Source organism: Gardnerella phocaeensis, assembly GCF_048545075.1.
GTDB lineage: Bacteria > Actinomycetota > Actinomycetes > Actinomycetales > Bifidobacteriaceae > Bifidobacterium > Bifidobacterium vaginale_J.
On record NZ_JBKQXS010000002.1, the window covers coordinates 191,137 to 306,479 of the forward strand.

At 43.3% G+C, this 115,343-nt stretch carries 68 protein-coding genes, 2 tRNA genes, 1 other RNA gene and 1 riboswitch (2 of these 72 only partly in view); of the genes, 7 read left to right on the forward strand and 64 right to left on the reverse strand.

The features are described 5' to 3' along the window. The 6 genes from ACJV2T_RS03595 to ACJV2T_RS03620 all read right to left on the reverse strand — a co-directional run. Positions 1-448, reverse strand: the start of a protein-coding gene (locus ACJV2T_RS03595) for an MraY family glycosyltransferase (RefSeq protein WP_415687643.1). It extends 656 nt beyond the left edge of the window; the window shows 448 of its 1,104 coding nt (coding positions 1-448); its start codon is at positions 446-448; its stop codon lies off the left edge, out of view. A gap of 142 nt (positions 449-590) precedes the next feature. After that, positions 591-1,277, reverse strand: a complete 687-nt coding sequence (locus ACJV2T_RS03600) for an L-threonylcarbamoyladenylate synthase (protein ID WP_419399166.1) — start codon at positions 1,275-1,277, stop codon at positions 591-593. Positions 1,278-1,407: 130 nt separating this feature from the next. Further along, entirely contained in the window at positions 1,408-2,313 is a 906-nt protein-coding gene (prmC, locus tag ACJV2T_RS03605; protein ID WP_419399167.1) for a peptide chain release factor N(5)-glutamine methyltransferase, read from the reverse strand. 52 nt (positions 2,314-2,365) lie between these two features. After that, positions 2,366-3,463 (reverse strand): peptide chain release factor 1, encoded by a 1,098-nt coding sequence (prfA, locus tag ACJV2T_RS03610; RefSeq protein ID WP_004118799.1) that lies wholly within the window; start codon positions 3,461-3,463, stop codon positions 2,366-2,368. 93 nt (positions 3,464-3,556) lie between these two features. Beyond that, positions 3,557-3,769: a 50S ribosomal protein L31 gene (gene rpmE / locus ACJV2T_RS03615; protein ID WP_004113085.1), complete on the reverse strand. Its 213-nt coding sequence runs from the start codon at positions 3,767-3,769 to the stop codon at positions 3,557-3,559. Between the two features lie 157 nt (positions 3,770-3,926). Then, the gene (locus tag ACJV2T_RS03620) at positions 3,927-12,854 is read right to left on the reverse strand and encodes an InlB B-repeat-containing protein (RefSeq protein ID WP_419399168.1); all 8,928 of its coding nucleotides are present in this window, start codon (positions 12,852-12,854) and stop codon (positions 3,927-3,929) included. Positions 12,855-13,271: 417 nt separating this feature from the next. Here ACJV2T_RS03620 and ssrA point away from each other — a divergent pair. After that, positions 13,272-13,668: a transfer-messenger RNA gene (ssrA, locus tag ACJV2T_RS03625) on the forward strand. 68 nt (positions 13,669-13,736) lie between these two features. Here ssrA and miaA read toward each other — a convergent pair. Further along, on the reverse strand, positions 13,737-14,750 hold the full coding sequence (miaA, locus tag ACJV2T_RS03630) for a tRNA (adenosine(37)-N6)-dimethylallyltransferase MiaA (RefSeq protein WP_419399169.1): 1,014 nt from the start codon (positions 14,748-14,750) through the stop codon (positions 13,737-13,739). Positions 14,751-14,892: 142 nt separating this feature from the next. Here miaA and ACJV2T_RS03635 point away from each other — a divergent pair, with 142 nt between their 5' ends. Together ACJV2T_RS03635 and ACJV2T_RS03640 are read left to right on the forward strand one after the other, a co-directional pair. Next, complete coding sequence (locus tag ACJV2T_RS03635) at positions 14,893-15,714, forward strand: GTP pyrophosphokinase (protein ID WP_415683764.1); 822 nt, start codon at positions 14,893-14,895, stop codon at positions 15,712-15,714. 206 nt (positions 15,715-15,920) lie between these two features. Beyond that, positions 15,921-16,667: a Bax inhibitor-1/YccA family protein gene (locus ACJV2T_RS03640; RefSeq protein ID WP_419399170.1), complete on the forward strand. Its 747-nt coding sequence runs from the start codon at positions 15,921-15,923 to the stop codon at positions 16,665-16,667. 794 nt (positions 16,668-17,461) lie between these two features. Here ACJV2T_RS03640 and tuf read toward each other — a convergent pair. From tuf to ACJV2T_RS03755, 23 genes are all read right to left on the reverse strand, one after another. Then, positions 17,462-18,661, reverse strand: a complete 1,200-nt coding sequence (gene tuf / locus ACJV2T_RS03645) for an elongation factor Tu (protein WP_004118785.1) — start codon at positions 18,659-18,661, stop codon at positions 17,462-17,464. A gap of 168 nt (positions 18,662-18,829) precedes the next feature. Beyond that, positions 18,830-20,959 carry an elongation factor G gene (gene fusA / locus ACJV2T_RS03650; protein WP_119526223.1) on the reverse strand — a complete coding sequence of 710 codons (2,130 nt, stop codon included), beginning with the start codon at positions 20,957-20,959 and terminating at the stop codon, positions 18,830-18,832. 42 nt (positions 20,960-21,001) lie between these two features. Then, positions 21,002-21,472, reverse strand: coding sequence for a 30S ribosomal protein S7 (gene rpsG, locus ACJV2T_RS03655; RefSeq protein WP_012914396.1), 471 nt, complete (start codon positions 21,470-21,472; stop codon positions 21,002-21,004). Positions 21,473-21,475: 3 nt separating this feature from the next. Next, on the reverse strand, positions 21,476-21,847 hold the full coding sequence (gene rpsL, locus ACJV2T_RS03660) for a 30S ribosomal protein S12 (RefSeq protein ID WP_003813881.1): 372 nt from the start codon (positions 21,845-21,847) through the stop codon (positions 21,476-21,478). Positions 21,848-22,113: 266 nt separating this feature from the next. Beyond that, positions 22,114-23,205: a cell division protein FtsQ/DivIB gene (locus ACJV2T_RS03665; protein ID WP_415683762.1), complete on the reverse strand. Its 1,092-nt coding sequence runs from the start codon at positions 23,203-23,205 to the stop codon at positions 22,114-22,116. A gap of 52 nt (positions 23,206-23,257) precedes the next feature. Continuing rightward, entirely contained in the window at positions 23,258-24,820 is a 1,563-nt protein-coding gene (gene murC, locus ACJV2T_RS03670) for a UDP-N-acetylmuramate--L-alanine ligase (RefSeq protein WP_419399171.1), read from the reverse strand. After that, positions 24,820-26,019 (reverse strand): UDP-N-acetylglucosamine--N-acetylmuramyl-(pentapeptide) pyrophosphoryl-undecaprenol N-acetylglucosamine transferase, encoded by a 1,200-nt coding sequence (locus ACJV2T_RS03675; RefSeq protein ID WP_415683760.1) that lies wholly within the window; start codon positions 26,017-26,019, stop codon positions 24,820-24,822. Before ACJV2T_RS03675 ends, murC begins: the two co-directional genes overlap by 1 nt. Before the next feature lie 51 nt (positions 26,020-26,070). Continuing rightward, on the reverse strand, positions 26,071-27,885 hold the full coding sequence (locus ACJV2T_RS03680) for a peptidoglycan glycosyltransferase FtsW (RefSeq protein ID WP_419399172.1): 1,815 nt from the start codon (positions 27,883-27,885) through the stop codon (positions 26,071-26,073). Continuing rightward, entirely contained in the window at positions 27,869-29,470 is a 1,602-nt protein-coding gene (gene murD, locus ACJV2T_RS03685) for a UDP-N-acetylmuramoyl-L-alanine--D-glutamate ligase (protein ID WP_419399173.1), read from the reverse strand. The genes ACJV2T_RS03680 and murD overlap by 17 nt, the downstream gene beginning before the upstream one ends. A gap of 24 nt (positions 29,471-29,494) precedes the next feature. Then, positions 29,495-30,598, reverse strand: coding sequence for a phospho-N-acetylmuramoyl-pentapeptide-transferase (mraY, locus tag ACJV2T_RS03690; protein ID WP_004108513.1), 1,104 nt, complete (start codon positions 30,596-30,598; stop codon positions 29,495-29,497). Between the two features lie 78 nt (positions 30,599-30,676). Beyond that, on the reverse strand, positions 30,677-32,266 hold the full coding sequence (locus ACJV2T_RS03695; protein WP_419399174.1) for a UDP-N-acetylmuramoyl-tripeptide--D-alanyl-D-alanine ligase: 1,590 nt from the start codon (positions 32,264-32,266) through the stop codon (positions 30,677-30,679). Positions 32,267-32,365: 99 nt separating this feature from the next. Further along, entirely contained in the window at positions 32,366-33,379 is a 1,014-nt protein-coding gene (locus ACJV2T_RS03700) for a UDP-N-acetylmuramyl peptide synthase (protein ID WP_419399175.1), read from the reverse strand. 42 nt (positions 33,380-33,421) lie between these two features. Continuing rightward, a complete protein-coding gene (locus tag ACJV2T_RS03705; RefSeq protein ID WP_419399176.1) occupies positions 33,422-35,263 on the reverse strand; it encodes a peptidoglycan D,D-transpeptidase FtsI family protein in 1,842 nt (613 codons plus the stop codon). Next, complete coding sequence (gene ftsL, locus ACJV2T_RS03710) at positions 35,263-35,877, reverse strand: cell division protein FtsL (RefSeq protein WP_419399177.1); 615 nt, start codon at positions 35,875-35,877, stop codon at positions 35,263-35,265. Before ftsL ends, ACJV2T_RS03705 begins: the two co-directional genes overlap by 1 nt. Before the next feature lies 1 nt (position 35,878). Continuing rightward, positions 35,879-36,904, reverse strand: coding sequence for a 16S rRNA (cytosine(1402)-N(4))-methyltransferase RsmH (gene rsmH, locus ACJV2T_RS03715; RefSeq protein ID WP_419399258.1), 1,026 nt, complete (start codon positions 36,902-36,904; stop codon positions 35,879-35,881). A gap of 11 nt (positions 36,905-36,915) precedes the next feature. Then, positions 36,916-37,728 carry a division/cell wall cluster transcriptional repressor MraZ gene (mraZ, locus tag ACJV2T_RS03720; RefSeq protein WP_419399178.1) on the reverse strand — a complete coding sequence of 271 codons (813 nt, stop codon included), beginning with the start codon at positions 37,726-37,728 and terminating at the stop codon, positions 36,916-36,918. Between the two features lie 1,184 nt (positions 37,729-38,912). Next, positions 38,913-40,250, reverse strand: coding sequence for a type I glutamate--ammonia ligase (gene glnA / locus ACJV2T_RS03725; protein ID WP_415683754.1), 1,338 nt, complete (start codon positions 40,248-40,250; stop codon positions 38,913-38,915). Between the two features lie 198 nt (positions 40,251-40,448). Further along, complete coding sequence (locus ACJV2T_RS03730) at positions 40,449-41,171, reverse strand: hypothetical protein (protein ID WP_419399179.1); 723 nt, start codon at positions 41,169-41,171, stop codon at positions 40,449-40,451. Between the two features lie 82 nt (positions 41,172-41,253). Beyond that, a complete protein-coding gene (gene dnaE / locus ACJV2T_RS03735; protein ID WP_419399180.1) occupies positions 41,254-44,820 on the reverse strand; it encodes a DNA polymerase III subunit alpha in 3,567 nt (1,188 codons plus the stop codon). A gap of 46 nt (positions 44,821-44,866) precedes the next feature. Next, positions 44,867-45,805, reverse strand: coding sequence for an RluA family pseudouridine synthase (locus ACJV2T_RS03740; RefSeq protein WP_419399181.1), 939 nt, complete (start codon positions 45,803-45,805; stop codon positions 44,867-44,869). Then, a complete protein-coding gene (locus tag ACJV2T_RS03745) occupies positions 45,798-46,292 on the reverse strand; it encodes a signal peptidase II (protein ID WP_391495947.1) in 495 nt (164 codons plus the stop codon). Before ACJV2T_RS03745 ends, ACJV2T_RS03740 begins: the two co-directional genes overlap by 8 nt. A gap of 96 nt (positions 46,293-46,388) precedes the next feature. Then, entirely contained in the window at positions 46,389-47,717 is a 1,329-nt protein-coding gene (locus tag ACJV2T_RS03750) for a DivIVA domain-containing protein (protein ID WP_391495948.1), read from the reverse strand. A 508-nt stretch (positions 47,718-48,225) separates the two neighbouring features. After that, complete coding sequence (locus tag ACJV2T_RS03755; RefSeq protein WP_419399182.1) at positions 48,226-48,504, reverse strand: YggT family protein; 279 nt, start codon at positions 48,502-48,504, stop codon at positions 48,226-48,228. 173 nt (positions 48,505-48,677) lie between these two features. Here ACJV2T_RS03755 and galE point away from each other — a divergent pair, with 173 nt between their 5' ends. Beyond that, a complete protein-coding gene (gene galE, locus ACJV2T_RS03760; protein ID WP_419399183.1) occupies positions 48,678-49,688 on the forward strand; it encodes a UDP-glucose 4-epimerase GalE in 1,011 nt (336 codons plus the stop codon). 48 nt (positions 49,689-49,736) lie between these two features. Here galE and ACJV2T_RS03765 read toward each other — a convergent pair. The 6 genes from ACJV2T_RS03765 to nrdD all read right to left on the reverse strand — a co-directional run bounded on the left by ACJV2T_RS03765 (position 49,737) and on the right by nrdD (position 57,371). After that, positions 49,737-49,809: transfer RNA gene (locus ACJV2T_RS03765), tRNA-Phe, on the reverse strand. Between the two features lie 43 nt (positions 49,810-49,852). Beyond that, a tRNA-Asp gene (locus tag ACJV2T_RS03770) sits at positions 49,853-49,926 on the reverse strand. Positions 49,927-50,028: 102 nt separating this feature from the next. Then, the gene (locus ACJV2T_RS03775) at positions 50,029-52,080 is read right to left on the reverse strand and encodes an ABC transporter ATP-binding protein (protein WP_419399184.1); all 2,052 of its coding nucleotides are present in this window, start codon (positions 52,078-52,080) and stop codon (positions 50,029-50,031) included. 2 nt (positions 52,081-52,082) lie between these two features. Next, complete coding sequence (locus ACJV2T_RS03780; RefSeq protein WP_419399185.1) at positions 52,083-53,957, reverse strand: ABC transporter ATP-binding protein; 1,875 nt, start codon at positions 53,955-53,957, stop codon at positions 52,083-52,085. A gap of 69 nt (positions 53,958-54,026) precedes the next feature. Beyond that, positions 54,027-54,734, reverse strand: coding sequence for an anaerobic ribonucleoside-triphosphate reductase activating protein (nrdG, locus tag ACJV2T_RS03785; RefSeq protein WP_419399186.1), 708 nt, complete (start codon positions 54,732-54,734; stop codon positions 54,027-54,029). Positions 54,735-54,953: 219 nt separating this feature from the next. Then, positions 54,954-57,371, reverse strand: a complete 2,418-nt coding sequence (gene nrdD, locus ACJV2T_RS03790) for an anaerobic ribonucleoside-triphosphate reductase (RefSeq protein WP_419399187.1) — start codon at positions 57,369-57,371, stop codon at positions 54,954-54,956. Positions 57,372-58,401: 1,030 nt separating this feature from the next. On the opposite strand from nrdD, the gene ACJV2T_RS03795 reads away from it, so the two are divergent. Continuing rightward, a complete protein-coding gene (locus ACJV2T_RS03795) occupies positions 58,402-58,824 on the forward strand; it encodes a DUF3052 domain-containing protein (RefSeq protein ID WP_004107331.1) in 423 nt (140 codons plus the stop codon). A gap of 453 nt (positions 58,825-59,277) precedes the next feature. Here ACJV2T_RS03795 and ACJV2T_RS03800 read toward each other — a convergent pair whose 3' ends face one another. The 13 genes from ACJV2T_RS03800 to ACJV2T_RS03860 form a co-directional block, all read right to left on the reverse strand. After that, complete coding sequence (locus ACJV2T_RS03800) at positions 59,278-61,227, reverse strand: DEAD/DEAH box helicase (protein ID WP_419399259.1); 1,950 nt, start codon at positions 61,225-61,227, stop codon at positions 59,278-59,280. Between the two features lie 309 nt (positions 61,228-61,536). Next, entirely contained in the window at positions 61,537-67,407 is a 5,871-nt protein-coding gene (locus ACJV2T_RS03805; RefSeq protein WP_419399188.1) for a MiiA motif-containing surface protein, read from the reverse strand. 442 nt (positions 67,408-67,849) lie between these two features. Continuing rightward, positions 67,850-69,526: an energy-dependent translational throttle protein EttA gene (gene ettA / locus ACJV2T_RS03810; RefSeq protein WP_004118724.1), complete on the reverse strand. Its 1,677-nt coding sequence runs from the start codon at positions 69,524-69,526 to the stop codon at positions 67,850-67,852. 151 nt (positions 69,527-69,677) lie between these two features. Then, entirely contained in the window at positions 69,678-70,181 is a 504-nt protein-coding gene (locus ACJV2T_RS03815; RefSeq protein ID WP_415683742.1) for a DUF3180 domain-containing protein, read from the reverse strand. Next, positions 70,181-71,416: a dihydroneopterin aldolase gene (locus tag ACJV2T_RS03820; protein ID WP_419399189.1), complete on the reverse strand. Its 1,236-nt coding sequence runs from the start codon at positions 71,414-71,416 to the stop codon at positions 70,181-70,183. The genes ACJV2T_RS03815 and ACJV2T_RS03820 overlap by 1 nt, the downstream gene beginning before the upstream one ends. A gap of 272 nt (positions 71,417-71,688) precedes the next feature. Beyond that, on the reverse strand, positions 71,689-73,998 hold the full coding sequence (ftsH, locus tag ACJV2T_RS03825; protein WP_419399190.1) for an ATP-dependent zinc metalloprotease FtsH: 2,310 nt from the start codon (positions 73,996-73,998) through the stop codon (positions 71,689-71,691). A gap of 61 nt (positions 73,999-74,059) precedes the next feature. Next, entirely contained in the window at positions 74,060-74,614 is a 555-nt protein-coding gene (gene hpt / locus ACJV2T_RS03830; RefSeq protein ID WP_033888468.1) for a hypoxanthine phosphoribosyltransferase, read from the reverse strand. Beyond that, entirely contained in the window at positions 74,589-75,707 is a 1,119-nt protein-coding gene (tilS, locus tag ACJV2T_RS03835; protein WP_415687825.1) for a tRNA lysidine(34) synthetase TilS, read from the reverse strand. Before tilS ends, hpt begins: the two co-directional genes overlap by 26 nt. A 46-nt stretch (positions 75,708-75,753) precedes the next feature. After that, positions 75,754-77,586, reverse strand: coding sequence for a D-alanyl-D-alanine carboxypeptidase (locus ACJV2T_RS03840; RefSeq protein ID WP_419399191.1), 1,833 nt, complete (start codon positions 77,584-77,586; stop codon positions 75,754-75,756). A gap of 74 nt (positions 77,587-77,660) precedes the next feature. After that, positions 77,661-79,316 (reverse strand): hypothetical protein, encoded by a 1,656-nt coding sequence (locus ACJV2T_RS03845; RefSeq protein WP_419399192.1) that lies wholly within the window; start codon positions 79,314-79,316, stop codon positions 77,661-77,663. A 14-nt stretch (positions 79,317-79,330) separates the two neighbouring features. Further along, a complete protein-coding gene (locus ACJV2T_RS03850) occupies positions 79,331-80,236 on the reverse strand; it encodes an ABC transporter ATP-binding protein (RefSeq protein WP_419399193.1) in 906 nt (301 codons plus the stop codon). 873 nt (positions 80,237-81,109) lie between these two features. Next, entirely contained in the window at positions 81,110-82,336 is a 1,227-nt protein-coding gene (locus ACJV2T_RS03855) for a glycosyltransferase family 2 protein (RefSeq protein WP_391496485.1), read from the reverse strand. Further along, positions 82,333-83,901, reverse strand: coding sequence for an AI-2E family transporter (locus ACJV2T_RS03860; protein ID WP_415687829.1), 1,569 nt, complete (start codon positions 83,899-83,901; stop codon positions 82,333-82,335). Before ACJV2T_RS03860 ends, ACJV2T_RS03855 begins: the two co-directional genes overlap by 4 nt. A gap of 210 nt (positions 83,902-84,111) precedes the next feature. Here ACJV2T_RS03860 and glnA (ACJV2T_RS03865) point away from each other — a divergent pair, with 210 nt between their 5' ends. Continuing rightward, on the forward strand, positions 84,112-85,548 hold the full coding sequence (gene glnA, locus ACJV2T_RS03865; protein ID WP_415683726.1) for a type I glutamate--ammonia ligase: 1,437 nt from the start codon (positions 84,112-84,114) through the stop codon (positions 85,546-85,548). A 333-nt stretch (positions 85,549-85,881) separates the two neighbouring features. On the opposite strand, the gene ACJV2T_RS03870 is transcribed toward glnA (ACJV2T_RS03865), so the two are convergent. The 14 genes from ACJV2T_RS03870 to ACJV2T_RS03935 all read right to left on the reverse strand — a co-directional run bounded on the left by ACJV2T_RS03870 (position 85,882) and on the right by ACJV2T_RS03935 (position 112,262). Continuing rightward, complete coding sequence (locus ACJV2T_RS03870) at positions 85,882-86,523, reverse strand: ABC transporter ATP-binding protein (RefSeq protein WP_119526165.1); 642 nt, start codon at positions 86,521-86,523, stop codon at positions 85,882-85,884. A gap of 120 nt (positions 86,524-86,643) precedes the next feature. Then, the gene (locus ACJV2T_RS03875) at positions 86,644-88,014 is read right to left on the reverse strand and encodes an ABC transporter permease (protein ID WP_419399194.1); all 1,371 of its coding nucleotides are present in this window, start codon (positions 88,012-88,014) and stop codon (positions 86,644-86,646) included. Between the two features lie 74 nt (positions 88,015-88,088). Next, positions 88,089-89,459 carry an ABC transporter permease gene (locus ACJV2T_RS03880; RefSeq protein ID WP_419399195.1) on the reverse strand — a complete coding sequence of 457 codons (1,371 nt, stop codon included), beginning with the start codon at positions 89,457-89,459 and terminating at the stop codon, positions 88,089-88,091. Positions 89,460-89,688: 229 nt separating this feature from the next. Further along, positions 89,689-91,086 carry a hypothetical protein gene (locus ACJV2T_RS03885; protein WP_419399196.1) on the reverse strand — a complete coding sequence of 466 codons (1,398 nt, stop codon included), beginning with the start codon at positions 91,084-91,086 and terminating at the stop codon, positions 89,689-89,691. A 73-nt stretch (positions 91,087-91,159) separates the two neighbouring features. Beyond that, the gene (locus ACJV2T_RS03890) at positions 91,160-92,323 is read right to left on the reverse strand and encodes a hypothetical protein (protein ID WP_419399197.1); all 1,164 of its coding nucleotides are present in this window, start codon (positions 92,321-92,323) and stop codon (positions 91,160-91,162) included. A 270-nt stretch (positions 92,324-92,593) separates the two neighbouring features. Further along, on the reverse strand, positions 92,594-93,247 hold the full coding sequence (locus ACJV2T_RS03895) for a peptide deformylase (RefSeq protein WP_004107289.1): 654 nt from the start codon (positions 93,245-93,247) through the stop codon (positions 92,594-92,596). Between the two features lie 174 nt (positions 93,248-93,421). Beyond that, positions 93,422-94,846, reverse strand: coding sequence for a phosphoglucosamine mutase (gene glmM, locus ACJV2T_RS03900; protein WP_415687487.1), 1,425 nt, complete (start codon positions 94,844-94,846; stop codon positions 93,422-93,424). 488 nt (positions 94,847-95,334) lie between these two features. After that, positions 95,335-97,950: an aminopeptidase N gene (gene pepN / locus ACJV2T_RS03905; protein ID WP_419399198.1), complete on the reverse strand. Its 2,616-nt coding sequence runs from the start codon at positions 97,948-97,950 to the stop codon at positions 95,335-95,337. Positions 97,951-98,065: 115 nt separating this feature from the next. Then, positions 98,066-100,093 carry a ribonuclease J gene (locus ACJV2T_RS03910; protein ID WP_419399199.1) on the reverse strand — a complete coding sequence of 676 codons (2,028 nt, stop codon included), beginning with the start codon at positions 100,091-100,093 and terminating at the stop codon, positions 98,066-98,068. A gap of 258 nt (positions 100,094-100,351) precedes the next feature. Next, entirely contained in the window at positions 100,352-101,746 is a 1,395-nt protein-coding gene (locus tag ACJV2T_RS03915) for an MFS transporter (protein ID WP_415687491.1), read from the reverse strand. A 60-nt stretch (positions 101,747-101,806) separates the two neighbouring features. Continuing rightward, entirely contained in the window at positions 101,807-102,493 is a 687-nt protein-coding gene (locus ACJV2T_RS03920; protein WP_419399200.1) for a GNAT family N-acetyltransferase, read from the reverse strand. 25 nt (positions 102,494-102,518) lie between these two features. Beyond that, the gene (locus ACJV2T_RS03925; RefSeq protein WP_419399201.1) at positions 102,519-106,796 is read right to left on the reverse strand and encodes an ATP-dependent DNA helicase; all 4,278 of its coding nucleotides are present in this window, start codon (positions 106,794-106,796) and stop codon (positions 102,519-102,521) included. 2 nt (positions 106,797-106,798) lie between these two features. Next, the gene (locus tag ACJV2T_RS03930) at positions 106,799-111,403 is read right to left on the reverse strand and encodes a PD-(D/E)XK nuclease family protein (protein WP_419399202.1); all 4,605 of its coding nucleotides are present in this window, start codon (positions 111,401-111,403) and stop codon (positions 106,799-106,801) included. Between the two features lie 43 nt (positions 111,404-111,446). Continuing rightward, entirely contained in the window at positions 111,447-112,262 is an 816-nt protein-coding gene (locus ACJV2T_RS03935) for a hypothetical protein (protein WP_419399203.1), read from the reverse strand. A gap of 1,011 nt (positions 112,263-113,273) precedes the next feature. Next, positions 113,274-113,383, forward strand: a riboswitch (TPP riboswitch). Here ACJV2T_RS03935 and thiM point away from each other — a divergent pair. Then, the gene (thiM, locus tag ACJV2T_RS03940) at positions 113,373-114,950 is read left to right on the forward strand and encodes a hydroxyethylthiazole kinase (RefSeq protein WP_415687500.1); all 1,578 of its coding nucleotides are present in this window, start codon (positions 113,373-113,375) and stop codon (positions 114,948-114,950) included. Its footprint overlaps the riboswitch before it by 11 nt. Positions 114,951-115,210: 260 nt before the next feature. Here the strand turns inward: thiM and thiD are convergent, their stop codons facing one another. Next, positions 115,211-115,343, reverse strand: the final stretch of a protein-coding gene (gene thiD, locus ACJV2T_RS03945) for a bifunctional hydroxymethylpyrimidine kinase/phosphomethylpyrimidine kinase (RefSeq protein WP_419399204.1). The gene runs 788 nt beyond the window's last position; only the last 133 of its 921 coding nucleotides appear in the window; its start codon lies off the right edge, out of view; it ends in the stop codon at positions 115,211-115,213.

A 115,343-nucleotide genomic window follows, 5' to 3' on the forward strand; every position in this document is an offset into this window, starting at 1 on the left:
CGATTAGTATTGCAGTTATTGCGATTGACACGCTTGGAGATGCCGTTACGAGCGAGCCGAGCGGCAAAGTTACAATTTGCAACCCTCCCCACGCAACGAACACGGCTATAAGCAGCTGACCGGCAAGCTTTAGCATCCAATCTAAATCCCAAATGTCGTCGCATACACCAAGCAGACATATCATGACTGCTCCAGCAAGCACCACCCACGGCTGGTGAGTTCCAGCAAAAAGCCCGGAAATAAAGGGCATGGAGCTTGCGAAAGCCATGGCAACTGCGAAACCAAAAAGCATACCTACGCCACCCATACGTGGCGTTGGAATAGTATGCACGTCGCGAGCGCGAACTTTGCCAACAGCACCCATGCGAATTGCAAGGTGACGAACAAGAGGCATAATAAGCCACGTAGCACCGCCTGCAATTGCTGCAATAAACAGGTATACCCTCATGAATGCGTCCTTTGCTATGCGGTTACTTCGTTGGTTTTAACAGCGTTTGCTAAATTTTTCGCTTGCTTATTTTGATTGTAGCGATTTGTTGGTACCAGAAATTTAGTACAAGAAATTTAGTACCAGAAATAAGTTAATAAACTTACTCACTTAACGCATTGCGAATTTCGCGCTCCGAAATCACACCTTCGCGCAAAATCACAATGCCGTCTTTATCGCTTGAATCCGCGCCAACTACCGTGCTTGCCACGTGCGAGCGAGTCGGGCCTGCGTTCAAATACAGCGGAATTTCGTTGCCGAAAGCCTCAAATGCCTCCTCGACACTGTCTGCACTTTCGTTACCGCTGCGATTCGCGCTAGAAGCAGCCAAAGGACCTGTAACGCGCAGAATTTGCATTAATTCCGGGCAATCCGGCACGCGCACGCCTTGAGTTGCTTCAGTTGCTTCAGCTGCTTGAGTTGCTTGAGTTTTCTCATCAGTTTCATTCGTTTTGCACAGCGTTGCAAGATTTGAAGCAACCGAGCCTTTCTTCGCGCGCGCAATCGGAGAATATCCACCCGGAAGGAACTTTTTGCCTAAAATATCCAGCGGAGACGGCAAATACAGCCCAAGTTTTTCTAAATCTTTCACTCCGCTCATTAAAATTTGCAGCGCCTTCGTGCGCGGTCTGCGCTTAAGCTCGTAAATTTTTGCAACTGCAGCTTCGTTAAACGGGTCGCAAGCAACGCCGTACACGGTGTCAGTTGGTACTACGATTACGCCACCCTCGTTAATAATTTGCGCTGCCATTTGCAGTGATTCCTCGTTGATATTGCAAATTTTGCTCATTTTTGCCTCTTTTGTTGCTTTTATTTATCTTGTTGCTTTTGTTTATTTGCTTATTTTATTCTGTTTGAGTCAAGTCTTTCGTTTGAGTAAAGTCTTTCGTTTGAGTCAAATCTTTCGTTTGAGTCAAATCTTACTTTTGCGCAAAAGTGTATCGCGGTCTGCCAGTTAAGTCGTTTCCAACTCTAGCACGCGAAAAACCTACGCTTTCCGCATACTTTTTAAGCGCATCTCCTTGCGAAATATCGTGCTCCATCACCATCGCTCCCCCACAGCGAAGCAGCTCAAAAGCCACGTGCATAATCTGTTCCGGAATACGCAAGCCGTCCGCAGAGCCGCCATACAGCGCAATTGGCGGATCATATTCGCGCACTTCAACCTGTTCCGGCACCTGATTTTCCGGCACGTAAGGCGGATTCGTGATTACTAAATCTACTTTGCCGCAAATTTGTGCAAGTTCCGGAGTTAAATCCGGAACATGCGCTTTGGTTGCGTCTGCAAGAACAGCATGATAGCGACTGGAAATCTGCATATTTTCGTAATTCTTTGCAGTTTCTTCAAAATTTTTTTGCAAATATTGGAAAGCTTCAGTAGATTTTTCTACAGCCCATACTTGCGCGTCTTCAACTTCCGTTGCAATCGACAATCCGATTGCGCCCGAACCAGCGCATAAATCAACTACCGTAGGCTTGCTAATACCAGATTCTCTAAGCCAATCCAAGCCAGCTTCAACAACAACTTCTGTTTCTGGCCGCGGCACAAACACGCCCTTACCAACTTGCAAATCCAAGTAGCGAAAAGGCGCGTGACCAACAATATGCTGCAACGGCTCGCGAGAAGCACGCCTAGATACAAAATCGCTATATTTTCTAGCGTAATCATGCGAAAAATCGGTTAAATCGCCAAGTATTAGCGCCTTGTTCAGCTCAGCTAAGCTTACGCCGCAAGCTTTAGCCAGCAGCAAACGCGCGTCGTATTCCGCAGACTCCACGCCTGCTTCACGAAGACGCGCAATAGCATTTTGCAAAAGTTCGCGCATTTTAAGAACCGTATGGTTATTTCAGTAATTTTACTTAACTTACTTAAGTTACTTACTTGGCTTGCGCTAAGCGGTCAGCTTCATCCGCCTGAATATCACTGTCGATAACAGGCTGCAAGTCGCCGTCAAGAACCTGGTCAAGATTGTAAGCCTTGTAATTCGTGCGATGATCCACAATACGATTTTCTGGGAAATTGTACGTGCGGATTCGCTCAGAACGGTCCAACGAGCGCACCTGCGAGTGACGCATATCTGCCGCCTCAGCCGCTTCCTGCTCGTGCTTCATAGCAAGCAAACGAGACTTTAATACGCGAAGTGCTGCCGCACGGTTTTGAATCTGCGACTTTTCATCTTGCATGCTAACAACAATTCCGGTTGGAATATGCGTCATGCGAACCGCGGAATAAGTAGTGTTCACGGACTGTCCGCCAGGACCGGAGCTCATGAAGATGTCGATTTTTAAGTCTTTTGGATCGATTTCAATCTCGTCGTCATCTTCGTCTGCTTCTGGGAACACGATTACGCCGGCTGCGGAAGTTTGAATGCGCCCCTGTGATTCCGTAACTGGGATTCGTTGCACGCGATGAACGCCGCCCTCATACTTCATGCTTGCCCACACGCCGTCTTCTGGAGCAGGCGTGCCTTTTGCGCGAATCGCAAGCTGAACGTCTTTTACGCCACCAAGTTCCGTTGAATTTTCGCTTTGGATTACGGTAGTCCAGCCGCGCTTTTCTGCGTAACGCATGTACATACGCAATAAATCGCCAGCAAATAATGCAGCTTCTTCGCCGCCTGTGCCAGCTTTAATTTCCATAATCATATCGCGCGCATCATCCGGATCCCTAGGAATTAGCGCTGTGCGAAGCTTTTCTTTTGCTGCTGGGAGTTGCTCTTCTAATCGCTTAGCTTCTTCAGCAAAATCTGGATCGTCGCTTGCCATTTCGTTTGCAGCTTCAAAGTCGTCGCAAAGCTGCTTGTAGTTGAGGTAAGCGTTTACGATTGAGCCGAGTTCTGCATGCCTGCGGCCGAGTTTTCGAATAGCGTCCGGATTTGACGCAACTTCCGGACTACCCATACGACTTTCAATATCGCGATACTCTTCTAACGCGGTAACTGCTGCCGGGAACTGTTCCTCTACTGACTCAGCCATCATATTCCTTAAGTTAAAAATATTTAATTTAACACATAAAACGCCAGCCCCGATTCCGCGAGTTACACGAAAGCAGGGCTGGCGTCACAAAAGCTACTTAGTCTTCTTACCGTAGCGCTTCTCGAAGCGAGCCACGCGGCCGCCGGTGTCGAGAATCTTCTGCTTACCGGTATAGAATGGGTGGCACTTTGAGCACACGTCAACCGTCATGTGATCTCCATCAGCGGTGGAACGAGTTACGAAAGTGTCTCCGCAAGAGCAGGTAACCTGCACTGCGTGATAGTCGGGATGAATACCCTGCTTCATAATGTCTCCTATGGAATTCGGGCGACCCGGGTCGCAAAGCCCCAATAGCTAAGCGTGAACCGGAACCTTCGTTATTTTAGTCACCACCCTCGACGCGCTTATAATTCGCATAAAAATGGAGCGCATGAAAAATTCAAACGCTCCAAATTTAAATAAATTATTTATTATTGCGACGCTTGCGATGGTGCTTGCCAGTCTTTACAACCGTGAGACCAATTGCTGCGATTGCTGACGACAAAATACCAGCGGATGCAACTCTAGACGTATCGCTACCAGTCTTGGCGAGCACAGGCTTTGACTCTGGCTCTGGTTGCGGCTCTTCTGGCTCAGGCTGCTCCGGCTGCTCAACCTCAGGCTCTATAACTTGAGCTTCAGGAATCACAGAAGGCGCAAAATCTGGCACAGGCGCTGGAGCAGGTTTACTCTCAGAAATCACATCAATTTCAACAGTAATTTCCGCTTGGCGACCGTACTCGTCTGTAGTAGTAAACGTTAGCTCAACTTTTGGCTTTCCGTTTACAATCTTCGGAGTGCCGGAAATCGTGCAAGCAGTGCCAGCGCAATTTGCGTTAATGCCGTTTACAGAAATCAAGCCTTGAGGAACTAACTTGTTAATAGTTACTGCCTTGCCGTCTACCGTAACCGTTGTGTTATTAACATCACCTTCAGTCATGTTTTGCAATCTGAAGTTCGTTAGAATACCCTCGCGAGCAGAACCACTAAACTTAAACTTCATAGGAGCCATCTTCTCGAAGTTTGCGGTAATAATGGTTTCTCTTTCTGGGAATACCATTGCAATATCGGCGTCAGTAATACCAGCTTGCACAAGTAAATTCTTCAAAGCTTCAATACTTGAGCGTTTTGAATTACGAATTATTTTTGCTGTATATGACTTTCCTAATGTTTCAGCAACAATAGCCAATCTATCACGACTTGCTTCATAACTCATATTCTCGTTATTTATAGCTTCAGCAAGAATATTCTTTATAGCCGCAAATGTAGAATTCTTAGATTTGCGGATTATATTAGCTGTAAACGACATGCCATAGCGTTCAGCAGTATTAGCTAATGTTTCACGCTCAATATCAGTTGATTTGTGGTTATCAGCACTGTTATAGATGGTATCAATATGTTTAGAGTAAGATACTTCATCCCAATTCTTGAATATGTAACCTTTGTTAGCAAGAACGTCTGGAATATAATTCTTTATTTCAGACATTCTATCTTTACGCACCCAGTATGTATGCATTGGTGACTGCATAGTTCCGCCATTGCCAGCTACATACGTTACCTTTGTGTAGTTTTCTAGAATAAACTTTCCTGCTTGACTGCCGCCTGAAGGCAAATCTCGTTCTGAGATTACATTAGGAAGCACTTGAATAGGTACATTTTCATAACGTACTATCTTTGCACCCTTCTTATTTGGATCAGATGTTTCGACCTTCACTCTAACAGTAGTAATGCCAGGCTTCACAATTCGAACAGAATTGGCACCAGAAGAATAAACTACACCAGCACCGTGCATGCCCGCAATCTCTAGGTTATTAGGATCGACACCAGACACAAGCTCATCAGGAGCAGGCACTTCATCTCCAACACTTCTGACAAACTGAGATACATTCACAGGCATATCAGCAATCTGATTTGCAACATATACGCGAATTTGTCTATTCTTATTTGTGTCAGTTAACGGAACAGGTTTGTTGCCTGCATCATAAACTTCCCACTTGCTAAAGTTCTTAAGCCGGTTCTTCAACTCATTAGTTTTGCCAGTAACGTCATCATCATACTTAGTACTATCGGACTTAAAGTAGATAACTTTCGGTTTATATGATCCATCATCCCACTTTCTTCCGAAAGCTGGTAAGAACACATACGGCACGTAGTTATCTGGAACTTTCTCATTACTCTTTGCGTCGATGATGTTCATCACCTTTTCATACACTGCTTGGTATGTAGTATTTTCAGAATACTTTTCTTTACGAATATCATCATTCGTTAACAACTTGCCATAATCCGAGCCTTGTACATTAACGCTAGTTACAGATGTTGGTTCACTTACCATCAAAGTAGTGAAAGGAATTGTAGGTTGATCTACTAAGCTTCGCTTTGCGCGGCGAGCAGTATTATTCGCATTAAGATCAACAAAATTGTTAAGCTTCCTCCAGCCTTTGAACACATAATGATATCCATCAGCATCATAATCTTCGCCAACAGCTTGTGGGGCTTTTACGCCCGTAACGTCGTTTTTAAGAACGTAGTACAGCTTAGTCGCATCCTTATCAAGGCTGCCCTGGTCTTTATGATCAATTTGATTGGCATTTATAAAGTTGACCTTAACATACTTATCCTTATTGAGAACAAGATCACGCTCTGCAGCAACACCAGTAAGAGTAGTTTCAGTAGTAGTACCAGGCTGAGAACCACCACCAGGCTGCTGAGAACCAGGCTCAGTATGGCTATCAGGCTTCTTCGGTAGGCTCTTATCGTACATCAACTGATAAATAACCTTAAGGCGAGCAACGCGCTTATAGGTTTCAGGCTTAGCGCCATCCTTGTAATTTACTGTAATCTTTAGAGGCACAGTGTACAAAGAAGGCTTCTTAAGCATTTTATCTTCAAAGTCTTTTGGATCCTTACCTTTAGGCAAATCGTATTCGATTTTTACGTCTTCTATATCACCCTTAGCATCTGCATCTTTCTTCAAATCAGCAAGATTTGTCAAATATTCTTCTAACTTCGGAAGCGTGTCACGCTTATCTTGCACAGCAACCAAGTAATCAGTCTGCACTTCTGGCTCTGTCCAAGGAGTTTGACCTGCCACGAACTCTTGGAATGGCTCGTTGACTTTCCAATCCGAAACATCGTCTATAGGCGTTACTTTTTCTTTGCCATTAATCATGCTGCTTCGAGACCACTTGCCAGTAGGGTTGGTAAGATTGTTTTGGAGGAAATCTAACGCCTTCACGTCGGTAATCTTACCATCGCTATCCGTAACTTTTACTGTAATATCAGCAAGATTAGCGCCCTTCTTTACATAGAACACCTTAGGGCCGTCTGTGCCGTCCTTCCACTTTCGTTTTGGAGCAGGCTTGAAGATTGCAACTACAGAATCCTTAGGAACTGTTCCGTTGTCGGACGAACTCGAGAAATATTCAATCTTCTTATAAACAGCGGTGTAAATTTTGCCAGCATCAACGTTCACCGTAATATCTTTATAACGGCTTTCAGAATCGATATCGTAATTAGTTATCTTTGCAGGGTCGGTTTCAGCGTCAGTAGTCCATCCCTTGAACACATAGTGGTAGTTATCTTTACCATGATCCATGCCGAAAGCTTGCGGCACGTTGACTCTAACATCCTTATGCTTATAAACATAAGCAGTTAGCGTAGTTTTTTCGCCAGCAGGATGAGTAGTGTCAGTCGTATCGTGACCAATAATAGTGCCTTCATCGTTACTACCAGTAAAGGTGATAGGCGCGTAATCGCCAGCATGCTTGCTGCCGTACTCGGTAGCTTTAAACTTATCCCAATCACTTGCATACACCAAATCCGGCAGAACGCGGTACAGCACTTCAGCTTCAGCAGTGTTGCCGTTAAGCGATACTTTCACTTTAATCTTGTGCAAGCCTGGAGTGTTGTCAAACTTTTCGTCTTTGCCGAATGAGAACGTAGCACCATCTGGATACTCATCAGCATTCGTTATAAGCTTCTTAGCAGACTCGCCACTTTCAGTACTAATATTCTCAAGTGGCGTAAGCACTTGCGGAGCTGCGGCAATAGGAGCTTTTAGCTTGAAGTTAGCACTGTAAATTACTTCAGGGCTGTTCTGCTCTTCGGAGCGAATCGGCAAACGCGTTAAGCCGGTATCATACTTAATCTCCGTAGAGCCAGGGGCATACGAACCGATTTGCGAAGTCCAGCCATCAAACTCAAATCCAGGCTTTGCTTTAACTGTTGGAAGCGGCATCTGATATGCCTTCGTGCCCTTAATTGCATCGTACACAAGAGCAGAACCGTCAGCTACATCCTTTTTCTGCCAGTCAACAACGCTGCCCATAGAGCCTTGACCATCGGCCACTTTGAACACGTAGCGCGTGTAGTGATCCGGGCGATACGGAGGCTTCTCAGCATTAGGCTTCTCAGCAATATACTTGCGCTTAAGCACGCGAACGTCTTTATATTTGAAGGTGATTGTTTTTTCGCCAATTTGCTTGCCATCCTCGCCAGTAGCGTATTCAATATTCTGCTGCGTAGTTTCTGGCATAAAGCCTTCAATCGGCTTGTAGAACGCTACGTCGTACTTTCGATTTACAGAGCTGACTTCGCTTTCTGGAAGAAGTTCCTTTTCGTTGCCGTCTTTGTCGGTAGTTACATAGCGAACCCTATACTTGCGCGTATTATACGTTTGGTAAATAAACTCGCCAGTATTCTGATCCTCGTCCTTCGAAGCTTCAAAGCTCGTGAACTGCTTATCTGGGAAGTGCGTTTCGTCGCTGTAGACTGCTTCCGCATTGTAGCGCAAATGCTCGCGCAAGCCGGAAACCGTTTGAGTAGAAATGTGGTCTACCATCGCAGCCTTGGCTGCAGCATCAGTAGCATTCTTATAATCAGCAATCGTTACGCCTGGCTTTAAGAATATGTGCTTAAAAGTGCCGTTGTAGCGAGTATCTTGAACCCACACAGCTCTAAGCGTTATATCTTCTACTACTTTGTTGCCAAAAGCGTATGGAGTATTAGCAGGTACTACCTCATTGCCTTTTTTAGCAAGCTCCCAGCCGTAGAAGTCGTAGCCTTTGCGAGTTGGGGTGGTTATTTTCTTTTCGTCAATAACTTGGTAGTGATTGAACTGCTTTTCCACAACTACGTCGGAGCCACTTATTTCATTGCCGCTTTCATCAGTTTCAGGCATATGGTAGTCAAACGTTACAGTGTGCTGAATATCAGTTGGAGCACCCCACGCAGCGTAAAGCTTAATGCCGTTGACTGGCACTGTAATATCTTTGTTTTCGCCATTTATAAACTGAGTGCCAGCTTGATCAACAGCCCAGCCTTTAAACACGTAGTCTTTTGGCAAATTATCAGGGCGTTCGATTGAGTAAGTTTTGCCGTTAAGCGTGAAAGTGTACTTGCCGTCGAACTGCTTAGACTTATCGCTAGCATTGTCTTTAGTTACAGAAGCATCGTAAGACTTATCGTTTCCGTATAAATCTTTATCTTCGCCCGTCAAATCTTTTTTGCCGCGCTTAGTCAAGCTATACTCAAACGGCAAGCTCTCTGTAGCAGCGCCCTTTGTATTGTTTATAGCCTTGCCGTCCGCATTATAAAACTGCACATCGTACGACTGGCGGTCATACTTAAACTCAAGTGGTTTGTTTTTATCAAATTCAGTTGCATCATCACCTTTATAATTTTCTTGTTCATCTACTGGAACACCCCTAAATTTTCTAAATGCTAAATGATACTTTTTAGCAAAAGCTTTCTTCTCATCATCACTTAAATCATCCCAATCCCCATGACCATGAGATTCGTTATACCACTCTTCCAGCTTATCTTCAAAGTCGCCTGAATCAAAATCATCACCAACTTTTGTCGTATCATAACCATCAGCAGGATTAAAACCAGCAATAGATGGAGCTGGATAATCATAGTCAGTGTTGGGAGTATCATCTTTGCTATAAGAATCGGTAGAAAGCTCGTAGTCATCATCGCTTATCTCATCACCCTTTTTAACGCTTTTAGCGGATGCAATACTTTGCTTCCTAATAATCACCTGTATAGGCTCACTTTGACTACTGCTATCAGCAGTAAGCAGACGCTGATTATCTTTTAACTCGTATGTATTATTTGGATCACTATCAGGATTATCGCTAATTTTAGGTGCTACTTTGTCTTTTTGATTTTTTTTAAAAACAGCACGCAAACTAGGGTCAGCAAATTCTTCTTTAGTAAAACGATACGGAGGAGTGTCACGATATATTACATCCCCTGCATATCCAAGCCGCCATCCTAAAGAGCCTATATCTTCTCCATTAAAATCTAATTCACTTACATCAGGCCAAATATCAGTAAGCTTTTGACCGTAACGAACATTTACGCGGTAACCTTTATGGTTAATCTCAGTTCCACTACTATCATCAGGTTTACCATCATACTTCGTTGAGCAATCGCCACCGCCAGCATAGCAATAAATAGTTGTTTTGCCATTTTCGTCTTTTCTTTTTATAGCAACATTTTTGCCACTATCTACGCCAACAGGCTTAGCAAAAATAAGCTCGTACTCTTTGCGGTCGTAAACTAAGTTAAGAGTGTTGTTTAAGTCGTTCGCGCAAAGCTGCGATTTACTACGTTTGCCTAAATCTGAGCGGCCCGGCACAAGATAATGTTCCTCACGATTAAGCTTTTTAGTAAGCTCCTTATTCACATGGAAGTAGCGCGTGAATAAATCATGGCCTTTGTTTCCAGCAGCACCAGGATTATCAGTATCATACCCGTCTAAGTTTGTTACAGCCGTATCGTTCATCCAGTTGAACTTTGAAATTAAGCCAGTCTTATGTTCAGAATCTGTGCCCTGCAACTCTTCTTTAGTTAAGCCGAGTTCCGGGTTTTCTACATAATTATCTACGCTTTCGCCATTAAGCACATTAGCGTCCTTAATAACGCCTGCATCATTCATCTTATCAAGTGCGACAACGCTGTCTGTTTGCACATTCTTGCGCTCAACAAGACCAACAAAGTCGTAGTTTGCAAGCGAATCCGGATGCTCTTTGTCAACCAAATCAGCTTTTTGCACCCACACATTCACGCGGTAGCTGGTAGTCTTGTTCGCTTCCCAATTAGCACGGAATTGCACATTGTGATCCGGCATCTTGTAGTCATCAAGAGAAACAATAGTATTATCAGCATAGAGAGGATCGCTCTCTTGGCTAGAATCAACTACAGACCAACCCTTAAACGTGTAGCCACGCCTAGTTGGCGTTGCAACTTTTGGCACAGGTTGCTGGTAATACACTTTTTGAGCAGTAATATCTGTGCCGCCAACAGAATCATAAGTAACTTCATACGCTTTACGGTAGTAGCGAAGGTTCAAAATCAGCTTGTCTTTTTCGTCTTCAGAATCCGAAAGTGGCGAGCTAATAAGATTATGTTCCGGCTCGTAGCCTGGAATGTACAGAGCTATAGCGCTCACATCTGAGCCAACAGTTCCAGTAACTTCAGTGACGTGAATACGTTCTGTTGTGCCATCTTTGTGAGTTACTGTAATAGTCTTACCAATGCCAAGATTTGCAGCTTCCTTAAACTCGTTCTTATCGTCAATTTGTTGCAACAAGTGACGAACATAGTACTTAGCTGTTTTAGGAGCGTAGTTGATGTTCAACTCGCCGTAGTACTGAATGCCGTCTTCTGCTTTTGGATCCGTAGAGGATGAGGATTGCGTAGTTGATGTCGACGTTGTTGTTTGAGACTGCGAAGTTTGCGGAGCTTGAGCGACGTTGTTGCCCCCAACAGCCGGCCTTTCCTTTACAGCGTAATCAGTAATCAGCTTCTTGTCCAAACGCAAGTAGCGAATAGCATCCGCATCCGTGCCATCGTCAATAACAAACTTGCTGTTAGCTCCTTCACCTTTTTTAACGTAGTACTGGTAATCACCGGAATGATATACGGAAGGGCGGTATCCAGCAGCCTTTGGAAGCTCAATGTATTCATACTTGCCGTCTTTGCCGAGATTATCGAAGCCTTCTTTGTCAATAGTAAGCTCATAAGGCTGCACAAGCTGCTTGTTCGCAGCACCGCCAATCGTATAGCGAATTTTCAAATTGTACGTAGCTCTTGGCTTTTTGTCGGTTTGTACCTGTTCGTTGGCAGTGTTTTGGTCACCAGCCGTTGGATGCTGCTCATTCGGCTTAATTACCTGGCTATTTGGATCAGTTGCTGTGTTATTAGTTGCTGAGCCAGTGTTCGATGTGTCAGTGTTCGGTGTGCCAGCGGTCGGTGTGCCAGTGTTCTGTATGCCAGAGCCCTGTGTAGAAGAAGGTGAAGGCGTTGGATCATTATTCGAAGCAGACCCAGGCTCTGAAGTAGGTGTTGAGCCAGTAGTTGAAGGCGTAGCGCTTTTATCTTTGCCTGTGGAACCTGTACCTACACCTGCACCTTGCGCATTATCATGCGAACCTTGTGCAGTGCCTTGTGCAGTTGGATTTTCTGCACTTTGCCCTTGTGCAGCACTGCCTGCACTTTGCCCTTGCGTACCCTGCACCTGTGCATTGTTTTGCGCACTTGGTGTTTCTGAACTTGGGTTCGCTGTACTTCCAGCACCTGTACTTGTAGGAGTTGCAGGAGAAGACGGTGCAGTTGTATTGCTTGCAGGAGCAGTCGTCGGAGTTGCAGCTGTATTATTTGCAGAAGATGCAGCAGGAGATGCAGTTACATTTGCCGCAGAAGGTACACTACTCCCGCTATTATCACCACCGTTATTCTCAATAGACCTAGGCTTACGCACTTTCGGCGTATTTGCAGCACTTACTGTATTCGTATTTTCTGCGTGAGTGCTTGCAGGTTGTGCATTTGTATTCTGCACTGGCGCAGGCGCACTTACTTCAGCAGATCCAGCAGGTCCAACGGCATTAGAACTGCCTAACTGTGAGTCAATTTCGCTCTGTTGTGCTTCTTGTTGTTGCGATTCGTGCTGTTTTGCTTCACTCTTATTGATTTCACGCTGCTCAATCTCACGCTGTTGTGCTTCGCGCAACTGTTGTATTTGTGCATCATGACGTGCAAGCTCTACAAACTTCTGAGTTTGAGCACTCTTATTGAGCACGCCAGCACCCCAACGCTGCATGTTCAATTCTTCTACATCAGGCTTACCTTTGCCCATTTTTTGCGTCGTATTAGACGCATTGATAATATCTTTTTGAGTAGGCTGAAGCGCAGAAGCCACAACAGACGGCAGCATCATTGCCAAAGTTGAAGCAACAGCAACTCCAGCAACTCCCTTGCGTAAAGCACGAGAACGCTTCACAGCATGAGCCTTACGAAGTGTTCTCTTTGGTTTATTATCACCATATAAATCTTTACGCTCTGACATTATTTCTCCTCACTCCAACCAATTTCAAGTAAACCGCGCATACTTATAGATCTTCATATATTATACATGAATACAGTATATGAACATAAAATAAACATTTGTTATAATTTTTTATTCATTACAAATCAACTACAACGCATATTTATGCTGGCAAATAAAATCACCTAACTAATAATACAATAATCGATACCCCCCCCCCCATAAAATCAGGCGAACTGCTATGACGTTAGGAATAAGCTCAGTGAGGACTCACATCTCATCATGCGGTAGGCGAACTGCTATGCCATGAGGAATAAGCGCTCAATCGCTTCGTTTCGTTAAAATATGATACAATATAAAAACGTGTGCTTTAGAGTAACAAATGTGCTCTAGCACAACGATTGTGTTTTAGCACAACGATTGTTTGAAAAATCAAAAGGGGTCGATCGGTTTCGACGGTGATCTGTTCGCCGCGGGGAAGCGTGCCGAGAATGCGAAAGTCCACTCGTAAACGTCCTTTCGCAAAAGAATAAGTGCTAAATCTAATCGCACTGAGTTCGCTCTCGCTGCCTGAGCTTCGCGCCAGGATTAACCAGTGAGCAGCTGCTCCGTTCACCCACTCACGTCTTCGGGGTGGTGCTGAACGTCATTAGAAGACTTGCTTGAATTGCCGGGCTGCAGGGCAATTCAGGGACTTTTACTGTAGATATGCTCGCCATGAATTGTCTGCGATAACATGGGGGCAGAAAAACTGCCGCACGGTCAGCAGACTACGCACGTAGAAGACCGAGGGTACGGTCACCGGACCGGGGTTCAATTCCCCGCGACTCCACAAACGCAAAAACGCCACTCATCAAGCAGTGGCGTTTTTTGTAGCAAAACCCAATATTTTCAAGGCTTAAATTAAGCGTCAAAAGCATCTCCGAGATGATGCTGAGTAGCGTGCTCAGCATCATCAGAATTATCGCAATCAAACTCCCCCGCGTCCGCAGCATCAACGATTGCGAGCGCAGCTTCCGCAAGATCCGGTCGCAACGCGTCCAACCAGTGGATGCGAGCATCCCTACCAAACCAACCCATTTGCTTGCGCGCAAGTCGTCGAGTTTTTTGCGCAATATCCGCAAAAGCCTCATCCTCACTCCAAACGCCATCCAAATAATCCATAATCTGCTGATAGCCGAGAGCACGAACTGCAGTCACGCCCAATCGCCCTCGAATCGCGCGCACCTCATCCACAAAACCCTGCTCACGCATAATTTGCGTACGTAAATCCACGCGCTTATCTAAATCTTCACGACGCAAATCTAAGCCAATTTGCACGCAATCAATCACATACTTATACTTCGGAAGCGTTGCGGAATAAGGCTTTCCTGTAAGCTCAATCACTTCAAGCGCGCGAATTGTACGTCGCGGATTGCGCGCATCCATATTCGCTGCAGCAACCGGATCCTTCTGCTTCAACTCATCAAACAGCGCACCTGCTCCCTCTTTGCGCTCGCGCTCCTCCAAAGCTGCACGAATAGACTCATCCGTGCCTGGAAATGTAATATCATCCACAGCAGCACGCGCATACAATCCCGATCCTCCAACTAAAATCGGCCTCACACCGCGCGATTGCAGCTCACCAATACACTTCCTGGCAAGAGTTTGAAAGCGCGCAACCGTCATAGTTTCTTCAGGATCAATAATGTCAAGCAAATGGTGAGGTACTTCCGCTTGCTCCTGTGTGCTCGCCTTCGCCGTACCAATATCCATGTAACGATACATTTGATACGCGTCTGCGTTGATGATTTCCGCGCGAATCCCGCGCTCAGCTAATTTTTTCGCAAGCGCAATACCAAGACTAGTTTTGCCTGAAGCTGTAGGACCAACTATCGAAATTACTTTAGGAATATTATCCTGCTTATTTTCAGACAAAATACACTCCCCGTCAAAATACTTTGCTAGATTTTGCTTGCGCACAACTACCTAAGATATTTATATCACGCTTTACAAAGAATATTACATTTACATACGCACTCCCAGACGTTTAGCAGTTTTTATAGTATTATTAAAAGACGTGATACTTGATCGTCATAACTGCGTAAACGCAGCAGAACTCTATGCGCGTCTTCATAGCAACGAAGCAGCTAATGAAAGCAGCAATGTAAGCAGCAACGTAAGCAGCAACGTAAGCAATACAAAAAACCAACAAAATTGCTCCCAATGCGGCAAAACTAATTCGCTTATGCTTCCTGAAGACCAAATCGACGAATTTGTAAACATGATGCAAATTTACGAAGGAGCAATGTACGAAATAAGTACAAAGCTCGAGATTCTAGATAGCGAATTTCAGGTGCGGTTCTCTCACGACCCAATTCATCACATGGAACGTCGTCTTAAATCAGTGCACTCAATTTTTGAGAAGCTGCAGAGACGTCATCTAGATATTTCCACACGCTCTATACGCGATAATCTTTTCGACGTAGCTGGAATTCGCGTAATTTGCAATTACTGCGACGATGTGTATTCTGTAGCGCAATATCTTTCTAAACAAACAGACATTCAAGTATTGCAAGTTAAGGATTATATTAAGAATCCAAAACCTAATGGATACCGCAGTTTGCACGTAATTTATGCAGTTCCTGTGTTCTTGTCTTCTGGAGCACACTACACGCCAGTTGAAGTGCAATTCCGAACTATTGCGATGGATTATTGGGCTAGCTTGGAGCATGCTTTAAGGTACAAAGCCGGTTTGCCGGATGCAAAGTTGGCTGAACACTCTCAAACTTTGCTCGATTGCGCGCATAGCTTGCAAAATATTGAAACACAAATGCAAGGTATTCATCGCGATATTAATGGTGCTCCTCAAGTTGAAGAGGCACCTAATAGTAAGGCATAATACAAATACGAAGCGCAAGCTTACGCAAGATTAGGCGCAATTTTACGCAATATTAAGCGCAAGATTACGCAATACGAAAACCAGCTTATTGTGCAAACGTACTAAATTTCGTTACATTTTTTAGCATTTTCCCAGATGCTTTAATTATAATTATGTGAGAACGTTGTCTTGACAGCGTTTTATTTCATAGCTGTTAAGGAGAAATAATGACAAACTTTACTCAAGATTATTACAAAAGCGGTGCTCCTGAGGTTATTGACACTCAGGCAACATATGCTTTTGAAGAAGCAAAAAGAGTTTCAGTAGGACGCACTTATGGCGAAATGACGCTTGGATTGATTGTTACAACTCTTGTGGCACTGTTCACTCAAAGCGGTAATTTCTGGCTTAGATTTATGTTTGCAACCCGCGGATGGGGTTGGATGATGTTGGCAATTGCTCAGGTTGTGATAGCAGTTGTTCTTGGAACGCGTTTAATGAAGATGAGTGAGACAACAGTACGAGTTTTGTTCTATGCTTATGCTGCTTTAACAGGATTTACTTTAAGCTCAGTTTTTCAAGTATTTAGCCTTGGATCTGTGGCATTAGTATTTGCTTTAACTGCAGGATTCTTCCTGTGCTTGACAATGCTTGCACTTACTACAAAAAAGGATTTGCTTAAAGCTGGTCCAATTTTAATGGTTGCATTACTTGTATTCGTTGTTGCGCAAATTATTATTTCGTTTATTGGGCAAGATACTGGAACAATGCGTCTTATGGCTGGAATTGGCATCGTTATTTTTGCAGGTTTAACAGCTTACGACGCTCAGCAAACTCGCGCATTACTTGCACAATATGAAAATCAGCCTGAAATGGTTAAGAAAGTATCTATTTTCTGCGCATTCCAGCTGTTCTTGGACTTCATTAATATATTCATCTACTTGCTAGAGTTGCTTGGAGATAATAGAGATTAATAATACTAAAACTAACATACGTGTGTTAGTTGCTTAGATATTTAACCCTGCCAGATTAGTATTTGGCAGGGTTTTTCTATTATGCGCAGTGGAGTTCTGCGCGAGTGTCTTCATTTTGCTTGTTTTCAGACACTGGCGCAGTATGTAATCTGCGTTAGTAACGAATAATTGCGTTTTAGCGTTACTCGCGCAGTACGTAATCTGCACCAGTGTCCCAAAAACGGTGGCGCTCAAGCAGGTCGTCAGCGCACGCAGTCAACCATCTGCACCAGTAACAAAAAACGACCAAAACTTTACAGCGGTGTAAAATTTATGCCGCCTACTCGCGCTAAAACGGCAGAAACTTTACATCCGTGTAAAGAAACGGTCGCTTGCGCGCCAAAAAACGGCAGAAACTTTACAACCGCGCGCAGTTTATGCCGCTTCCCAGCCAGATTCCGACCAAAACTTTACAGCGGTGTAAAGAAAAAGTCGGCTACGCGCCAAAAAACGGCAGAAACTTTACAACCGCGCTGCTAGCGAATCGATACACGCGTTAAATATTTTTGCAGTCAATAGAAAATGTCAAAAACATCTTGCGATTATGTATTTTCGACAGTTTTGGCTTGCGTTTTGTTTATTCCACCAAACGATTTGGTATTTTCGACATTTTAGTAAGCTGCAAAAAATCGTGGAAAACGCTCGGAACGCAGCGCTCAAGCAGGTCGCAGCGCACAAAACAACAAAAAGACCCCACGAGTTTCCTCGCGGGGTCTTTGTTAAGACTTAGCTAATATTTTCAGTTAGAGAAAATACTAGGCAAGAATCTTGGTCACACGACCAGAACCAACGGTACGGCCACCTTCACGAACTGCGAAGGTCAAGCCCTCTTCCATTGCGATAGCCTGGATCAACTCAACAGTGAAGGTTGCGTGATCGCCTGGCTGAACCATCTCAACGCCGTCTGGCAAGGTGATAACGCCGGTGACGTCGGTGGTGCGGAAGTAGAACTGTGGACGGTAGTTGGAGAAGAACGGCGAGTGACGGCCACCTTCGTCCTTGGTCAAGACGTAAACTTCGCCTTCGAACTTGGTGTGTGGGGTCACAGAACCTGGAGCAGCCACAACCTGACCACGCTCAACGTCGGTACGGTTGATACCACGGAGAAGAAGACCAGTGTTATCGCCAGCCTCGGCCTCATCCATCTGCTTGTGGAAGGTCTCGATGGAGGTAACGGTGGTGGTCTGAGTTGGACGCAAACCAACGATCTCAACTGGGGTGTTGATTGGGAGCTTACCACGCTCAACACGACCGGTGACAACGGTACCACGACCGGAGATGGTGAACACATCTTCGATTGGCATCAAGAATGGCTTGTCAAGATCGTGAGTTGGGGTTGGGATGTACTCGTCAACAGCCTTCATGAGCTCCTTGACGGTCTCTACCCACTTCTCGTGATCTGGAGCGTCATCATGCAAAGCACCGTAAGCAGAGGTGCGGATGACTGGGCAGTCGCGATCGAAGCCGTTTTCTTCGAGGAGGTCACGAACCTCTTCTTCGACGAGGTCAATAAGCTCTGGATCATCAACCATATCGCACTTGTTCAAAGCAACGAGGATCTTCGGGACACCGACCTGCTTAGCGAGCAAAACGTGCTCACGGGTCTGAGCCATAGGACCATCGGTAGCAGCAACCACGAGGATTGCGCCATCCATCTGAGCAGCACCGGTGATCATGTTCTTCACGTAATCAGCGTGGCCTGGAGCGTCCACGTGAGCGTAGTGACGCTCAGCGGTCTGATACTCGATGTGTGCGATGTTAATGGTAATGCCGCGTTCCTTCTCTTCTGGAGCAGCATCAATCTGATCGAAGTCATACTGAGGGTTCAGATCTGGATACTCGCCATGCAGCACCTTAGAAATAGCCGCGGTCAAGGTAGTCTTACCGTGATCAACGTGACCAATGGTACCAATGTTAACATGCGGCTTAGTACGCTCGTACTTTTCCTTTGCCATGTGTTTGTCCTCCTGGACGTCTCGTAGTTTGCCTCACACATTTGTGAGAGGTCTTTCGCTACATATTACTGGGTTTCTGGGTTAGGTGCCACTTCGGTGCCAGAACCCAGTCAACGTAGGAAATTCTAGCGTTGACCGGGGACAGAAAACACCGAAGTAGCGTGCGCTTTATTCGCCGCGCTGAGCCTTAATAATCTCGTCCGAAACGGCCTTCGGGACCTCCGCGTAAGAGTCCATCTGCATGGTGAACATTGCGCGGCCCTGAGTCTTGGAACGAAGATCGCCAATGTAGCCGAACATTTCGCTCAGCGGCACCTTGGCGTCGATAACTTTCACGCCAGTGGCATCAGTCATAGACTGGATGTTACCGCGACGAGAGTTCAAATCGCCCATGACGTCGCCCATGTACTCTTCTGGAGTACGGACTTCGACAGCCATAATTGGTTCGAGAATTACCGGATTAGCCTTAGGAGCAGCTTCCTTGAAGCACATGGAACCTGCAATCTTGAAGGCCATTTCCGAAGAATCGACATCGTGAGTCTGACCGTCGGTGACGGTTGCCTTTACACCCACAACTGGGAAGCCAGCCAAAACGCCGGATTCCATAGCTTCCTGCACGCCTGCATCGATTGAAGGAATGAATTCCTTGGTGATGTGGCCGCCGGTAACTTCGTTGACAAACTGGTAGGTTTCGCCAGATTCTGTGTCGAGAGGCTCGAAGTTCATCAAAACCTTTGCGAACTGACCAGAACCACCGGTCTGCTTCTTGTGAGTGTATTCCTGGTTCATAACAGCCTTACGAATCGTCTCACGGTAAGCAACCTGTGGCTTACCAACGTTCGCTTCGACCTTGAACTCACGACGCATACGATCAACGATAATGTCAAGCTGAAGCTCGCCCATACCGGAAATCAAAGTCTGACCAGATTCCTCATCGGTCTTAACCTGGAATGTAGGATCCTCGTCAGAAAGCTTAGCCAAAGCCAAGCTCATCTTTTCCTGATCAGCCTTCGTCTTTGGCTCCACAGCAACCTCGATAACAGGATCTGGGAATGTCATGGATTCCAAAGAAATTGGGTTCTTTTCGTCGCACAAAGTATCACCAGTGCTGACGTTCTTCAAACCAACGAAGGTGTAGATGTTACCAGCTTCAGCTGAATCTACAGGATTTTCCTTATCAGCATGCATCTGGAAGATCTTACCAACGCGTTCCTTCTTGGACTTCGTGGAATCGTACACGGAATCGCCTGGCTTTACTTCGCCAGAGTAAACGCGTACGAACACGAGCTTGCCATAGAATGGATGGGTTGAAATCTTGAATACCAATGCTGCGAATGGATCTGTATTAACTGGCTTACGGTCAATTTCAACGGATTCGTCGCCTGGCTTGAAGCCCTTAATAGATGGAACATCTTCTGGGCTTGGGAGGAAGTCGACAACAGCATCCAGCATTGGCTGAACACCCTTATCCTTGAATGCAGAACCGCAAGTTACTGGGAAGGCCTTACGCTCAATGGTAAGCTTACGGATACCAGCGCGCATTTCTTCTTCAGTAAGTTCGCCAGTTTCGAGATACTTCTCAACAAGCTCATCGTCAGCTTCAGCAACCTGATCCATAAGTTCAGCACGATACTGCTCTGCACGTTCCTGCAAATCTTCAGGAATGTCAACGGTGTCATAGTGAGCACCCATATCGTCCTTAACGTCATTCCAGACGTAAGCCTTCATACGAATCAAGTCAACAACGCCGATGAAGTCGTTTTCAGCACCGATTGGAAGCTGAATAACGAGTGGAGTTGCACCGAGCTTCTCCTTGATGGTCTTGACGGAATAGTAGAAATCAGCGCCAAGCTTATCCATCTTATTGATGAAGCAGATACGTGGGACGCTATACTTATCAGCCTGACGCCACACGGTTTCAGACTGAGGCTCCACACCTTCCTTACCATCGAAGACTGCTACAGCACCATCGAGCACGCGAAGGGAACGTTCCACCTCAGCGGTGAAGTCCACGTGGCCTGGGGTATCGATGATGTTGATCTGATAGCGGTCATCAACGTCATGAGTCTGACGCTTCCAGAAGCAGGTAGTTGCAGCAGACTGAATAGTAATACCGCGCTCCTGCTCCTGAGCCATGAAGTCCATGGTAGAAGCACCATCATGAGTTTCACCGATCTTGTAGTTCTTACCAGTGTAGTAAAGAATACGTTCGGTGGTAGTAGTCTTACCAGCATCAATGTGCGCCATGATGCCGATATTACGAACCATATTCAGGTCGTTAAGCACATCTTGTGCCATATTCTTATCCTTAGCTCTTTAAGATACCGATTATCTTGTGGATTACCAGCGATAGTGAGCAAAAGCCTTGTTTGCTTCTGCCATCTTGTGGGTATCCTCGCGGCGCTTCACAGAAGCACCCAAGCCATTGGAGGCATCGAGAATTTCGTTGGCCAAACGCTCAGCCATAGTCTTTTCACGACGAGCGCGCGAGAAGTCAGTAAGCCAGCGGAGGGAAAGAGTGTTTGCACGAGCAGGCTTAACTTCGACTGGAACCTGGTAAGTTGCGCCACCAACGCGGCGAGAACGAACCTCAAGATTTGGACGAATGTTATCAAGAGCGCGCTTCAATACAGAAACTGGCTCCTGCTCGGTCTTTGCCTTCACCTGCTCAAGAGCGGTGTAGACGATGTTTTCTGCGATGGACTTCTTACCATCGAGAAGGATTTTGTTAATCAACTGAGCCACGACGGTCGAGCCGTAGATTGGATCAGGAAGCAGTTGATGCTTTTTTGCAGGTCCTTTACGTGACATGTTTTACTTCGCCTTCTTTGCTCCATACAGGGAACGACCCTGCTTGCGGTCCTTGACACCCTGGGTATCTAATGCGCCACGCACGATGTGGTAACGCACACCTGGGAGATCCTTCACACGGCCACCACGCACGAGCACGATGGAGTGCTCCTGCAAGTTATGACCTTCGCCTGGAATATAGGCGGTTACTTCAATACCAGAGCTGAGGCGCACACGAGCAACCTTACGAAGCGCGGAATTTGGCTTCTTAGGAGTGGTGGTGTACACACGGGTGCACACGCCACGACGCAGCGGGCTACCCTTCAAGGCCAAAGTCTTTGACTTTTTCGGCTTGGCCTGACGTCCTTTACGGACAAGTTGTTCAATCGTAGGCAACTTAAGTTCTCCGATTCATTGTTATCTTCTATTTGGTGAAAACCGCCACACTGCAGCACACCATAACCAAAGAATCGGTTAAAGAGTAAAAGCCACAGTCCACCGGCCCGATGGCCCTCGCGCCTCCAGCCACACATTACTGCGCGCTATCTTTGACACTTGGGATATCCCAACCAACACGCCTATAACATAAGGCACGCTGTTGGCACACACGAATTACTATTATACACCCAATCTTGACAATGCAATTAATAAAGTTTTAAAACCTATTTAAGAATTGGGCGCACAGGAGCAGACACATCTAAGCTGCGTTTGTTGCCAATTTTACTAGGATCATCAATAATCTTGGCAACAATAGCTTTCTTTAACTCAATCTGAGACGAATTGCCCCATATGATAGTTTTTTTAACATCCCCTAATTCTGTTTCGACAGAATCTTGAGTTTTTGCACTAACTTTCGTAACTCTAGCTCGCAAAGATTCCGAAAGTGAACTAACAATTTTTACAGCTTCAAGTACAGCTCTATTATTCAAACTTCTTTGCACATTTGAAACTTCAATAACAGGTATTCCTTGCGTTGTAACTTGAGCTACAGCATTTAACACGCGACCTTTAGCGTCAACAGCAGTTAATTTATTGCTATCTCGAGTTTTGAGCATTGCTGCAGGACGTTGCGCATGTACAGAAACATGCAAACCATTAGGGAAATTCTTAGAAACTTTTGCTTCAGTTACGCCAGGAATATCGTTAAGTTGGTTAATTACTTCTTGAGAAGAAACTAAAAATAGCGATTTACCAACTTGAGTTGACGCAATTGAAGCAATTTTTTGCTCACTCACCCACTCGTTAGAGCCAGAAATACTTATATCGCTAGACTTAAGAAGAAAAACTGGCGAGAAGAATAAAAACCAAATAATCGCCGAAACAGAAGCAATCACTGCAAGAATTGCAAGAATTCGTTTAACAGTAAATTGCAAATAAGCAGATTTGCGTTCTTTCAAACGCTCTCGAAAATTAATTATTCTAGGACGAGTAATCATTCCAAGAGAACCAGAAGTTTGACTTAAAGTTTTTCTTACAAAATCAAGCTTTGGCAAAAGTCTAGCGTCAACAAACTTACCTTGATGATTTTTTTCATTGACATCAGCTACTCGTATTTGCGATGTGTTTTGACTGATTATATGCCTTTGGAAACGCTGGTCTTTGCGCAACGACGAAGCACTACGACGAGACGCAATGCTGTTGGATTTATTACTACGAGACTCTTCAGTACGCGCAATATTAAGACTTGAAACGGTACGACGATGCGAATCATTTGCATCAGCATCGTACGATTTGCTTGACCTCACGCGACCCATAATTGCCTCTCGTAATAATTTATTTATATTTTAATCGCTTAATTTCAAAGCACTACAATGCTTCTAGCATAACAGACGTCATAGCAGTAATACTTCCTGCACCAACTGTAAGCAGCACATCACCAGATTTTGCACGCGAAGCCAGTTTCAACGCAGCTTCGCGCATATCGTCAACCGCTTCAATTTTTACATCAAGATTCTGCAATTTTGCAGCTTTAACAATAGTTTCAGCATTAATATCTGGAAAATCTTCCTGCTTTTCGCGAGCTGGGAAAATTCCTGTAACAATTACGTCGTCTGCAAGAACCAAAGATTTTGCAAACTCACTAGCAAAAGCCTGCGTTCTGGAGAACAAATGAGGCTGAAACAGCACGCGAAGAGTAGAAGAAGTGTACTTTCTTCGCGCAGCGCGCAATAGTGCAGCTATTTCAGTTGGATGGTGAGCATAATCGTCCACAACTGTCACACCATCAACACATCCACGAATATCAAAACGACGAGACGCGCCTCTGAAGCTTTCTGCACCACGAGCCGCATCTTCTGGATTCATACCGAGCAATACTGCAGCAACAATCGCTGCAGAAGCATTAAGCGCATTATGCAAACCTGGTATTAACAAGCTAACTTGCACCTTGTTCGAACATTTAGCATGTTCATCCAAAATTTTTTCCGGCAATACAAGCGTAAACATTTCTCGACCACTTACAGCTTGCTCATTTTCATGCTCAATACTTGCGAACATAGCTAATTTTTGTACGCGCGAGCTGACTTTTAGTCTCCACGTATCCAAATTACCGTAAGCAATTGTTTTGTTTAAAATATTATCCGGCATAGCTTCAAGTACTTTTCTAGCACCTTCATCTTCTGCACAAATTATTACGTTATTGACAGCATGACTTACGTGCTCAACAAATGCTTCTCTGTATCGTTCACTAGAGCCGTAATGATCCAAGTGATCTGCTTCAGCATTTGTTACGATTGCAATACTTGGGCTGTATTTTTCAAAACTTCCGTCAGATTCGTCAGCTTCAGCAACCATAACAATTCCATTGCCAGCATGACCGCCGTCTAAAACTGTTCCGTCTGCAGCTTGAATAGATCCGCCGATTGCGTAGCTTGGATCAGCCAAATCGCCCACTGCAGTCACAGTTAATATATGAGAAAGAAGTGAGCTAGTAGTTGTTTTACCATGCGCTCCAGCAACAGTCACGCCAGTTTTTGCAGATAATAATAACGCAAGAATATCGCTGCGATGAACAAGCTTTATGCCGCGCTCATGCGCTGCCATAATTTCCGGATTGCTTGGTTTAATAGCACTTGAATACACGAGTACATCTGCATGCTCAACATGTGAAGCACTTTGTCCAATTTCTACTTCAATACCTAATTCTTCCAAGCGTTGAGTGTGATCATTTGCTTCGCGATCACAACCGCTTACACTTACGCCCTCTTCATGCAACATTTCTGCCAGAACACTCATTCCAGCTCCGCCAATGCCAATAAAATGCACTCGCCCTAGTTTTGAAATAGTTTGCGAATCATCAAACGCTGATTTTACTGGGTTTAAATCAATGTTGTTATGAGATGAAATTGTATTGCTATTAAGATTAGTCATTACTTTCTGCCTTCTTTTGCGATTTCAAGAATACGCTTCGCCATAACGTCTGCAGCATTGCGAATACCATAATTCCAAGATTTAGTGCGCATAGCTTGTAATTGCTTTTTGTTTTGCAATAAAGCTAATCCTTCATCTATAAACCACTTTGCATTGAAATCAGCATCATTTACCATTACTGCTCCCCCTGCATTTACTACAGGCTCAGCATTAAAACGCTGCTCGCCGTTGCCAATAGGCAATGGCACGTATACAGCAGGTAAGCCAAGTGCCGAAATTTCTGCAACCGTTCCAGCTCCTGCACGACATATAACTAAATCTGCACAAGCAAAAGCCCAATCAATGCGCTCTAAATATTCTGCAATATGATAATCGCCACAACCAGCATGCTCTGGTTTAATATCGTTTATTTGCGATTCACCTACTTGATTTGCAACTATATTTCGCACTTCTTCCGCTTTTGCGCGACCAGTTAAGTGAATTACTTGCGCATGTTTTAAAATATCTCCTGCTGCTGCAGCAACAGCTTGATTTATGCTTTTTGCACCCAAAGATCCGCCTGTAACAAGAATAATCGGACGTTTAGGATCAACGCCAAGGTTTTGCGCACCTTCAACGCGAGCGGAATCATAATCTTTTTCTAATCTTTCACACAATTGAGAAATAGCAGGTCTAAGAGGTAAACCAACTCTTTCAACTTTGACACCTTTTCGCGTGCGCAAATCAGTATTCCCATAAACTGTTCCAACAGCATCAGCCCAACTTGCACCCAAGCGATTTGCCATTCCAGATTTAGCATTCTGCTCATGAATCACAATAGGAATATGCTGCGCATGAGCTTGAGAATATACTGGAGCAGAAGCATAGCCACCGAAGCCCACTACTATATCTGCTTTTCTAGCGGCTAGTATATTTCGCACTTTGCGTTTTTCGCGCATCCATCGAATTGGAAACTTAATTGCATCTAGATTTGGCTTACGCGGGAACGGCACTTTTTCTATAGTGTCAAGTTCGTACCCTGCATTCGGCACAAGACTTTTTTCCAAACCAACTTCTGTACCAATTACACTAATTAACGCTTCAGGATTGAGCTTTTTAATAGCGTTTGCAACAGAAAGCAAAGGATTGACATGACCTGCAGTGCCCCCGCCTGCAAGAACAATATGCACTTCCTGCTCAATAGCATTATCAAACTTCATTTCACTACCCTTGTTATAACTTTCATATTATAAAAAAGTTGTAAATACTTACTACTTCGATATAGTAAGTTGCGGATTGGAACGCATAAGACCATCAGCTACGCCAATTGCAACCAAACACATAACGAGCGAAGATCCACCTGCTGACACAAACGGCATAGGCACTCCCATAACCGGAAGTATTTGCACAACAACAAGAATATTAACTAATCCTTGGCCTACAATCCACGTTGCGATACACATTAATGTGATTGAAATAAATTGCGATTTCGCTTTTAATGCTGAAGATAGTATGCACCAACCAATAATTACGTATAGCAAAATCACTGCTGCTGCAACCAAAAAGCCCATCTCTTCGCCAATAATAGCGAAAATAAAATCATTGTGAGCGTAAGGCAAATAATTCCATTTTTCGCGAGAGTTTCCGATGCCAACGCCTAATAGTCCACCAGAAGCCATTGCATATTGAGCGTGAATTGCTTGGAAGCAAACGCCTTTAGCTGCTTTTGCGTCACATCCGTGCAAAGTAGCAAGAATACGTCGCATACGATTTTGGCTTGTCAAAACAAGCATAGCGACCATAGCAATAGCAATCAAAATACTTCCTATTAGCCAGCGCGTAGGGAATCCGCCAAGATAAAAAGCTATAAGTGCAATAAGAATAATAATTAAAGCAGTACCAAGATCCTTACCTGCAATAACAAGCAACAACGATACGCCGAGTCCTGCTGCTACAGGAATATACGCGCGCATTTGCACACGCTCATACGCTTGTTTTGCAGCAATCAAAGCTATTGGAAGCCAAATACATAATGCAAGTTTTGTAATTTCTGCAGGCTGCAAAGTAATAGGACCAAAAGCAATCCAACCAGCATTACCATTAACTTCACGTCGTAAACCTGGAACAAATGTTAAGAACTGTGCAACAACAGAAATAATGTAAATAACAGCAACGTATCGTCTATAAACTGTAGTTGGAAGTCGAGAAGCGAAAATATAGCCAATTAAGCCTAAAACGCAATACATTGTTTGGTTTACGCCTTGACCCCAAGGTGCGATTCCGTAGGTAATCATAGTTACTGAAGAACTAGAAAACACCATGAATAAGCCGAAAATCGACAGTATAACCACTGATACTCGCATGCCGTATAAGCACCACAGTGGGTTAGTTAAACTGCGCAAGCCAACATATTTCTTTAATTCCGAATCTTGAGTTTTGCGCTCTAACGAGTTTTTTGAGTAGTCTTTTTTCGAGGAAAATATTCCAGATACAGTATTAGCTAATTTTGCGTATTTAATTGACTTTGCCGGCTTTTCTGGCTTTACTGGCTTTACTGGCTTTACTGATTTCGCTGGTTTTACTGGTTTCGCTAGATTTGTTAGCTTTGCAGGTTTTGCAGGATTTACAGTATTTACATGACTTGCTTGCTGTGCAGGCTTTACAAAATTAGTTGATTTTACAAGCTTGGATGATTTTACAAAATTATCTGGCTTTGCCTGTTTCGCTGGTTTCGCAACTTTCGACTTCTTTGCATCTTTTACAAATTTTACAGATTTATTTAAAGAAGAGCCTACAGATTTGCCAACTTTAGTAACAGAATTACTTACAGAATTACTTACAGACTTTCCTACAGATTTGCCTAATTCCTTACCAGCTTTGCTTGCGTACGCTCCTACTTTGCTTACTGACTTGCCTACTTTACTTGCTGAAGTCCTAATAGATTTTTTAAAAGATTCAAATTTTTGTTTTTTAGAAGAATTAGAAGAATCTGAATCTGCTTCAATATGATCTTCCATAATAACTTCTGAGACTTTGCGCGCTAATGAACGCAAAAACTTTTTAGGCTTATTACTGTTGAACACCATGATTATGCACCCATCGTTGAGATTCTTTAGCAAAACGATTGCCGCGATCGGCGTATGAAACAAATTGATCCATAGAAGCACAAGCAGGGGCGAGCAGAACAACATCACCAGGCTTAGCATAACGCCCAGCAGCTTCTACAGTTTGACGCATAACAGCCTCACCGAATGAAGAATCAGGATTTACAAGCGAAGTATTCTCAATATTCTCACAAACTAAATCATCAACGCAATCATATGATTTAGCGCAAGAACCATCCTGTGAAACAATAGTTACTGGAATGTGAGGAGCTGAACTGCGAAGAGCTTCAACAATTGGACGTTGATCTATTCCAATAACAACAACTGCTTTAATCACATGAAGTTGGTTTGCAATCAAATCTTCAAAATGACCGCCTTTAGCTAAACCGCCAGCAATCCAAACAACCGAATTATTAGCAAAACTAGCTAAAGATGCACAAGCAGCATGAGCATTAGTTGCTTTAGAATCATCTACAAATCTAATACAATGCGAAGGATTTTCATCTTCAGACATCAAAGTCGCAACTGTTTGAATGCGATGACCTCCAGGAGCAAACTCGCGTAAAGCACGAACTGAAGAATCTACATCACCAGTTAAACCTAAAGCTAACGCTAACGCAGTAAGAGCATCAGCTAATAAATGCGGATACACGCTGCCATCAGGCTCGCACAGATGCTTTAGCTCACGCAATTCAACAATAGGTTTCAGAGTGCCTTTAGTTCCTCCAGCAACACCGCTGTTATCGACAATCCAACCATCTTTTACGCCAATTTCACCATCTTTAGGCTCTTCTAGCGTAAAACCAATTTTTTTACAACCATCAGCAACTTGTGCACAAGCTGCCAATTTGCTTACACGCTCATCTTGAGCATTGTAAACCAAAGCTTTTTGCACATTATTAAATACTTTTGACTTGTCACGAGCGTACGCTTCCATGCCGCCATGCCAATCTAAATGATCAGCAGCAATATTAGTAATAGCAGCACAGTCAAGAGCTAAAGAATCAGTGAAATGCAATTGGAAAGAGCTTAATTCAACGCATAAAGCATCATGCTCACATTCCAAAGCAGCATGTGACACAGACTTTCCAATATTTCCTACTGCTGGAGCATCTAATCCGCAAGCGGTTAGCATTGCAGAAGTCATTTCTGTAGTAGAAGTCTTACCATTTGTGCCAGTAATACCGATCCAATAAGCAGGTTTATTCGTGCGTTTAGAAGGTACACGCAAGCGCCAAGCTAATTCAACTTCGCTCATTACTGGAATATTGTGCGATGCAGCTTCTTGCAAAAATGGCGTGCGAGGGTTAAATACTGGAGATGTAACAACAGCATCGATTTTAGACCAGTCTATTGCTGAAAAATCATGTATATCAGCATCAGGCTTATTTTCGTCTGCAGTCACAGGCTCAGATCCAACAGAGCGCAAAACCTCAGCTGCACCACGACCAGAAACTCCAAGACCTGCAACTAATACACGCTTAAAAGCAAATGCTTTATCGCTTGTGCACGACTTACAAGTAGATTCAGACGAAACAGATACGTCATTGCCATCGACAATATTCATATTGAAGCCTTCCAATTTTTGAAATTAAATAAGCAAGCCAGAATGCCCAGCCCAATCGGCGTAGAACATCATAAGCGCAGAAAGCACAAACATGAGCTCAATCATCCAGAATCGCACAACAACCTTTGTTTCCGTCCAGCCGAGCAATTCAAAATGATGATGAATAGGAGCCATTTTGAACACGCGCTTATGCGTAGCTTTAAAGAATCCAACTTGAATAACGTCACTTGCAGCTTCCATTACAAATAATCCACCCAAAATCACAGCCAAAAACTCTGTGTGAGTTGCAATAGAAAGAGCTGCAAATAATCCACCTAAAGCCAGCGAACCAGTATCTCCCATAAATACTTGAGCAGGATTCGAATTAAACCACAAGAATCCAAAGCAAGCAACAGCAGCACAAACAGCAATAATAGTTAAATCGAGAGGATCAGAAACAGCGTAAGAGAATCCAAAATGACCGCCTCCACGCACATGGTAGCTTTCCCAAAAAGCAATCAAAGCGTATCCAGCAAAAGCAATCATAGAAGATCCAGAAGCTAAACCATCAAGTCCGTCAGTCAAGTTTACAGCGTTAGACCAAGCAGCAATAAGGAAATTAACCCAAACGATAAATACTACGATTCCTACACCGTTGCCGAGTATAGAAAAATCAAAAAATGGTTTTTCAATAAAACTCATTCCAGGTTGAGCGCTAGCAATGCCAGATTGAGTTGGCAATAGCAATGACAAAAGCGCGTAAATACTTGCAAAAATAATTTGACCAGTAAACTTCGCATGTACAGAAAGACCAAGATTCTGCTTTTTACGAACCTTAGCAAAATCATCAATAAAGCCAAGCAAACCCATTGAAAGCATTGCAAACAGCACTAAAACAGCAGACCATGAAGGCGAGCGACCAACAGAAACATATCTATAAAGAGCAGAAGCAGCCCAACCTGCTACTACAGCAAAATTAATAACAACACCGCCCATAGTTGGCGTGCCGCGCTTTACTAAATGAGATTGTGGTCCATCTTGGCGAATGTACTGACCGTAGTGCAAACGATGCACTAAACGAATAAGCAAAGGCGTGCCAACAATCGTAACTACGAGCGACACCACAATTCCTACAATAAGCGCAATCACCGCTTAACCTCCGTTTACTGTTCCGTTTGCTATAATACTTAATTTATTAATTTCACACTTATATTGAGCATCGAGCAGTTAAATATTTGCCCAATGTTCAGCAAGCACACTCAAGCCTGAAGCATGAGAGCCTTTCAATAACACAACACTACTCGGATGCTCGGCCACAATTTTCCAAACAATATCATCAGCCTCATCCGCACTGTGTACAAAGTAGACTGCATCATTAGAAGAAAGTAGTTTATTATTCCAAGAAGAACGCGCACCTTGAGCAATACAGTGAGCTAATTTATCTAAGTCAGAGTCCGTTTTTGAACCAACAGCAACAACCGCATCAACACTCGAATTTGCTACATATTCTCCAATATTTGTGTGCAATTCATCTTCGTTGCCGCCAAGCTCCAACATAGAACCAAGAACCGCTATACGGAAAGGTTTCGAAGATGCACCACAGGAATCATTTTCATAAGCACATAAACCATCAATTCCTGCTTTCATAGAATCAGGATTTGCATTAAAGGAATCGTCAATAAGCGTAAATTTCTCGTCATTCTTCGAAACTGTACTCAATTGCATGCGATGCGGGCTAATATGCGAAACTTTAGACAGCACAGAAGCAATATCATCTAAAGTCATTCCCAAATATCTTGCAACATTTGCTGCAGCAAGCGCATTCATAACATTATGCTCGCCTTGTATAGCAAGATGCACTTCAATATGATTCACTAAATCAGAAGAATTAATGCGTTCATTGATAGTAAAAACTGCTTTACCAAAAGAATCTAACTTTATATTGCTAGCTGAAAGTTGGTAGTCATCTTTACTAGCTGATTCCAGCAATCCGTTTTTAGCATTTCTACCGAACCAGCGCACATGATCATTTTCTACAAGACAAGACATTGCAGAAACTCGCTTATCGTCGGAATTTAATACTGCTATGCCATGCGGCAAAAGCCCACGCACAATCTCACTTTTTGCTTGCGCAATGCGCTCAACTGAGCCAAATTCACCTAAATGAGCGACACCAACTTTAAGCACTATTGCGAGATCCGGAGGAGCAATATGAGTTAAATTGGCAATTTCGCCAACATGGTTAGCACCCATTTCTGCTATTAAAAATCGAGTATTATTTCCAACTTGCAAAGCAGTAAGAGGCAAGCCAATATTATTATTAAAAGATCCAACAGGAGCAACTGTTTCGCCTAGCGTGCTCAACAAAGCCTTCAACATATCTTTCGTTGTTGTTTTGCCAACGGAACCAGTAATACCAATAATAGTAAAAGGTTTGTTAAGCTTGCGGCGGAGTTCCAAATTATGTTTAGCTAGCAAACCCAGTGCTTCTACAGAATTATTAACAACTATTTGATTGAGATTAGTGCCTTCGACAACATGTTCAACAATAGCTACAACAGCTCCAGATTCTTCAGCATTCTTTACATAATCATGACCGTCAACATGTTCACCAACTATAGCTACAAACACAGAACCGTTACGGATTTGACGAGAATCACTAAAAACGGAATTTGCAACTAAATCTGTGCCACAACTATTAAACTCGTGTATTTCACCATGAACAGCTTTAGCAATTTCGCTTATGCTCATAGGCATCATATCGGCATGATCTAAACTCTTAGCATTGCTGGCACACGAAGTTTCAACACAACTCATAACATCCTCCAAATTAGCAACATAATTAAAAGCTCTTAAACAAAACTCACGCAATTAATTTATTTGAAAACTCGAATGAAATCAGCGCTTCATCACTATTCAGTGCAATTCATGCGAAACTCGAAGCGCACTTTTAATAGTCCCACGACGAACACCAGCAGCTAACACCATTGCAATAGATAATGAAAGATGCCGCTGCACATCATTGCCACCAATTTGATCCGCTAATTCAGCTAATTCGTCAGACTCAGCCGATCTAGTAACACAATAAGCGTGCTCTCTTCCAGAAAAACCATAACGTTGACGCAGCGCATAAAAACTCATGCCGGTTGCATATGCCGGGTAAAGCGGTGAAGAAGATGTCTTTGCACTAACTTTCACATTTGATACCGCATCTTTAGATTCAGTCTCATCTTCAGATTCAGAATTAGATTTAGAATCAGATTCTGCTCCAGAATTGCTTTCATTCTGAGTTTGCTCAACGCCAAGAACATCAATACTAACGGATTGTAACGCGTTCTTAGCTAAAGTTGCAGAATTAAGTGCAATAACTACTGCAGCAGCACCATCTTCTGCACAAACTGACAGAGTATGCTGAACATCAGCAATATTTAACGGATATTCCAGCGAAAGTTCACGCTGCAAAGAAGACGAACCGGCGTCACTAATCACGCCAACAGGATTACCAAGCATGTGTAAAAAGTCTGCCAATCGCAAAACATTAGCATGAATTTCATCATCATCGTCACCTGCAACAGCAAAAGTTGCGATGCAAGAAGAAGGATCGAAATTAATATCGCAAGCAAGCTTTCCAAGAGCAACAGGATTAGCAGAAGATACAAGTAGCGGTATTCCTAAATCCACAGCTTCATTACGAAACTCCGGTGGAACTAGAGCAGCATACGCTCCAGCATCTCTAGCAGCCTCAAGTTGACGACGATCAACGTGGCCGAGCGGCACAAACAGGCAACCAGGATGCACTTGACGCACATCATGAGCAATAGAAGTAACAGTTACCTCAGATGCAAACGCTGGAACAACTTCAAAACCATAGTTTTTTGCAGCAAAACCTAAAGTAACTCTTACTCTTGAATATTCATCAACCACATTCATTGCACACCCTACTTTATAGACAACAACATTGTAATGCGTACATTACCAATTTACAGGAACAGGGTTTGCGCGTGGAGAAGAAGCTGGAATATCATACTTTTGCATTAAGAATTCTCCAATAGTTTTGAAAAGTGGACCTGAAGTCATACCACCGTAAACGCCTTGCGGATCTTTTAGCACAACGGTTACGATGAATCGAGGATTATCCGCCGGAATAGCACCAGACCAGTCGCTAATTGTGGAGCTAAGACGGCCATCAGGTCCCGCAACTTCTGCAGTACCACTCTTTGCAGCAACACGATAACCATCGACACCAGCAAATCTGTGATAATGCTCACCCGAATTTTCCAAAGCATTCATCATTTGTGCAGCAACAGTTTCGTCCAAAACGCGCGTTCCTGCAGGGCGAGAAGACTTTGTAACTCTGCCATTAGGATCTATAACGGATTTAACTATTGACTGACGCAACCTAACGCCTTTATTTGCGATAGTTGCAATTGCATTAGTAAGTTGCAAAGCATTCACAGCATAACCCTGACCAAACAGGACGGTATCTTTCTTACGACCATCCCAAGCTTGAACGCTAGGAAGCAAGCCACAAGATTCTCCTTGCAAATTCAATCCGGTATACTGACCAAGACCAAACTTATAAAGATATTCGTAGCGCTTATCTAACGGATACCTTTCGCCAGCCATAACCATACCAATGTTTGAAGATTCAGCAAGAATACCAGCCAAAGTCCAATGTTCAACACCATGATCAACAGCATCATGATATGTTTGACCATTCTTATTAATGCTGTTAGGAACCGCAAACTGATCGCTAAGCTTGTGAGCGCCGGTTTGCAACATACCAGCCATTGCAAAAGCCTTACCAATAGAACCTGGTTCAAAGGTTTGACTTACTGCACGAGACACGTTTACTTTGGATTGTGTGCTACCAGCTTTAATATCGTCAGTATCTTCCAAAGCAAGAATTTCGCCAGTTCGAACATCCTGAACTACTGCAACACCCCATGCTGCACGATATTGTTTCTTTCCGTCAAGAAGAACCTTCTTAACATACCAATCAACATCGCTATCAATCGTAAGCTTAATATCACTGCCGTTTACAGCAGGTTTAGATTCTGTTACAGTTCCTGGAATCTTCTCATTTCCAACATTATTACCTTGATAACGCTGGTAGCCGTCTACACCGTTTAAGGTGGAGTCATGAGTTAGCTCAAGTCCAGAAACACCAACTTCGCCCTTGCGATTCTTTAAGTCTTTACGATTAACTTCATCTGCATTTGAAACTGCGCCAATTACAGAACCAAGAATTGGACCGCTAGAATACACGCGCTCACTACTATTTTCTGCATAAATGCATCCGGAAAGATTAAGATTGTCAATAGCGCGCTTAACTGCAGGAGTTACGTTACGCTTCAACAAAACGTAACGACCAACGCCAGCTAATTTTCCGCCAAGCTCTACAGAACTCATGTGAAGAATCGGAGCTAGCAAACGAGCAACCGCCACAGCGCCCGTGCCTTCTACAGGCTTGCCATTAAGCATATGACAATTATGCTCAGTTTGTTTTGTGCAAGGAGTTGGCACAAATGCCTGAGCGTTAAGCGGATCTCCAATAATATTGAATCGCTCAACACTTTGAGCCAACACAGCACCATTAGCATCAAGTATGCGACCACGACGTGCAAGAATTGGTCGCACACGACTACGCTCAGCCTGAGCTGCTTGTGCAGTTGAGCGAGCATTAATAATCTGTATAAAACTTAGCTTTACTATTGCACTAACACCAATTAACGCAAAAACAATTGCAATTACGGTGCACTTACGCGCAAATATCTGCTGAGGAGCGAAACGTTGTTTGATTAAGTGGCGCATCAATGTTTCTCCTGTTTTGTTTTCTGTTGATATTGACGATTTTGTTGTTCTTGTTTTTGAGTTTTATTTGAGTTATTAGTTTGTTTTGAATTATCGGTTTGTTTTTCGCGCTCAGTTTTTTCAGAATGACTATGTTTTCGTTTTTCTACATAATCACTTAAGTCAATAGAAATAGAACCTTGTTGCGGAACCATTCCCATTCTTTGCGCTCTTGCAGGAAGTTCAGATTCCAAAGTATCTAATTTCGCTTGACTAGCTTCCACATCCTGGTGCAAACGAGAAATACGCGTCTGCACTGCAGTTTGGTCGAAGGAAATTTCTGCCATTTGCGTACGCAAAAAAAGCGAACTAGACAACGTAACAACCATGAAAATCACAATAATCATGCAATTCACAAGAGGTACTTTGCGCGTATTGCTCCATGCCATAACCTTGTGGAATCGTTCAAGCACAGCAGAAGATTTACGCTGAGATGAGCTAAATGCCGAAGGAGCAGGATTATGTACGTATTCTTTACGGGCTGGATTATCTTTAGTGCGACCAGCTGGAGCTGAAGCAGAGGACGCAGAAGACGAAGAAGAGCGCAAAACACGATTTTGCATGTTCAATACCATGTCAGCGACCTCCTTTTATAGCTTTACGACCAGCCGCTTCATCTTCAAGCCTTGGAATCCAACGCTCAGGAATAGGACGGCATAATTCGACAGCGCGCAAACGAACTGAGGAAGAGCGAGTATTATGCTCAATCTCCTCTTTAGATGCTTTCATTGCGCCTCTTGTAAGAGACTTAAAGAAAGGCTGAGCATCTTCAGGAATAACAGGCATATTCGCTGGAACGTCAACAGTTAAGCCCTTATTCATAAAGCGCTTAACAGTTGTGTCTTCCAAAGAATGGTAAGACTCAACTACAAGACGGCCATGTTCACGAAGATGCAAAGCAATCTTTGGAAGCGTGCGCTGAAGCTTATCTAACTCACCATTTACTTCAATACGCAAAGCCTGGAAAACGCGCTTAGCTGGATTTCCAGTAGCGCGATGAGCTTTCGGAATTACAGAGTCGACTAAGCTAACCAACTGACCCGAAGTAGCAATAGGCTCCGTAGCGCGAACTTCAACAATACGACGAGCAATAGGAGAAGCAAAACGTTCTTCACCATATTCTCGGAAAATTCTAGTTAATTCTCGAGAATCATACGTAGCTAAAATCGTTGCGGCAGTAGTTGCTTGCGTTGTATCCATACGCATGTCAAGTGCTGTATCGTGAGAATAAGAAAAACCGCGATCAGTTTCGTCAACTTGCAAACTTGAAAGACCCAAATCCATAAAAGCAGCATCAATACGGTCAATGCTGTTTTCTCGTAGCACTTCATCAATCTCATCGAATGCCGCATGTGCAGGAATAAAACGATTCTCGAGACCTTCGCCGCGCATTCTTTGCGTTGCTAACGAAAGTGCTTCAGAATCACGATCAATACCAATAAGCGTCGCAAAAGGCGCAGCTTTAAGAAAAGCAGTCGCATGACCAGCAAGACCTAAAGTGCAATCTACTACTATTGCGCCTTTGTGTTGCAAAGAAGGAGTAACTAAATCAACACAATCTTGCAACAATACCGGTGCGTGAATAGCTGTAATGTCTTTCATAGCATCAGTCATCACATCACCGCCGGAAGTACATCGTCAGCAATATCCGCATAACCTTGCTCGCGATCGGCAAGATACTCTTCCCAAGCAGACTTATTCCAAATCTCTGCACGCGTACCAACACCAATAACAACAATTTGATCGCCCAAATTGGCGTAATCCCTTAACATTGGCGGCACAACAATGCGTCCTTGCTTATCCGGCTCTTCATCAACAGCACCAGAAAGGAATACGCGAAGATAATCACGAGCTGATTTATTGCTCATAGATGTGCGCTGAATTTGCGTGGTCATGCGCTGAAACTCAGTCATTGGAAGCACGTAAACGCAACGCTCTTGGCCACGAGCCATAACAAAACCAGTTCCGAGCTGAGAACGGAATTTTGCAGGAAGAGCAACACGACCTTTATCGTCAATTTTCGGAGTATAAGTGCCTAACAAAATAGGTGTTGCTGGATGAGTTGACGCAGCTTCTTGATATTGAGAAGCATAAAAAGGTGCAACTGGCATAGCTGCAGCTTGTGCAGACGAATCAGCAGCGCCGGACGGAGTGGAGGTGAAAACCGGTGCTGGCATATATTGCTGCATTGCTGGCATAACAGTTGAAGGCACACCATAATAACCCTGGATCGACTGCTTAGATTGTACAGGTTGAACAGGCTGAACGTATTGTTGCTGAGGCACTTGTGAATCTTGCATTTGCAGTGGCATCTGCGATTGCTGAGAAACATTTGAATCAGCGGCTTGTTGAGCCTGATTTATGGAATGCGCAGAGGAAGAATTGGCGCTATTGCGCGGTTGCTTATTAGCATCACGACGTGCCATACTCCACCTCCTTAACTCAACATGTACTATGCCATTTACACGTTGCTCACCATTTTACCCCATTCCTCCCCAAAAATCCCCACTTTTTTACAAAATTTTTGATTTTTTTGAAGCAAATCACCAATAGAAAACAAAAGACCCTCACGCAGCGCTCAAGCAGGTCGTTACGAACGCAGTCGACCATCTGCACCAGTAACAAAAAACGACCAAAACTGTACAGCGGTGTAAAGAAACGGTCGCCTACGCGCGAAAAAACGGCAGAAACTGTGCACGAGCGCGGACAGAAAGCACGGACAGAAAGTGCAGAGCCTGAAGAAGCGGCAGAAACTGTACAGCGGTGTAAAGGAAAAGCCGTTTGCGCACCTTAATCCGGCAGAAACTTTACGCACGTGTAAAGAAAAAGCCGCGAAATGACGGAATGGCGACCAAAACTGTGCAGCTGTGCGCAGTTTATGCCGCTTCCCAGCCAGATTCCGACAGAAACTTTACGCACGTGTAAAGAAAAAGCCGCCTACGCGCGAAAAAACGGCAGAAACTTTACAACCGCGCTGCTAGCGAATCGATACACGCGTTAAATATTTTTGCAGTCAATAGAAAATGTCGAAAACATCTTGCGATTTGGTATTTTCGACAGTTTTGGCTTGCGTTTTGTTTATTCCACCAAACGATTTGGTATTTTCGACAATTTAGTAAGCTGCAAAAATCGTGGCAAACGCTTGGAACGCAGCGCGACGTCTGCACCAGAGTCCCAAAACAAGCTACAAACGCCGGAGAAAAAACTCCAGCAAATGTTCATGAAGCTTTGCAGTAATGCTTCTGCGAACGGTGATTGCTTGTTGATTAGTGAACTTTAACATTAATACTCTGCAGACGTTGAGTATTTATTGCCTAGAGAACACTAGCATTCGTGCTGCTGCACACACCACACCATACGCACCTACCACATCACAAAACAACGGTGGGTGGATTTACGAGTGGGAGATAGGAATTGCTTGTCGAGCAATATAAAAGCGGAACGATAGTAATAATCTTATTGACGAATACTATTTCTGCAGAAAAAGTAAGTAAAAGACTAAACTTAACTATCTAGCCGCTAAGTACAAATAAGGTATAAGAGCGGAGCGCTGCGAGATAAGTAATTCCTATCTCACACAGCCACTCCAGAAACCCACCAGCCGAAACATCTACAATCGCGGCAAATACTTCTCAAGCTCAAAAGGCGTAACTTGACGACGATACTCTTCCCACTCTTGATGCTTATTGCGCAAGAAGTACTCAAAAGCGTGTTCGCCTAATACGCTTGCAACGAAGTCCGAGCGCTCCATAATCTTTAGTGCTTCATCCAAGGATTCCGGCAATGGCTGAATACCCATTGCTTGACGCTCAGCATCAGTAAGCTCCCACACATCGTCGCTAGTTGGATCGCACAAAGTCATTTGCTTTTCAATACCATCCAAGCCAGCAGCAAGAAGCACAGAGTAAGCAAGATACGGATTCGCTACAGGATCTAGCGCACGGAATTCCATTCGGCAAGAATTGCCTTTACCAGGCTTGTATTGCGGCACACGCAGAAGTGCAGAACGGTTGCTATGACCCCAGCAAACGTAGCTAGGAGCTTCCGCACCACCCCACAAACGCTTATAAGAGTTCACATATTGATCAGTTACAGCGCAAATTTCTGAAGCATGATGCAAAATACCAGCAGCAAATTGACGCGCAATAAGAGACATATTAAATTCTTGACCAGCTTCATAGAAAGCGTTCGTATCACCTTCGAACAAACTCAAATGCGTATGCATACCCGAGCCAGGTTGATCAGTTAGCGGCTTTGGCATAAAGCTTGCGTACATTCCGCGCTCAAGAGAAATTTCCTTAACTACAGTGCGGAAAGTCATAATATTGTCCGCGGTAGTAAGAGCATCTGCATAACGCAAGTCAATTTCGTTTTGACCAGGACCGCCCTCATGATGCGAGTATTCTACAGAAATACCCATTTGTTCAAGCATACTAACTGCGCTACGACGGAAATCCATAGCCGAACTTCTAGGAACGTGGTCAAAATATCCACCCTCATCAATAGGAACAGGAGTTTTAGACCAATCATCCTGAGCTTCAAACAAATAAAACTCAATTTCCGGATGCACGTAGAAAGTAAATCCTTTTTCTTTCGCTTTTGCGAGCGCAGTCTTTAAAACGTGACGAGGGTCTCCCAGTGAAGGCTCTCCGTCTGGAGTTAGCACATCGCAGAACATGCGCGCTGTGCCTTCCGGACCTCCATGCCATGGAAGAATCTGGAATGTCGACGGATCCGGCTTCACGATCATATCGTCTTCTAAGACGCGAGTCATGCCTTCTATTGCTGAGCCGTCGAATCCTATTCCCTCTTCAAAAGCTGCTTCTAATTCAGCAGGGGCAATAGCAACGGATTTAAGCGTGCCTAAGACATCCGTAAACCAGAGTCGAATAAAACGCACGTCTCGCTCTTCAACAGTACGCAGAGCAAACTCTTGTTGTCGATCCATAATAAGCCCCTTGGGTATCATCCGGTTGTATGCATAGCCACGCACATATGCATATTCACATGCAATTGTAGTGTATTATTTCGCATTACGCTTCATATGTTGAGCTTATATTCAATGAATTTACGTAATTGTAATGAAATTTCTACGTTACGTCACAACTTCTTCAATTTAATATGCCAATTAATTGCTTAATTATTTTTACTTTCTTTTGCCATATTTTTGAAATAGCTCGTACGCGTTTGCATCGCTTAAATCGTCACTATTAAAAATTTCTATATTTTGTTTCGAAATAGTTTCAACTGTTTCCATGCCAATAGCTAAATCTTCTACTGCACGCGACCAAACAGCTAACGCCATAGGCGCAACTATTTCTTGTGGCTCGCAATTGTATTCGTAAACTTTTGCATTTAATTTATCAGCTCTATTTGTAATGAGCATAACATCCATTCCACGGAAGAAATCAACAAATTTTTGCACTGCTTCTTCCGGCTCATTGCCGTCCAAATTTTTTAATACTGCAACAGCACCTTGTTCTTCATCGAAGCATTGCGCTGAAACGCTAGCCATTTTACAAAAAGCAGCCAGTAACTGAGCAGGCTGCACATACGTAACCATTAACGCAACTTTTGCTTTATTTCCAAGCAGACCTTGCAAGTCTTCTTCAAAATTAGCTTCTTCAATATTGCGCATAGCTTGATCAAGAAAATCATTTTCTTGATTATCGTCGCTTTTTTGGTTATTTTTTAAATTTTCGCTATTTAAATTTTCTTGCGACTCTTCTTTAAATTCACGTTCAAATCCCGCGAGCGCATTATCTAATTCCGCATCAGTAAAAGAAGTGCGCACAGAATCGTCATTGTTACGCTTGTCGTCATTGTTACGCTTGTCGTCATTGTTGCGCTCGTCACCGTTGTTTAACATATTCGTCGTTTCCTCCCCTTTCAATGTAATTTCTTAAAGCATACCTAGTTTTATATTTTATCAAATCAGTAGCGCATATTTTCTACGCGCTAGGCAAACAACTAGATCCAAAAACAATTTTCATTTCAGCAAACAAAGAAGTATCTCGCTTTACACGGAAACGATCTCCAAAAGTAAGAACTTGCGCCTTGCCAGTATCGTCTACAAGAGCCAAGCGCACTTCACAGCATCCTGGATGTCGGCTCAAAATATCACTTAATTGCGCAACATGACCTTTATCTAGAACTTTGCGAGGAATAACAACTGTTAAAGGTCTTTCATCCACTGATTCGAGAGTTGGTATTTCAAACTCTGTAGCACGCATTGAAACAGTTTCATCACGCACTTCAACTTGTCCGCGAATACGCACAACTTGGTCAATTGCAAGTTCTTGCGCTGAAGCTTCGTACACTTTGCCAAAGAACATGCATTGTATTGAACTTTCCATGTCTTCAACTGTGACAATCGCCCAAGCGTTACCTTTTCGAGACACTCGCCTATCTACGCTTGTAACTAGGCCTGCAATAGTTACTTGCTGACCGTCGCTCATAGTTCTTGCTCTGTCGATCAGTTGAGCTATTGACATCTCACGTAAATCTGCCAAAACTGCAGACAATCCGCTTAGTGGATGGTCAGAAACGTACAATCCAAGCATTTCTCGCTCAAAATTAAGCTTTGTTTTTTTATCCCACTCTTCAACATCAGGTACAGTAATTTGCATATCTCCCATACCATTGTCTTCATCCGAGTCAGAAGACGAATCAAGATCAGCAAATAAATCAAACTGACCTTCTGCCTGCTTACGCTTAAGCGCAATCACAGAATCAATCGCAGGATCACAAATTTGAAACAGCGCACGACGATTTGAATCAATAGAATCAAAAGCTCCAGCTTTAATAAGCGATTCTACTAGTCGGCGGTTTAGTGCGGTAATTGGCACGCGCTTTACGAAATCCATAAAGTTTACGAAACGTCCGCGCTCGCCTTCGCGCTCAGCAATAATATCGTTTACTGCTTTGTCTCCAACGTTACGAATAGCACCCAAACCAAAGCGCACAACATCTCCAACTGCGGAATACTCAAGAACAGACTCGTTTACATCAGGCTGCAAAACTTGAATACCCATGCGCCTTGCCTCGCCCAAGTACAGTGCAGTTTTGTCTTTATTCGTGCGCTCGTTTTGTAGCAAAGCTGCCATAAATTCCACAGGATAATGCGTTTTTAAGTATGCCGTCCAGTAAGAAATCAAGCCGTAAGCAGCAGAGTGAGCTTTATTAAACGCGTAACCAGAGAACGGAACCAAAACATCCCACACAGCTTGTGCAGCTTCTTCAGAATATCCGTGAGCTTTCATACCTTCAAAGAATGGCACTTGCTCTTTTGCCAGCACTTCCGGCTTTTTCTTGCCCATTGCTCGACGCAACACATCTGCTTTACCAAGACTGTAACCTGCTAAAATACGCGCTGCAGACTGCACCTGCTCCTGGTAAACAATCAAACCGTAAGTTTCGTCCAAAACTTCCTTTAACGGCTCAGCAACTTCTGGATGAATAGGGATAATATCTTGCAAACCATTCTTGCGCTTAGCGTAATTCGTATGCGAATCCATATCCATAGGACCAGGCCTGTAAAGTGCAATCAAAGCCGAAATATCGTTGAAATTATCCGGTTTCAAAGTACGTAGAAGCGCACGCATACCGTCGGAATCAAGCTGGAAAACGCCTAAAGTGTCCCCCCTGGAAAGCAGTTGATAAGTAGCTTTATCGTCTAACGGAATCTTAGTATAATCAATCGGATCTTTCCCATTATTTTCGATATTTCGCAAAGTATCGCGAATAACTGTCAAGTTGGAAAGACCCAAAAAGTCCATTTTTACAAGACCGAGCGTTTCACAAGTGTGATACTCAAAAGTTGTTGTAATCGTTCCATCAGTGCGCTCTAAAAGCGGCGAAGTGTTTGTAATTGGCTCCGAGCCCATGATTGTTGCACAAGCGTGCACACCTGTTTGACGAATCAAACCTTCAATGCCCTTAGCTTCTTCGGTAATGCGATGAGTATCTGGATCCGTGTCGTACATTTCGCGGAACTCGCGCGCTTCAGCGTAACGCTTTGATTTTTCGTCGAAAATATCGTGCAAGCTCATATCTTTGCCGTTTTTAGCAGGAGGAAGAACTTTCGTAATTTTTTCGCCTACTGAAAACTCGTATCCCATAATTCGAGCTGAATCTTTAAGAGCTTGCTTCGTTTTAATAGTTCCGTAAATAACGCACTGAGCAACTTTATCTCTACCGTATTTTTCGCCCACGTATTCAAGAACTTTAGCTCGACCATCCGGGTCAAAATCAACATCAATATCAGGCAAGGATACGCGCTCCGGGTTTAAGAAGCGTTCAAAAATCAGACCATGTTTCATAGGATCAAGCTCTGTGATGCCCATTGCGTACGCAACCATAGCGCCTGCAGCAGAACCACGACCAGGACCTACCATTACGCCATGCGCTTTAGCCCAATTAATATAATCTGCAACAACTAAAAAGTATCCGCAGAATTGCATTTGGCAAATCACGCCGCACTCGTAATCAGCCTGCTTTAAAACTTCCATTGGAATGTTGTTATTGTAACGACGCTCCAAACCTTCCTCGACTTTTTTAAGGAATAGCGAAGTCTCATCCCAACCTTCCGGGCAGTCAAATTGCGGCATAAAAGCGCCATCTTCGCCGTCGTCGAACATGACATTGCAACGTCGAGCAATCTCAAGTGTGTTATCGCAAGCTTCTGGAAACTCTTTAAAAAGCTCACGCATTTGCTCAGCGGACTTCAAATAGTATCCGGAACCGTCAAACTTAAAACGGTCAGGATCGTCCAAGCGCGAGCCGGAATTAATGCAAAGCATAGCATCTTGCGCTTCGCGATCTTCTTCATGAACGTAATGCAAATCGTTCGTTGCAAGAAGAGGAGCGTTAAGTTTTTTCGCAATTTCAAGCAAGTCTTTAGTTACACGCGTTTCAATAGAAAGCCCATGATTCATAAGCTCAATAAAGAAATTGTCACGCCCGAAAATATCTTGAAACTCACCAGCTGCTCGTAAAGCCTCTTTGAACTGACCTAAGCGAAGACGCGTCTGGATAATTCCAGAAGGGCATCCTGAAGACGCAATTACACCTTTTGAGTAGGTTGAAAGCACGTCTTTATCCATACGCGGGTAGCGCATAACTCTACCCTCAAGATTCGCCACAGACGAAGCTTTAAGAAGATTTGTTAAGCCGGTATCGTTCTCCGCCCACAAAGTCATATGCGTAATTAAACCGCCGCCAGAAACGTCATCTGCACGCTGATCTTCCGTGCCCCAATGCACGCGACTTTTGTCTTGTCTTGCTGTTTCCGGAGTAACATACGCTTCTATGCCAATAATTGGCTTAATCCCAGCTTTTACAGCCGTACTCCACATTTCGTACGCGCCGTGCATGTTGCCATGATCCGTAATAGCTACAGCCGGCATGCCTAATTCTTTAGCGCGATTAACTAAATCAGGTATTTTTGACGCACCATCTAGAAGTGAATAATGCGTGTGATTGTGCAAATGTACGAAGTTGGTTTCCGGCTGAGTCATAAAAGATATTCTATAAGCGAAAGTTGACTGAAAAAATGCAAAAACGTTACTTTAATAATGCTCGCATAGCTTCTAACGCGTGTTGCAAATCAAGAGGATAATGCGACTTAACTGTCACTGATTTACCAGTGCGCGGATGCGTAAAAGTAAGTTCCATAGAATGCAACCATTGACGTTGCAACCCAAGTTTTTGAGCCAAAACTGGGTTCGCTCCATACATTGAATCCCCAACCAAAGGGTGACCAATAGAAGTAAAATGAACGCGTATTTGATGAGTGCGACCAGTTTCCAAATTAACGCTTACTAACGTTGCTTGACCAAAACGCTCAAGCACATCCCAGTGCGTAACAGCAGGCTTGCCGTCCGAAGTAATAGTAAAACGAAAATCAGATACTTTTGCACGACCAATAGGAGCCTCAATAGTAGCTTTATCTTGCGCTAAATCTCCTTGAACAAGCGCATGATACGTTTTTTTAACGATATGCTTTGCAAACTGATTTTTCATTGCTTCATAAGCAAAGTCTGTTTTGCAAACTAGCATTAATCCGCTTGTTCCAACGTCTAATCTGCTTACGATTCCTTTGCGCGATTCATCGCACAGCGTTGTTTTTATATCTATTCCAGCAGCTTCTAAGCATTCTGGAACTGTCGGCCCAGTCCATCCTTTTGCTGCGTGAGACGCCACTCCAACAGGCTTATCTATTACAACAACATCGTCATCGTTGTAAATAATTGGAATATTACATACAGAAGATTTATTATTTTGCTCTTCTTTTCGTTCTGCACTTTCTTTTTGATCTACAACAATCGTATCTCCATCTTGCAAAATGGAGGATTTTTGCGATTTTCTACCTAAGATTTTCGCTTGGTTACGCTCAATAAGAGATATCGCATTTGCACGCGAAACTCCCATTAGCTTTGATAAGCAAACGTCAAATCTGCAGCCGAAAAATTGGCTTGTAACTTTAAAGCAAATATCACTCATCGGCATGCTCTAAAAGAGGAATCCCAATCAAAATAAGGCATACAACTGCGATTCCTGCAAACATAAGCTCAATATCTGCAACGTTGCCAACAGACCAACCGTAGTTTATAAAATCTACGACTTTGCCATTCAAAAAACCTTGAGCATATTGCGCCCTATCAATGAGGTTTCCAAAAGCTCCAGCAAACGCTAGAGCAAACGCAATAGTCCAATACAAAGATTTTGTGTGCTTAACAGCAGCTATCATTGCACCACAAGCAGCACAAGCTAATACGCTAATAACCCACGTAAAAGAAGAGCCTAAGCCAAATGATGCTCCAGGATTTCGTACAAGAGTTAAAGAAAGCAAGTGCGGCACAAGCTCAATGTTTTTCCCGTCACTAAGCGTCGCCAAAGCCCAAAGTTTTGTTATGCGATCCAGCACAACACCAATAAAAACAATCAGTGCAAAAACGGCTACGCGAGTACGTAGCCGTTTCACACGCACATCTCTATGCGTCAATATTTATCCGATCTTTAGTAATTCAAATAGTATCGGTGCAGTGCGCAACATTTTAAAATATCAGTCACGCACTGCTAAAAACTACTCTTGCTTACCAGATTCTTCACCCTGCTTGTTGCCTAATGCAGCATAGGTATTTTCATCAGAAACTTGAGCAACCAACTGACCAAGGAAATCAGTCAAGCGAGTACGATATTCAGTTTCAAATTGCTTGAGGCTCTGAATATTTCCTTCAATAACTTGAGTTTGCTTCTCAAGATTCTCACGTACCTGACGAGCATATGCATCAGCAGCTGTACGAGTTGTAGAATCATAGTCTGCAGCACGATGCTGTACTTCAGCTTCATACTGGTCAGCTTGATCGTGCGTCTGCTTAGAGTAATCATCAGCAGCTTGACGAACCTTACCAGAGTAAGCATCAGCCTCATTGTGAGCACGAGCAGCATAAGAATCAGCATCGCCGCGAGTACGAGTAGAGTAATCGTCAGCATCAGCATGAGTCTGCTTGCTGTATTCTTCAGCTTCAGAACGAGTGCGTGCAGAATATTCATCTGCCTTAGCAACAGTTTCGTTATAACGAGCTTGGCTTTCTTCAACAATCTGCTGAGCCTTAGCCTTGCCCTTATCTACATATTGATCATGCAATTGCATAGCAAGAGTCAACATTGCAGTTGCACGCTCTGGCTCAGAACCTTGTGCTTCTGCACCAGCACCAGCAATCTTTTGCAAGCTACCAGTTTCAGTATTTGGCTCCATCTTAGCAACCTGCTTTCGAAGCTGCTCTTCACGCTGACGAGACTCTTCCAACTGCTTGGAAAGCTCCTCAACCTTAGTGTTTTCTTGCTGAGTGACAACAAGCTGCTGGCGAACAGTTTCAAGCTCGCGACCCAAGTTTTCGCTGCTTGCACGGAAGTCGTCACGCTCGCGAGTAACAGTTTCAAGCTCTTTTTGAACCTGCTTAGCATTGTCTGCTTGAGCAGTTTGAGCAGTTAACTGATCTACCTGCGCACCCAAACCATCCAACTGTTCCTTCAACTGCTGGTTTTGAGCAGTCAAAGCACGATTACTTTCTTCAGCTTCACGCAACTTAGTTGCAGTAGCTTCAAGTTGAGAAGCAGCTTCATTTGATTCGCCCTGCTTCTTAGAAGCATTACGCAATGCCTCATTTTCTTTAGTTAAGGATTCTACCTTAGAAGTTAACTCAGCAATCTTCGTATTCAAACCCGCAACATCACGGCCAAGAGATTGCGTGGAAGCTCCTAGGCCCTGCACTGCCTGCTGACCGAGTGCTTCTATTGTTTCTGTAACCTGATCGAGAAACTCGTCAACCTCGTCAACGTCATAACCTCCCTTAAAACGTACAATTTGGAAGGTATGCTCTCGAATGTCCTTAGGCGTCAACAGAGTCATATGCTTTACACCTCGCTTTTTGGGCATAGCCCTTTGATATATATCTATTCGATGCTATCACGTCCGCAGAAAATTAGTGCGGTTAATACAAAAATTTATGTAACAAAACGCCGCTTTTATAAAAATTACGCGCTTAAAACCATAAACTCATCTATTGGTTTATTTTACAATTTTTTAACGTGGCGCGAGTTTCGGGGGATTTCTCTCCTCGCAAGTTCCCGTCCTTCGTCGCTCTGGCTGTTAAAGATTTTACTGTCTGCTTTGTTCTTAAAATAATGTTGCTTCCTCAGTCCTCTTTTATTGCTCGTAGAGAAATCCCCCAAACTCTGCGTGCTTAATCATTAATAACCGTGCCTTATCGCAGAGATTTTTCGATTTTTCTTCTTCGCTTGGCGAATCAGCAGCCTACGGCTCTGACGTTCGCCGCGCTCAGTGCAAAAAATCTCAAATCTCTACCACACTGATATCCACACGACTGAATAACGACATAATTAAGCTGTAATATAATTTATAACCAAATTTGAAAAACGTATAAAGCAAAATATAAAAGCATATAACTTACGTCAATACTAATATTTCCGCAACGAGTTGGCGGAATAAACTTACGCAATACTCGCAATGGCGGCTCTGTTATGAAATAAATAATCCGTATTAGAAAATTAAAAACACCTCTAGGCCGCATACGAGGAATAAGCACAAATAACCAATCTGCAACCATTCGAATAATCATTATTATCAAATAAGCGCGTATGATCACACGCAATACAGATAACGCAACAAATATCATTCGAACATCACCTTACAAAATAATACGATTGACACATTCAAGTTAAGCATACGCTGCAGAATCAAAATGCAAGCATAACAAATGCTATGCAACAGATGCATACCATGAAACTTCAGTTTTACGAGATATAATCTCACTGATTGTATTGATATTATTCAAAAGGAAGGTCGACAATGACTGTTCTTGTTACAGGTGGATGCGGATACATTGGAGCACACGTAGTTCACGCCTTACATGAAACAAAGCAAAATGTCGTCGTCGTTGACGATTTAAGCTACGGAAAGCCTACAAGAATTGAAGGCGCACGTCTTTATGGTATGGATATCTCTTCTCCTGATGCAGGAAAGCGACTTGCGCAAATCATGAAGGACGAAAATGTTGATGCTGTAATTCACTTTGCTGCTAGAAAGCAAGTTGGAGAGTCCGTAGAAAAGCCACTTTGGTATTACCAACAGAATATTAACGGCATGCTTAACGTGCTTGAAGGCATGAAAGATAGCGGAGTTAAGAAGCTCGTATTTTCTTCTTCTGCAGCAACTTATGGAGTGCCTCCCGTTGAAGTTGTACCAGAAGATGTTGTGCCAATGTTGCCGATTAACCCTTATGGTCAAACCAAGCTTTTTGGCGAGTGGATGGCACGCGCTTGCGAGCACACATACGGAATTCGCTTCTGCGCCTTGCGTTACTTCAACGTAGCTGGATGCGGTCCGGTGGAATTGGAAGATCCTGCGATTTTGAACTTAATTCCTATGCTTCTTGACAGACTACAGCGAGGAAAAGCACCTGCTATTTTTGGCGACGACTACCCTACTGCTGATGGCACTTGCATTCGCGACTATATTCACGTTTCTGATTTAGCAGACGCGCATATTGCAGCACTTACATATTTGGATCGCGACGAGCGCAAGTACGACGCTTTTAACGTAGGAACTGGTCAGGGTACGTCTGTGCGCGAAATTGTTGACGAAGTGCGCAGAGTTACTGGTTTGCCATTTAAAGAAACTGTTCTTGATCGCAGAGCTGGAGATCCTCCACAGCTTATTGGCAGCACGAAGCGAATTAACGAAGAAATGGGATGGCATGCTCGCTACGACGTGAAGGACATCGTAGAATCTGCTTGGGCAGCTTGGCAGGCAAATCCTGAGCATCATATTGATGTTGATTCGTGGAAGCAGCTTGACTAGCGAATAAAACAAAACGCGCGGCACAAATCGTGTCGCGCGTTTTTGTTGTGGCTCCGAGCGGGATCGATCCGCTGACCTAACGATTTTCAGTCGTTCGCTCTACCAACTGAGCTACAGAGCCATGACGAATAAAAAACCCGGCGAACCGGGTATTCTATTAATCGCGACCCCGGCCGGACTTGAACCGGTGACCTCCGCCGTGACAGGGCGGCGCTCTAACCAACTGAGCTACGGGGCCGTGGCTTTGTTCTCTCGAACAGCCGAGTCACTATCTTACAGAATCCTTAGCAAAATGCAAGTGCCGCGCGTGTTCGGCGTGTTGCGGCACAAAATCAAGCTATTATTCAAGCTCAACAGCTCCAGTGCAAAGCTGATAATACTCCCCACGTTTTGCCAATAATTCCTCATGCGAACCGCGTTCAATAATGCGACCGTGATCCAACACCATAATCACATCAGAATTGCGCACTGTAGACAGCCTGTGAGCGATTACAAATACAGTGCGCCCTTCCATCAAAGAATCCATTCCATGCTGAACTAATTCTTCAGTATGCGTGTCAATCGATGAAGTTGCTTCATCGAGAATTAGCACAGGCGGATTTTCTACTGCAGCACGAGCAATAGAAATAAGCTGTTTCTGGCCTTGAGAAAGCCCTTCACCGCCATTGTTAAGATGCGTATTGTATCCGTCAGGAAGATTAGAAATAAACGCGTCAGCATGAGCTAATTTTGCAGCTTGAATACAATCTTCATCGCTAGCATCAAGATTTCCATAACGAATATTGTCCATTATTGTGCCAGTAAATAAATTCACATCTTGCAAAACAGTGCCAATAGCGTGGCGCAAATCCGTTTTGCAAATATCGCGCACATCAATGCCATCATACAAAATTTGTCCATCATCGATGTCGTAAAAACGCGTAAGTAAATTCGCAATAGTAGTTTTTCCAGCACCTGTAGCTCCAACAAGAGCAACTTTCTGACCAGGCTTTGCGAACCACGTAATATCGTGCAAAACTGGATGATTCTCTTTGTAACCAAACACAACATCCGTAAAACGCACGTCGCCTCGAAGCAAAGTATAGCGGCCATCTTTAGAAGTGCGAGCATCTCGCTTTGCATGGCACACAATCTCTTGAGCCATTTCGCTTAAGTTTTGAGCGCGCTTAGTTGCTTTAGTGCCATTATCTTTAGCATCACGCTTCCAAGCCCAATAAATATTCGCGCCTTCTTCTTTTTCGTCAACTTCTTGCAAAACTTTAAATGTTGATTCGTCAGAAAGCTGCTTAGAAGATTGGCAAATCTTTACTTTTACAAGGCGAACAGTGCCAGCATCTGACTCAGGTTCTTCGTCAAGAAGTTCAAAAATACGAGAAGCTCCTGCGAGAGCCATCATAAGTGCGTTAGCTTGCATTGTAATTTCGCCAATAGGATTAATAAATGCGCGCGAAAGTGCCAGCAAAGATATAAGCGTACCCAATGTAAGAGTACTAGATCCAGCTAATCCCAGCGTTGGCAGACCAGCTGAAACAGCCCACGCACCAAGTAAAGCAATTAATACATAAAGCAAATAGCTTGCATTACTAATAACAGGCATTACATTATTCGCATAAGAATTCGCACTTGCAGAAATTTTTTGTACTTTTTCTATGCAATTATCTAATTTTTCAATAGAATCTGCCTCATGATTAAAAATTTTAATCACTTTACTGCCTGTTGCAGATTCTTCAACAAACTCATTTAACTCGCCTAATGCGTGCTGGAATTGCTCAAATAAACTGCCAGATTTCTTTAGCATAAAACGCACTAAATAAAGCAATATTGCAGTAAATATAGCTACAAAAACTGCAACCGGAAGCGATAGGCACATAATAGATATAAATGCTGCCAAAATCGACATTAGTGCAGAAAAAGAGTCTGGAAAAGCCCACGAAATTGCGCTACGAAGAACCTCAGTATCGTTTGTGTAACGGCTCATAATATCGCCGTAACCTTGAGAATCTAAGTAACGCAACGAAAGCTTCTGCTGATGCTTAAACATAGAATCTCTTAAATCGCGCATGACACTTTCAGATATATTCGCAACAAGCCTGCTCCAAAGCCAAGAACAAAACACGCCGACAGCGTAAACGCTTGCCATCAGAATAATCATGCGAACAAGAGGCATCCAATCCTGATTATGCTTACCGACAAGCGGAAGAATATACGAGTCCACAAGAGATTGCAAAAACATTGCGCTTGCAGCTTGCACAATTGCGCTAACTATTATTGATGCAATAATTACGCAAATTTTAACCCGATACACAAGCACATAAGAGGCAAGTCTGCTAATAGTTTTCCAACTAATAGCTGAATCTTTTTTAGAAGAGTGAGCAGTTTTATTCTTAGCCATTGTTATTTAGCTCCTTCTTCTTTAGTTGCGCTAGTTATGCGACTTTTTTCTTGAGAAACCGCCATATTTCTGTAAATTTCACAAGATTTAAATAATTCATCATGCGAACCTTTAGCAACAACACGACCATCGTTAAGAACAACAATAATATCTGCATGTTCGATTGAAGATATGCGCTGAGCAACGATAATTTGCGTAGAATCAGGCATGAACTTTTTCAAGCCATCGCGAATTTTACTATCCGTTTTCATATCAACCGCACTCATCGAGTCGTCGAGGATTAAAATTTTCGGCTTCCTCAAAAGTGCGCGCGCAATGCACAAACGCTGTCGCTGACCGCCGGAAACATTCTTACCACCCTGGTCAATATGCGTATTGTAGCCGTCTGGTAAATCTTTAATAAACTCATCAGCACAAGCAATTTCGCAAGCTTGACGCAAGTCATCATCGCTTGCTTCCGCTCTACCCCAGCGAAGATTTTCTGCAATTGTGCCACTAAACAAAATATTTTTTTGTAGAACAAAACCAACTTCTTCACGCAAACTAGAAGAATCATAATCGCGAATATCTTTTCCGCCTACAAAAAGAGTGCCAGAAGTTACGTCATAAAGTCTTGCAATTAATTGCACTAAACTTGATTTTCCAGATCCCGTTGCGCCGACAACGCCAACAGTTGCTCCAGAAGGAATAGATATATTTATATCGTGTAAAATTTCCTGTTCTGCTGGAGTGGATTCATCTGTATTATCTAATTTAGGATAGCGTAGCGAAACATTTTCAAAACGCACAGAAGAGTCAGAAAGCTTTGTAAGTGGATGCTTTGAAATAACTTCGGTATTTCGAGATTGCAAAACCTTTGAAATACGATGCATCGAAGCTCGAGCTGTTAACGACATTACAAAAACTGCAACTAAATTCGCTAAAGCAAACAAAATTTGCAAAGCATACACCACTAATGCAGCAAGATTTCCTGTTGTTAAACCAAAAGCAGGATTATTTCCGGAAGCCACAATTTCATGCGAAGCCAACCACGCAATAAGCAGCATTCCAGAATAAAAACATAAGTTAAACAAAGGAATACTGCAATTTAAAACATACTCAGCTTTAATAAAATAATCATAGATTTTATGCGAAATACGCGTAAAACGACTTATTTCATAATCAGAACGCACATAAGACTTTACGACGCGAATATTATGCAAATTCTCGCCAACTCGATTATTCATCTCGTCAATCATTCGATAAATTCGAGAAAATGCTGGAGCAACTATACTCGCGCCAAAAGCGCCAATTGCACCAACAATAGGCACAAACGAAAGAAAAACCCACGAGATAGCAGGACTAATTGAAAAAGTAAACCACCAAGCAGTGATGATAATCATAACGCTGCGAACACCAGAGCGAATAATCATTTGATAAGCAAATTGCACATTTGACACATCGCTAGTCATACGCGTAACAACAGTGCCACTAGAAAACTTATCTAAATCAGAAAAACTTAAACTTTGCAAGCGTGAAAACATGTTGTGACGCAAATTTTTACCAAAACCAGCACTAGAATGCGCGCAACAAATACCAGAAATAATGCCTGTAATCATTGCAATTGCAGCAAAAATAAGCAATTGCAAACCATAATATTGCACAGCTTCTTGAGAACGTGACATAATGCCAAAATCAATAAGATTTGACATTACTGTAGGGATTGCAATTTGCATAGCAGCTTCGATGAGAATGGTAACAGCAGTTAAAACGCCAAGAAAACGGTATTTTTTTAAAGAACTCAGTATTGTTCGAAGTGCTCGAGGGGCATAGTCTTTTTTACGAGAATCTTTTTTCGATTCATCAAACTCACTTGGCTTCTCAGACTTTTCTGCCATTCTTCCCCTACTCTAAATCAAATACTTATGTTTAATAATATCACCTTTGAATATAAGGCAGGCATGGGTTTATGAAGCGTCGCCTTCGCCTGAGGCGCGGTCTTTGCCGTAAATAGACGGAATAAAACGCTCCTGATCGTGAAGCTTTTCCCAAATTACAGGAGGATCGTGCGGATTTTCCAGAGACTTTGGAACGTCAATAATTCGCTGATTGCTAGAGCCGCGGAATTGCAAAAGCGAATCGTGCAAATCTTTCATATAACGGCCGTCAACAAGAATATCAATATATTGCAGCAACTCAAGCTTATCAGGCGTCTCCCCTGGGCGCATAAGCTCTTCCCAAGTGTATCCAGTCCAACTCCAAATGTCTTTCGTATTGCCAAACTCTTTTCGAATGCGCTTGCAAAGAGGCAGCAAAATGCCAGTATTAAGCAGCGGCTCGCCGCCAAGAAGCGTTAAACCTTGCACATAAGGCTGCGACAAATCTTCCATAATTTGATCTTCAAGCTTTTGAGTATAAGGATGGCCTGCGCGAAAATCCCAAATCGACTCGTTATAGCACTCAACGCAATGAAACGGGCAACCGGAAACGTAAAGCGAGCAGCGAATACCCTCGCCGTCAGTCATCAAAAAACGCTTGTAATCGGCAATCATCCCCTGGCTCATGCGCTCACTAGACCACTGCCCTGCGCGAGGATTATTGGAAAGAGAGGTAGGAATCCACGGCCCACGATTCACATCTGCAGGCGCAAAATCGTGCAAACTCATGCGAGCCATATCCAACCCCCTTTCAAACCAAATAAACAACCAAAAAATAAACGACCAAATTTGCGAAAATAAAATAAATCCAGCCGTTAGAAAGTGCAATCACAAAACGCAATACATTTCTAACGGCCAGATTATCACCAAACAACAAACACAAGAAAAGCTATTTATGTAGCTAAATTACCTGTTCAACTTATTTTACTAAGTTTCAACATAGTTAATTAGCTAAGTTTATTTTGTTTCCTCATACCATTCACGAGACTCACCGTTGTTAAGAGTCACGTGACCAGTTTCGCCAGACATGTGCTTTACGCGGTGAGCGATTTCTTCGTGACGTCCGTGAACCATTGGGCGCTGAACAGGATTGCCTAAGTAGCCGCAAGTACGCTTAGTCACATTGCACTTATCTGGGTCGCTGTTTCCGCACTCAGGGCAACGGAAGCCTTCTTTAGTCGGCTCAAAATCGCCCTGGAAACCGCAAACGAAGCAGTGATCGATTGGCGTATTCGTACCCAAGTATCCAATGCCAATCTTATAAGCGTAATCCCAAACAGCTTCCAAAGCCTTAGGATTCGCTTGCAAGCATGGGAACTCGCAGTAGTTAATAAAGCCGCCGGAAGCAAGATACGGGAAGTCAACCTCGTAGCGAAGCTTCTCCATAGGAGTTGGCTGCAACCAAACCGGATAATGGAAGGAATTAGTATAGAAGTCGTGATCGGTAACGCCTTCAATGCGGCCGAACTTCTGACGATCCATACGGTTAAAGCGGTCGGTCAAAGACTCAGCAGGAGTTGAGTAAACGGAATAGTGGTAGCCTTCAGCCTTTGACCACTGCTGACAAAGCTTATTCATGCGACGAACCAAAGAAAGCGCAAACTCCTTGCCTTCCTCATTCCAGCTGTGATCTTGCATCCAATCCTTGCCGAAGAACACTGCAGTAGTTTCGTACAAGCCAATGTAACCAAGCGAAACGGTTGCGCGCTCATTACGGAACAACTGATCAACGCTCTCGTTAGCTTCCAAACGACCAAAAGCACCGTAACGGAACAGTGTTGGAGCGTTCACAGGAGTTGCTTGCTTGCAACGCATAATGCGGAATCGCAAAGCTTGGTGAGCTACTTCCATACGCTCGTCGAAAAGCTTCCAGAAGCGAGTCACATCGCCGTGAGATTCAAGAGCAATACGTGGCATGTTAACAGTCACAACGCCAAGATTCATACGGCCATCTTCAACATCCTTGCCGGTCTTTGGATCAATCCAACCCTGGAGGAATGAGCGGCAACCCATAGGAGCCTTGAAGGAGCCAGTAATCTTAACAATATTCTCATAGAACACAACGTCTGGATACATGCGCTTAGTAGAGCACTCAAGCGCAAGCTGCTTCAAATCGTAGTTCGGGTCGCCAGCGTCTGCGTTTACGCCGTGCTTAATAGTAAACACAAGCTTAGGGAAGATTGCAGTGTGGCGATCTTTGCCGAGGCCGCGAATACGGTTAAGCAAAATAGCGCGCTGAATTTCACGAGCAAACCAAGAAGTACCCAAGCCAAATCCAACAGTTACGAACGGAGTCTGACCGTTAGAAACGCGGTTGGAATTAATTTGATATTCCATAGTTTGCATAGCGTCGTAAATAGCTTTACGCGTCATAATCTTTGCGTAAACTTCACGAAGCTGATCAAGCTCGCTCAAGTTTTCATCAAAAGGAGTATCAGCTGGCAGTGGATCCCTGTCCAAGCAGTGGAGATTCTTAGGCTCCTGAGCCTTCAAGCCGTCAATCATATCTTTTGCGACTTGAATTGGCGTGGAATCAGGAATCATTGCGTGTGCCATAGCAAGATTCTTGTCGTAATCGCACTTAGCATAAGGCTCAAGCATCTCGTCTGCACGATTAACTGTTTGACCGCCGTACTGTGCGCCAGCAATATCCTTAATAATTTGCGTAACCTGAGTTGCAGCAGTGCCAATAGACTTTGGGCTATCCATCATTGCGTTACCAAGAGCAAAGCCCTTAGCAAGCATGTCGCCAAAATCAGGAAGCGAGCAGTTGCTCATGCAAGTAAATGGCGAATAATCAGCGTCGTGGAAGTGAATATCACCCTTCATATGAGCGTTAGAAACTGCGTGAGGAAGCATAGAGAACGCAGAGGCTTTAGAAACAGCGCCTGCAAGAAGATCACGCTGAGTTGCGTAAACATTAGAATCCTTGTTGGCGTTTTCGCGAACAAGAGACTCATCACGGTTCACAAGGCGGTTAACAGCCTCGTTGATATCAGTAGCTTTAGCGCGATCAATATCGCGGTTCAGTCGGTAGCTCGTGTAGCAACGAGCAACCTCATATAGGTGATTTTCAATAAGACCATGCTCAACAAGAGTCTGAATATCTTCAATCTTTGCTGGACCATTGTAACGATCTTGAATTTCAGCCTCAATATGATCAGAAATATTACGAATTAACTGCTCTTCTTGCGGACCTACTTCCTTGCCCAAATCCTTAAAAGCAGCCTTAATAGCCATAATGATATTCAGCGGATCAAAATCAACTACGCGACCATCGCGCTTTTCGACCTGCACGCGAGAAACTGGAGCTTCAACTACATCATCCGTACAATTTTCTGCTCTTGTGACAGCAGTTTCTTCCAAAACCTGCATCAGTACAGACCTTTCTCAAACACCGTTCCTTCTAGCAAATTCTCTCGTTGCAAATATGGGAACTATTTTTAACAACTCGCTCTACTATAACCCAACTCATGCACAATATCTAGGGCAAGACGCAAAGATAACCACCTATATATAGTGATTTTTGTCACAATCGCGATTTTTGAGGCGTGTCGAGGATGAGGTAAGCTTGATTGCTGGCGTGTTATATTTCTTTAGTGTTGATTTTTTGTTTTAGACGTTCTTGAGTATCGTCTATGAGTTTTGGCTGGTGTTTGGCTGGCGGGTTTCTTTTTGTGATTGTGAGTGGTGGGTGTTACTTGTCTCGCAGCGCTCCGCTCTTATACCTTATTTAGACTTAAAGGTTGCGTAGTTAAGTTTAGTTTTTTACTTACTTTTTCTGCAAAAATAGTATTCATCATCACGATTATTACTATCGTTCCGCTTTTATATTGCTCGACAAGCAACACCCACCCCTCACTACTAGTAAAACCGCTAGTGGTCTGTGGTGTGGTAGGAGCGCCTGGTGTGGCGTGTGCGGCAGCGCGAATGCTAGTGTTCTTTGGACAACAAGCAATCAACGTCTGCAAAGCAATAATGCTAAAGTTCACTAAGCAATAAATAATCGCCGTTAGCAAAGCATTACTGCAAAGCTACAGACGCAACGTTTGCAAAGCACTGGTGCAAAGCTTCAGGAGGTTTGGGGAAATACGACCGAAACTTCACACGACTGTAAAGTTTCTGCCGTTTTTTAGCGCGTATCCGACCTTTATTTTACAGCGTTGTAAAATTTCTGCCGTTTTTTGGTGCGCAAGCGACCTTTATTTTACACAGCTGCACAGTTTCTGCCGGGATTGCGCGCGTAGGCGGCATAAACTGCGCACGCACGTAAAGTTTCTGCCGTTTCTTGGCGCGTAGCCGACCGAAACTTTACACGAGCGTAAACAGAGCAGGATTACTTAAGTAAGTGCAATACACGCCGTTGTGGGCGCGCACTTCGTGACGCTTTGATATATTGAATCACGTGGAACAGATAGCTTTTCAGCATGCACAGGAATTCGGATTCCAACCAGGAGACATTGTGCAACAATGGCTCTGGGATGACGATGTTGACGAAACAATTTGCGAAAGCATCGAGAAACTTACCGGCGAAGAGTTGGTAGATGAGGATTACGACGCTGCTGTTGATGGTGTGATTATTTGGTGGCGCGACGGCGACGATGAAGATGAGCTCGCAGATACCATTATGGATGCCACAAATATGCTTGACGATGACGCGCCTATGTGGGTTCTTACTCCAAAACCAGGTCGCGAAGGTTCCCCAAGTTCTAGTACAGTTCAATCTGCAGCAAAAACAGCTGGCATGAACGCAGCCACTCCGTTAACAGTAAGTGCTGACTGGAATGGTGTGCAATTGCGCGCATTTGGTAAAGGTCAATCCAAGTAGTATTTGCTAGTTGCAGTATTTGCTAGTTGACGTAACTATCTTAACCGACCGTTGGCTTGCGTAGCTGCCTGTTTAGCCGCCTTTTTACTTAATTGCTAGCTTTGCTTATTGCTAGATTAGCTTCTTGTTAAGTTACTTATTGCTTGTTAAGTTGCTTATTGCTAAATTGCTTGCTAACTTGCTACTTACTTTTGTAGTATTGCGCTGTTTTTGTCGAAAATACCAAATCAACCGATACTTTCGACAAAAAACAGGACAATTCTGTCGAAAACACATAATCATTTGGTGAAATCGACAAAACACACAAAAATAGCGCAAATAAAAGCGCGCGGAGAGAAATATACCAGCCTCGCAATGCCGCACAAAACTAACGACCGCTACGTAATGCCACCAAACTAACTGTCGTTAACGTAATGCCGCCAAACTAACTGTCGTTAACGCAATGCCGCCAAACTAACGACCGAAGCGATTAACACGGTTACCACGCTCGCCACGTTTACCGTGCCAACGACGCTCGCTGCGTTCGCCACGTTCGCTGCGTTTATTGCGTTCATTGCGTTCACCGCTACTGCTGTGACCGTTACGTTCGCCGCGTTCGCCGCGCTCACCACGCTCACTCTCACGACCACGCTCACCGCGCTCACCGCGTTGCCCACGTACGCGCCCACGACCACCGCGTCCACGACCGCGACCGTTACGCTTCTGCTGCTCCGGCTCCGGCATACTCCAGCCTTCTTGAAGCTCGGCAGCTTCACCCACAATCTCATCTAGAACTTGCGAAGCAGGATTCACATCCTCAGCTTTCGCATGAATTCCAGCCTTACGAAGCATCATATGAGCAGCGCGCTTTTGATTAGGAAGCACAAGCGTTACAACGTCGCCTTCTTCACCAGCTCGAGCAGTGCGACCCGAACGATGCAAGAAAGACTTAGGATCCTCAGGAGGCTCAGTCTGCACAACCAACGCAACGTCGCTAATGTCAATACCTCGCGCAGCAACGTCCGTAGCAACTAGCACACGCACCAAGCCTTCAGCAAACACAGCCAAATGACGATCTCGCTGATTCTGCGACAAATTACCTTGCAAATCGACTGCGGGAATACCTTGCTGCACAAATTTTTTCGCCATATTCTTCGCTTGATATTTCGTGCGCGTAAAGAATATAGAACGTTTCTTTCCAGAAGCAAGCTTTCGCAAAACTTCGTACTTATCCCCTGCTGACACAGCAAAAATATGATGCGTCATAGTGTCAACTTGGCAATCAGCATCATCCACAGCATGGACGACAGCGTTTGGAAGGAAACGCTCAACTAATGTAGAAACTTGCTTATCAAGCGTTGCAGAAAACAGCATGCGTTGACCATCTGGCGCAACTTGCTCAAGAAGTCTAGTAACAGCAGGAAGGAATCCCATATCAGCCATTTCGTCTGCTTCGTCGAGCACGCTAACCATCACTTTTTCAAGCGTAAGTGCTCCCTGACGCAGCAAATCTTCCAAACGACCAGGGCAAGCAAGCACAATCTGCGCACCCTGCTTAAGTTGCGATACCTGGCGCTGGTATCTCACGCCTCCATACACTGTCACAGTACGCATGCCATAAGCTGCAGCAAGCGGCGCTATTACGTCATCAATTTGATGCACAAGTTCGCGAGTTGGAGCAAGAATTATTGCTCTAGGAGCAGGAATTTCACTAGACTCGCGTGACTTACGGTTTTTACCAGAATTAATTAAATCAACAAAATTCTCAGCTAAACGCGCAACAAGTGGAATAGAAAATGCTAATGTTTTACCGCTTCCTGTGCGACCTCGCCCTAGGATATTCGCACCTTGTAAGGAATCGGGAAGCGTTGCTTGTTGAATTGGGAATGCAGTGGTTTTTCCATCCGCACGCAACACTTCTACTAAAGGCTCTGGAACGCCAAGTTGCGCAAAAGTGACATCGTCACGGTAATTTTCACGAGATTCAATGGCAGAGTCTGGAATAATTGTTGCGTTATGAGAATCTTGATTTTGCTTTTTTGAAGTAGAGCGCAAAGATATTGCAGAATTTTGCTTTGCATTATGAGATTTTGCAATATCATTTTTAGCAACATTATTTTTATCAATATTATGCTTAGCAAAATTATTTTTAGCAAAATTATTTTTAGCAAAATCTTGTTCAGCATCCGCAATAGCTACTTCTTCATAGCGCAAGGCTTTTTCGCGCGCTTTTTGACGAGCTTTTTCTGCTTTGCGATTGCGCTCCCTGCGCGAATTGAACTCGTGATTAGAACCGTAATTTTTATGACTACCCTGATATTCAAAAGGATTGCGTTTTTCAGCTGATTTCCTAGTATTTTTGACGTTCTTGGTATTCTTCGCGCCTCGCTTTTGATGAGACGCAGCATTATGAGTATGCGGCACAATAGCCTTTCGTAAAATATGTGTATTCAAAACTTAAATTTCAAAACGTGAACTAATCGAGCCTAGCACACGCCTGGCACAATAACGGCAAATGTTGTCAAAAAGCGCCAAGACGCTCGCACTAAAGCGCGAAGGCCAGAAAAATCACCGGCAAATGTTTCCGCCAATCAAGAATGCAAAAGCCCCACCGTGAAAAATCACAAGTGAGGCTTTAGTCAGTTTACTTAGAAGATTATGTAAGCTTAGAGCTAAGCGCACGTGAACTTACATAATTTGCAAAATCTTTACAGGTTTTGCAACAGCTATCGCTTACTTATTGCTGTGGCGAGAAATACCGCGACGCTTAGCAGCGAATAGCGCGGCACCAGCAGCACTAATAGTTGCAGCAAACAAGCCAAATGCAGACACGTCACTACCAGTCTTACTAAGCTGAGCAGCACTACCACTCTTCAACACCTGAGCGCGCACAGAAGCACGAACCTCAGCCGCATGAGACTTAGCAGCAGCCAAAGCCTTACGAGCAGCAGAAAGCTTCTGAACTGCAGCATCAACCTGAGCCTGGGTAGCGTTAGGATCAGCAGCAACCTTCTTAGCTTCAGCCAAAGCAGTATCAAGAGCCGCCTGAGCCTTAGAAACTTGAGCGTCTGCCTGCTTCACAGCCTGGTTACTCTCAACAGCGGCATTCACAGCAGCAGAATTTGCGCCATTAGCATTATTGGCGTTGGAACCAGAGTTGGCATTGGCGTTGGCAGCATTGTTGTTAGTAGCGTTACCTGCATTACCCGAGTTTGCGCCAGAGTTTGCAGCATTACCGGCATTGTTAGAACCGGCGTTACCGTTACCAGCGTTACCGTTACCAGCATTGCCAGGCTGCAAATCAGACTCAGCACTATCAATCTGAATGTTCAACTCGCCCTTATCCACAGTAGTAGGCGCGTTATCATTCACACCATAACCTGCTTCAGAACCAGAACCAACATTACCAGTTCCAGTATTATCAGTTCCGGCACCAGTTCCAGCACCAGGAGTTGGAATTGGGCTTGGAGTTGGTGTTGGGGTTGGGGTCGGAGTTGGAGTTGGGGTCGGGGTTGGTTTCTTACCGTCAAGAGCCTCTTCAGCTGCCTTAAGATTTGCAAGAGCATCATCAACAAGCTTCTGCTTTTCAGCTTGAGTCTTAGTTGTTATATCTTCCTCGCCTGCAGCAGCCTTCTTCGTACCAGTTAGCTTATCGATAAGATCCTTAGCATTTTGAAGAGCCTTATCAAACGCAGTCTTCTTTTCCGTCGTTGTAGAATACGTATACTTATCTGAGTTCTTAACCTTGCTGTCCTTATCAATCTCTTCTTGCAACGGCTTGGTGTTAACACCATCCAAAGCAAGGCGAGCCTTAATAAGCTTGTCAAGAGCAGCGTCAATCTCCTTCTGCTCGTTAGACTCTTTATCTGCATCAGAAATATCAGCAGTAGCAGCACCATTCAAAACTGTTTGAGCTTCGTTCAAAGCCTTGTCAAACGCTTCCTTCTTTTCTTTAGAAGCGGTGGTATAAGACGAATCACCTGGAGTCTTAGGGTCGGCTTTATCATCTGGCTTCAACTTATTGTCGGAGTCAATCTCATTCTTAAGAGCATCGGTTTTAAGGCCAGCACTCTTGGCTTGAGGATCGATAGCACGCATTGCCTTAAGAAGGTCATTGTACAGCTCATTAACCTGATCCGCATTCTTGGCGTCGCCCTGATCAGCCTTAGTTAGCTTTGTTGCATCATCAAGATACTTATCGAAATCATCCTTCTGCTTCTTTTCATCAGGCTTTGTAGAGTCAAGTTTAGAATACTTGCCACCTTGCTCATTCTTAAAGTCGTTGGCTTTCTTCTTCAACTCTTCAAGACGAGCCATAGCATTATCGGTGTTTGCAGCGTTTGCGAGCGCATCATCAATATCGTCAGAAGTTGTGCCATCAGCATTGGTGTGATCACCAGCATCAGTATCTTCAATAATCTTCTTGAAAGCTTCCTTCTGCTTATCATTAAGATGCTTGAACTCATCAATCTTCTTTAGAGCATCGGCAATCTTTTGAGCCTTCAGCGCGCGATCAGCAATACCTGTTGGGTCGCCAAGCTTAGTGGCAGCATTGATGTCATCAATAGCCTTCTTCTTTTCGGATTCTGGAAGATCACTATCTTGAATACGCTTCTTCTGAGCTTCCTTTTCATTATCAAGTTCAGACTTATTATCGTATGTGTTCTGAGTGGTATCGCGCTTGCCCTTAGCATCTTCGATTGCCTTGTTTGCATCCTCAAACGAAGTTTTCACGCCATCAACAGCACCCTTGATATCAGAAGGCTTGGTTGCACTGTTAACAGTGTTCTTGGCATCATCGATTGCCTTAGTGGCAGCTTCATACTTTTCTTTAGCTGACTTCTTTTGCTCGTCAGTCAAAGCATTATATGCTGCATCAAGCTCTGCTTTCTTAGCTTCAAGCTTCGCAATACCAGCGTTCTTGGCATTTTCTTCGTTAATCGCGTTCTGGCGCTTGGCAGCATCCAGAGCATTCTTAATCTCTTCTGCAGTTGCTGCAGCAGGATCCTTCTTTGCAAGAGCAGCTTCCAAAGCAGTGAGCGCGCTATCCTTCTGAGCTGGATCAGAACCGATTAACTCCTTAAGAGCCTTATCGTCGTTGTCGCTTTCTCCCTTGCCGTGGCTTAAGAATGGTAACTCATCCTTAATAGCTTTGTGAGCAGCATTTCGAACTTGAGCTTCGTTAACAATCTGCTGAACTTCTTCAGGAGTCTTAGCACCAGGCTTGGTAGTATCTCCATTCTTTCCATTCAGCTTTTCCTTGAGCTTATCCTTTTCATCTTGAGTTAAATCACTAAGATTATCAATAGTTGTGTTAGCGGTCTGCTTATCCTTAGTGGTTTGCTCTTTTTGCTTCTTTTCGCGCTCCTTATTATCCTTTTCTTTTTGCTCCTTTTCGCGCTTCTCCTTTTCTTCTTTCTCTTTCTTCTTGATATCTTCAGGCTTTACAGTGCTTTGAGAAGCAGCCTTACTAGCTTCCTTGAGGATATTCTGAATCTGCTCCTTGTTAGTAGCATTTTCAATCTGATTCTTGTAGTTTGTCTTCTGCTCCTCAGTAAGCTTTGGATTGCGGTCAATTACGTTCTTTGCCTGCTCTTTAAGCTTCTTGAGGTCTTCAGCAGATGGGGTTGGGTTTTGTTCCTTAGACTTAGGAGTAAACAAATCAGCTTTCTTAATACGAATCAGTTCTTCCGCATTAGTGCTGGTAGAGCCTGCTTTCCAGCCACGAACAACCAAATCTCCAGTCTTTGAATCAACAATTACACTTGTCACACCGCCTGCTTGCTTATCCCCAGTGTAAATATTCAAGCCAGATGTTCCACTTGCAACAGGAGTTAAGCTATATGTGTTTGCATTGTTGCCAGAAAGAACAGCAGCATTCTTAGCATAAGCATTCTCAAGTGTTGTCCAGTTTGTATTGTCAGTCGTCGTATAGTTCTTCTTCAAGAACTGCTCTACAACAATCTTCTTGTAATCATCATCAGTTAAATCACCCTCGTGATCCAACGTCAACTTCTCAAAGTTGTACTTATACTCAACTGGCTTTGGCTTCTGATAATCAGCAATCTTCTTGATAAGATCACGAAGAGCATTCTCATCAGTCATGCCATTAATATCTTTGTCAGTAGCTTTGAGAGTAGTTATATCGTCATCTGCTAACTCTCCAGCAGCCTTTCGCTTATTACGAAGCTGCTTAGCAAGCTCTTTCAATTTTTCGATGGTGTTGTCCGTAGGAGTCTGGCTTCCACTATTTGGAGCATACAAATCATCTGCTGAAATAGTAAATAATGGACCATCAGTTGATACATCAATATTAGCATCTTCCTGGTCTGCATACTGATAACCAGTAACTGTTAATCCATTATCACTATTTACACTAATTGATACGATTCTTCCATTACCCTTGTTGAATGGTTCAAGATTTGTTGTACCTGTTTTTGCCTTCCAGCTTGTACCAACAGACACATTACTAGTAACATGTTCTAATTCTTGCTCAGTCCAGCCAGTGTAATTATCTTTAACAAATTGCTTTAATGCCTTAACAGCTTCTTGAGGTGTTACATCAGAAACTTTGGATTCATTAATTTGAGTCTTAGTAACAAAATACGTATAAGTATTTTTGTTGTTGTCAGATTCAGTATACGTCTTACTCGTAGGCGTCTGCTGCGTAGGATTCTGAGTGCCAGTGCTACCTTTCTTAAACAGTAAAGACATAGGATAACGTTGATCTTTATAAGCGTCTCCAGCCTTAAAAATAACTTCGCCGTTAGCAAAATCAAAATCAACGTCAGTAATAGCTACAGTCTTACCATCAGAATCCTTTGCTGTAAGATTCTTAAACGCACCTTTAAAAGCTTTAACTCCATTCTTGGCTGCTTCACTTGCAGACGAAGCATTAAATGGATCAAAGTTCGGTACAACCCTACTCTTAGTATTAGAGAAATCAACCGTGAACGTCTTCTTTTCTTCAGCTGGCTTTGGTGCTGGCGGCTTTGGAGTTGGATTTTCCTCAGCAGCCTTTTGCTTTAAGAACTGCCAGGAAGGAATCTCTGTTGTTGAACCGTCTGCCCAGGTAATGATAGCATTCTTGAAGTCTTTATCGAAGCTTACAGGAGTTTTGCCATCCTTCTTGGCTGCATTATAAACATCCAAGTCAGCGTTTGCTGCGTCGAAAGCAGCTGTTACTTTTCCTTTCTCTTCTGTAGTCAAGTTTGAAAGGTTTTTAACCTCAATTGGATCAGGCACAACGTACGGCGCCCAATCGGAGATTTTTGGTCCTTGGAATACAAGCTCAGACGCAGGAATCGTAGCCTTTGAGCCATCTTCGTAAGTTACAACAAGGTTCTTGCCGTCTTTATCGAAAGCAATAGCATTATCCTTGGCAAGATGCTTGCTAAATTCGCTGCTATCAGGGTTCGCCTTCTTGAACGCATCAATAACAGCCTTTTTATCATCATCACTTAACACATCAGGCTTTACAACAGGTATGCGATCTGGCATAACTGGCTTATATCTGTCGCTGTCAGATTCATCTTGTGCAACAAGCAGGCTCGCAGGAATCGTGCGAGTCGTCTTATCTTTAAAGGTGATAGTTGCAGAGCCATCCTTATTTACAACAACACCATTATCAGCAACTAATTCCTTGAAGTACTTGGTGTTTTCATTCGCTTTTTCAATTTTTTCTTTAATTGCCTTTTGCTCGGCTTCACTTAAATCGTTAGTCTTCTTAACCTTTGTAACCTCTGGATACGCAAGCTTCAAATAATCCGCAATCTTTGGCGTATTGTGCTTTTGGCCAACGGCATAGTGCCAGTTACCAGCAAAACGATACACGCCAGCAGCAAAACGAAGCGGATTGGTGTCGCGCTCTTTCCATGCTTTGTCTTCCATTTCGGAAATGTAAGTCATGTCATACCAACGCTGACCAGCAGATTCCCAGTCTACAAAAATACCCTTAAGGCCTTGTGTTTGCTTTTGGTATTCTTCCCATTGTTGTGCAGTATTGCCCGCATTATCGTAGCCTTTATTGTCTTTGGTACCCAAGCCCATAAGCTGTTTCCAGCCTTTGCTGGCAAGAATATTTTTGTCACTAAAATAATAATTAGAAATATTAGTCCATTCCTTAGGACTATTAAAATGTTTGTCAGAAACAGCGCCATAACCGTTTGCGTCGGTTGTAATATATTGCGAAGAACCAGCAGGTTTAACCTGCTCCTTGCCATTTTTTGTTAACTTTTCAATACGCTTAAATTGAATATCTTGAGGATCTTTCAAACCAGCAGGAACGCCAAACCACCACATAGGGCGGAACTTCCAATCGTCAGCTGTAGCATTGTCGTGGCAATTAGAAAGATAATGAACACGAACAAATTTACCAAGAGGATCTATGCCTTCAGTACCGCCAGCTTTGGCGTGATCAAAGGTATCGTAATATTCAACGTCAATGTTGAAATGAGCCTCGGCATATTTTGCATCAGTTTTGAAACCGTAATAAACATTGTTGCCAGTTCCGTCTACATAACCGTCAGCATACGCAGGCAAAGGAGTAGAAACGAATACCCCCCCCCCCCAAGCACCATTGCGCCGGCAAGCATCGCAGCGCACACACTCTTGGATAGTGGCGCGTAAATAACGCTGTTACTAGACTTTTGCATAGACTTTTGCAAATCAGCAAGATGCTTTGCATTCATGATCTTCTTCGCCATTATTCCTCACTTCAATAATGTGTCTTCCTTATGTTTCTGATTAGGCATAATTTGTAATATGCAATCATGCGGCAGCCAATAAATTAGCATTCGCTTCTTTGTTTCACGCCAAGTTGCTATCTAGAACGCTTCATACTCTCTCAATACGTTTCAGCGCACATAAAATTGCAAACTGACACTAATACAAGTTGTATGATACTCGCATATTCATACATCTCAAGCGCAGCATGTGTGATTCTTATCACTTTTAAATAGGAAACTAATTTAACACTCAAAAATAGAAAAAAGTCGCGCAAACTGTAAAATTTATATACAATTTGCGCGACTTATATTCACAAAATCTAGCGAGTGAGCTTACGATGCAAGCGATGCGGACGAGCAGCTTCCTCACCCAAGCGAGCAATCTTATTTTCTTCGTAAGCTTGGAAGTTACCTTCGAACCAGTACCACTTTGCAGGATTCTCGTCGTCACCTTCCCAAGCAAGAATATGCGTTGCAACTCGGTCAAGGAACCAACGATCGTGCGAAACCACAACAGCGCAGCCTGGGAAATCAAGTAAAGCGTTTTCCAAGCTTTCCAAAGTCTCAACATCCAAATCGTTAGTAGGCTCATCGAGAAGAAGCAAGTTTCCGCCCTGCTTAAGAGTCAAAGCCAAGTTCAAACGGTTACGCTCACCGCCGGAAAGCACTCCCGTAAGCTTCTGCTGATCCGAGCCCTTAAAACCAAAGCTTGCAACATATGCGCGAGTAGGAATCTCAACGCCTGCAACCTCAATAAAATCGAGTCCGCCAGAAACAGCTTCCCACAAGTTCTTATTAGGATCCAATCCTGCACGATTCTGATCCACGTAAGAAATCTTCACAGTATCGCCAACAATAAGCTCGCCACCAGAAAGAGGTTCCAAGCCAACAATCGTCTTGAAAAGCGTAGACTTACCAACACCGTTTGGACCAATCACGCCAACAATACCGTTACGAGGCAGCGTAAACGACAAGTCGTCGATAAGTACACGGTCGCCAAAAGCCTTGTGAATATGCTTTGCTTCCAAAACTTGCGAGCCCAAACGCGGACCTGCTGGAATTTGAATTTCAGAGAAATCAAGCTTCTTGGAATTACGTGCCTCTTGCTCCATTTGGTCGTAGCGTTCCAAACGAGCCTTGTTCTTAGCCTGACGTGCCTTCGGCGAGCTACGCACCCAATCAAGCTCATTCTTCAAACGCTTAGCAAGCTTGGCATCCTTAGCACCCTGGATTTCCATACGCTTTGCTTTAGTTTCCAAATACGTTGAGTAATTTCCCTTATATGGATAAAGCTGACCACGGTCAACTTCGCAAATCCACTCTGCTACGTTATCCATAAAGTAGCGATCGTGCGTAACAGCAATAACAGCACCCTCGTACTTGTGCAAGAACTGTTCAAGCCACAAAATAGACTCCGCATCCAAGTGGTTTGTAGGCTCGTCCAAAAGCAGCAAATCTGGAGCTTCAAGAAGAAGCTTGCACAATGCCACTCGACGCCTTTCACCACCAGAGCACACAGAAACAGGAGAATCCGGGTCTGGGCATTGCAAAGCATCCATTGCCTGCTCAAGCTGCGAATCCAAATCCCAACCGTTTGCAGCGTCAATTTCAGTCTGAAGCTTACCCATTTCTTCCATTAACGCATCAAAATCAGCGTCTGGATTAGCCATTTCTTCGCCGATTTGGTTAAAACGCGCCACTTTTTGCGCAATTTCACCAAAAGCCATCTTAATGTTTTCGCCAACCGTCTTAGTGTCATCAAGAGGTGGTTCCTGCTGCAAAATACCTACCGTATAGCCAGGAGTCAAAGAAGCTTCACCGTTGGTCACATTTTCCAAACCGGCCATAATTTTCAGCAGCGTCGACTTACCCATACCGTTCGGACCCACAACACCAATTTTTGCGCCCGGAAGGAAGCTTAAAGTAACATCGTCGAGAATTACACGATCTCCGTACGATTTACGCGCCTTAATCATCTGATAGATAAATTCAGCCAAAGTAATATACCATCCTTACAAACGTTGAAATTCCAGCGTTTGTTGCAACTTGCGTCAAAAGCGTTTAATACTTTTACCTACTTAATTCAAGCAAGATGCAACTTAAATAAAACTGCACAAACTAATCTAGCAAATACCAGCCTAGCAAATACTAGCATGTTGCTGGCGTACAATTTGACTTATTGACTGATTCCGAATCATCTTCAGGCGGAATCTGGCATAGCCACTCGCCCAAAATGCCAACAACCATATCAATAAAGCACACCAAGCCAGCAATAGAGCATTCACGCACAACAGAGTTATACAGAATTATCTCACTGTGTGGCAAGCTCATTAACAATTGCCCAACGTACCAGCCAGACAAAATAGCACCTGCCATTCCCAATGCCTTCGACAGCATAAGAGCAGCAACAGCAAATTGAGAACTTACATGCTTCTTATTCTTATCTTTATTGTTGGCAACACTTTGATGAGTTTGCAATGCCATAACAAAAGTTATTAAGCCAGCAATCACCATAATTGCAACAACAATCCACGGAGCTCCTGCTAATGACATAGCACTAGACTCTGTTGACGACACTAGAAATGCGCCTAGCACAAAGCCAAACAGTAACCCTAGTACCAAATACCACCAAGGTGTGCGATACGCTTTCATTAACAACCATCCCCTATAAGCCATTGCTCTGAGTATACCCCAACAGTTTGAGCATCAAAATCAAACGCTAATGAGTACGAAACTGAGTTATCGTCCAAAGCAGCATCTGGCTCTATCTGCATCCACGGCATAAGTTCAGGCGCCTTAGGGTCAACCGTCACCATTTCCGCTAGTTGTTGTGGTAATTTTTCTGCATCAACAGTTCTTGTGTCAGCAGCAGAAGCACCATATGAACGCGTACCCAGCACTCGCACAGTCACATTATCTTTATACAAAGTAGCAACAGCGCGAAGCAAGCGAAGCAGCTCATACTCGTCACCACCCGAAGACAGAATAAATACAGCCGCGTAATAATCATCATCAAGCATATTGGCAACATATAATGCCGATACACCGTCAACGCGAGATTCTCTATCCTGCTCGAGCATTGCAACTATTCTCAGCATAGCAGAACGCGTGTCTTGTTTCGCGACACCCTTCATAGAAATCACTGCAGTTGTTTGTAACGGAGTTGGACATATGCGGAACAAAGGAGACTTAGTTTCTCTTTTAACAAGCTCACTACCATAATTGACGTTTTTAGATTCATCGCCACAAGAGCACTGTGAATCTCCACCATTTTCATAATCATCCGCAAAAGAATTTGCAATATCGACAGCAGCTTTAGCAGCTGCAGCAGCGTCTTCATCTTCTTTGCGTTGCTTTTCTTTTCTATCTTCCTCAATAAGAGAACGATAGTAATCTGCTATTTCGCCTTCCTCAAACTCGTCAACTGATACTCTTCCGCTGCGAACAGCAACATGCGCAAGAGACTCAGGAACTACACGCCGTTCCGAATAATTTAACTCTTCTCTAGAAACGCTATTCAAAGTAACACAAACATCGTCAACAGTGCTTTTCATGCCGTAATATTCGCTTCTTAAAGCAGCATGAACAGTAATATCAGCCTCACTAATTTGCCAAGTGTGCATAGCAGAATTTAAAACAGATTTAGCAATAAGTTCTAAAGCTATAGCAGGATGCTCCTCAATCTCGCTATCGTTTTCGCAACGTTTAAGCATAAAAGCAAGACGCTCAGCAATTTGAGGAATATCTATTGCGTTAGTTTCATCTCCGTCTAACGCATTACTCAAATTAACTTTTAAAACAGCATCTATGTAAATAGAAGAATATATTCCAATGACTATTGAGTCACCGCTTGGGCGAATACCCTTCAAACTTATGGTCGTATTCATAATCTCATCTTCTACTCTCTAATAAAAACAATTTAAAATTTCAATTATTCGTTTATTTATCTTTTGCTCTTACCTAGGATACGCAAAACTAATATTTTGATATATTGTACTCGCTATAAATCAACATGCTTAATTTTTTGCATATAACACTAATTTTTATTATTAAATTATTAAAAAAATAAAAATAAACGCTGACAGCAATAAATTATATTGTTATCAGCGTTTATTAATAATTTTATTTTATCTGCTTTTTTAGCACTGCATTTACACTATTAAGCACCAAATTGAGTGCCGTCATTTTGATTAGTAGACGGATTAACAGGTGGCTTAACAGTTCCAATAACAGTTCGAGGAGCAGGTGCAGGAGTCTGAACAGACGTATTAGCAGGCATCTGATCAGACTGCTGGTTTTGTGAAGTCGCGTTATTGGAAGATTCAGAAAGTTCAGAAGCTTCAGTCTGCTCATTCTTACCTTCAACGTTGCGCTTCAAACTTTCTGGAATTTCAACAGGAGGAAGATCAGAATCTGGTCTTCTATCGTCCGAAAGCCAAAGAGTACGCTCAGGAGCCTTACGAATCTTACTGAAGATTTCCTTAAGTTCCTTCTCGTTAAGAGTTTCCTTAGCAAGCAACTGACGAACCAGCTCATCTAATACGTCACGATTATTGTTAATAATCTCCCACGCTTCAGTATGAGCAGTTTCGATAAGCTTATGAACTTCTTCATCGATTACTTCAGCAGTACGATTCGAGAACTTACGAGATTGCAAAGAATCGAGTGAACCGGAAGAATCTTCATCAGCATCCATCCACTTAACAGCTCCAAGCTTCGCTGAGAAACCATATTCAACAACCATCTTACGAGCAATGGCAGTAGCTTTCTCAATGTCGTTAGAAGCACCAGTTGTTGGATCGTGGAACACAACTTCCTCTGCTGTACGTCCGCCCATAGCATACGCCATTTGATCCAGCAATTCGTTGCGAGACTGCGAGTAACGGTCGCTTGTTGGCATCACAGCAGTGTAGCCAAGTGCGTGACCTCGCGGCAAAATCGTTACTTTAGTAACAGGATCCGTGTGGTGCAACGCAGCAGCAACGAGCGCATGACCGCCCTCATGGTAAGCAGTGTTACGCAATTCATCCAAAGCCATGCCCTTAGACTTACGTCGAGGTCCTGCTTGAACACGATCAATTGCCTCATCAATGGCGCGATTATCGATATATTGAGCACCAGAGCGAGCGCAAAGCAACGCAGCTTCGTTAAGCACGTTAGCTAAATCTGCACCAGTAAAACCAGGAGTGCGCACAGCAACCATATGAAGATCAACATCCGGCACAAAAGGCTTACCCTTAGCGTGAACCTTCAAAATTGCCTCGCGACCTTCCAAATCAGGAGCCTCAACAGCCACCTGGCGGTCAAAACGACCAGGACGAAGAAGCGCGGAATCAAGGACATCTGGACGGTTTGTTGCGGCAATAATAATCAAATTAGTGTCGTTGTCGAAGCCATCCATCTCAACAAGCAACTGATTAAGCGTCTGCTCGCGCTCATCATGACCGCCAGTCATGCCACTTCCGCGGCGACGACCAACAGCATCAATCTCATCGATAAAGATGATTGCAGGAGCATTCTTCTTAGCTTCGTCAAAAAGTTCACGAACACGAGACGCACCCAAGCCTACGAACATTTCCACGAAGTCAGAACCAGCCATTGCGTAGAACGGCACACCAGCTTCGCCTGCAATAGCACGAGCCAACAAAGTCTTACCAGTTCCTGGAGGACCATAAAGCAGCACACCGCGCGGAATGCGAGCACCCAAAGCCTTGTATCGCGAAGGATCCTTTAAGAAGTCTTTAATCTCTTCAACTTCTTCAACAGCAGCTTGTTCGCCAGCAACGTCAGCAAACTTAGTTTTAGGAGTTTGACCTTCGAGTAGCTTGCCGCGGCCACGTCCGCCGCCCATGCCAAGCATACTTCCGCCGGCACCTCCTATTCTGCTAAACATGAACCAAATCATGCCAAGGAAGAACAATATTGGAACAAGCGAAGTAATCAAATACGAAATAATGCTAGATGATTGTAAGCTAGCTGTCCAACCGTTAGAAGGCTTAGCTTTTTCGACTTCTTGTACAATTGACCTACCTTGTGCATACGCGTAGTAGAATTGCACATCCTTGCCAAAGTCACGATTTTGATTACTTCGTTTATCGAACTTCTTAAACGGTCTATCAAGCGTAAGCTTAACTAACTGTTTGTTGTCAATGATTTCCACATAACTTGCTTTATGAGATCGCACTAACTCAATACCATCTTGAGTATCGATAGTTTGCGATCCGTTATGAACAAACATTTGGAATCCGACAACTGAAAGCAACACAAGAAGCACAATCCACGTCCATGGCGACTGCCAGAAGGAACGACGATTGTTGTGGTTGTTCTCGTTATTTTTATTATTCTTGCCCTGCTGACCGTTGTTTCGCTGATTCCTAGGGTTGCGTGGATTTAAAAACGGATTATTTCCGTTATTTCCACGCCCAGGACCGCCCATTGGACCTTGCGGTGTCATAGGAGAAGCGCCCATGTAATAAGGCTCCTTTCAAACTCCTCAATTTATATAAAAATTCTGAATAGAATCTATAAAATCAAGCACCATACACTGATGGCTTTAATACCGCAATACTATTGAGATTGCGGTAGCGTTCGTCGTAGTCCATTCCGAAACCAACGACAAATGCATCAGGAATTTCAAAGCCCGAGTAGTCGATTTGTACGTCTACTTCGCGACGTGCAGGCTTACTGAGCAATGCAAAAACTTTTACACTTGCAGCACCACGACCTTTTAGCTCATCTACAAGCCAAGCTAGCGTGCGACCGGAATCAACAATGTCCTCTACAATAAGCACATCTCGACCGCGCACGTCAGTACTTAAATCTTCGCGCACAGTAATTTGTCCGCTAGTTTGAGTGCCACTGCCGTAACTAGACAAGCTCATAAAGTCCATTGATGCGTTAATGCTTAATTCTTGCGAAAATACAGCAAGAGTATTTACAGCACCTTTTAGAACTGCAACAAGCAAAACATTACTGTTTTTGTAATCTTCACTTACTTGTTTAGCAACTTCACGAATACGCTTCATAAGGTCTTCGTGGCTAATTAATTCATAGTCGATGTCATCTCGTATATCTGCAATTTGCATGTTCACTATCTTTGCATAAACGAATGACGATATTGCGCGAAAGCCGAGTCGCTTCGTAATAATTTGGCAGCGAAAAAGGCTTTTGACCATGCCATTTTGTACATAGCTCGTCCACTGCAGATATGTGACTTGACGAGAAACGCAGACCAAGCTCACTTAACGCACGCACTATAATTCGTCTACGAATTGATGGATGATATTGCGCTAATTTATCAGCTTTTAACCTAACAGTTTTCGCATTTTTATCAAATTCCATCACTTGTGAACTAGCTTCGTCAACTTGAGAATTAATATAGTCAAGATCATCTCTAGCTATTTCAGCTCCGCGAGAAAGCAAAGTAACCATATTCGCATTAAAAAATCGCGAAATATAAGGCATTAACGTGTGTCTAACTCGAGATCTCAATGGATAATTTTCTGAAAGTTCCTCATTTTGTGAAATATCGTCACCATTTGTAGGATCATCCCACCATGAAATGCCTAAATCCTCACAAATACCAGTAGTATCTTCCCTACTAAGCTTAATAAGAGGCCTTGCAAAAAGCACGTTTTGACGCACTGTTACTGCTTTCATGCCAGCAACTGCTTCTAAACCTGCAGAATCTTTTAGCCCCATCATTACAGTTTCTGCTTGATCATTTGCAGTATGAGCTAGAAGCACGGCTGCAGCTTGCTGCTTTTTAGCAACATCAATAATTGCTTGATACCTAGCATTTCTAGCAGCAGACTCTTCGCCTTCTCCCGAATCTTCAACGTTCACAGATTGAATATACACGTACTTTTCATCTATTCCAGATTGCAAACAATGCTTAGCAGCAGTATTGGCAATTTCAGTTGAGTGCGGCTGCAAATGGTGATCTACTATTACAACACCGCAACGAATACCTCTACTTGCGCACACAATCACGCTCAATGCTGTAAGTGCAAGAGAATCTCTACCTCCAGAGCACGCAATAAGAACCAAAGGAGCATCAACATCTGTCGCGTGGTTGCCATGTTCGGAAAAACGCGCGTCTTGTGCACACAACGAAAGTTCGTCAAAACAATGCTTGATTGCGCCAATTCCTGCGCGTATGCGAGAAGAATACACCATAGCTTCTAGTGTAGCGCGCTAATAACGCTAAATTGCAACTAATAAATCATAGTTTTGGCAATTCTGCCATAAACTTATTAATCGCTACGAACGCTCCCCAAATATCAGCTGGCTGGTTCGCAACAACAGCGAAAGTTAGTACTCCACCACTTTTCCTAGATACATTACCAACCATAGAAGTAACTTCACTTAAAGAACCAGTCTTTACGCGAAGCATACCTGCAGAAGATTCATCCGCTAAACGCTTTCTTGCTGTTCCAACTAAACCAGGAAGAGACAATCCTTCAGCAGCTGCAGCACCTCCAGAATCGGCTTTAATATTAAGCACCTGTACTTGAGCTAGCGTTGTTGCGCGCAACCTTGATTTTGGAGACAAGCCTGAGCAATCAGACATGTGCAAACCACGTATATCGATATTTAGCTTGCGCAATCCCTCTTTTACTGCCTGAACTGCACCTTCCGGAGAGTTGGATTTGTGAGTTGCAAGCGCAGTCAAACGACCAAACTCTTCCGCCAATGTGTTGTCTGAAATACGAAGCGTATATGCCATTATTTCGTTTAAAGGCGCAGAAGAAACTTGTGCAATTAAACGCGAATTAGATGATATTAACGATTTAGTTTCGCTCACCGGTATTACAAGATTTTCAGATTGTGCAGATTTATTTTCATTTTCAGAATCTTTATTATTTTCAGAAGAATCATCTGTAGACGAGTCTGAACCGGAATTTTTTTCGTCAGAAGTAGTTTTATTAGAATAATTACTTATAACTATTCCTTGTTTGCTTAATAATTTAGCAAAAACACGACCGACACTTAAAGCAGGATGAGGATCAGAAAGCGGAAAATCTGTCATAGCGTCAGCATCCACACCTTGCACTGAAAGGTCACGCTGACGAGCATCATCTATAGCCAAAGATGACGTTTGAGCATAAAAGCGTCGTTCAACATCTGTTTCATAAATCAAATCAGGAGCACGTTTTGCGCCAAACAATGAGTCATCAACAGCTAATGAAACTGTGTGAATATTTTCAAGTTTCAGCGCGTTGGCTGTTCTTCTCGCTAATGTTGTTAAGCCTGCTCTGCCATTAACATGGTTCCAATCGTTTTCTCCAACTCCAAGAAGCATGTCACCATTTCCGCGAAGCACAAGCTTTCTAGCATTCGCACTAGAAGCTCGTTCTGGCTCACCGCCTGTTTTAGGCAACAAAAATACTTGAGTATCAAGAGTTGAACCCATGTCAAGAGTGCGAGAAGCCACGCTAGCAGTTAAAGTTTTAAGCGTTGACGCTGGCTCTCTTAAAGCATTTGGCTCATGCGATGCAACTACTCGCCCATTAGCATCCATAATTACTGCTGAAGTGCTGCTACTCATAGAAGCATCGGAAACCAACTCGTCAATAAGTTTTTGAGCTTGCGAATGATTTATTTCTTTACCATAAGTAACGCTTTTAGCTAGGGATTTAACTCGCAAAAGTGATTTAGGAGAAGAAACAGTTACAGAATAATGTTGTTTTCGCAACGTCAAAGGGCCAGGAAGAATATCATATATGTCAAGCAAAAAATAAGTAAAAATAATTGCTGCACTGACTATAACTGCTATAAATGCAATAAGTAATCGCCAACGAGAAGGATATTGGCTTCTTAAAACCATAGCAGCGTATTTACTTTTCTTCTGAGTGCTACTTGGTTTAATCTCAATCTCACTGATTGGTTCAGATTCATTACTTAGTTTTTGTTCATTACTTGGTTTTTGTTCACTACTTTGTTTAGATTCACTACTTGCTTTAGGCTCGATACTTTTGTTAGGTTCGCCGCTTTGCGCTGGCGTGCTCGCATTAGGAATATTTAAGGCATCGTTTGAGCCTTTATTACTTTCCATGCGAGCACACCTTTAAATCGATTGCAAATACCGCGCTTAACTATACATTGCGCTTGCAACAAAGCGTGCGTAAGTTACGCAGTAATCGAGGCAAATCTGCGCAAGTTTTCAACAATGCGAATCATGCGCTTATCCATCACTTTGCCGCCAAGAATCACGCCAACAACCAGCACAATCAAGCCGTTTACTACAAACAAAATGCTTGCAATCCACAAAAGATTCGGGTTAATAGCCAAAAACGCCATAGCCAAAGCAATAGACGGAATCATGCATACTGCAGCAAGAAGCGTAAAACCTATTGGCGCAAAAGATCTAGCTCCTGCAGAACCTTGCGGCCTAGAAAATGGCTTTTCGATTGATGCCACAGGGTACATTGCTATGCACGAAGAAATTAAGCCAATGCCTATGGAAGCAAAAGCTATTCCAATTGGACAAAGAGTTTGGAACATAACTGCATTCACATTTTGCTGAACATTTACTACGAAGAAAAGGAAAACGTAAACCCCTACTCCAATAATCGCGAAATAAACAGCGCAAATCACTGACCAAACTATTGCGTTCGCTAAGCGATCGTGCACGCCTTTTACTCCAATAATCGCGTGCATAGTAAAAGCTGTGCCATCGTATGCAATATTGTTTCCAACAACCATGCCCATAAGCATCGCAGCATACATCATCCAGCCAGAAATACCTAAGTTATCTGTTAGAGACTCAAATCCTTTAGCATTAAAACTATTTCCTCCTGCGATTAGCAGCATAAAAAGCGGCATAAGAAGCAAAAATAGCTGACGCATATCTCTTCTCATAACGCTAACAATTCGCGCAATAATCGCACCGACTGTGTTGTCTGGAACAAGTGCAAACAAGCCGATTCCCTTAGTTTTAACAACTGTTTTTTGCTCACCGCGAATAAGCTTCGGCTCTAATTTTGCGCAAAATACAGAGATTGCAAAGCAAGCAGCAATCGTTACAACGCAAATAAAGAAGCGAATAACAAGCGAAAGCCAATTGCCATTAATTGCATCGAGCGGCAAGGCCATAGCTGCACTTAATGGCGTAAAAGCGGACGCAGCACAGAAACTTGAGCTGATTTCAATTGAGCTATTTGTGGCTTTGCTATTCGCACCCATACCAGAAACAAAAATCATGTACACTATAAAAATAACAACGTAAAAAATGTTTCTTGAACGCTTGTTTATTAAAATAGTATCTAAAAGCTCAATAAGCATTTTACTTAAAGACACGATTGTTGCAACATAAAGCGGAGCTGCAATTACGCTTACTAAAACCGGCACAATTCCAAAGTTTCGGTACGCTAAAGACCACAAAGCAAGTGCGATTGTGAAGCTTATTGAAAGCGCTCCAAAAAGAGAGCCAAGAAGCATACCTGCTTGCTGTTTTACGTAAGGAATGCCGTAAAGCGCAAAGCTACGCGATTTTAGTGTTGTGTCGCTGCCAAACATAAATATGTTTACAAACAGTGTAAAAATTGACACAATCGACGCAACCATTATTGGAGCAACTTGGAATTCCTGCCAATCTTTAGTGCCTGCAAGCATTCCTGGATTAAGATACTTTCCTGCTTGCCAGCCAGCAAAACCAAGAGCGCATATGATTGCAAGTCCAAAAACAATGACTATACCAAAGCCGATTTTTTGCCAAATCGACTTTCGCATAACAGAAAAAGTAAGCGCCCAGCGAAGGCGAACCATTGTAAAAATCATAGACATTACGGTTCTCCTTTTTAAGCGTTGAGATTGGTGGAAGATGCAGGAGCGTTATCAGATTTACCGCCATTAAGCCAGTCGATGCGTGCAGCCGCGTGACGTCCGCCAACAAGCTCCATAAAGCGATCTTCAAGATTCTTACCTTGAGCAACTTCTTCAAGAGAGCCAGCAGCCGCAACATGACCTTCGTTAATAATCGCCACGTGCGAGCACATTTTTTCGACTAATTCCATAACGTGCGAAGAAATAATTACCGTGCCGCCAGTAGAAACATACTCGGCGAGAATATCCTTCAAATTTGCGCTAGAAACAGGATCTACTGCCTCAAAAGGCTCGTCCAACACAAGCACGCGAGGGCTGTGAATCATAGCTGTTGCAAGGCAAATCTTCTTAGTCATACCAGTTGAATAGTCAGAAACCATAGTATTTGCAGCTTCTGTTAAGTCGAATGCAGAAAGCAAGTCGGTCGCGCGACGAACAGCCTCAGCGCGGCTCATCTCGCGAAGCATGCCAGCGTAAGTTAAAAGCTGAAGGCCGGTAATCGTCTTAAAAATCTCGTCTGCTTGAGGCATTAAACCGATCGCGCGCTTAGCGCTATTTACGTCACTCCAGACGTCATTGCCAAAAATCGAAGCAGAGCCAGAATCCGGCATAAGTAAGCCCGTAAGCATCTTAATCGTGGTAGTTTTGCCGGCACCGTTCGGGCCTACTAATCCATAGAAAGAGCCTGCTGGAATATCTAAGGAAAGATTATCTACAGCAACTTTTTTGCCGAAAGTCTTAACAAATCCACGAATAGAAACTGCTGGAACATCTTCGTTAGTAGCGTCGTAAGTGTTTGCGCCAAAAACTGGAACGCTGCTAGCAAAAGTATTTCCGGACGGATACTCGGACGGATATTCAGACGGAATAGAATCTACCATAGAAACCTCGCAGTATACAGATAAACGCACGCATTGCGCTACATTAATTGCGCAATCGCACGTTTATATCAAGGCTTCTATTATCTCATACCCGCAATTTTTGCGCAATCGAAACGCCGGCACTATCCGCACACACCGCCTCAAACGCTAGATAAGTTCCCCGCGTTTGGAGCAAAACACAACAGATAAACCTCCAAAAGCGAGACAATCTCCCCCCCCCAACCACCAAAAACGGCAGAAACTTTACAACGCTGTAAAATAAAGGTCGGATACGCACCAAAAAACGGCAGAAACTTTACGTTCGCGCGCAGTTTATGCCGCCTGCGCGTCTTAATCCGGCAGAAACTTTACGTTCGAGCGCAGTTTATGCCGCCTACGCGTCTTAATCCGGCAGAAACTTTACATCCGTGTAATGAAACAGTCGTAATCTTCCAAACCTTCTGTAGCTTTGCAGTAATGCTTTGCAAACAGCGATTATTTATTGCTTAGTGAACTTTAACAGTATTGCTCTGCAGACGTTGAGTATTTATTGCATAGAGAACACTAGCGTCATTGCTGCTGCACACACTACACCAGACGCACCTACCACACCACAGAACACTAGCGGTTTTACTAATAGTGGGAGATAGGAATTGCTTGGTCGAGCAATATAAAAGCGGAACGATAGTAATAATCGTGTTGATGAATACTATTTTTGCAGAAAAAGTAAGTAAAAAACTAAACTTAACTACGCAACTGCTAAGTCCAAATAAGGTATAAGAGCGGAGCGCTGCGAGACAAGTAATTCCTATCTCACACAGCCCCTCCAGAAACCTGCCAGCCAAAAACCAGTCCCCGAAACTCGCGCCCCACTAGAGAATTTCATTCTTTCGCTCAGCGACCAGTGTGCTGAATCGGCTTCCACTCGCTCTTTGAGAAAATAGCTTGGAACGCAATAGGCACGTACGAAAGCATAAAAATCGGGAAGCTAAGAGCGTATGCAAACAGCTCCTTATTCGTTGCACCAAGCTTATCGTGTTCGACCAAAATAGTGAGCGACACAAATATCATCATGCCTAAAACGCTTGTAACAGTAGTTGTAATGAAGTTAATCATTGAATAGATTTGACTCATCCATGTTACGAATCCAAATGCAGCAAAAATAAACCCAAGTATTATTCTTGCAACAGCCAAAACCATAAACGGGAAAAGCATAAGCGTAAAATCAACCGACGAAAAATCTCTTTCGCGAATACCGTGCCGAATAAGAGCTGCTCCATAGTAACGAAATACTTGCAAGAATCCCTTGCTCCAACGAAGACGCTGCCTCCAGCTCTGTCTAAACGACACAGGCTGTTCGTCATATAATACTGCAGAACCACAATATCCAACTTTGTCTCCGTGAAGAATAGCGTCCATAGTAAATTCAAGATCCTCAGTAAGAAGATGGAATTTCCATCCGCTATTTCTGTGCATAATCTCACGCGAGAACATGAATCCAGTTCCACCAGCGTGGCAACTTGAACCGAATAGCATTCGAGAGTTGTTAGTAAATCGTGATTCTCGAATAAACCAAAGTGCAGAGCCGGAAGAAACCCAATTATCTGAAAGATTCACGGAATTGCGGTAGCTAGTTAAAATTTGATATCCTGCGTGGAAACCTTTATTCATTTCCTCAAAATAATGCGGATCAAGTTTATTGTCTGCATCGAAAACGAAGTATGCGTCATAAACTTTATCTGCACCAATTTTCATAATATGGTCGAGAAGATAGCTGAGCGCATAACCTTTACCAATATGCTCTTTATCGAAACGTTCGACTACGTTGCATCCACAATTGCGACCAACTTGTGCAGTAGAATCAGTGCAATTGTCTGCAACAAGCCAAATATCAATAAAATCTTGTCTATACGTTTGAGTTTGAATGCAATGAATAAGATTACCTATAACAGCTTCCTCATTACGCGCAGAAATAAGCACAGCATAATGCTTATCCATTGGCGCTTCAGGAAAAACAACAGGTTTAGCGAATAAAGATGCAACGGCACAAACACCTTGATACACAACACCGCTTATGCCAATAAGTATTACTAGTACATCAAATATTGATAGAAGAATCATCGCTTCCATCCGCTCCGTGGATTACTTTTTACGTTACTTTTACTATTTTTTGTATTTTTTGTATTGCTTACTATTTTAGACTCACCTACTTGCAATTTTGCTTTAGGAGAATCCTTATTTTCAGAATTTACTTTACGATTCGCAATATCTTTATTTACAGCATCTAATATTTCGCGCGAAATCGGCATTGTTTCCAATACGTCCGTTTGATCAGAATCATTAGAGGAAACTTTGCTGCTATTCGCATCGTCAGAGTCTGACACATAAGCTTGCTTATACCAATATAAAATATCTTCGTTCAAAGAAACGCGAGAGCTTGTGCCTTTCATTACGCGATGAACACTTTCGCTCATTGGATTCATGAACTTACGACCAATCGCCTCAACGCAACGAACAATAATAGAAGTATGATCAGGATGAGGATCGTTCATAAGCGGAGAAGAAACTAAACTATATTGCTTAGTGCATACTCTGAAAATCGCTTGCAAACTTGCAGTTACAGGCAAAGCCAAAAATGCTCCAAGAGCACCAAATACAGCGCCCATTACAAGAACTGAAATAAAAGCTACTGCAGGATTCAAATCCATAGTCTTTTCGGAAATCTTCGGCGAAATAACCATGTTTTCAATTTGTTGATAAATCGTAATAAAAATTAATGTTGCAACAGCTGCACCAAAACCATTGGAACCCCACGCAACCAAAATAGGCAAAGCTCCACCCAAATAGCCACCAATTGTAGGCACAAACTGCGAAACAATTCCGCAGAATAAGGATAGCGGAAGCCAATACGGTATATTCATCACAATAAGGAAAATTGCGGTACCTACTGCGTTAATAGCTGCCAAAATAATTCGCGAAAACAGGAAGCTCGAAATCTGCTCTTGAACAACTGACCAAATAAATAGGAAACGACGCTGAGCTTGCGGATTCATCCAACGGCACATGCTACGACGCATAGCTGGACCTGCTGCAGAAATGTAATACGTAACCATAATAATGGTGAGCAAATCAAGCAGAACAGTCATCAATCCCCATGTTGTGTTAAGTGCTTGACCAGCAAAATCAACAACCCAAGATGTTTGCACATGCTTCAAAATTTCCATGCCAAGCTGCTCAATATTAGGCATTTTAAAACTGGTATAGTGAAACACAAAATTCGCAAATTGGTTGTATAAATCAGGCAAGCCCATAACCATTGAAACAACCTGTTGAGCAAATAAATTACCGAACAAAGCAAGTAGCAAACTAATTACAACAAGCAAACCAGTTAGCGTAAAACCAGAAGCAACTCCTCGCCTCCAGCCGTGCTTAACTAGTCGAACGACAAGCGGTTCCATTGCGAGCGCAATAAAAACAGAAATCACAACATCAAAAACAATGAATGAAATACTATTCCAAGCGAACCATAAGAAGATAGACACAAAAGTAACAATTGCAACATAAATAAGCGCACGACCTAGCCAATCTGGCGGTCTTCTATCGTCGCCTTTGGCTGGAAAAAGTGAAGCTAAATCTAGCTTATTTTCACTTCCCTTAATATCCTCATGCATTTCATATTCATGCATTTCTTGCTCTTGGTAATCCATAGACACTATTGTAACTGCGCGAACTGATGAATGCGAATTAGCGGCATGTAGTATTAACTATTCGCACCTAATTTACTACGCGTAACATTATGTAACACAAACTTAACGAGATATTCGAATCGCTGAAATCCAAAATGGCATTCATAGTCATAAACTCATTAATGGGTTTTTAAGAAAGGAATGGTGGCCATGACCACTTTGCAAACTAAAGAAGATGCCGCAGCCCTTATTGAAAAGGAAGGCATTGAATACGTATCCGTACGATTTACTGATTTGATTGGCGTTCAGCAGCACTTTACTGTTCCTGCTGACGAGTTCTTACACAGCGCTTTCACTGATGGAATGGCATTCGATGGTTCTTCTATGCAAGGCTTCCAGGCTATTAACGAATCAGATATGAAGCTTATTCCAGATGTTGACACTGCTTATGTTGATCCATTCCGTAAGCATAAGACTTTAAACGTTGCTTTCTCTATTGTTGATCCTGTAACAGATGAGCCATATTCTAGGGATCCTCGTCAGGTTGCTATTAAAGCAGAGTCTTATTTGAAGTCCACTGGCATTGCTGACACTGCAAGCTTTGCTCCTGAAGCTGAGTTCTTCATTTTTGATAAGGTGCGTTTTGCTAATGACATGCAGCGCTCCTTCTATGAGGTTGATTCTAACGAAGCTCCTTGGAATTCTGGAATCGACACTGAAGATGACGGCAGCAACAATATTGGTTTCAAGAACCGCGTAAAGCACGGCTACTTCCCTGTGCCACCAGTAGATCACAATCAGGATTTGCGCGATGACATGGTTTCAAATTTGCAAAAGGTCGGCTTGATTCTTGAGCGTTCTCACCACGAAGTTGGCGGCGCAGGTCAGCAGGAAATCAACTACCGTTACAATACGCTTGTTCATGCTGGCGACGATTTGATGAAGTACAAGTATGTGGTTCATGAAACTGCTGCTTTAGCTGGTAAGGCTGCAACATTTATGCCAAAGCCAATTGCTGGAGATAACGGCACCGGCATGCACTGCCATCAGTCGCTTTGGAAAGATGGCAAGCCATTGTTCTATGCGGAAACTGGTTACGCTCAGCTTTCTGATATTGCACGTTGGTACATTGGCGGCTTGATTAAGCACGCTTCTTCTGTGCTTGCATTTACGAATCCTTCGCTTAACTCTTACCACCGCTTGGTTCCAGGCTACGAAGCTCCAGTCAACTTGGTTTACTCTGCTCGTAACCGTTCTGCAGCTATTCGTATTCCTCTTGCTGGTGATGCTCCTGCAGCTAAGCGCATTGAGTTCCGCGCACCGGATCCTTCTTGCAACCCATTCTTAGCATTCTCCGCTCAGCTTATGGCAGGTTTGGATGGTGTTATTAACCATATTGAGCCTCCTGCACCTGTTGATAAAGATTTGTACGAGCTTCCTCCAGAGGAGCATGACGGCATTAAGCAGGTTCCTTCTTCGCTTGGTGAAGCTTTGCAAGCTTTGGAAGAAGATCACGACTTCCTTATGCAAGGCGACGTGTTTACTAGCGATTTGATTGAAACTTGGCTGAATTTGAAGCATGAGGAAATGGATATGGCTCGCTTGGCTCCAACGCCACTCGAGTACGAGCTTTACTTCCACATCTGATTTGTAGTTAAGTTATTCTAACAAAAAAAGCCGGCCCTACGATTTCGCGGGGTCGGCTTTTTTGCTTGACGTTCTGCACCAGTGTCCCATTTCACCAATCTTCAGATACTCACGCAGAGTGTAATCTGCGTCCGTGTCTTAAAACAAGCAGAATGAGACACTCGCGCAGCGCGACGACCTGCCTAAGCGCTGCGATTTAGCGCGCGAAAGCAACTCGGAGCGGAAACTCGCTTAAGTTGGAAGTCCAGTGGACTTCCAACGCGAGTTTCGTAAGCGAGCGCTTATAGCGCGAGCGCCATCTGCACGAGTGTCCCAAAATCGCCTATTTTGCGCTCAAGCAGATTGATGAGTTAGCTGTTTATTTTTTAGCACGTATTTTACATCAGCTTGAGAGGCAACCTTCGAATCATGAGTAACAACAATCACACATTTGCCGTGTTTGCTAGCAGCATTTTTTAATATTGCAATAACTTCTTTAGTTGTTGCAGGGTCAAGACTTCCAGTAGGCTCATCAGCCAAAATTACCGGCGCAGAAGATACCAAGGCTCGCCCAATTGCAACACGCTGCTGTTGACCACCAGAAAGTTTAGTAACGTTACGATTTGCTTCTTCTTCAGTTAACCCAAGATCTACTAACACTTGAGCATCCGCGCGCGAATTTACTAATCGCAAATTTTCTAACGGCGTCAAATAGTCAATAAGATTAAAATTTTGGAAAACAAGCGAGATATGCTTTTTGCGATGCTCAACATATCCCGTTTTTGCAATATTTTCACCGTTAAAAAGCACTTCGCCACTATACGGAGTATCTAATCCAGCTAAAAGTGAGAGCATAGTAGACTTTCCTGCTCCAGAAGCTCCCATAATACTGTACATTTTGCCAGTTTCGAACTCTGCATTCACGTCATTTAATACCGCAATATTTGCAGGTCCGTAAGTGTATTTCACATTTTTTAATTGCAATAAAGCTGACATAATAAGCTCCTTATTTTTACATAATTTAAATATGATTTATAAGATTTGTTTCATTTATACGATTGCGCTGTTTGTGATTGCGTTTTTAGTAGAAAATTCACATACGCAACTACATTTCTGCTAACTCATAGCGCTTAGTATTTGCCGAGGCTTCTTTATTAATATTGGCAGCGCTGCAACAAGTAATGCGACTATTGAAATAAACAAACCCATAACAAAAGCAGCAAGAGTTTGCAGCAATGGCAATACTGGCATACCATCCGCAATAAATGACGAATCAGCACTATGCAAAATCGCAGAACCAATAACGCCAGAAAAAGCAGCACCGAAACCTAGCGAAATAACGAATGACACAATGTTGAGTATCACTATTTCAACAAGCAATTGGCTAACTATTGCTGCTTTCGACAATCCAATAGACATAAATACGCCAATCTCGTGCATACGTCCTCTGACCCAAAACACCAATACAAGCCCAAGCACTAAAACGCCAACAAAACTTAGCGCAACGAAAATCATTCGCACAAGTTGTTGTACAGAATTAACTGAGTTTATTACGCTAGACAATTGCGAAGCATTCTGCTCTACATCCGCCCACTTTCCAGCAATACTTTTAGCATCACGCATTGCGCTAGCCAGTAAATCAGAACGCTCAACAACACAACGCAAAACACCTAGCTTAGAAGAACCAGCTAAAGACAACGCCGAACTTAAGTCAGTAAATATGCGATTTTCTGAAGCATCCGAAGGAAGAGCTCCCTTAGTTTGCAATTTGCCGGCAAAAATGCCAACAACGCGAACTTTTACATTAAACCCCTGCTTAAGAGTTATAGTAGAGCCAATCTTAAGATTATTTTTCTTAGCAAAATCGCGATGCACTATTGCTCTACCCGCAGAACGATTAGTAATATGCTCACCCTGCTCTAAACGGTACAATCCTTCTTGAAAACCTTGAGATAATCGAGAATCTGTTGTGCCAGTAATTCCAGCAGCATGAGCCAAAACATCATCGTCTAGTCGAGGACCCTGCGCAGGAAGAACAATTTGCTTTCCAACAGGTACAGCTAAAACATCGCGCTCCTCCACTACAGTCTTTACGCCCGAAATCGCAGCAAATTTACGAATTTGACTAGAGCCAATTCCTTCATTTGCGTCCAAATCTTGAGGAATTGGGGAATTAGGTACTTTAGTACCAGAATTAGTAGAAGAATTAGTAACAGAATTAGTACCGGAATTAGTGCCGGAATTAGAATTTGCATTCATTTGCTCTGGAAGAGTTTCACCGCGCGTTTTTGCTCGTACAGTAAAACCTAAACCAATACTGGATTGAAGATGATTCCTAGCATCATCAACAGAAACACTAATACCAGCTTGTGAAACTAGCGCGCTTAAAACAAGAGTCATAATCAGCACAATTATTGCGTTACGTCGAGGTTTGCGCAATATTGCAAGTTTCGCTCGAGCACATAAAGAAATTACTTCACCATTCATAATGTTACTCACTAACTTTTCAAATAACTTTCATACGACGAATTATGAAAACTATGCCGCCAAACAGCATAGTTTTACTTTTGTAATCCGAGGAGCTCACGAGGAGATTTGCATATAATTGGCAAATAAGACAACACAACTGCAATAACGATTACTGCACCAACAATTGCAGAAACTCCGACAAAACACTGAGCGTCTACTTGTACGCTAAGTTTTTCCAAAGTTTTTGTTGCCAAAGTTGATTCAAGATTTCCACCAGCTTGACCCATATTACTCAATTCACGGGCGGCTGATGATTGCACAGAGCCAAGAGCAACATTAGCCATCAACGGAGCTATAACTTTTGCAAAAAGGTAACCCACAATCAACGAAGGTATTGAAATAAGCACAATCTCAGCAAGATATTGACCAACTATAGATAATTTGCCAGTACCAATTGCAACGAACACGCCAATTTCATTACGTCGCTCATTCATCCACAGCAAAAGCACTAATGCCAAAGCAATAATAGCGAATGATACAACAGCAATTGTTGCAACAGTCATTATTGAGCGCACTCCCTTCGCTGCTTTCAACAAACCAGAAACGAACTGATCGTCACGAGTTAGTTGATAGTTTTGCAAATCAATAGGCAATTTGGCAGCTTGCGCCATAATATTATCCGCATCCTCACCGCGCTTTACCCTAAAACTTGCGTCCTGATATATTTCTTTTCCTGGCTTATATTTATACAATTCGCGCGTAGTTTGCAAATCCGTATAAACCATATTGGCAGTCAATTCCGCTCTAGTTGCGACTTGACGCTTATTTGCTCCCGAATAAATTCCAACAATACGAGTTTTTACTGTTGCTGTTGATTGGTTAATATTGTCAGCATCGTAAGGATTAGCGCGAAGTGTAAGAGTATCTCCTACATGCAATCCGTTAGCTTTAGCGAGATCTTCATGAATAAGTGATGCATGAACGTTGTTAGCAATAAGATGCTTGCCTTTAGATATAGTTATTGCTTTTGTTTTAAAAGTATTTAAACCAGTAGAATCATTCGTCCCTTCAATATTAACGGCATTTCCAAACTGCTGTTCACGTTTATTGTCATACTCTTGTACGCCTGGAATTCTTGCTGCTTTAGCATTAACTAAATCCGCTGTTACATTTTGGCGAACTACGTACGATGCAACTCCCTGCAACTTTGCAATTGCCTGTACATCTTTAGGTTTTACAGTTCCAGCTCCTCTAGGAGTTCCAGGGTTTATTTGGGGGTTATTTGCAAGCACAAAACTAGACTCTGCTTGCGCTTCAACTTTTTCGCCTTCTTTACCTGCAGCACTTGAAACTGCAGAAGTAGAAAATAACAATGTCGAAATAAGAAATACAATAATGAAAACTATTGCTGTTTTTATTCGTTTCCTCAGAATGTAGCGTATTGCACGAGAGATAAACGTCATCGACTACCTTTCTTCATTGAAAATTGCTGTATATCAACCTTTAAATATACGGACTACCAGTATAACATGTCAATACTGAAAAATGCGTTTAGTGCCATACTCTACAGTGCGCAAATCTACCAGTGCGCAAATCTACGCTATAAAAAAATTTCCCTCCACAAAACAAATTGCGAAGGGAAACTTTTATTTGTGTTTAATGCGCCTTTAAATTTTGCACATTTCGTTAGATCTAGTCTTGGTTAAAATCTATTACAAGCTTATTATTTTTAATACTAAACTTTCCATAAACATAACCACTATTGCTAGTATGATCGTCTCTCCATTCACTATCGTCATCATCATCGTCCTTCCAACGATAAGAGATATCTACACCAATCTCATCGCTCTGGAAAGTCCCTGACGACATGTCAACTTGATCCAACGTAGGAGTGCCATTAACACTACGCTTAACATTGTCATAGCTATAGCTTGTATAGTAATTAAAGCTTGCAAATCTACAACTTTCTGGAACATCGGCTTCAGTTGACGCTACACATTTATCAACATGCTTTTGAATAGCCTTAGTAAGCTCATCCTTTAATGTTTCTGTAGCTTCTAACTCTAAACTTGCAGATTCTGAACTATCTTTTCCACTAATTAACACATTCGTAGAATTTGTGGTCCATAGTTGTGAATTTTTTGCAGATTCAACGCGGTAAGACCCAGGATACGCAGGAAGCTTATATTCTGTAGTTGATGTGTATTCTGAATAACCATAGTCTGAACTGTAGGTGTCACCGCTATATTTTGGCGATTTTTTGAGAGCAGACAAGTTTATTTCAGAATCATTAACTTTTATTTTATCAACTTCATTTGGCACAGTTATGTTGATGTGACCAAGCGGCGGATATTGAACTTTATAAGAGTCAAAGAATAGCCACTGTTTGCCAGCTGGCACAAGAGTTATTACCGTTGAGGCATCTCTATCTCCAACTTTGTAAGAAAGCTTAAATGAATTGTATGGGCCATTATCAACGCTCATATAAGATATATGATTCTTGGAAGCTCTGCCTATTGCGCTTGTAAGTAGTGTACGATAATTTTCTGGAATTTTAGAAGAAGACCAATCTGTCATATTGTTAGCTTCATCAAAATTGCCTTCTTGCAAAGACTTCACATAACGTTGAATAGTTGCTTGTGGAGAATACACATTCTGTTGAATAACTGTATAACCTATACCAAGAACCACAATAATAATGCCAATTACAATAAGCATAATTTTTGTGCTGCGCTTCATCGGTGCGCTTTTAACAACATTACCTGCTGCGAAATTAGAATCAAAAGAATCAGGATTATAATATTCTGCAGGCTGATTTTGTGAATAATCTTGCTGATTATAATACTGCTGATTCTGATACCCCTGCTGCTCATAAGCATTTTGGTTGTTATAAGCAGGCTGAGGATAAGCTTGTGTGTTCTGTTGAATGAACTGCGTTTGTTGCACATCATTCATTTGATTTTGCTGATATTGATCATTTTGCATTGGCTGATAATTTGAATTAACTTGTTGCGGCACAAGACTCGCTCCACAAGATGAGCATACTATAGCTCCATAAGCATTTTGACTATTGCAATATGGACAATTCATACATTTCTCTCAATACGTTTTTAAAAAAATTACAAGGGAGCCTAGCTGGTTTCCCAACTAGGCTCAATTATTCTTAATTAAAATTTTTAGATGTTGCGTTGAAGCTTGACCATGCAGACGTCATGAAGCTCTTATCGATGGCCGATACAATGAATATTGCAATAACGCCTACAAGGACGAAGATAACCCACATCCACTCACGATCAAGCTTGCCCTTATATCGTGCAGTCGCTAAGAAGGACACAGGCACCAAAATCAGCAGCACAAGGTAAAGAGCTTGCAAAGCAACAGATGGAATCTGCAATGCCAAAGAAGGATTATGGATAAACAAAGACGCATCTACAGAATCAGGGGTCATACTCATTACTTGCGAATTGCCTGACAAGGAATTTTTCACAGCATCGCCCCATCCAATTAAAGCAGTCCTAGATGGTGGAATAAGTGCTAATACTGTAGCAACTATTTGCAAGCCAACAAGTGGAACAAGCTTTTGTGCAAAAAGAACATGAAGCTGAGCTGGTGAAATCTCATCACCAAACATCTTCATACCCAACAAAGCAACAGCGTAGACTGCGTATACAGTTAAAACGCCAATAATAAACTTGTAAAGGAACACGGTAAACGGAACGCCTGGAGTCATTGGAATACTTGATGTTGACGATGAACCTACAGCACTGAAAACTTGCGATATCACTGCGTTAACAGTACTCATAGAATATAAGTATCCTTGCAAACCAAACAGCAAACCAGAAACAAGTGCTATCAATGCTGCGTAGAGGTTAGATACGCGATACTTCTGGGAAGGATTCTTAAGAGCAGTTACCAACCAACGGAAGAAGTTCATCATCTGTTCAGCATTAAGCTGGTTTGAAACTTGGCTGTAGTGTGAAACTCCTGGAGTATTTGGACGATTCTGCATGCCTGGCATTCCTGGCTGAGCTGGCATACCCTGCTGAGCATATGGATAGCCTGGACGTTGCATGTTTGGCATACCCTGCTGAGGCGCACCCTGCTGAGGCATACTAGGACGCGCAAACTGTGGAGCATGCTGTACAGCAGGCTGAGCAGGTGCTGGTTGAGCAGGTGCAGGCTGGGCAGGTGCATGTTGAACAGGTGCAGGCTGGGCTGGAGCAGGCTGAACAGGTGCTTGCTGAGCAGCCTCAAACTTGTTTCCACAGCCCTTGCAGAATTTTGCAGTATCAATATTCTGAGTACCGCATTGAGCGCAAACTTTCACTCGTCTCTCCTTTGTTAATGGAACAGATCCAATAAATTTGTTAACAGAGAAATGTTTAACAAACCACTTGCGCACAATTCTATTACTAAAAGCACACAAAACAAACTAATTATAACAAAAAAGTGCTTGTTCAAGGCAAAAAAATTCTATAAATACGACGTAAATCAGTAAAAAATACGACGTAAGAATAGAAAAACAAAAAAATATACTAAGTTTTTATTAATCAAAAGCAAAATTAAATTAAATTAATAAACAAATTTGCAATAAAACCTAGATAGCAAATCCCAAAGTACGAGCTGCAGCTACTGGAACCGCTTCATCTGCCCAATAATCCTCAAGATTTTCATCAGTGGAAAGCGAACGCATTTCTGCACGATCAATATAAAGTTCACCGCGAAGATGATCCGTTTCATGCTGGAAAATACGCGCAGGCCAACCGTGTAAACGCTCGGAGTGTTGTTTGCCATCCTCGTCTTGCCAAGTAGCTTGAATATCAAGCCAACGCTGGCGAACAGCCTGATAGCCGGAAACACTTAAGCAGCCTTCATAAAAACTGCGTGTTTGAGTGCCAATCGGCTCATAATGAGGGTTAATAATTGCGCGAAATGGAAGCTCTGCAATATCTCGAGGATCGTCTTCATCGTCACGAACATGATCTTCAATAACAGCAATAGCAAGACCAAGACCAATTTGAGGAGCAGCTAAACCAACTCCAGGAGCTTCTAGCATTGTGCTATGCATTAACGAAATTAGCTTAGTAAGAGTTGCGCGAGTAAGCTGACCGTCATACGCAACAGTACGCTGGCGAAGAACAGGCTCACCTGCTTGCACAATCGGCAAAATACCGTCTTCTGTAGCAGAATCAAGCAAGCGCTCAACAGCGCGACTGAGCTTAGTATCGACACTTGCGTGATGCGTAAACATAGGACTCCTTTTCACCGTTTAAATAACGCGCATAATAACGCGAAAATTACAAAATCTACATGCCGCGAGCAGAATTTGAAAGCCGCACTAAAGATATAAGTGTATCAAAATTATTTGCGCACTGCTAGAGCCGACTGAAACGTAAGCAAACAGAGAACGCAAAAATAAGCAAACTTATAACTTCAGATTATCGACCACAACTTGAGCAAGACGGGCGCAAACCTCATCTGCCTGAGTTTGAGTTGCAGCCTCGCACATAACGCGCACAAGCGGCTCTGTGCCACTAGGGCGCAAAAGCACGCGACCTGTATCTCCAAGAAGTTTCGATTCTTTCTCAACAGCTGCAAGCACAGCTGCGTTAGTTTTCGAAGCCATTTTATCTACATTTGGCACATTTACAAGAGCTTGCGGAAGCTGTGGGAAGTCTGCAGCCATTTGCGAAAGTTTCTTGCCTGAACGCACAACTTCACGGCACAAAGTCAAAGCAGTAAGCGTACCGTCACCGGTTGTTGCAAATTCGCGATTAATAACGTGACCAGACTGCTCGCCGCCGAGCGAATAATCATGCTTGAGCATTTCTTCAAGAACGTAGCGATCACCAACGTTTGTTTGCACTGTTGAAATGCCCATATCCTTAAGCGCAAGCTTTAAGCCAAGATTGCTCATAACTGTAACTACAAGAGTGTCATGATTGAGCTTGCCTTCAGCCTTCTTAGCGCGCGCAAGAATACCCATAATTTGATCACCATTAACCATATTGCCGTTTTCGTCTACAGCCAAGCAACGGTCTGCGTCGCCATCGAAAGCAACGCCCAAATCAGACTTTGAAGCTTTAACCATAGCTTGCAACTGCTCAGGATGAGTCGAGCCCGCATGATCGTTAATGTTGTAGCCGTCAGGAGATGCGTTAATAACTACAACTTCTGCACCAGCGCGACGCAAAGCCTCAGGAGCAACAACAGAAGTAGCACCATTTGCGCAATCTGCTACAACACGCAAACCTGCAAGCGGCTTTGGACGCGTAGTAGAAGCGTTACTTAAAGGCGCAACAGCAGAAACTAAATGATCAATATACAAGTTAGTAGCTGTAGTAGTATCATGGCTGACTCGACCAACACCAGCACCGGTTGGGCGCTCCCAATCTTGACCGAGCACAGCCTCAATCTCATCTTCTTTGCTATCTGGAAGCTTAAATCCTCCGCGCGCAAAGAATTTAATGCCGTTATCTGGCATAGGATTATGCGATGCAGAAATAACAGCACCCATTTCAACGTTAAGCACGGAAGTAAGGAAAGCAACGCCAGGAGTTGGGATAATTCCAGCATCGATAACATCAAAACCGCCAGCACTCATGCCAGCAGCGAGAGCAGAAGCTAGAAAATCGCCAGAAACGCGAGTATCTCTACCAATAAGCGCGCGACGACGAGCGTGAGCGGAACGAGAAGAACTATTTGATTGCGCTTCTTCTGCAGCAGACGCAACCGCGCTTTTATCTCCCAAAACGCGCACTGCAGCGTCACCTAAATCTAACGCAAGTTGCGCTGTTAAATCTCGATTCGCTAATCCACGCACACCATCAGTACCAAACATTCTTGGCATAATAAAGCCTCTTTCGCAAAAATCACTTCATCTTGCGCGCAAGCAAACAACATCGCATACTAGCGCGTCACACACTGTTTGCCATCTTACTCGTAGCATTACATAACGCGCTAGCGCTCCGACCTGCCTTTGCACTTAGAACGTAGTATGCAAAGGCAACTCGGAGCGCCGAGCTTGCTCAAAGTTGAAAGCACAGTGTGCTTTCAGCGCAAGCGAGGTCTGCTTTCGTCTCGATTGACGAAGGCATGGCAGAGCTGTGTTGTTGTTCATTGGGAATTTGATTGTGGTTGGTGTGCGCTAACGACCTGCCGAGCTAACCAGTGATAGTTAAACCACCAAACAAAGACCCTAGTGCAGTACGTTTTCTGCACTAGTGTCTCATTCTGACTGTTTTGAGACACTGCCGCAGATTAGCAACTGCACTAGTGTCTCATTCTGACTGTTTTGAGACACTGCCGCAGAAAACGTACTGCACCAATGTCCGAAATTTAGCGCAAGGAAGCGTTGTAGTGCTGCACTTTAAGCGTGCGGCGAGAAGAATCGAGACCGCCAAGCACCATGCGACGCAAAGCTTGATCCGCATCCTTATGCTCATCAAGCCAGAGCTGTCCGCGCTCAACTAACTCGTCTACATCCGCATAAGTTGGATACAAGCCTTCGATCAAAGCTTCAGCCATGTGGAAAGTGCGGTTCTTCCAAATCCACTCAACTTCAGCAAAGTAGCGCTCAACATAAGGCTTAACCAAATCGCCCTTAGCGGTGCTTGCAAAGCCAGCAACCACAGCGCCCATTTGCATATTCGTCAAATCGAGATTGCGCAAAGCCTGTTCGAAAGCCCAATCCTTAGCTTCTGCAGTTGAGCGAGCTGCACGAGCCTGGTAAGCGTATTCGCGATTCTCGGTAGTATCGCGCTTTTTAAGTTCCGCGTCAATTCCATCTTCATCCAAAGCGTTCACACCTGCGAGCGCAATCAAAATGCTCCAGCGCAAGTCGTTGTCGATTTCCAAGCCTTCCAGATTCACGGAACCGTCGAGCAATCCGTTAGCTACGCGCAAGAACTCAGCATCTCCAACTTCGCCGTATCCAAGATAAGCCTTAACGAGCTGGAATTGCTCGTCGGAACCAGCCGAAGCTGCCAAAGCCAACTGCCAGAGTTCGTGAGCAACATGCTTTGCGACTTCTGCTTGACGCTCTGGAACCACGTAGTGGCTTGCAGTTACCTTTACTTGACCAAGAGCATAGCGGAAAGTAGTTGATTCGCGCTCAGTTGCCAAAGCTTTAAGGCTGAGCTCCACGAAGCGTTCTGCTGGGAATTCTGCGTCGCGAGTCATGTCCCACAATGCGAGCCAAATAAGCGAGCGGGTCAAAGAATCCTTGAAACGATACAAGTTTTCTGCAGCAAACTCAAGCGACTTTTCATCGAAACGTAGCTTTGTGTAAGTCAAGTCGTCGTCGTTTACAAGAATAAGCGCTGGCATTTTTTCGCCGCACGCTTCAACAACTTCCGTCACTTCGCCGTCAACGTCAAGTTCGATTCGCTTTGTGCGCTTAATTTCGCCAGTTGCTTCGTCTAGATTGTAGAATCCAACAGCCAAGCGGTGTGCGCGCAAAACTGGATGCTCAGCTGGCGCGCTCTGACGCAAACGCAAAGAAGCAATAGTGCCGTCACATGCTTCTTCTACTTCAGTAGAAATCGTGTTAATTCCAGCCTTTTCAAGCCATTGCGCACTCCAAGCCTTCAAATCGCGTCCGCTTGTAAGCTCTAATTCGTGCAACAAATCAGCCAAAGTTGCGTTGCTATAAGCGTGCTTGCTCAAATAGTTGTGAATTCCTTCAAAGAACTTTTCGCGACCAACGTACGCTACGAGCTGCTTCAATACGGAAGCACCCTTTGCGTAAGTAATGCCGTCGAAGTTGACGGAAGTGTCGTTCAAATCGTTGATTGGAGCCACGATTGGGTGCGTTGTTGGAAGCTGATCTTGATTAAGCGCCCAGCTTTTTTCGCCAGAATTGAAAGTGCTCCAAGCGTCGTGCCATTCGGTTGCTTCAGCAGTTGCAAGAGTAGAAGTGAATTCTGCGAAGGATTCGTTAAGCCACAAATCATTCCACCACTTCATTGTCACGTAGTCGCCGAACCACATGTGTGCAAGCTCGTGCAAAACTGTTACAACGCGGCGCTCAGCGTAAGCGTCTGTAACCTTGGATTCAAACACGTACTGGTCGCGAATCGTAACCATACCAATGTTTTCCATAGCTCCAGCGTTGTATTCTGGAACGTAAATCTGATCGTACTTTGCGTACGGATATGGCACTCCCCAAGTCTTAGCGTAGAAAGCAAAGCCCTTCTTCGTAATATCGAACAAGTAGTCAACGTCTTTAGCAAAAGCGTCTTTAAGTGCCTGACGGCAGTACATTGCCATTGGAACTACGCGACCGTCTTCGTTGTTGTAAGTTGTGTGCCATTCGGCGTAAGGGCCTGCGCAAATAGCAGTTAAGTAGGAGCTCATTTTTGGAGTTGACTCGAATACCCAGCGCTTCATGCCTTCTACAGCACCATTTTCCAAAGTGCCGGCTTCAGTCTCGCGGTCTTCAATCGTAGTTTCGCTCTTAACTGGCATGTTGGAAGTAACGATCCAGCTTTCTGGAGCGTCTACCGTAAAGTCAAAAACAGCCTTTAAATCCGGCTGATCAAACACAGCATAAACGCGGCGAGCATCCGGCACTTCGAACTGAGTATACAAATACACGTTTCTGTCGGAAGGATCAACGCTTCTGTGCAAACCCTCGCCCGTGTTGGAATACTGGCAGTTTGCTACAACTTCTACGGTATTATGCTCAAGCAAATTTGCGAGCTCAATTCGACTGTCTGCAAAAACTTTAGAAACGTCAAGAGCGGTACCGTTTAATACTACGGATTCTACGCTATTTGCAATCAAATCGAGGAAGCTTGCACTACCAGCTTTAGCGTCAAACTCAATCTTCGTGCGCGAAGTAAAATCGCGGCCGCCTTTTCCTAAATCAAGCGCAACATCGTAGTGAATTGGCATTTGGATAGCGTCGAAACGCTCTTGAGCTTCTACGCGAGTAAGATTTGCTCCTGGCATATTTTGTACCTTCCTTATTTTTTCTTATTTTTAATTATATTTACGATTATTTTCAGCTATTTACGAATAATTGCGAATATTTTTCTTATTTTTAATTATATTTCATTATTCTTTATTATTCTTGATTATTATTTGCAATATCCGCAACTACCGGCACGAGCATAGGCTTCCTGCGCAAAGCGCGAGCCACCCAACTGCCCAACGTGCGTCGCATAATTTGCTGCAATTTATAAGTATCATGCTCGCCGCGCATCATAGCATCTTGCAACTGTTCAACAATTTGATGACGAACCTTCTCAAAATCAGCCTCGTCTTCAGCAACAGCATTCAAGAAAATCTTTGGACCAGAAACAACGTCAGCGTGCTCTGTATCAACTACAACAAAGCTCGAAACGAAACCTTCCGTACCCAAAATCCTGCGCTTTTCAAGCTCTTCATCTGTAAGCTCACCAACAGAATCACCATCAACATACACGTAACCGCATGGCACAGAACCAACAACTGCAGCATTGCCATGATACAAATCCACAACATCGCCGTCTTCAGCAAGCACAACGTTATTTGGATCAACGCCAGTTTTTACTGCAATTAATCCGTTTGCAACCAAGTGACGATGCTCACCGTGAATTGGCATAGCGCACTTTGGCTTCACAATGTTGTACAAGTACAGCAACTCTCCTTCATTGCAATGACCAGACACGTGAATAGCAGCATTATCTTTGTTGATTACGCGCGCACCCAACTGCACAAGCTTGTTAATAACTTTGTAAACCTCATGCTCATTGCCTGGAATAAGCGAACTTGCAAGAATAACAGTATCGAATTCGTTAACTGTAATATCTCGGTGGCTGCCATCTGCAATACGCCCAAGTGCAGCCATAGGCTCGCCTTGTGAACCAGTGCACATGTAAACGAGCTTGTCATCCTGAATATCCTTCGCCTGCTTTAAGTCAACAACAGTATTTTCAGGAATATGCAAGTAGCCTAAATCCGCAGCAATTGACATATTGCGAACCATCGAGCGCCCGACGAACACAACTTTGCGCCCAAACTTATGCGCAGCGTCAACCACTTGCTGCACGCGATGAACGTGACTTGAGAAGCTAGCAACAATAATTTTGCGCGCAGCTTCAGCAAAAGCGCGATCCAAAGCCGGACCAATCGAAGTTTCAGGCTTCACAAATCCCGGAACTTCAGCATTAGTGGAATCAGCCATAAGCAAATCTATGCCTTGCTCGCCTAAACGCCCGAACTCAACTAAATCAGTAATGCGATGATCAAGAGGAAGCTGGTCAAGCTTAATATCTCCAGTATCAATAAGCGTTCCGGCTGGAGTTTTTACGCACACAGCGAGCGCATCCGGAATAGAATGCGTAACAGTAATAAATTCAAGGTTAAACGGACCGACTTTCATCTTATCGCGACCTTCTACGCGAATAAGCTCCGGATCAATATGATGCTCTTTGCACTTAGCTTCCACAAAAGCAAGAGTTAGCTTTGAACCAATTAACGGAATGTCAGGACGCATTTTAAGAAGGTACGGCACGCCACCAATATGATCTTCGTGACCGTGCGTTAAAACCAATGCCTCAACTTTGTCTAAACGATCCTGAATGTAGTGAAAATCTGGGAGAATCAAATCAACGCCTGGTTGCTCTTCTTCCGGAAATAGCACACCGCAATCGATAAGCAAAATATGACCGTTATATTCAATTACGTTCATATTGCGGCCGATTTCACCCAAACCGCCAAGCGGTACGATTCGCATTGATCCTTTACGATACTTTGGCGGCGCAATAAGAGCACCCTCTCTTTGATCGTTAACTACAGGAGGAAGAACATTTCCTGTTCTACGAGTTGATGACTTTGCGTTTTCTGTTTTAGTTTCTTTGTTGAATTTAGCTTTTTTAGTTGATTTAGTTTTAGCAGTTTTTACATCTTTAGTAGATACTGATTTAGTTGAAGTATCAGAAGACATTTTTTTATTCACTTTTTTCACCGATTGTCGAATTTGTTTAGACGACGCAGAAGATTCTTGGTTATTAAGAGAACGCATATTATCAGCGTCAGATTGCAACGCATCGCGTACTACTTCAGCAAGAATTTCCTCAGTACGTTCATCATATTCTGTTTTCATATTCATCTCACTACATCTTGCGATATTGCGCACTTCTTTCTAGTGTACCGTTAGGACTCAACTCAGCTTTTGTAACTGAAACGGCAAAAACTTTACGCAGCTGTAAAATTTCGGTCGGCTACGCGCGAAAAAACGGCAGAAACTTTACGTGAGTGTAAAGAAAAAGTCGCGAAACCGCCAAAAAACGGCAGAAACTTTACGCAGCCGTAAAATTTCGGTCGGATACGCGCGAAAAAACGGCAGAAACTTTACACACGTGCGCAGTTAATGTCGCTTTTTAAGCACCATTACAATAAACCAGCCGAACGTTGCGATAGGTATAGCTGCCAGTGTTGAAATCCACGGAACCATCATGCCAGCGTGAGCACTCCACGAGTCGATTGCAGCTCCAGCAGCCATCGAGCCTAAAGAACAGCCAACAGCAGACGCAGTTGGTAGCCATGAAAGACCTTCCGTAAGCGATTCTTCAGGAACAGTTGCTTTAACGATAAGATTTCCAGTTGCGAAAATTGGCGAAACGCATAAGCCGGAAAGCACTTCAAAAACGCTCATAAGCATAAGTCTGTCAATATTAAGACTCATAAGCACAAATCCGACAGTTAGACCAGTCAAAAATACAATCAAATGCGACCAATTAGAACCGCGGAATTTATGCGATCCAAAAATAATCGCTCCAACAAGCGAACCGCATGCAAACAATGCCAACTGCATACCGATAAAATGATCAAGCCCCTGAGCTTTCATTGCAGCTGTTACAGACACGTCAAATGCACTAAAACTCATATTAAACACAACGAACATGAGCACAAGCGGGATAATACCACGGTAAAGCAGCACGTTTTTGCCGCGCTTTTTTGAGTGATGATTGTGCAATTGCTTAAGACTAAATTTGTCTGCAAATGAACGTTTCGCTTCTTGCTTTTGAGATTCCGCATAATCTTTAGAAATTTCATCTTCTTTTTGAGAAGCGATTAATACATCGACGTCTTCAGCTGCAGCAGTTGGAACTTCCACTACTTTAAGCACAGCAGGTTGAGTATTTTTTAGAGAAAAGAACCAAGCTCCGCCCAATCCACTTGCAACTACTGGCACGAATAATTGCGAAACAGGATGCACAGAAGTTGCTAACCACGCAGCCAAAATAGGTCCTAATATAAACACAATTTCATCGATACCAGATTCCAACGCATAAGCAACGTTTAACAAAGAATCGTCATCTTCTGCACGCAATGTATAAGCCCAACGAGTACGCACCAACGCGCCAAAAGCAAACTGAGTTACGCCCATCACAATCGCTAGCACAAAAAGCAAAACAAGAGGAACCTTAAATAAAGCTGCAAATGCAAAAGAAATCATAGCGATTACTTGAGCACTTAGCGCAATAACCCCAACTTTACGCTGACCAAAACGGTCAAAAAGCTTAGCATACACAGGAGTTACCGCAGCCTGTGCAAGCACATACGACGCAGACATTGCTCCAGCAACAGTCCAGTTGTTATACAAATGGTTTAATGCAAGAACAATCCCCAACGCAATCATAGACATTGGCAAACGCGCAATCGCGCCTGCTACACAAAACGCTTTAGATCCATTAAATGAAAATAATCTAGAATATTGATAAAATACCGATGCTTTCTTAGTTGCCGTTTGCGACGACATATATTTCTTTGCTCCTTTTGTTAAGCAAGTCACACACGTTATACATTTGCATATTTTTTATTAGCGCGTTTTAGAACGAGCATTTGCTTGCTTTGAACGGACTCTCGGCTCACCTGAGTAAATATACAAGTCGTCCACCAAAGATTTCACGTTCTTAGCTTCATAAGGATGATCCGAGCGCATAAAAGAAGCATCTCTTCTAAGCCCGTGATAATCATAAAAGCTTACGTCACACGCTGAATCAGTATGCAAATAGTAACGATTTACTCCGTTATTTCTTAGCATATGCATTGTTCGCTTCCACAAGCCTCCACCGACACCATGCCCACGAGCATCTGGAGAAACAAGGAAAAGCTCCAATTCCGCTTGAGTTAAATTATTAATATGAGATTTCGCTTCAAGTTTAGTTTCCAACACGCGCATGCCATACGCTTCTTCTAAAGCAAGAGAATAGTTTTTGTCACAATTCTCTTTCATTGCGGCTTCTTGCTCGCGAAGCATTCTTTCTACTTCCGGAAATAAAACAGGTGCGTCAAAAACTCGCGCCAAAAGCAGACCCATAAACTTACCGTCTACTTCAGCAATAGTACCATGCGTTGAAGGCTCCAAGTAATGCAACACAGATCTTCGAGAAAGACTTAACGAAGCATCTTTCCCAACTTTTTGCGCAATACCCCAAGTACGTTCATACTCTTTAACCATTGCATCAGTATCGCTGAGTTTTACAGAACGAAATTCAACAGTCATGGTTCTTCCTTACTTCATAATTCGTTTATGCGTCATCATCATCGAGGGAGATTAACGTGTCAGAGTGTAACTCGGCAAGGATCTCATCTTTCGTTTTTTGCTCGGCATGAATTTCCCGTTCACATTCATCCGATATGTTCACATAATAAAGGGTGGCATCGATAGCATCAAGTGGAACCTTAGTCATAAGAGACAAAAGCAGACGATACCAGTCAAGCTGGCCAAGTTTAAGCGCGATATCTTGCGGCTTGGTCGGTTTTCTACCAGTTTTCCAATCAACTATCGTATACAATTTGCTTGGATCTTCTGGATTTAAACCACCTGCGAATATTGCGTCGATTTTGCCATTAATAATTTGATCGCCTAATTCTGGAACATGAGCTACAATCGGCTGCTCCGCTGCTACAGGACGGCGATGCGCCCATTTCGAGGTTATTAAACGCTGCTTCCATATCGACAATTTGCGCTCCGAAGATTTTGCATTTTGCGAAATATTCTCGCAAGTTTCAGCAACGTTCTCAGCAACGTTCTCATCAGCATTTTCAACAACATTCTCAGCAGCATTCTCATCAACGTTCTCATCAACGTCATACTGAATAGAATTTTTATTCACGCAACCAGCTTTTACAAACTGTTCAGCCCAAGCATGAAAACGCGTTCCCAAATCAGAAGCAGGCGAAGAAACGCTAGGAATAGGGCGAATAATTGCCATCCATTCCTTTCGCAAACGCTTAGCATCCGCATCATCAAAATCTTCATTCGCGCGCGAATAATCATTACGAAACATAGCGCGCCTTTGCACAGCAGTCACATTGACATTTTCAACATTAGAAAGCTGCTCTGCTCTGTTTTTTAACTCTTGAATGTTGCGATACCAATCAATTTTCGGCATTAAATCTGCATCTTGTAGCAAAGCTTGAGCTTTGTAAAGCAAAGAATTATCTTTTGAAATACCAGAAATTTGATTACTGATTTTTGAATTTACAACGTCTTGCGCAGATTTTTGCAATACACTACGTATAGCTTCACTAGATGCACTCGGCCAAGATAATTGCCTCTTATTATCTTCAGTTGGAATAGTGCTTTCCTCACTAAATAATTGCGAAAGTTGCGAAGCTGACTCCCCTACAACATAACCTACTTGATTTGAAGAATCAGAAACACTAGCTGTGATCCGAACCGGAGATTCTTCAGATTCGCGCATTGAATCATACATTTCCTGCCAAAAAACAGAAGGTTTTTTAACTCTAGAAGTTAAAATATTTGAAGATTCGTCTACAGAAGAAGCTGAACTATTTGCAGAATTTTCTTTATTCTCAACAACGCTCATAGCATTAGACTGGCTGCAAGTGAGCAATGCTGCGAATTTAGCACGCGTCAAAGCAACATACATAAGATGACGCTCGTCAATATGCAAAGCGCGCCCGCGCTCCTCGACTTGCGAAAGAGGCAATGTGCCAGTTTTCATCACAGCGTCATACACTTTGCTAGCTTCTGAAGGAATCGCTTCTATTGGAGCCTGCTCATGCTCATGGAACTTTTCTGCCAAATCAAACATTTCTCTAGCTCTTGATCCATAAACTTCTGCGTCGATATCGTCTACAGTTAACATATTTTTCAAAGATTTTTGAGGTTCCATGCTAGTTTCAAGATCAACATCGTGAGGGAATCTTGGCAATATGTTTGCATCCACTCTCATAGAAACAGGCACTTTTGAAGCAACTTCGAGCGTTGCATATGCCCTTTCCCTGTACACGCCACTTTGTTGCGTTGCTATTACGCGCAAATTATCGCCTTGATTACTTGGGAACGCGCCTTCATTAAGCCCAACTATCGCTACAGCAGGCCATTCCAAACCTTTCGATTGGTGAATAGTCATCAATACGACATCCGCAGGTTCATCCACTGAAGAAGGTTGATCGTTAATTTTGTCTATATTGAAAATCCAAGACATAAACCCATGCAAAGTAGGAGTTGTAAAATCGCTCATTTCCTGCAAATACGCGTCTGCTAGTAGACAAATAGAATCGACAGTAGAGTGCATATCGTCAAGAAGCGTTGCATTAGAGGAAGTATCATTCATAAGCGCGCGAGATAACGCAACGTCAATATCAACATTAAGTGTTTCTACAGCAACGCGCATAATATCTTGCAAAGAGCCAGATTGAGCACGTTGTATTGCATGAATCATTTGCCCTATTCTTAACACTGCTACATAAGCTTTAGAGCTTAAATTATTTTTTAGCTCAGAAAGCAAATTATTGTCGGTTTTGTCGTTATTTCTTGCTTCTTCGCTTAATTGCGTTTCGTATGCTTCAAGCAAAACATCCGCCACAAAAACTCCACCATGAATACTATTGGTTTGCGAAGCTTGAGATTGCTGTTCTCGAACAACTTGCGACCACTTAGAGCGAGGAGTTTCAGCGTCTACTAAACCTGCTTGCACTAAAGCACGAAAAACATATTCAATATTCTTTGATGTTGCAATATTAGCTATAGCAGCCAAATCGTCAGTATTAAGCGCAAAACGAGGCGTTGCAAGCAATCTCATCAAAGCTTGCGTATTTGTGTGATCTGCAACAACAGAAAGAAGAGCTAAAACATCTCGAATTTCTGGTTTTTCAAGCAATGCAGAATACCCAACAGTAAGAGTGCGTAAACCTGCTTTTTGTAATGCTTCTTCATATAACGGAATATTATTTTTGCTACGGAAAAGAACTGCAACTCGAGCAGATGCAGAATTAGTATCGTCGTTTTCAGACAGCGCATTATGTTTTACATATTTTACCAAACGCACAACGGCTTCTACTTCTTGATATTGCGTAGGCATATTTAACACACTAAAAGTACCTTTTGGCGCATTATCTAAGTATTGCAAGTTTTTCACTTCTACTTCTGTAGCAAGTGAGCTACTATGACGAAGCGCAGGCACTCGCAAAGGTTTCGTAATAGAATTTGCAGCTTTTAAAATAAGTTGCGAATTGCGTCTCGTTCTAGTAAGAGAAAACTCACTTGAATGGTCGATATTTAGTGCTTGCTCAAGCTTTCTGAAAGCTCCGGAACTAGCTCCTCTAAACGAGTAAATAGCTTGGAACGGATCACCTACTGCAGCAATATGCGTTTGTTGAGTAGTTAAAAAGTCTTGATTTTCGCTAGTTTTCGCAGCAACGTTATCTTTCGCATCAACGCTAGCTTCCTCAACACCGCTAGCTTCTTCCACACCGCTAGCTTTTTTATGAAACAGCGTTGCAATCAGCATTGCTTGAGTTGTAGAAGTATCTTGATATTCGTCAAGCAAAACTTGGCTGTATTGGCGGCGATACTGCTCTGCAATAGAAGGAAAATGCGTCACCAAACGGTATGCAGCAATAGTAAAATCGCTAAATTGCGCCATATTTGCACGCTGCTTTGCTGCGTCAAAAGCCAAAACTAATTCAAGTAATGCATTGCGCTTCTCAGCAGCTTCAAGCAAGTTATTACAAGATTCATAACACTTATTTTTTAATGTAATATTCAGGTATTCTACGTATTCTTTTCCGTAATTTTCGCACTTTTCGAAATATTTTTCATCTGAATCGTTTTTTCCGCGACGCAATTTAATAGAGCTAGGCTTTTTTGCAATTATTTCAGTAGGTTCAGCACAATTAATTGCTTTTTGCAAATGTTCAATCCAAGCGTTATTCCACTTTTGAATTTCTGAAACAGCTTTAGACGTGCTATCTATAGACTCTCCCCTGCTATTTATGCCAATCATCGAGCATGAAATATCTGCTGCGAGCGCAAGCACGTCGTCAATAAGCGCATCAAAACTATACCAAGACAGCACTTCCGCATGATTAGTAACATAATCGTTTACTAGAGGTTTTATTAATTCGCGCGCACCTGCATCGCTTAAAGGTTGCGTATTTTGATCAAATCCAACGAGCAAACCATATTGGCGCACAATTGACTGGAAAAAGGCATCGTATGTCATTACTTCTGGCTTCAAAAAGCCACTTGAAGATGCGGAATTTCCGTTATTGATGAGCTTATTTATTTCGCTACTATGCTGACTTACAGCTTGAGCAACTCTTGCAAGCAGCTCAGAAGCTGCTTTATTAGTAAAAGTCAAGCCCAAAATACTTTCAGGAGCAACTCCGCGCTCAATAAGGTCGATAACGCGACGAGTCATCGTATACGTTTTGCCGCTTCCAGCTCCTGCAACAATAATCATGTTCTTATTTGTTGGCGCTTGAATTGCTGCAGCTTGCTCCGCGCTATCGGTGTTCTTGCGAGTAAATTGCTTATTTGTTTTATCAATCATAACTACAGCACCTCATATACAGTGTCTATACAACCTGCGCATGCTGGGCATACTTGTTTTCCGTTGCAATACTTCAAGTGTTCAGAAGTTGGGTGCGCAATAATCTTATGCGAACGAACTGCCGCAGCAGCATAGCAAACGCGCGAAATCATAGTAAGAGACCATTTTGCGCTTTGATTTAATGATTTAAACGACTGCCAAGCGCTTTCGCTTACATTTTCTGGGCAATTCTTCGCAATATCGTCAAGATGAGGACAATCTAACAATCTTGCCATATTTTTGAATCCAACTCGTAACTCAAGCGGATTATTATTTAAAGCATTTTTTACGCAAAGCGGCGGCTGATACACGTTTTCAGCAACGTTATGATCTTGAGCAGGATAATCGTTCTTAGCAACGTGAAATAGAATACTTCGCGAAATAATCGGCGCATTCGACTCATCAATAAGAGGATTCTCATCAGAAAAAAGTAAAGCAAGCTGGTAGCAAACTAGCTGCAAATCGTTAAAAACTCCGCTTGCCGCTAAAGGCTTTCCTGTTTTGTAGTCCAGTAAGCGAATATGCTCGGAACCATCTGAATTGATGCGCTTTTCCATGCGATCAATTCGACCGTGAATATGCACTTGCATATCTTCACTTGCGCCATCCGGCCATCCTCCAACTAAAGCACCCATCAATTCGTAGCAGTCATGCGTAGTAACGGTTTGCAAATTTGCATTCTTAAAAGTATTGTTCAATACGCGAGCAATATCATTAAATCCAAAATGCGCGCTTGTTTGCAATTCGCAATACGCTTGTTGCAATCTGCCTATGCTACTTTCTAAAGATTTTTCGCTTTTTGTAAGAGATTCTAATATGCCGTTTTCTGACTTTTTTGAGTTAAGATTGTATGTTGATTGATCGTAAGAAGTGACAAAATATTGCGCAATTGCATGCAACGCACGTTTAATATTCTTCTCGCGCGCAAGAGCAGAATAATGCTCCTTACTATCTCGAATATCTGCAAGTTCAGGCGCAATACTTAAGTAATACTTTTCCATAAGATTTGCGATTGCGTTACTGCGGCGCACAAGCGGAGAGTAGGGAGAATAGTCAGCTGAATTATTCGTCACTTCAGCCGCATTATTCGTCGCTTCGGTTTCATCAACTTCAGTTTCATCGACTTCAGTTTCCGGCATATCGTAATGCTGATTTTCGCTTGCCCACCTTGCAGTTTCGTGAATTAGCGTGCCAAAATACGTTGCTGCGCTGCCGGGTTGAGGGCCTAAAAGCTGACGATTTACCAATCCACACACAGGACATGCCCACAAACTGTCTACAGCTGAAGGAGACAAACTTATAACAGAGTTAATTTTTTTAGCAGAGCTAGCTTTTTCATTGTATTTTTCATTGTCTTTTCCAACAGAAGATTTTTCGTCAACATAGTCATCGACATCGCTCATAAAATCCCACTCAAAAGGATCAGCGCAAAATACTCCATTTTCTTTAAGTAATTGCAACGTTTGAGCAGCGTCAATAATCGCATTTCTAGACTTACTATTCTCACTATCGGAACTATCTGCATTACCTGCACTACCTGCATTACCTGCACTATTGCCAAACTCTTCTTTCATAGAAGAAGCACGCAAAATTTGCGAACGAGCAGCACACACTAGTCCACGAGCATCCATATCTAAACCAGCAAAAGGCGTAGTAAATTCCGTAAAAGGCGTGCGAGAATTTTCATTATTGTAGTATCTTTCAGGCAAATAATAATAAAGAAAGTCGCTTGGCACAGCACTATCGCTATATTGCGCGCTTATATACAAACTCTCTGTTGCGCGCGTAATAGCTAACAAAAAGCTGCGCTGTTCCGAAGCAAAAACTGCAGATTTATCATTATTCGAAAGAAGTGACGCATTCACAGTCAACTTAGAAGCAGAAATCTTAGAATGCAAAATAATATTCGCTAAACTTTCTGCGCCAAACATAGTGCTACGAGAAGCAAGATTTGGCCACACGCGTTGTTGTAAAGTAGGCATCCACACAAGATTCCAATGTTTTCCAACAGAACCAGCAGGAGTAGTAAGCGTTACAGCATCTGGAACAGGCGCTACCTTAGCAAGAGAATCAGCTTCAATTTCCATGCCACGAACTTGAGCTATAAAATCTGCAATACTTACAACATTTTCTTGTCTAAAAGTATCGTCAAACGTATTAATTGAAGAAATATCAGAAGAAACATATGAAGAAACATAATCAAAAAGACGCATTGCAGCATCCAAGCGATCGTTAGCTCGATAACCTTCCGAATTATGCTGTAAAGACATACGCTGCCAACGCTCAGCAACATGACAAATATTCCAAGCCTCACCAAGAGCATATTGAGCATTACTCAAATCAGGATTATTGTGCATACGAGAAGCGAGAATTTGCACGTTTTTCCACAGTTTTACAAAAGCTGCAACGTGCGGATTTCGAGGAGCCATATTCTGCAATATTTGCAATACAGTAGAATCATCATCTATAGAACGTGCAACATCTGCTACACAAAGCAAATAGCACGCATCGAGAGATAATGGCATAAGATCATTTGAACTGCCATCAATACGACTATTATCGACCAAAATTTGAGATTCAACGTACGCTTTGCTTTGCGCATCATGAAGCGAATTTTGCAACAAATCCCAGTTATGAACAAGATTTCGCAAAGGAGCATTAGATTCAAAGCTTTTGTTCTTTTCACCATTTTGCTCAATTAAAACAGCCGAAAGAGAGGAAAGAGAACGCATAAGCGAATCTACAGAATATAACTTCGCAGGTATTTCAACGTCTAAATCACCGTAAAATCCGAAATCACTTTTAGTAATCGCGGAAAGTGGACTATCCATAATATTCTGAACTCGCAAACGCACCCACGAAGCCAAATTTTGCAAACTTCTACCATGTTTTACTTGCTCAACAATTCCAGAAAAACCGTGCTGCGCAAATTGAGCAAGTTCAATAAGCGCAAATAAACCTTGCACAAATGGCTCATCTTTTAATGGGCGAGTTACTGACGAGTATCGCACAGGAACTCCAGAAGCGCGAAGCTGCTCGCCAAAAAGACGAACAGTAGAATTGTCGTGCGCAATTAACGCCATATCGCTCCACTTGCGCTTATTATTTACGTGAGATTGCTTCATTTGCCAAATAACAGCATCTAATTCCTCGCGCTGTGAACGATATAACGCTGTAAAAACAGTGTCGTCTGAGTTGAGATTAGAATTTTGGTTGGTTTCTATAGGCTCAATCGGTAGGGAACCTACAAATTTTGGCATTTTCCAAGGGCGATTTGGGAGTGCAACGTCTGTTTTATATTGCGAAGTAAGCGAAAGAGAAACGCGTGAAGCGAGTAATTCACGCATCGAAGGTGCTTGAGTATGATTTGCAAAAATTGGATCTGCAGAAGAATTTTTAGAAGAATCAACAGAATCGTCGGAAGAATTTTCGCAAGAATCAGCAAAACCCGTATATTCTAAAGTTTGCTCAGCAGCATTCAACTCATCCAAAACTGCAGAAATTGCATAATCCGGGTACGCTCCTCTAAACGATTGCACAGATTCATCCGGATTCGCAAGCAAAACTAAACGCGTGCCAATCTTCGACAAAGTCTCAATAAAACTCAAACCAGCTAAAGTAATATCTTGATAATCATCGACTACAAGAAGAGCCGGAATTTCAGAAGAATTTACTAAACCATGCTCTCCTAATTCGCGCGCAGATTTTGCACCCTCAACCAACAGTTGCGAAGCGTCAAGTCGGAAAGAAGATTTATAAGTGTCGGCAATTATTTTTCGATATTCAGCGCGCAAAGCAAACGCCAAACGCCATTGAGTTAATCTACGTTTAATAAGAACAGACGTTTGTAAAATATCACTATTATTGGCGTAAGATTGCTCGTCACTAAGAGCGCGAAGAACTGAATTTTCGCTTTCAAAATCGCTAATACCAAGCTCATCTAAACGAGCGAGCATATCGCGCAATTGATGCATAAAAGCGTTGTTAATATCGAAGTTATCTGCCAAAAATTCTGGAGACGAAGAAGTTGATTGTAGGAGCGGAGTTGCGGAAGCGGCGGAAGTGTTAGAAGCGTTAGAAACTGCGCAAGTTAATGGAACAACCCATTGAGACGTTTCAAAATAATCCTTAAAAAGCGCACATATATTGCAATCACCATTATCTCCACGCATAACATGCTCAATGTGTGCGCGCAAAACTTTACGAAGCAAAGAATCCTGCTCAGCACCATTTAGCAGCTTAGGCGAAGGATTATTCTTTAACTTACAGCAAGCAGAAATGATATTAAAAGCCAAAGAAGCCAAAGTGCCAACTGGACGAGACTGCTTACTCACACCAATTTGACGAATAATAATATTGTCAATTTTTGAAGCAAGAACACGATTTTGCACAGCCATCGCAGTAACATTATGCGACCAGCGCTTATAGCCGGAAATTGCTGCGCGCACAGCAAACTGCGTTTTACCAGTATTCGGCGCACCATACACAAGCAACGTATTAGTCACATTGCCAGAAGAATTGCGTAACGTACCGTCAAATAATGCTTGTAATGCAGTATCCTCACTCATACGCTTAATTCTAGCAATTAGGCAATAGTGGCGCGCAACAATACTATTCTTTTAACGTTGCGCGAGCGCGAGCATCCTTAAGCGCAAGAAATACACTGCCGACACCAATAAAAATAAGAGTGAACACAATTAACAAATACGCAACACCAACGCCCAAAGTAGTGGCATTAAAAGTTTGCGGTGCAAAGCCGAACCAGCCGGCAGGAGCGCCATAATTGAGGAAATTATAAGGCGCGCGCATTGCATGAACACCCCAACGCACGCCCGCAAACTCGCTAAGCATAGCAGCATAAGCAACATAAGCAAGAGGCGGAATCGTAGAGAAATAAATGTGTGCGCGAGTAGAGCGGAAACGGTAATCAAAAAGCACAAAATCAGCGATTGCAAGAAGCGGCGCAACTGCGTGGACGCAAAGACTGCTGCATCCGTTATTCATGTAAGCGCCAACGAAACCAAGCTTATTGGTAGGTGCTAAGAAACACAGGTACAAAGTGAATGTGACAGCAATTGAGATTGTCATCATGAATTTGAAAATGTACCAAGCGTTGGATTTTGAGTCGAACCATGCGCAAGATGCTGCGGAATCTTGCTGCGCGGCGGAAGCTGGCTGAGAGGTGAAAGCTACAGAATTACGAGCACGCATAAACGCAGCTGTATCAAGCAAAAGCGATCCAGCAAGAGCTACGCAAATCATAAGGTTAGAAAGATTCGTAAAATAAGTGAAGGTCATCAAGCCTTCCCACGAAGCAGCCATGCCATAAACAGATGCGATGATTGCAATCGTGCGTATTGCTGTGCGCGTCGCGTATTCGCGCGCGGTGAGAGGAGTCTTTTGTTCTTGCATGGAATCGTTTGCCATGTTATCTCGCTTTCGTAACTTCTATAATCTACTATTTAATAATCTTGTTTCATATTGCTTTAACGTGGCGCGAGTTTTGGGGGATTTCTTTATTTGTGATTTTATTTTACTCAAATGTGTGAGATAGGAATTACTTGTCTCGCAGCGCTCCGCTCTTATACCTTATTTGGACTTAGCGGTTGTGTAGTTAAGTTTAGTTTTTTACTTACTTTTTCTGCAAAAATAGTATTCGTCAATAGGATTATTACTATCGTTCCGCTTTTATATTGCTCGACCAAGCAATTCCTATCTCCCACTACTAATAAAACCGCTAGTGTTCTGTGGTGTGGTAGGAGTGCCTGGTGTGAAGTGTACAGCAGCACAAAAGCTAGCGTTCTCTAAGCAATAAATACTCAACGTCTGCAGAGCACAACTGCAAAACTTCATAAACGTGCAAGCATCCAATCAGTGCGAAAAATCTCAAATCTCTACCACACGAATATCCACGCGACCGCACGGCAATTCAATTAAGATGTTAAATAATATATAATCATGTTCACATATACATAATCTCATGTTAACAAGCGAAAATATGTAGAAGAAGTTGCAAAAATGCGGCGCGATTTTTGTAGATTCCTGCAAGTGCTGCGATTTAGCGCGCGAAAGCAACTCGGAGCGGAAACTCGCTCAAGTTGGAAGTCCAGTGGACTTCCAACGCGAGTTTCGTAAGCGAGCGCGTAATCCGCGCGAGCGCCAATCTGCACCAGTAACGGAAAACGGCAGAAACTGTGCAGCTGTGTAAAGTTTATGCTGCGAACGCAAGAAAATCCGACCAAAACTTTACAGCCGTGTAAAATTTATGCCGCGAACGCAAGAAAATCCGACCGAAACTGTGCAGCTGTGTAAAGTTTATGCTGCGAACGCAAGAAAATCCGACCAAAACTTTACAGACGCGCGCAGTTTATGCCGCCTACGCGCTAAATCGCAGCGCTAACGCAAAAGAGCGTAAGTCACGAACAAAAGATATAGTCGAAGGATGGTTCGGAGTGCGCATTTGCCGCAAAATCGCGGGCGGCGCTGAGATTAAATCCGTAAAACCTGATCTAGATAGTGCTAGCGAAGGGAAACATTATGACAACATGCAACACTGAAAAAACAAATACCTGCAACGAAGCAAACGAATACTGCACAAACACAACAACGCAAGTCGACACATGCTTCTCAGCACGCGCACGCCGACGCATGTTCCTTAACGACGTGCGTCAATGCATCGAACGCGTGCGCATACAGCAGCCACTCACCCATTGCATCACGAACGTAATCGTGCAAGACATTACAGCCAACGCACTGCTCGCCGCCGGCGCCTCGCCAATTATGGTAACCGATCCGGAAGAAGCGCATGCACTTGCGCAAATTGCCACAGGCGTGCTCATAAACGTTGGCACATTCCATCAGCCAGAAACTTCCGAATACATGCGCGCAGCCGTTGAAGGATGCGAAAAAGCCGATACCCCGTGGGTGCTTGACCCGGTTGGAATCGGCGTTCCAGCACTCGCACCTCGCGCGCGCTTTATTCACGAAATTATTAAGCACCACCCTACTGTAATCCGCGCAAACGCTTCCGAAATCATGGCGCTTGCAGGCAAAGAAAGCAACGGAAAAGGCGTAGATTCTCACGATAACGTAAACGACGCGCTTCAAGCTGCTCGCGAATTAGCTAAAAAATACGGATCTGTAGTGGCAATTTCTGGCGAAAAAGACGCAATTTACGGCCATGGATGCTTAGCTCGCGTAACAGGTGGCCACAAAGCTATGACTAAAGTAGTTGGAACTGGATGCGCTTTGGGAGCGTTAGTTGCAGCGTACGTTGGCGCAAACCCAGAACGTCCGCTCGCAGCAACTGTTGCAGCGCACGTGCACGCAGCAGCGGCTGGAACTTGGGCGGCTCGCCAAACCACAGCTCCAGGCACTTTCCGCACGCTGTGGATGGATGCGCTTTCAACTCTTAGCGTAAACGACATGTTTAGTTTGACGAATATTGAGTTTACGGTGGAGCCTGTGGATTGGACGCTATATTTGGTAACGGATCCGCGAATGGGAAATCGCCCGGAAGAAGAAGTGGCTGTGGAGGCGATTGAAGGCGGAGTTACAGTTGTGCAATTGCGCGATAAGTATTCCGACGACGCGGAGATTGCAGCTAAAGCGAAGAAGTTGCGCCACGCGCTTATTGATTCCGGACATGGCGACGTGCCTGTTTTTATTGACGATCATGTTGATTGCGCAGCTCAGCTTGGTTTCAACTTGCACGTTGGGCAAAAGGATACGCCGTTTGTTGAGGCGCGAAAGGCGATGCCGGCTGAGTGGATGGTCGGGCTTTCTTGCGCGCGACCGGATTTGATGGAGAAAGCTTACCGCGAGTGCAAAGAAAACGACGTTCCACTGCCGGATGTGATTGGCATTGGTGCCGCTTTTGAAACGCATACGAAAGCGCACGACGTGCCACCGCTGGGAGTTGACGGAGTGAACGAAGTTGCGAAAGTTGCGCACTCTATGGGCGTAAAAACGTTGGCAATTGGCGGAATTCACGAGAACACAGTGTTCCCTATTCGCGGTCTTGAGCTTGACGGAGTTTGCACAGTATCGGCGCTTATGTGCGCTGAGGATGCTGGGAAAGTTGCGCGCGAGCTTAAGCGCGTGATTACTGAGTAAAGCTAGCTTGAGCGCAGCATAGCGCGTAGGCGGCAGAAACTTTACACCGTTGTAAAGTTTTTGCCGTTTTTTGGCGCGTAGCCGACCTTTATTTTACACGGCTACACAGTTTCTGCCGTTTTTTGGTGCGGGAACGACAGTTTCTTTACACCGCTGTAAAGTTTTGGTCGGAATCTGGCTGGTAAACGGCAGAAACTGTACACATCTGCACAGTTTCTGCCGTTTTTCGTTACTCACGCAGATTGCGCGCTGCGCGAGTATCACTTAGTTTGCTGAAGGATGCGCACGGAGTGGTTTACAGGTCCATGCCCGTGCTTTCCGTCGCGTCCAACATGCAATTCACTTCCAGCAGCAATCGCCTCGCGAAGCCACGCAGTCGACCATTCAAGCGCG

Excerpts from the sequence above, each read along its gene's own strand:
- ACJV2T_RS03600 (WP_419399166.1), bottom strand. The coding sequence starts at position 1,277 with ATGAGCAAAATTTGCAATATCAACGAGGAATCACTGCAAATGGCAGCG.
- prmC (WP_419399167.1), bottom strand. The coding sequence starts at position 2,313 with ATGCGCGAACTTTTGCAAAATGCTATTGCGCGTCTTCGTGAAGCAGGC.
- prfA (WP_004118799.1), bottom strand. The coding sequence starts at position 3,463 with ATGGCTGAGTCAGTAGAGGAACAGTTCCCGGCAGCAGTTACCGCGTTA.
- rpmE (WP_004113085.1), bottom strand. The coding sequence starts at position 3,769 with ATGAAGCAGGGTATTCATCCCGACTATCACGCAGTGCAGGTTACCTGC.
- ACJV2T_RS03620 (WP_419399168.1), bottom strand. The coding sequence starts at position 12,854 with ATGTCAGAGCGTAAAGATTTATATGGTGATAATAAACCAAAGAGAACA.
- ACJV2T_RS03640 (WP_419399170.1), top strand. The coding sequence starts at position 15,921 with ATGACAAACTTTACTCAAGATTATTACAAAAGCGGTGCTCCTGAGGTT.
- tuf (WP_004118785.1), bottom strand. The coding sequence starts at position 18,661 with ATGGCAAAGGAAAAGTACGAGCGTACTAAGCCGCATGTTAACATTGGT.
- fusA (WP_119526223.1), bottom strand. The coding sequence starts at position 20,959 with ATGGCACAAGATGTGCTTAACGACCTGAATATGGTTCGTAATATCGGC.
- rpsG (WP_012914396.1), bottom strand. The coding sequence starts at position 21,472 with ATGTCACGTAAAGGACCTGCAAAAAAGCATCAACTGCTTCCTGATCCA.
- ACJV2T_RS03665 (WP_415683762.1), bottom strand. The coding sequence starts at position 23,205 with ATGGGTCGCGTGAGGTCAAGCAAATCGTACGATGCTGATGCAAATGAT.
- murC (WP_419399171.1), bottom strand. The coding sequence starts at position 24,820 with ATGACTAATCTTAATAGCAATACAATTTCATCTCATAACAACATTGAT.
- ACJV2T_RS03675 (WP_415683760.1), bottom strand. The coding sequence starts at position 26,019 with ATGAAGTTTGATAATGCTATTGAGCAGGAAGTGCATATTGTTCTTGCA.
- ACJV2T_RS03680 (WP_419399172.1), bottom strand. The coding sequence starts at position 27,885 with ATGGTGTTCAACAGTAATAAGCCTAAAAAGTTTTTGCGTTCATTAGCG.
- murD (WP_419399173.1), bottom strand. The coding sequence starts at position 29,470 with ATGAATATTGTCGATGGCAATGACGTATCTGTTTCGTCTGAATCTACT.
- ACJV2T_RS03695 (WP_419399174.1), bottom strand. The coding sequence starts at position 32,266 with ATGAGTTGTGTTGAAACTTCGTGTGCCAGCAATGCTAAGAGTTTAGAT.
- ACJV2T_RS03700 (WP_419399175.1), bottom strand. The coding sequence starts at position 33,379 with ATGAATGTGGTTGATGAATATTCAAGAGTAAGAGTTACTTTAGGTTTT.
- ACJV2T_RS03705 (WP_419399176.1), bottom strand. The coding sequence starts at position 35,263 with ATGCGCCACTTAATCAAACAACGTTTCGCTCCTCAGCAGATATTTGCG.
- ftsL (WP_419399177.1), bottom strand. The coding sequence starts at position 35,877 with ATGGTATTGAACATGCAAAATCGTGTTTTGCGCTCTTCTTCGTCTTCT.
- rsmH (WP_419399258.1), bottom strand. The coding sequence starts at position 36,904 with ATGAAAGACATTACAGCTATTCACGCACCGGTATTGTTGCAAGATTGT.
- mraZ (WP_419399178.1), bottom strand. The coding sequence starts at position 37,728 with ATGGCACGTCGTGATGCTAATAAGCAACCGCGCAATAGCGCCAATTCT.
- glnA (WP_415683754.1), bottom strand. The coding sequence starts at position 40,250 with ATGGATCGACAACAAGAGTTTGCTCTGCGTACTGTTGAAGAGCGAGAC.
- ACJV2T_RS03730 (WP_419399179.1), bottom strand. The coding sequence starts at position 41,171 with ATGTTAAACAACGGTGACGAGCGCAACAATGACGACAAGCGTAACAAT.
- dnaE (WP_419399180.1), bottom strand. The coding sequence starts at position 44,820 with ATGACTCAGCCGGAAACCAACTTCGTACATTTGCACAATCACACGCAT.
- ACJV2T_RS03740 (WP_419399181.1), bottom strand. The coding sequence starts at position 45,805 with ATGAGTGATATTTGCTTTAAAGTTACAAGCCAATTTTTCGGCTGCAGA.
- ACJV2T_RS03750 (WP_391495948.1), bottom strand. The coding sequence starts at position 47,717 with ATGACTCTGTTGACGCCTAAGGACATTCGAGAGCATACCTTCCAAATT.
- ACJV2T_RS03755 (WP_419399182.1), bottom strand. The coding sequence starts at position 48,504 with ATGATATTTGTTGCGTTATCTGTATTGCGTGTGATCATACGCGCTTAT.
- galE (WP_419399183.1), top strand. The coding sequence starts at position 48,678 with ATGACTGTTCTTGTTACAGGTGGATGCGGATACATTGGAGCACACGTA.
- ACJV2T_RS03775 (WP_419399184.1), bottom strand. The coding sequence starts at position 52,080 with ATGGCTAAGAATAAAACTGCTCACTCTTCTAAAAAAGATTCAGCTATT.
- ACJV2T_RS03780 (WP_419399185.1), bottom strand. The coding sequence starts at position 53,957 with ATGGCAGAAAAGTCTGAGAAGCCAAGTGAGTTTGATGAATCGAAAAAA.
- nrdG (WP_419399186.1), bottom strand. The coding sequence starts at position 54,734 with ATGGCTCGCATGAGTTTGCACGATTTTGCGCCTGCAGATGTGAATCGT.
- nrdD (WP_419399187.1), bottom strand. The coding sequence starts at position 57,371 with ATGCAGGTTTTGGAAGAAACTGCTGTCACAAGAGCAGAAAATTGTACG.
- ACJV2T_RS03815 (WP_415683742.1), bottom strand. The coding sequence starts at position 70,181 with ATGAAAGCGTATCGCACACCTTGGTGGTATTTGGTACTAGGGTTACTG.
- ACJV2T_RS03820 (WP_419399189.1), bottom strand. The coding sequence starts at position 71,416 with ATGAATACGACCATAAGTTTGAAGGGTATTCGCCCAAGCGGTGACTCA.
- ftsH (WP_419399190.1), bottom strand. The coding sequence starts at position 73,998 with ATGGGCGCTTCTCCTATGACACCGCAAGGTCCAATGGGCGGTCCTGGG.
- hpt (WP_033888468.1), bottom strand. The coding sequence starts at position 74,614 with ATGCAAATTGCAGATATACGAGATGACATCGACTATGAATTAATTAGC.
- tilS (WP_415687825.1), bottom strand. The coding sequence starts at position 75,707 with ATGGTGTATTCTTCTCGCATACGCGCAGGAATTGGCGCAATCAAGCAT.
- ACJV2T_RS03840 (WP_419399191.1), bottom strand. The coding sequence starts at position 77,586 with ATGGAAAGTAATAAAGGCTCAAACGATGCCTTAAATATTCCTAATGCG.
- ACJV2T_RS03845 (WP_419399192.1), bottom strand. The coding sequence starts at position 79,316 with ATGTCTATGATTTTTACAATGGTTCGCCTTCGCTGGGCGCTTACTTTT.
- ACJV2T_RS03850 (WP_419399193.1), bottom strand. The coding sequence starts at position 80,236 with ATGGTAGATTCTATTCCGTCTGAATATCCGTCCGAGTATCCGTCCGGA.
- ACJV2T_RS03855 (WP_391496485.1), bottom strand. The coding sequence starts at position 82,336 with ATGATTCTTCTATCAATATTTGATGTACTAGTAATACTTATTGGCATA.
- ACJV2T_RS03860 (WP_415687829.1), bottom strand. The coding sequence starts at position 83,901 with ATGCATGAATATGAAATGCATGAGGATATTAAGGGAAGTGAAAATAAG.
- glnA (WP_415683726.1), top strand. The coding sequence starts at position 84,112 with ATGACCACTTTGCAAACTAAAGAAGATGCCGCAGCCCTTATTGAAAAG.
- ACJV2T_RS03870 (WP_119526165.1), bottom strand. The coding sequence starts at position 86,523 with ATGTCAGCTTTATTGCAATTAAAAAATGTGAAATACACTTACGGACCT.
- ACJV2T_RS03875 (WP_419399194.1), bottom strand. The coding sequence starts at position 88,014 with ATGAATGGTGAAGTAATTTCTTTATGTGCTCGAGCGAAACTTGCAATA.
- ACJV2T_RS03880 (WP_419399195.1), bottom strand. The coding sequence starts at position 89,459 with ATGACGTTTATCTCTCGTGCAATACGCTACATTCTGAGGAAACGAATA.
- ACJV2T_RS03885 (WP_419399196.1), bottom strand. The coding sequence starts at position 91,086 with ATGAATTGTCCATATTGCAATAGTCAAAATGCTTATGGAGCTATAGTA.
- ACJV2T_RS03895 (WP_004107289.1), bottom strand. The coding sequence starts at position 93,247 with ATGTTTACGCATCACGCAAGTGTCGATACTAAGCTCAGTCGCGCTGTT.
- glmM (WP_415687487.1), bottom strand. The coding sequence starts at position 94,846 with ATGCCAAGAATGTTTGGTACTGATGGTGTGCGTGGATTAGCGAATCGA.
- pepN (WP_419399198.1), bottom strand. The coding sequence starts at position 97,950 with ATGCCAGGAGCAAATCTTACTCGCGTAGAAGCTCAAGAGCGTTTCGAC.
- ACJV2T_RS03910 (WP_419399199.1), bottom strand. The coding sequence starts at position 100,093 with ATGAATATGAAAACAGAATATGATGAACGTACTGAGGAAATTCTTGCT.
- ACJV2T_RS03915 (WP_415687491.1), bottom strand. The coding sequence starts at position 101,746 with ATGTCGTCGCAAACGGCAACTAAGAAAGCATCGGTATTTTATCAATAT.
- ACJV2T_RS03920 (WP_419399200.1), bottom strand. The coding sequence starts at position 102,493 with ATGACTGTTGAATTTCGTTCTGTAAAACTCAGCGATACTGATGCAATG.
- ACJV2T_RS03925 (WP_419399201.1), bottom strand. The coding sequence starts at position 106,796 with ATGATTGATAAAACAAATAAGCAATTTACTCGCAAGAACACCGATAGC.
- ACJV2T_RS03930 (WP_419399202.1), bottom strand. The coding sequence starts at position 111,403 with ATGAGTGAGGATACTGCATTACAAGCATTATTTGACGGTACGTTACGC.
- ACJV2T_RS03935 (WP_419399203.1), bottom strand. The coding sequence starts at position 112,262 with ATGGCAAACGATTCCATGCAAGAACAAAAGACTCCTCTCACCGCGCGC.
- thiM (WP_415687500.1), top strand. The coding sequence starts at position 113,373 with ATGACAACATGCAACACTGAAAAAACAAATACCTGCAACGAAGCAAAC.